Genomic DNA, 115,343 nt, shown 5'->3' with positions numbered 1-115,343 from the left:
CGACTGAGCGACCTTTCAAACCGTGCGTTGCAGTACGACGACCGTTCAAGAGAACGAGGGTTGACCCTGCACCTTGCTGACGCAAGTTTGCTGAAGACGCACCGTTATTACCACGCTCTTCGCCGGTAACAATCCCCGAGTTACTCGCTAAGTTATCGTTTGAGTTCGATGCCACGTTCAACTGCAACATCAACTGCTCAGCGGTGGTAATACCCTGGGCGTCGATGTCTTCACGTGAAATAACGGTCAGTGGTAGGTCGCCTTCCATCGCGGTTCGCTTGATGCTTGAACCTGTGACTTCAATACGTTCGACTTTTTGTTGTTCTTCGTTGTTTTGCTGTGTGTTCTCTTGCGAGTCAACGTCCTGTGCATAAGCGACCCCGCTCATACCTGTAGTTAACCCCAACACAAGTGCGATGTTGTTGAGTTTCACCTTGCAATCTCCGATAGTTGTAAGAATCTGATGCGTTTTTTAATTATGTAAACGTGTTCTTGTTATAGCCAATGCCAGCGACCGCCGACACTCACTAACTGCAACAGATGAACGTGCGCATTTCATTGAAATTAGCACATCCGACCCACTATACATAATAAATTATTCCAATCACTACAATAGATATGCGATATATTGCGGTACATTCTTTGAGCACCTTCTGAAAATACCTCATTAAAGGTTCCAGTTGGCACAACAACGCGCTCATCAAGGAATAATTTATTTTAAGCAGCGCCTCGCGTAGGATAGAGACCATGATCCTTATCGTGAGTCCTTTATGTTGCGCTTGATTGCTGTAGTTTTTCTTTGCCTTTCGTTGACCGCCTGTCAACACGCTACTCCTGTTGCCAGCGACACGCTCGCCAACCAGGTGGGTCAAAAATTGATGCTCGATTTACGCTTTTATTGTCAGGAGAAAGTTGCCAACCAGCATTGCAAGCAACCGGTCACGACCCTACCGGAGGAGCTCGCAGCGGTCCTTCGTGACGGCAACATCGGGGGAGTGATCCTGTTTGCCGACAACCTCGATAATGGTGAGCAAATTGTTCGACTCATCGATGCCATGCAGCAGGTGATGCGTGAAGCGCAGCTGCCCCCCTTGTTCATCGCTCTTGATCAAGAAGGAGGACGCGTCGCTCGTCTACCCGATGAGCTCTCCAGCCGTTTTGCTGGCAATATGGCCTTAGGTGCCACCTTTGCACGCCACCACACCAGCTATGCGGAGCAAGTGGCGACGAACATGGCGCATGAATTGCGTTTACTCGGCTTTAATCTGAACTTCGCTCCGACCGTTGACGTGAATGTTAACCCGCAGAACCCGGTGATAAACGTGCGTAGCTATGGTGAATCACCACAAACTGTCGCCACCTTAGGTGCTGCGACGGTCGCGACATTACAACAGCAGGGCGTAATGAGTGCGCTCAAGCACTTCCCTGGCCATGGCGACACCCATGTCGACAGTCACACCGGACTGCCTCGCGTGGACCACCCCAAAGAAACCATTGCCGAAGTCGATTTGTTCCCCTTCCAACAGATCATTGATAGCGCCAACCCACCGGCAATGATCATGACCGCGCACATCCAATACCCAGCGCTGGATGACACGCCTTTTATCGATGCTAATGGCGAACAGTGGTTGCTACCAGCTACCCTCTCCAAGAAAATTCTGACCGGCGTGCTGCGTGAACAACTTGGCTATCAAGGGGTGATTGTCACAGATGCATTAGATATGGCGGGAATCGCTCATTATTTCACACCATTGGAGGCCACGCTAAAGACCTTCCAAGCGGGTACTGACATTGCCTTGATGCCATTTAGCATCCGCTACCCTGAAGATATTCCAGCGTTTTGGCAGTATCACGACGCAGTAGTCACAGCCATTGCGGAGGGCGCGCTGTCTCGCACCCAACTCAAGGCCTCGACCACGCGTATTGCGCAACTCAAACGCGACTATCGACTTGCTGAGCAGGCGGCCATACCACTCAGCCAACGACTTGCCGCGCTACAGCAGCTACCAACTGCGACCAGCCGAGCGAGCGAACGCGAACTTGCGGCCGCGGCGATTACCACGGTCTACGGAGAACAAGCCCTCCCCCTAGATGCGCAGCACTGGCAATTGGTGATGCCCGACACTCTACGTTGCCAGGCGTTTCTTAGCGCCATCGCCAAACAACAACCGGACGTGCAAGCCGATTGCGTCAGTTTAGCAACCTTGCCAAGCGAAGCGATTTGGCAACAATGGCCAGCAACCAGCACCTTGATTATTGGTGACATTACGCCGCACCACAGTATGGCTGAGATGGGTGGCATGGATGACTTGGCAAGCTGGCGTGACCGTCCCAGTAAAGATCAACAATACCAATGGATTGAGCGCCTTGTCTCGACCGCACAACAGCGCCAACAAACGACAGTGATGCTGGCATTGCGCGCACCCTACGTATTAAGTCGCTACCGTGACACCACAGATGTGGGGCTGGCCAGCTACGACTACCATGTAGCCATCAACGCCGATGGAAGCTTCCGCAGCCCGAGCATTGATGCCTTAGTCGCAACCCTGCTCGGCACTAAGAGTGAAGGCAGCTTACCAGTTACGGTCAAGTAACACCGCACCACCGACCAAGGTTAGCAATTCATCGGCAGCCGCACCAAGCTTCAACGGCTGTCGATAGGTCAATGCTGTACCATCATATTCGGTCAGGCCTCGCTGACCACGGGCATCGCCGACAAAGTCAACGTAATAGCCCTGGTCTTGGGCGACAATGCCAACGTCCGCAGTAAAGGGTTGATGCTGTCCATCATCAAAGGTTAATTGATGGATCATCACATCGACATAGCCGTCACTGACGTTATCAGGAATGGCGTAGTAGTCAGCTAAGCTATAGCTTTGATAAACACCGCTTAACCAGGCTGACAAACCAGCCTGTAACGCCATCACATTCATACGCCGGGCGATTTGACGATAAGGGTCATGGCGGTGTGCGCCACTTTCAATCAAGATGGTACTCGCGCCCAGGCCTGCAATGGCATCACCAAAACTGCGTTCTGAATACGTATCATCGTAGCGACCCACCGCCTCCGGCAACCAATAGCTTAGGGCCTGTGCCATGCACGCAATCAATTGCTTGGCTTTCAAGCGAGCCGCATCAACATGCTTATCTGGATGATACGCAGGCGCTAAAAAAGCAATGGTGGCAGGTTCACCATCTTGCCCTGCAGCATAATAGGGGTTTTGATCGTGCAGGTTAAACGCCAAGGTTGGCGTTAAAGTCTTCACTTGATCAGCTAGCAAGCGTCCTTCAGGGCTTTGCTGGGCCATTGCGTCGCGATTGATATCGATCGCTTGGGCGTTCTCGCGCGTCCCTCGTGCAGCACCGTCGGGGTTAAGCATTGGGATCACATGCAACGTGAGCAATGACTGCCACTGTTTAGGTAAGTCACCCACGTGATCCTGTGCCAGTAACTGCAACCAATCCAAGACCGCAGCTGTGGCAGTCGACTCGTCACCGTGCATTTGTGTCCACGCTAACACCACAATAGGTCCGTGACCGATACTCAAACGGTGAATCGGCGTACCTAAATAAGATTGTCCAATCACCTGCTGCGTGACTGCTGGCTGTTGTGCCAACTGCTCAAGCACCGGGGCAATATCAGGGTAACTCAACTGCGCTTTGACGAGTTCAGGCCAATGGTGTTGCTGCCAAAGCTGTTCAAATGCTGCAAGACTTGCGTTCGGATGCGCCATTTATCATGCCTCCTTGGGTCGCTCAGTGCTGATCGCGTCAAGCACGTAAGCAATATGCTGATACGGGATGCCGCTATAATGCTGCAAGCCTACTTCGCAGCTACGGCTGTTACTCACGCCCAACTGGCAGCCCTGTGGCACTTGCTGCGCTAGCGTCGCCAAGGCGGTCGCGTTCAAGTCGGGACACGTGAAGCCTTTATCACCAGCAAAGCCGCAGCATTGAATATCGGCTGGCTCGACGACTTGAGTACTGCAACAGGCAGCTAACGCACGGAGTGCCTTGCCACCATCTAAGTGGCGGCTGCTGCAGGTCACATGCAACATCAACGGCTGAGTTAACGGGGTAAGCTGCACCTTAGGCACCACGTGCTCCAGTAAAAACGTACTCAAATCGACCACTTCGACAGCATCCATCTGGCTTTGCAAGGCACACGGACTGGCATCCATCACCACGGGCCAACGGCCGTTGTCACTGAGCTCGCGCAGCTGCTGTTGCAACGTACGTTGTTTTTGCTCGGCTTGGGCTGGGTAACCTTTGCTGGCCCAAGGCTGGCCACAACACTGCTCCGGCGCGTCACACAGCACAACCTCTATTCCGGCTTTGGCCGCCAATTGTTGCACCACCTCAGGCAAAGGCGCTTGCCCTTCGGTCGCAAACAGACGGTTCGGACACCCACTAAAGTAGACCACCTTTCGAGCAGCATCGGACACAGTCAGCTGTGGCTTTCGGGCCGGGGCAGGAAGTACTGGACGACGTTGCTGCAAGCGACTTAAAGGCCGCCCTAGCGTCAACGCAAACCGAGCGATTTGCATCGCTCCAGCTTGGTGTTGCGCCAACCATCTGGCAAGGCGTGGGTGAGCACTCTGTTCAGCTCGCAACTGCCGAACCCACTGCCCTGTATCAATGCCCACCGGACAGGCGGTGGCACAAAGCCCAGTGGCTGCACAGGAGTCGATACCCAAATGCTGAAAATCCGTCGCCACTTGCGCTTGTTCGGAAGTCTCCAAACCTTGTTGACGACGCTTCAAGGCAATACGTTGGCGCGGCGACAAGGTGTAATGTATTGAAGGACAGCTCGATTCACAAAAGCCACATTCAATACAGGCATCAACCGCAGGGTCGATCGCAGGAAGATGCTTTAGATGACGTAAATGTGCCTGTGGGTCCTCATTTAGGATCACGCCCGGATTAAGAATCCCTTGTGGATCGAGCCAAAGTTTCAATTGCTGCATCACCGCCAGCCCCTCGCCGCCCCATTGGGCATAGACATACGGCGCCATATTGCGGCCGGTACCATGCTCGGCTTTTAAGGTTCCCGCAAAGCGCTCCACCACTAACACTTGCACCGCTTCCATGAAGGCAGCGTAGCGCTGTACCTCGGTTGCTTCCGTAAAGCTTTGGGTAAACACAAAGTGCACATTACCGTCGAGCGCATGGCCAAAAATAATCGCTTCGTCATAGCCGTGCGCGACAAACAATTCTTGCAAGGCATCTACCGCCGCGGGTAACTGTGGCAGCGGCACAGCGACATCTTCAATGATCACTGTTGTACCACTTGCACGCACTGCACCGACGGCAGGGAACAGTCCCTTTCGAATCTTCCACAAACCTTCACTGGTCGCTGCATCTTCGGTAAACGCACAGAGCGCTTGTGGTGGTGTGGCGCTCGTTTGAAACGCCGCTTCAATGGCTGAGGTCGCCTGCTGCAACGCGCCAGCATCATCCCGCCCCAGCTCAATTAATAGCGCTACCGCACCATGCGGCGGCGGCGTGTCGCTATAGTTTGCTAATAAGGAGCTGACTGAGCGTAGCGACCTATCGTCCATCAATTCAACGGCATCAACCCCAATCGTTTTAAGCGTAGGGATCACGGCACAAGCGCTGGCACTATCGGCAAACACATATAAGCCCGTCGCTTTCGCTTTGGGGAGTGGCAAGGTGCGGTAGGTAATACTGGCAATAAAGCCTAAAGTGCCCTCAGAGCCAATCAATAAGTGTGCCAAAATCGCCACGGGATCGTGATAGTCGAGTAAGGCATTAAGGCCATACCCCATGGTATTTTTCAGTTGATACTGCCGTGCGATGTTGTCGCTCAGTTCAGGGTCGGCGCGCACTTCACGCGCCAATCGGTCAATGGCTTCGAGCAGTTGCTGATGACTTTCTCGAAAGGCTGCCACTGAGGCTGCGTCAGCCGTATCAACATAAGTGCCATCCGCCAATACGAACGCCATTTCTTGCAAGGTATGGTAGCTATTATTGTTGATGCCACAGCACATGCCCGAAGCATTATTGGCGGCAATGCCGCCAATCTTACAGCTGTTTATTGAGGCTGGATCAGGACCAATTTTACGGCCATAAGGTAACAAACGTCGATTCGCTTCAGCGCCAATCACCCCAGGTTGCAAACGAATACGCTGCCCATTATCAAGGATCTCAACCCCTTGCCAATCACGCGTCAGCAGCACCAGCACCGAATCGGTCACGGCTTGTCCAGATAAGCTAGTACCCGCCGCCCGAAAAGTCACCGCAACCTTAAGCGCCAAGGCACAGCGAAGCAGTTGTTGTAGCTCTTCAAGGTGTGCGATCTGCACCACCAATTCAGGCACCTGCTGATAAAAGCTGGCATCGGTACTGAGCGCAATGCGCCGGCTTAAATCAGAAATCAGCCGCGATGCCGGAACAAACGCGGCAAGTTGTTGCCGAAGCTGCTCAACCTGTTGCTTCACGATAAACTCCTCGACCCAAATTCAGCATAAGGTCATTTAAGGGGATTTTGATATTCGTATCAACTCGTTTATATTTGAATAAAAAATTCCACAAGGTGGAACGGATTATGTCTGCATTTGCCAAAATCAAAGCTATACAAAACTCGCTCTCAAGTAGCGAATCGAAACTTGCTGAATACACGTTAAGTTCGCCAGCAGCGCTGCGCGATCTGTCCTCTCAGCAACTTGCCAGCGTTGCGGGTGTCAGCCAGTCAAGCGTGGTCAAATTTGCCCAGAAGCTGGGCTACAAAGGCTATCCTGCCTTCAAGCTTGCCGTTATTGATGCATTAAGCAAAAAAAATCAGCAACACGCGCGCTTACATGGCGAAATCACCCTTGATGACGATTTCAATGCCATGGCGGATAAACTACTCGCCGCCAAAATCAACGTGCTTACAGAAACCCGTAATCTCAATGAGAAAGACGCGATACTCGATGCGGTACGGCTGATTCTGAATAGCCACCGCATCTTAATGGCTGGCGTTGGCGGCTCTGCCCTCGTGGGCCGCGACTTTTCCTACAAGCTCCAGAAGCTTGGCCTCAATGCCATTGCCGATACCGATAGTCACATGCAACTGGCGCAAGCGGCAACGCTTACCGCGGACGATGTTGTGATTGCCATAAGTGAGTCGGGCAATACCAATGAGGTATTGCGTGTCATTCAAGAAGCTCTGCGCAATGGCTGCAAAGTAATTAGCTTGACGCGCTACGGTAAAACACCGATCAATCACTTAGCGCATATCGAGCTCTATTCGGTTGCCGAGTGCGAACCCGCGCGACTGTCGTCGATTCATGCCCGCACCGCGCAAAACTTGGTTATCGACCTGCTCTTTATTGCCCTCATTCAAGCCTCGGCTGAAGGGCGCGCGACCTTAGCGCGCACCAATCAAGCTTTTGCACGTTTACGGCAAAGTTAAGGGTAGAGCAAATAGGGCTGACGGCGCTCTTTAAAGCGCGCTAAGTCAGCCTGCCAGCTCGCTCGAATTTCTTCAGCACTAGCGCCCGCTTCAATCGCCTCACGCAACCCTGCGGTACCGCTCAATTTGTCCATAAACTCTGGGGCCGTAAAAAAGGTCTCACCCGCCGCAGCAAAGGCATGATACGCCTCAATAAATAAGCGTAAATCTAAACCTTGAACGTTGCTTTCACGCAAATCCACTCCGAACGCTTCACGATCTTCAAGCTTTGGCGTTGGCGCACTTTGCGCCATGCTGCGCGGGGTAAAACGAAACTCCCCTAACGGCACCTTGTCATGTCCCATGACTTGAAACGGGAATGCCGTGCCACGGCCAATACTTACCGCTGTTGCTTCAAATAAGCACAGCGACGGATACAATTGAATTGCTTGCTGGTTCGGCAAATTAGGACTCGGCGCGACCGGTAGCACATAAGTCATGTCACGACGATAATTCGCCACCGGAATCACCGTTAAATCAAGCTGCTCAGCCGCCTCAATCCAACCTTCGCCTTTGATCATCTGTGCCAACTCTGCCACCGTCATACCATGTAACAGCGGTATTTCGTGCATGCCGACAAAAGACTGAAAAGCGAGATCCAACACTGGCCCATCAACATAGGCGCCGTTTGGGTTGGGTCGGTCGAGGACCAGCATAGCTTTATCGTTTTCAGCAGCAGCAGCCATGACATAATGCATGGTGCTGATATAGGTATAAAACCGCGCGCCGACATCTTGAATGTCGAACAACAACACGTCGACATCGGCCAGCATCTCTGCCGATGGTTTCTTGCTGGCACCGTAAATGGACACTATTGGTAAACCAGTTTGCGCATCGGTTGCATCATGAATGGTTTCACCTGCACCAACATCGCCACGAAAGCCGTGTTCAGGCGCCAGCACTTTCACCACGTTCACACCTTGGGCAAGCAAGTAATCAACCAAATGCTGCTCACCTACGCGCGAGGTTTGATTCACGACTAAGGCCACACGCTGGTCTTGCAATAATGGTAAGTAACGTTCGCCCTGTTCAGCGCCGACGGTTAGTTTCTGAGAAACTTGGCCCGAGGCTGCCACGGTCCAAACTAACAGACAAACACTCAACAGCCATGTGATAGGTTTCATGACGAAGCCTCCACGGCGCGTCGTAAAAAGCCCTGCTGCTGGTCCAGCAGCGTCGTAGCAGCATCCGCCTCAAGCCCAGTCAAAATCATCAAGATGGCTAACTTTGCGCGCGCTCCAGCTGCCGCCAGTGCTTGCTCAGCGACCTCGCGGGAACATTCGGTTGCCTGCATCACGATGCGGATGGCACGCGCCTGCAACTTTTCATTGCTGGCATTCACATCGACCATCAAGTTTTCATACGTTTTGCCCAAACGTATCATGGTGGCGGTACTGAGCATATTCAGCACGAGCTTTTGCGCAGTGCCTGACTTCATGCGGGTCGAACCGGTTAAGGCTTCTGGGCCAACCACCGGACAAATGCCAATACTTGCGGTGTGCATGAGTGGCGAATCTGGATTACAGGTGATCGAAACACTGACCGCACCAAGTTGATTGGCATACTCTAAAGCAGCGACAACGTAGGGTGTACGACCGCTTGCGGATAACCCTACTAGCACATCATTGGCACTTAGTTGTAGGGCCTGTACGTCGGCGACGCCCGCCACACGGTCATCTTCAGCGCCTTCCACGGCAAACTGAATTGCCCGCTCGCCGCCAGCAATAATGCCTTGCACCAAGGCATCAGGAACACTAAAGGTAGGGCGGCATTCAACGGCATCCAAAATGCCCAAGCGACCGCTGGTTCCAGCGCCGATATAGAGCAAGCGTCCGCCTTGCTGCAACCGCTCCACAGCTGCATCAACAGCTTTTGCAATGCTTGGGATCTGCGCTGCAACAGCGGGCGCAACCCGCGCATCTTCGTGGTTGATCTTCCGCAAAATAGCTTCGGTCGGTAGCACATCAATGTCCATAGTCTCCGGATTGCGACCTTCGGACACAATCGTATTGAGCTGCGCTAACAAATCTTCCGTGTGATCTTTATCGTGCATAATTATCCTGCTTGAGTGTTGCGTGGTGCGGTTTACCTGCCCAACAAATCAACGTTGAAATGAAGGTGCCGATCACCAGTTGCCAGGTAAAACCGATACTCATCTGCCAGTGCTCTGGCAACAACAGTGCCTGCGTATAAGGTTGCATGAGAAGTGGCACCAAAAAACCGACTACTAGTGCCGCAGTAACCGAATAACGATTGCCGCGTTGGGTAAACAAAGTGACAAAATACACCCCTAGCAACCCACTATACGAGAACACCATAACGCTTAAGGCAAACTGCAATAACGGCGTATCAGTATATTGCTGCCAGTAATAACAGAGACAGGCCATCAAGGCCAAGCCCGTTGCGACCACCGCCATGCCAAACTGGCCAGCGCGTACATAGTGTTGGTCACTGTGCTGACGGCCTTTACGTTGCTGCCAAGGGCGATAAATATCTTGGATTAGCACGCTCGACATCGAGTTCAAACCTGAGTTTAAGGTCGATAACGCCGCGGCAATGATGCCCACGGTGACTAAACCCTTCACCCCAGCCGGTATTTCCGTAAGCACGTAATACATGAAAATTGTGACAGCCTCACCAGCGAAGGTCGGGACAGGTGCGTCACCAGCCGCTGACGCCATCACATCGGGACGTTGATAAAAGACATACAGCAACAACCCGATAATGATAAAGAGCAGCATCACTGGGATGACCATCACCACCGACAGCAACAGCGCCTTGCTGCCCTCCTTCGCGTCTTTACAGGTTAACACCCGTTGCGTCATGTCTTGGTCTAACCCAAAGGCGGCAATATTCAGCAGCACGAATCCCGTCAATACGGACCAGAGGTTAAACACTCCCGCACTGGAAAAATCGACCGAGGTATCAATCAAACGTAACTTCGACGAGGCATCCGGCGCAGGATGGCGCAGTACCTCGAGCAATTCAGCAAAGCTCAACGGAATTGCGCTATAGAGTACGTAAATTACCGCCAGTGCCGCGCCAATGTAGACACAAGCCTGCAGCACATCAGAATAAATGACCGTGCGGATACCGCCGTAAACCGTATACACCAAGCCGACCGCCGCCAGAATAAGGGTCGCAGTAATCACGCTACTGGCTTCAATGTTGCCAAATAAAATCATGGCGACCGCCAGTGCAGCCATATACAAGCGCGCACCACTGGCAAATATACGGCCAAACAAATACATCAAGCCCGCTTCACGTTTCGAGCGTTCGCCAAAGCGCTGCTCCAGCAACTCGTATACCGTAAACACGCGTTGTTGATAAAACTTAGGGATCAAAAAGACGGCAACAAAAGCCACCGCGATAAAGGCGCCGAGATTGGTGGCAAGATAGGTTAAATCGCCACGATAGCCTTGATCGGGGCCGCCAAGAAAGGTGGCTGCTGACTGCGATGTTGCTAACACAGAAATCGCCACCACCCACATCGGCATTTTATTGCCACCGAGAAAGTAATCTTGCGTCGATTGACTACGACGATTGAACACCCAACCACTGCCGAATAACAGCAGTGCGTAGGCAATAAAAACCAAAATATCGGCGAGAGAATAGTGACCTAACATGGTTGCTCACTTATCAAGAATGAGATGCTTAAAATAAAATATTCCAACTACAATGTATAGTTGGAATATAAAATAGATAAAAGCGACAACGAGGGCCTAGTGGCCCTCAGCAAGTAAGGTTGCAACTGTGGTTTCGAGCAATCGCTCAAGCTTTTCACCGGCGTAACCGACGTTTTCATAACTGTTGTCATCCACCGCAGCTTGCGCCGCAAGCGTGAATTCATGGGTGCCATCCGCCAATGGTAAGCACACATGTGTGAGCGCTACCACTTCACTCGTACCGCGCGTGCCGCTTGGTCCAGCACCAAGCTTGTGGAAAATACGCCAATTGCCTTGCGTCGCCTGGTCTAAGGTTTCTTGTGCGCTCAAACCTTCATACTCGCTGTAGTGTTGCTGCAGTGCACGCGCAATCGCTCGGTGTGGACCCAGTCCAGCGCCAGCCATCATGCCCCCCGCATTCGCACTGTTATCACTATGGCCCGGGCCATACAGCAGCATCATCACCGCATCATCGCTAAGCCCGGCCAACCGCGTTTCTGGAACGCGCCGTTGCGTCACCAAGCGCTTGAGAAACTCCGCCGAAGTTAAGGTTGTCATCGGTTTATTGCCCAATTCCCCACAACTTTCGCAGTTGTAGTCGAGCAGTCCAGCATCTTCGCTACGCGCGGTAACGAGAATTTCAGCATTACGCGACGGCGTGCGCCAATACGCATCGCTTGGCACAAATGCGTCTGGACCATATTTACCACGGAACATAACGCCATCTTGACCGCTGTTCATCCAGCCTTGGTGAAAGAGTCCGGTCAGATAATCTCGCCCCGCCACATCAGCGAAGTAATAGGCAATCGCGTTTGAATTGCCGTCCGCCTTACCCGAGGGCTGATAGCTGTGAATGCTGGTGATCAGATCCGCCAACTTAGTGTCGCCAATTAAGGTGTCTGCTTGTGCAAAGTTTTCACTAACCAATGATAAAGCGCCGGCGTAGGCCATGATTTTAGACGAGCTCCACGGCTCATAAAGATCACCATGGGTGTTATCATTGGCTAGATAACGAAAGGCCAGTGCATCGCCTTTTTGCGCGTAATCGATGACCAGCACTTTGCCGTCGTCAGCACTGCTTGAAAAGTAATCCCAGTCGTGAGCCACGCGGTCCACCCAGCCCAGAGCGGTTCCCGTATCGGCAACGCTGGTGTAGTCTGCACTCGCGGCGTCGACCGAAGGTGCACAGTCGAGCCACTGCGCTGTTGCATGCTCCGGTAACAACGGCGGAGCCTTCATAATGGTCTCGTAATAGGCAAGACCTTCAGGCTGCTCGGCTGAGCAACCGGCTAACGCAGTAGCGAGCGCTACCGCAAGGAGTTGAACTGCGCTTTTTTTCATCGTTTGATTCCTTATTATTCTTTTCTCAAGAATAAAGTATTACAAAACAAGAGGCAAAGTATGGCAGTATGATCTGCGATAACTTGTCCTCTGAAGTAGGACCAACGAACTAATGCACTTGTCATTGAGAGCAATGTTATGACCCAATCCACTTTTTATGCGGGCGTTGATGGTGGCGGCACGAAATGCCGCGCTGAGCTTTATGATGCCGCAGGTAACTTACTCGGCGCTGGGATCTCCGGCTCAGCCAACATTGCTCGCTCAGGGAGCGTCGCGCGCGAATCGATTTTAGCTTCGGTACAACATGCGATCGCGGAAGCTGAACTCCCCCCAGAAACCCTAGCCAACACCGCTGTCTATGCTGGACTCGCCGGAGCCAACGTGCCTTCAGCGGCCGGTGCGTTGCGCAACTGGCAACATCCGTTTCAACAATTTCATTTTACCTCTGACTTGCACACCGCACTTTTTGGCGCGCATGGCGGGGCCAACGGAGCCGTGCTTGTGGTCGGTACTGGCTCTTGTGCCGCAGCCTTAGTTGACGGCACCTTAGTTCAGTACGGTGGGCACGGTTTTTTGTTAGGTGACAAAGGTAGTGGCGCCTGGCTTGGCAAACAAGCGGTAACCCATACCCTAGAAGCGTTAGACGGCCTTCAAGAATTTGGCGGTCTGGCGAAAGCCGTCTGCCAACACTATCAATGCCACAGCGCCGTCGCCTTAGTCGACAAACTCAACCACGCAAGTCCGGGCGTTTTCGGCGAACTGTGTCCGCTTATCTTGCAATTGGCCCACCAAGGTGATGCCACAGCATTGGCGCTGGTGGAAGAAGGCAGTCGCTACTTAAGCGCTATCGCACGCCAAGCCATGGGCAAAAGCGGCGGTGACTTAGTGATTACCGGTGGTGTGGCAGGCGCCTTGGCGCCGTGGTTAGATCCAGAAGTGCAAGCTGCCGTCCGCGAACACCAGTTCGGCCCCGAATGGGGCGCTATCTTACTTCTCCGTGCCGCACAGGAGGCCAAATAATGTTGGTTTGTGAACAAGTTCTGACGCGCGATGGCTGGCGTCATCATCAGTTAATTACCGTAGAGCATGGCCGCATCAGTAGCATTGGTCCTGCACCTGCCCAACATCATTACCCAGTGTATCAAGGCCGTTTGGTCCCGGGCTTCATTGATATTCAAGTTAATGGCGGCGGCGGTGTGCTGTTTAATCAAGACTGTGACGTCGATGGCTTGCAAAAAATGATGCAAGCGCATCTTGCGCATGGCACTACCGCCATGTTGCCAACCCTCATTACCGATGATTATGCGACCATGGCCAAAGCTGCGGCAGCGGTTCGTCAAGCACGGCAACAAAAGGTCCCCGGTATTGTCGGTGTGCATTTTGAAGGTCCTTGGCTTGCAGCTAAACGCAAAGGCGTTCACCGCGAAGCCTTTATTCGCCCACCAACCGCAGCAGAACTCGATCTATTAACCGACCCTGAGCTTGGCGTGGTCATGGTCACCCTAGCTCCAGAAACCGTCGCACCGGAAGTAATCCAACGTCTCAGCCACGCTGGCGTTAAAGTCTTTTTAGGTCACTCCGATGCGACCGCAGCGCAAGTTAACGCGGCCCTTGATGCCGGTGCCATTGGCTTCACCCATTTATACAATGCCATGTCGCAATTACATTCGCGCGCGCCAGGTATGGTGGGTGTCTGTCTGGCGCGTGATGCCTATGCCGGCATTATCGTCGATGGCTATCATGTCGATCCACAAGCCTGTCAAATTGCCTTTCGCGCCAAAGGCAAAACACAAATGATGCTGGTGACTGACGCTATGGCTCTGGCCGCCACCACACAAACACACACGCCCTTTTTTGACACTGAAATTCAGCGTCACGGCGATAAACTGACCACCCCCGACGGCACCTTAGCAGGCTCTTCACTAACCATGCTTGAGGCAGTGAAAAATACCGTTTCGCAGTGTCAGGTACCGCTGACCGATGCCCTGGAAATGGCCAGCCTCACGCCGGCGAAAGCAATTGCTCTGGAACATGAGCACGGCGCTATTGCTGAGGGGCACTACGCTAACTTTATGCTGTTGGATGCCGACCTATCGATCACACAATTATGGCTGCACGGCGTCGCCACGCGCAAGGAGCACTAACATGGCTACCCTCCTCCCAATGTTGGTTATTGGTTTGCTGTTTTTTATTTTCGGCTTTGTCACTTGGCTCAACGGCGCCCTGATCCCGTTTTTACAGATCATTTCCGATCTGACAGAGTTTCAGGCCTTATTGATCGCTTTCTGTTTTTACATTGCCTATGTTGTGATGGCGCTGCCGATGTCATGGATACTGGATCGCAGCGGTTACAAAAACGGCATGGTGATCGGTCTTGCGCTTATCGGCACGGGTCTGCTGTTATTTGTACCAGCCGCGCAAACCCATCACTTTAGTATTTTCTTGCTCGCCCAATTTGTGGTTGGCTCTGGCCTGACGATTTTACAAACGGCCTCCAATCCCTATATTGTGCGCCTAGGCCCCCATGAATCAGCAGCGGCACGGATTGCCATTATGGGTATCTTAAACAAAGCCGCAGGCGTCTTAGCACCGCTGTTTTTTACTTGGTTAGTGCTAGCCGACTTCCCTAACATTACTGCGGCGTCCATCGCCGAACTTACTAGCGCAGAGCGGGCCGTCCAAGTAGAAGCGATGGCCGCAAAAATTATCCCGCCTTATCTGGGCATGGCGATTGCGATGTTTGCCCTCGCTGTTGCTTTTTACCTCGTGCGGCTACCGGCAATCAAAGAAGAAGCAACCACCGCCAGCGACACGCCGCAGCGCGCGATCATGAGCTATCCACAACTGGTACTCGGTGCTGTGGCACTGTTCTTCTATGTTGGCGTTGAAGTTATCGCCGGTGACACCATCGGCATGTACGGTTCACGTTTAGGCTTAGCAAATTACTCAAGCCTGACCTCGTACGTGATGGCGGCGATGGTTGCGGGCTATCTGTTGGGCTTGGTATTAATCCCTCGCTGGTTAAGCCAACAAGGAGCACTAACAGGTTCGGCCTTACTCGGCCTCATTTTTACTGGGCTACTCTTGGTCAGTTCCGACCAAAGCACTACCATAGCCGCGGTTTTATGGGGCTGGAGTGCTATTCCATTGGTTCCCGATCCCATCGCCTTTTTGGCCTTGCTCGGTTTTGCCAACGCTATGGTCTGGCCGGCGATATGGCCGCTCGCACTGGCCGACCTTGGCCGGCAAACCGCCCGCGGTTCAGCCATCCTTATCATGGGGATTGCCGGAGGTGCGATTTTGCCGTTAGTTTATGGCGCAATTTCTGGCGCCTTTGGACCGAAAAGTGCCTACGCTCTGCTCTTAGTTGGTTATAGTGTGATCGGCTGGTATGCCGTGAAAGGCCACAAGTTGCGCAACTGGTAAACTAAACCCACAGAGTCTTTGTGTATTTAGCAAAATAGGGCTATTCTGAGTCACAGGAAGACACAATAACGAGTCAGTAACGACGTGGAACTACATCTACCGACACTCATTGTCACAGCTGTAAGCCTCAACCTTCTGGTTGGGGTCTTGATGTTGATTATTTTTCAATCCCGTCGTAGCCAAAAAAGCTTTTTGACTTGGGCCATCGCCTGCTTTGTATTTGCGCTTGGCGCTATCGTTGCCAGCCTGCGCACCAGCATTGATCAGCAATGGCTCACCATCTTTGTTGCTGACTTGCTGATCGTTCTCACGCCATTGCTCGCCATTCATGGCCTGCGCCAATATCAGGTGCAAGGTCCGGTGTCATTAAAGTTATTAACGCTGGTGATCAGCTACACCGCATTGCCATTGACACTCCTTTATACCGCACCAAACCATGCACAGGTCTTTACTTCAGTGGTCTGCGCCGCCATCTTTTTATTTGCCGCAGCCTATATGCTGAGCATTAAAAACGCGCCAAGCTTGACCAAAGGCATTCTGTTTTTCTTGTTTCTGGTGCATGCATTGTTGATGTTTGGCTTAGCGGGCACCTTGTTCCAAAACCTGTCAGAAGCCAATCCAATGGCAGTGGAACCACTGCTGAATTTGATCTTGATTACGCATCTCTTCTTGACCACCGGCACCACCATGTTGTTTCCGGTATTCGCGTTTGCCATGACCGAAAAGCAGCTGTTGGAGTTAGCTAATTTTGATGATCTCACGCAACTCTACAACCGCCGCGCGTTCTATGAGCGAAGCAGTTTGTTACTGGCGAAGAACCGCGTTTTACGACGCCCATTCGTGGTGTTGATGATAGATGTTGACCACTTCAAAACCATTAATGATCGCTACGGTCATACGGCTGGCGACGCGTGCTTACAACAACTGGCCTATTTACTGCGTTACGCCACCCGCGACCAAGATATCGTCGCACGTGTCGGCGGTGAAGAGTTTGCCATTGCGATTCCAGACATTGACCGCAATCAGGCAGAACTATTGAGCTATCGTTTATGCGAACAGGTATCGCAAGAAATCTTTGAAGTTAACGGTGAACGGGTTCCACTCACCGTCAGTATTGGCATTATTTACAGCCAAAGTAGCCGGCGTGAACTCGAAGAGCTGATTGAGGCGGCAGATGGTGCGCTCTACGAAGCCAAAGCCCAAGGCCGTAACGGCTTCGCTTTCGCCTAAAGGTTACTCCATCAATTCTTGGCAAGCGCGGCGGTCACCCCGTGCGCGCCACTCAAAATACAGCATTGCCAGCAACAACACCGCAAAGGCCACGGTGTAACGCACCCAGTGGGTGACACTGCAGCTTTCACTCCCGCATTGGTACAAGGTAAACACCACAAATACCACGGTAAATAGCGCTGTCGCCGCCACGCTTAAGCGCCAGCGAAACATAGACTGCTGTAACAGTTTGGTGTGTAAGGTAATTGAATGACTCAGCGCGCCACTCTTTATGGCCTGCAAACTCCGCCAGCGACTGAAGCTAATCACCACAAACAACACCCATCCCCATAGTGTTACAAAACCCAGCCACAATAACTCAGGGAGTGCCGCGCCCGCAGCCGATTCACTGATCCAGAAATAGCTCACAAACAACAGTACGACCAGCTCGAAGCCCGCATTCATCAGCATAAACCACCGTTGCCGCTGCTGCTTTTTTTGCAACTGTGCCAGCTGGGGTGCCGGTTGCTTACTCGGTTTCGCCTCTTGCCACAGTTCCGTTAACTTTGAAAAATCTTGATTGTCCACACATCACTCCGCCATCAGGGTCGCCAGTTGCTGACGCGCACGGGTCAGTCGTACCGCAACGTTAGTCTCAGTCAGCCCGAGTACTGCCGCTATTTCACGGTCGCTTAAATCTTCCAGCCGCAACAACGTCACTTGTCGCAAGCTAAGCGGTAGCCGTTGAATGGCCTGCATCAGTTGCTGCTTTTGTTGGGTTTGCTGCAGTGCCGCATCAGGTCCTACCCCACAATCGTCAAGCACCTCGCTTTCAAGCGCAGTCTCATGACGCCGCGTTGCACGCCGAATATGGTCCACCGCAACGTTATGGATCACGCGGTACACGTAGGTATTGAGGGCACTTTGCTGCTCAAATTTTGCCAGCGCACGCCACACCTCAAATGCCATCTCTTGCGCAAGTTCATCTGCCAACGCTGGATTACGCTCATAACCGGCAGCCGCTCGGACCATGCGCGGCCAGTACTCAGCAATAACGTGCTCGAGCGTGGCTTGATTTGTTCCCATGCTACTCAATCACATTCCTTATTGATGCTTTGCTCTACGCCTAGACTACCGTTAGTCGTTGGCGATCGAAAAGCCTTACATAAAAATATTTGTAAGTTTTTTGCACAACATCAGGACTATTAAGCGTGACATTATCACCCATTGAAGGACATCGAATGATGCTAAACTTAAAAACCATCAACAAAAAACGCGCACTGACAGTAATCTGGAGTGTGGTCGCCATTGGCTGGGTAATCATGGTTGCCAGCTTGTTTATTTCGCTTGAAAAACCAATTGCTGTTACCATAGTCGCCGTTGTCGCGATTTTGACAGAAATCGCCACTTGGCTCACGGCCCTGCTACTCGGTGTAGCCTTGGTCGATGCCCGCAAAGCAATTTGGCAACGCCTAACGCAATGACGCGGCGTGCCTAACCAGTAAAGTTAAAGAGTACGATTATCATGGCAAAAGAAAGCATTGTTCTTGAAACCCCTACCGAGTCACGTGAAGTCTTATTGCACTCGTGCTGTGCACCTTGTTCCGGTGAAGTCATGGAGCGCATGGCAGAGGCAGGAATCAAGTTCACCATTTTCTTTTATAACCCCAATATCCATCCGAAAAAGGAATACCTGATCCGCAAAGAAGAGAACATCCGCTTTGCCGAGAAACTAGGTATTCCCTTTATCGACGCCGACTACGACGTGAAAGAGTGGTTTGAGCGTATGAAAGGCATGGAGTGGGAGCCTGAACGTGGTGCTCGGTGTACCGAGTGCTTTGACATGCGTTTTGAGCGCACTGCGCAGTATGCCCATGAGCATGGCTTTGATACCTTCACCAGTTGTTTAGGTATCTCGCGCTGGAAAAATATGGAACAGATCAATGACTGTGGTATGCGTGCAGCTGCGCAATACCCAGACTTACATTACTGGACCTTTAACTGGCGCAAACAAGGTGGGGCCGCGCGGATGGTTGAAATTGCTAAACGCGAACGTTTCTATCAACAAGAATATTGTGGCTGTGCTTACTCATTGCGCGATACCAACGACTGGCGTGTCGCCAACGGCCGCGACAAAATCGAAATTGGCGTGCAATACTACAGTGCCGACGATTAACGTCGGCACTGAGCTCACTCAACTGAGTGACAACATCCTTGTCTGGTAACAACACTTACCAATCGTTGTTACCACCCTGTCCTTTTTTACGCGCTTCACGCATTTCCTTTTGCGCCTCGCGCTGCGCTTCAGCTAACTCTTTATCATAGTCACGCTGAGCTTCAGCACGTTTTTTCGCGTACTCGCGATGGGCTTCATCACGTTCCTTGATCGCTTCACGCTGTTCTTTGGTACGGTCGCGCTTCATTTCGGCCTGCTCTTGGCGCATTTCACGGATCACCTCCGCACGCTCGCGCTCAGCTTCCGCAACTTCTTTAACGTATTCACGCTCTGCTTCAGCACGTTCCTTTATTGCCTCACGCTGCGCTTCAGCCACTTCCTTGGCTTGTTCCTTGCTCTGCTGCAACGGTACTGCGCTGGCTTGTCCTGACGCCAAACCGAGTGATGCGGTAAGACCCAAGGTAATCATGAGCAATGACTTTTTCATGGTAAAACCCTCCACTTAGGAATTAACGTTACGCTCAGGATTACTGTTGCGCATTTTTTGACAAAGCAAAATGTCCTTTTCATGGTTTTTACCTTAAAAAACGTCGCAAAAAGGCGTAGTCTTAAGCCACGGAATCCCCAATACAACGAGAACAATAAGCCATGGCATTACTTCGAAATTCCCTTGCGCTAAGTGCGTTATTACTAACGACGCCCTTGTTTGCCCAATCTGCGGAAACTCTGCGCAGCACCGCCGAACAAACCTTAGAAGCCTTTAATATTCCCGGTCTTGCTGTGGTAGCAGTAAAAGACGGTGAGGTCATTTTGGCGGAAGGTTTCGGCGTCCGTGACACCGCTTCAGGTGACAAGGTCAACGCCGATACCTTGTTTGGCATTGCCTCGAACACCAAAGCCTTCACCTCGGCAGCGATTGCTACCCTCGTTGAGCAAGGCAAACTTAATTGGGACGATAAAGTGGTGACCCATTTGCCGGAATTTCGTCTTGCCGATGCTGAACTTACCGCCCAATTGACCATTCGTGACCTGTTAAGCCACCGCTCAGGCTTAGGTTTAGGTGCCGGCGATTTAATGATTTGGCCCAACACTGACAAAAGCACCGCTGATCTACTAGCTGGTCTAGCGCACGTACCCGTGCAACGTGAGCTGCGTGAACGCTTTGCCTACAACAACCTCATGTTTGTTACCGCCGGTGAAATCATCGCGCGCGTAAGTGGCATGCCTTATGGCGACTACATCAGCCAAACCTTTTTACAGCCACTTGGCATGAACACCACGCGGGTAGGCTTCTCTAACATTCCAAGTAGCAATACTAACTACGCTGTCGGGACCGCGGAAATGAATGGTGAGCTGCACCGCTTTCCACTGGACTATCTTGAAGATTTTGCGGCAGCGGGAGCCATGGCAAGCAGCGTGAACGATTTAAGTAAGTGGTTACTTACCCAACTGCAAGGTGGTATCGCGCCATCGGGTGAACGTCTGTTTAGCAAAGATTCGCAAAACACCATGTGGCAAGTGACCACGCCATTGCCGGTATCCGATGCCTCAGCGGCGGCTGGCACGAACTTTCGTGGCGTTGGTTTAGGCTGGTTCGTGAAAGATTATCACGGCGTGAAGCACGTCTCGCACAGCGGCGGAATCTTGGGCATGCTCTCACTCACCACGCTGATCCCAGAAAAGAACTTTGGCATGGTGGTGCTCAGCAACCAACAAGCCTTCGGGGGCTTAACAGCGATTACCGAAGAAGCCCTTGAAGAGTTGCTGAATTTGCCAGATCGCGACTGGGTCGCAGAAGAACAAGCCGCGTATCAAGAATACATGCAAAGCAAAGCTGAGTTTGTGCTCGAACAGCCTGAAATAGTGCGTGATGGGTTACCCCTGAAAAGCTATGAAGGTACCTATACCGACGCTTGGTATGGTGACGTGAAAATTGAGCATTTCGATGACGGTTTGTACATCAATTTCACCCATACCGAACTACTTAAAGGCGTACTTGAACACTACAACGGCGACACCTTTGTAGTGCACTGGAATGAGCCTTTGTTAGAAGCCGATGCCTTTATCGACTTTAAGGTAAGTCGCGACAACGAAGTAGAAGGAGCGGTAATGGAAGCCGTCGCGCCGTTTACCGACTTTAGCTTCGACTTCCATAATTTGCGGCTAGAGAAAAACTAGCCGCACTTGAGGTTCCAGTACGGTTATTCTGCGTCGGAGTAGTTTTTCACCCATTCAGACAACAGACGCACACCGTAACCGTTCGCGCCTGCAGGATGGATGCCCTTGGCAGAAGTACTGTAGGCGTTGGCCGCCATATCGATGTGGATCCACGGCGTATCTTTCGCAAAATGCTGCAAGAAACGTGCACCCGCTTGCGCACCTGGTGAACCCACGTTCTGCACGTCTGCCAACCAGCTGTCGATAATGCCATCGTAAGGACCAAGCGGTAACTGCCAAACCTGCTCTTCAGTTAGCTCACCCGCCGCTTGCATCGCACCGATCAACGCATCATGTTCAGAGAAGATCGCCGCATAATCGGTACCTAATGCCCGCGCTTTTGAACCCGTTAATGTCGCGATATCCGCGATGGCACGTGCTTTTAACTGATCCCGCGCAAACCAAATACCGTCCGCCAAAATCAAACGGCCTTCTGCATCAGTGTTAACAACTTCAACGCGCGTTCCGTCACCAGTCACGACAACATCACCTGGCAACAACGCCGTGCCTGAAATCAAGTTATGTGACAATGGCACCACACCAGCTACGTTTACTTTAGCTTGCTGACCGGCTAACGCCATCACCGCACCAATGACCGCAGCGCCGCCCGCCTTGTCCGTTTGCATACGCACAATTGAGCTGCCTGAGGTTTTCAGGTTATAGCCACCGGTATCAAAGGTATTGCCCTTACCAACTAACGCGATTGGCGCTTCGTTGGCAGCACCGCCTTGATACTCAAGCACTAACAAATGGGCTTTATGCTGACTACCTTGGCTCACGCCGTACAAGGCACCCATGCCTAGCTCTTTCACTTGCTCTGGGCTGTATACCGTGGCTTTGATGTCGTAATTGGCCACCGCTTCTGCGGCCATTTCAGCAATGGCTTTTGGATAGCCGTCGCCACCTGGCAAGTTGGTGATGTCACGCGCAACAAAAATACCGTGCGCCACAGGTTGGGTCAGCGCATACGCCGCTTTTGCTGCAGCTTCATCGCGACCATGCCAATGCACAGTGTATTCTGGGCGTGCCGCTGGCTCAGACTTGTAACGATCAAAACGATAGCTACGTAAGTCCATACCGTGGGCGATTGCGGCGATTTGATTTGGATTCAAATCTTTACCATGCACCACAACAGTGTTCATCTTGTCGCTCAGTTTGCTCGCTAACGTCGCGCCAATACGCTCAGCTGCAGCACGCTCAAGCTCAGTGCCCGTACCGACAAGCCACAGGCGCTTCGCGTAAAATTCTGGCAACGCCAATAACTCCAAGAATTGACCTTGCTTGCCTTCAAAGCCTTCCAACGCCACCGCATCGGTGATGATTTGCTTGGCAGCGTCGCTCCATTTCTGTGGCAACACTAACCCGCCTTCAGCGACAGGCAATACCAGAACATCAGCACCATCAATGTGCTGGTGGGCAAAGTGATGTTGGGTTTTCAAATAATCAGTGAATTGGTCAACGGCATGCGCATCAGGCGTGGCAAGTGCTGCCGACGAAAGCGCAAGACTCAGGGTGAGTCCTTTCAACCAGTTTTTCATGTACATGTTAACTTCCTCAATGGACAGAATAATCGGCGCTACTTTGCCGTAATTCAACATAAAGGACAACTGATCCGAGGTAATGACACAAGTTTCGGCGAGCAATGGCAGAAATGCGTGGTTTGGCTGGACAATGAACGTAATTTTCCCTAGAATTCCCGCCTGCTTAATCAGCAAACGCCATTCCCAAGCACCCGTAGCTCAGCTGGATAGAGCGCTGCCCTCCGGAGGCAGAGGCCGCAGGTTCGACTCCTGCCGGGTGCGCCATTTTTCATGACCTGTCGTGCATCTTCGTTGGTTTTATATTCTTTTGTATTGAAGTGCTATGAACAACGTCCTCTCCACTTTTCCAATTGTGTTTCGGGCAAGCCGAAAACCATATAGTGGCCACTGGGTGTTGAGAACGTTAACATCGTTACCTGCCGATGATTAAATTGAACTTTCTTTATAGCTTCAGCGCCAATCGCCGGTTCACCGCCAATACAATAGTACACATCTCCATTCGAGTAGCCGTGTTGCATCATTTCAGCCGAAAGCTCAAACCCTGCGGCACCATTTGTGAATGGATCAAAAACAACAAATGGAACACATGAACTCGACCTCCGTGAGCAAGCTTGATAACTCGTAGTTTCGGTCATTTTTCGCCAGGTATAAACTGCATCAAACGGTGTGAAATAATATGGATTGGACGAAAAGTGGAGTTTAGAAGCCGAAGTAATTATGTAATGTTTCCCAAGTAGTTCTTGGAAAATAGCCTGGCTTTCTGCAGTTACCGGCGCAAGTTCTTGTTGCAGCCAAGACCGCGCGCCATCCGCATATTTCAAAAGCAAGTGCGAAGCAACGAGAAAAAAGGCCACACTCACGACAAAGGTGCCAAACGGCGATAATGTTTTTTTCATCTTAGCAAGCTTCCACATGTTCCAACCGCAACAACCATCTTTTTATTAGATAGGCCTTCGGCAACACTAAAACACAAGGGACGATTCGACCCACCCTAGCTGTCTTCTATTTCTCTAGGGAAAGGCCAACTATCGTCGTCGGGAAGAGTACACTCTACGTGCCACTCCACCCCCCAACGTAGCTTTTCCTTTGCTTTGGAGGTAACAGTTAATTCTTTCATCGGAAACGCGTAGTTTGATGCTAGAAACAACTTACAGTTGGCTAATATTCTTTGATCGCAATCAGACAATTGCCGTACTGTAAGTACGTCATCTTCATCACTGTAAAGTGTCCAAATCAATTGCCATCAACGCACTCCATATAAGCTTGAAATGCATTGTAATGCTGGGACCATGCACCTACCCCAGCGCCAATAATTCCAGTTAGCTTGGCTACTGAGCTTATCGCTGTTCTACCTTTTGTTGATTACAGTCAGCCAATCCATAATAGTCAGTTCTTATAATCGGGTTTGACGATGCGTAGACATAAGTGTTTAAGCCACCGTTCAATCCAATCGGGTCACTTTGAATATAGCGCCCCTTGGTCGCAGTCAAACTGGGTTGTTTGATTGTTCAGGCGCTTTAAACATCAACGATAAATAGTTTCTTTGTGAAATGCTGTGTTTGCTTACCACTCCTTGTCAGGCGCTTTATGGTAACGCGAACTTAAAGCCCAAAGTAAAAACATGGCGCCTAGTCCTATAATCGAAAAATTGAATACGACATCTTCAGTTCCACTGATAATAGGGTTAATTAGCCAGTAAACACCCAGCACTACAAGTGCCAATCCTAAGAGGGCCCCAACAATCCTGATCAAAGTCCTTAGGGTTTTCATGAGCACTCAACCATACAGTAGAGGTTAGCGCTAATAACAAAACCTGCTGCGAAAGCTCCTACCAAACTTACTCCTTTGGCAGTGTTCTTGAATTGATTAACAGACCTCAATATTTTTACCCTTTTTGGTATTGCTGCCTATTGCCGTAGAGACCTCTAGCACCTTCTATCTTACCTGCATCGGCTACCTCATTCGCAAAGTGACCGAAGAAGAATTGAACGGCTGTTGGAACGTTGAAAATGCTTGCGGCTCTCACTGTTTTATAGGTTGAGCCATAGTTTTTATCCAAGCACTGCCTAATGCAATCTTCATCATTAACATCACAATCTTTCAATCCGAGCATGTCATAATGAGTTATCGGATTTGACGAGACATAAGCATACGTATTCATCCCGCCGCTCAAGCCAATCGGGTCTGACTGAATATAGCGCCCCGTACTTGAGTCATAATCACGATGCCAGTTCTGCCATGTGGCGCTCTCGCTGTCCCAGTATTGGTCTGGACAAACATATCTGGAACATGTTTGAACATCGCTTGCGATGGCCCGCAAGGCGGAAGGCAGGATGCCTGGAGTCAATCCGATATTCAGTGCGCCAATGCTAGAACTCACAACACTGCGGTCAATTGATTGCTGCTTGTACCGATTCGGCAATACTCATTGTTAAACCGCGTGTTGATGGTGATTATATTAAAGCTAGGCTAAACATCACCCAAGACCAGTTGAACAAGCTTGGGTCTTTCTTCATAGCATATCTGCATAAACCGGACGTAGTCATCGACAGTCGTTGCCACAAAATCACCAGTATTCAGTAGCTTAATCGACTCTTTGCCAGCAGCATCTCTTAGATCATCCAGTACTTTATCAAATGCATTACGCTTCCAAAATCTAACGGGTTGCGGCACATACAATTTTGTTAACTCTGTATCGCCGGTTAAGCTCTCTTTATCAACTTGAAAGATATCTGCAATCCGTGCCAAGCATTTGGACCTGATTCTGTTTTCTATAATGTTATTCATTATGGTTAAACTTTTAGCCTAAAAAATGAACGTCGATAAAGCTAGTAGCAAAAGGAGTCCTACGTACCCAACAATGACAAAAGTGATAATAGCGTTCATCACGTAAATCATGTACCAAGGCCCTTCAGACACGAAGGTAGGCTGCTTTTTTCTTCGTTGGAAGAAGATAACAAGCGTAGTTAGAGAAGCTGTGATACCAAAACCCACCAGTAGCGGTGTCAGTTTTACCATAAAAATCGGCAGCAGCATTCCATACCCAATCACCTCATCGTCAGCAGTAAATGCTGCTGAAATAAACTGAATAAAAACCACAACAACTGCGAGCACGAATAGCAACCCAACTATTTGACCTGCCTTTAAAAAGAAATCATTTCTCATTAAGCATCCTTACTAATCTTAAGAGCAAACAGAATTAACAAAGTTGGAACGAACTTTTTCATGGTTCGAATTCTCACACTCTGAAAGTATGGACTATCCAAAAAAGCAGAACATCCCTACTAATACTCATAACAATTAAAAAACAACCAATTCCCAATAGAACTATCAACTCTCTAACAGGAGGGCAAGCTAATTTACCAACACCGTTTTATCTTTTCACGTCGAAATTAGTACGTTACTGTAGTTCTCGAGGCAGTTAAAATAACACCAAAAGCAAAGGACGCTATGGCTAAATATTTCCAAAAAGCAGTACTGATGACAGCTGCGCTTTACGCGGTTTTCTTTTTTTTGCCGTATAGCTGGCAATTCATTTACGCTGAAGAAATCGTCTATGTGTTGTCCACCAATGGTGTAGGCGCAGTGCTTGAGTCACCCAGTTTGTTTCTCACTATTTATTCAATACTCTATGTTCTAAGCCTTTTGGGGCTTTACAGCTATAAAAAGTGGGCTAAATGGCTATTCATTACGCTTATTGCCTTCCAACTACTTATTGCACCCTACGTTCTTGGGGTTAGTGTTTCGGTTTACCTTGATATGTCACTTGGATACTTACTCAGCCTTTTTGAGGGAGCACTACTGCTGATGCTTTTTAGTGATGAAATTAGCAGCAAACTAAAGTAATAAACGAGAGACAGTTTCTGAGTGAAACGTCTCTCATACTCAGTTGAGCGCCACCTAAGAGGCAGCAAAATAAGTTTTTAGTTTTTTGCTGAGAAAGAGGTAGGTGAGTAGTACAACGCTTGTGACTACTATCATTACGAGTTGGGGAATGTAGTAAAAGTTTTCAGGCCCAGCCCCACTTAATTGTTGTCGACCAGCCTCATGGAAAACTGGCGATATATTTACGATGACCCATCCCACAACGTACATAATTCTTGCTGCTTTTTTCCTGCGCAGAAATAAAATTGCCGCATAAAAAGTAGCACTACTCACCACCACTGTGAAAGAAATGATTTTTACCCATTGGTCAGGGAACAATTGAGTTGCACTTGCAAAAATAAGGAAAGGCACAAACAACCCCAAAACAACCAACAGCATTACGATATAAGGTAGTTCCTTAAAGTTATGAAACATCCGGTATCCCATGTATATCCGCCTTTATATTTAAATCCAACACGTTACAAAGAGTGCGCTCACCAATCTCAGTTAAAACGTGAGCGACACCACAAAATGCAACAATAATACCACAACTAACTTCACAGCGGCCTTCTTACTCATTAACTTCATTCAAAACGTAGACCCTCTGAATTTTTGCATCCACGGCACCGAACTTTTTTAGTAGCCAGTGGTGAAAGCCTTTACTCTGGCCGTTACACGCACCAAGACTGCTGTGCATTTTAATCAATTTAACATCGACAACAGGCGTATTCGTGGCGCATGCGCGTTATACTGAGTATCGCAGAACCTCGGTAAGACAGCGTCGGGGGTTATGTTACCAAGCGATAGCTTGTGATTCTTCAGTGTGGAATTTACGAAGGCGAGAGAGTGCTTAAACCCAAAATCGTGATCCCTCAGCAGTTTATACATGAGCAGCCGATTGCACATGGTGAAGCCTTTGGTGTGTTGTGCTGGAATACTCAAAAGCTAACTGAAACGCCCCAGTTTCAGCGTGTTCTTGCGGAGGTTACGGCAAACTATCCGTGTTTATTTTTGCTCCTGCAAGAAGCTAAGCTAAGTACCAAAAATGACTGGCTCCTCCCGCATTGGTCCTATGCTGTTGCGCCGAACATCCAAACCCGTCGCTCAACCTATGGTGTGGTGACCGCCAGTCAGTATGCTTTTACCGACGCTCAAGCGCGCTTAAGCAAAAAGCGCGAGGGCATGATCGCAACTCATAAAAGTTACATGCTCTCCTATCACGCGCTCGCAAGGGGCGGCACCTTATTGGTCGTCAATGTCCACGCCATCAATTTTGTACGCACCCAGCAATTTTCCAAAGAAATTGAGCTGATCCGAGAAGAGTTATTGGAACACCGCGGCCCACTTATCGTGGCGGGTGATTTCAATGTTTGGAGTCGGCAACGTCGTTTACGCTTGCTACAGTTTTGTCGCAGCGTAGGTTTACGGCAAGCGATTATGACTGATCCGCATCATATTAAAACCTACCGCCAGCACCCGCTGGATTTCATTTTCTATCGCGATCTGTCTCTGCAAGAAACCTCAGCAATCGACACAAGCTCAGTGTCTGATCACAACCCTCTCTACGCTCGCTTTAAGTTGTAACCGCAAGCATTTAGATAGGCTTCACCGAATTAAGTTGTATTCTCTCGCTCCTTGAGGCACTTCATCCAATATTTAAATAGATCAGCGAGGCCACAAAGGAGTGGGAAGAGCAAAAGAACGGACGTGATTTCGTAGAAATAAACTTCCACGGAAAAGGTCCCGGACGTATTGAAAAACACCAGTTTCACAAGCAAAACCGCCAGCAGCAGTAACGCGCTGATGACAAACCAACGCAGATAACCCCTAATAAAAATACGTACCATTCAACTCCCCTTGCATCAGTCAGCAAGCCAGATCACAGATGAACAAAACCCCTGTTCACAATGAAAAAGGCCCAACGCTCTACATTAAATTTACATTTAATATAGCTCGCTCTCGGGAGAATTGACAATCAACCATACCAAAGCACAGCTAACGAAGTATTGAAATGCTCCTGAGAGCGACATCGCACCGGCTTGAGTTTGCCACATTTGCATCAACGCACCGCCAAACACGCCGAAATAGCCAAACCAGACCACAATCCCAACACCAGCGCCATAAAGGGCAAAAGCTTTACTTTGGTTAAATACTTTTGCGACTGATTTGCGAGCCTTCCACATGCGCCCAAATCCAATCAGTAACAAAAGTGCTGCAGCCAACTCACTACCAATAATCACAATAACAGCAGCCCAAACAACCGTAGTCATTGTCACCTCGGGGAAAATAGATGACGGATAGATGGTATGCTCGGCCATCGACAGCACATACGCAATGGCCGCATAGCAGGCCTCAATATTCGCAATGTTCTGCAACGCGTAAAACAGCGCCATCAACGCCAACAGCAAAACAAAAGCACATTTAAACGAGCGGATCATGAGAGCGTCTCCGATAAGTTGGGAATAGTCCCAACGTCCAGTATAGCTGCCTCACGAAAAACGACGCACTTTAGCTGCGGCGTACAATCAACGTGGCGCCACCCTACACCCCCTGTGGCGACACGGAAACCTAACGACCAAGCACGCGCAACGCTTCAACCAACTCCGCGTCGCAATCCGGTTCGCTCTGGCTGTCACAGGGTGTGGGGGCCTGTGGCACAAAATCTTCGCGGAAAGTGCCATTCACGTGATACAGACGTTCAAACCCAAGCTCTAGGGTAATCGCGGAATCAGGTAAGGTGAATTGGTTAATGCCGCCCAATAGATCAGCCATCGGCTGGCCAATAATTGCTTTGGCGCCAAGAGCGTCAAAGCCGATGGTCATACCCTCGCCCATACTTCCAGTCCAGCGCCCGGCTAACACCACGAAAGGTTTGGCGTAATACGGCGTCGTTGGCCTGACAAAGGCGGTTTGTAATGGCGCTTCGGTATAGTGCTGTTGTGCGGTTTGTACACGATACTTTTGATATGCGGTTTTTTGGGTAACAAAGTGACCGAGAATAGGCTCAGCAACGCCTGTGTTGCCACCGCTAGGGGTGTTGCGCAAATCGATAATAAGCCCCTGAGTGTGTGACAATGCAGTGATGGCCTCATGAAACGCATCGACCGTTTGGCTATCACCCAAGTTGTTATTAAAGCGAATGTAGCCGATGGTGCCAAACTCTTTAACCACCAGCGCCGGCTGCTCTTTCAGCTTGTTGATCGCCTCATAGGTTGCCGCCAGATGGATTTTTTGCACAACGCCGTCATCATCTTCGATGTCAATCGTGCGCGCGCCGTTGCGAAGTCCGCCTAACGCTACATTCACCGCCCAGAGTTTATGGGCATCGCTAAGTGGGCTATCGGTTTCCCCAAACACCTTTGCAATTGTCGCTTCAATCGTATGACCATCAATGGCCACAATGCGCTGCCCTACTTGAAGCTGGCTTGACGCGGCCGCGCTTTCGGCTTTGAGCCGCTCAATAACATAAACGCCATCAACTTGTGTTGCCCAAATGTCCGAACCCGTAGGCGTGACACTAAAATCATCTGCATTCAGTGGCCCAACGTTAAAGTGTGGGTCCATGAAGAACTGTTTCACCACCTGAAGCAAATCGACCAGCTCCGCCTCGGAGTTGACCAGCTTCGCCTGCTCAGCGTAATAGGCTTTCAGCGCAGGCCAATCCACCGGCGCGGTATCAAGGTAAGCGTAATTGTCTTCTACCCTTTGCACAAAGTGCTGCCAGCTTTGTCCCGGGTGAAACGCTTTCGGTTGGCTACAGCTTGTTAATCCGACCAACAGCAGCACGTATATAATTGTTTTGGGGAACATAACTATCCTTAATGATGGAGCGTTTAGCGCTATGGCTCGAGGTGTGGGGAGTGGTCATACAGGCGGTGTACCAGGGAGCGCTTTGCTAGACCTTTCTCCATGGCCTGCAAGGCTTGTTCGAGATCGACACCAATTTCTTGCCACAGCGTGGCATACACCTGCTCAAAATCTTGCATAATCGCGACGATTTTTTCTGCTTCTGGCATTGCTTGCGGCGTGATCACATAAACCCGTTTACGCGAGTCACGCGCGTCCGGCTGCGACGCAAAGAAACCGTCCTTAACGCTACCTTTCAAACGACTTTCAATCAGTTGGCGCGACAACCCAATGTGTTTTGCCAGTTCGGTCGATGACAACGGCCCCTGTGTGTACAGCGCCAGCAGGATAGAAATACGATTGGCAGGTAACCCAATCGCCAACGCATCAAACACCTGCTGTCCTTGGATGGCGATAAGCTCAGCGGAGCGCATTAAAATCGCTCCAAATTGCGGACTTCTGATCATCAAAACATTCCTTCTTGTCACTCGTACGACTACAAGGAAATATTTTGCGCAAATTTTTGCATATATCAAGCGTTTTTTGCCGCGCCCGATGATCTAGAAGAAGCCTGACAGTAATTACACTGCGGTCTAAGCGACCCGTGGTGGTAAAAACGCCACGCCCTGGTGGCAACGCAGCCAACTTGGCACTTCCAACAGTTCCAGCTCACCATTTAAATGCTCGACAATAGCGGTACAAGAGTCTTGCCAATCGCCGGTATTTAGGTAGCTGACGTCATTGATTTCAAGCATTGCGGCCACATGAATATGACCACAGATAATACCGTCGAACTGCTTCCGTGCAGCAAATTCCGCTGCGGCTTGCTGGTAGTCATGAATATAGCGAAGTGCTCGGCCAGAACGCGATTTCACCGCATTTGCCAAGCTAAAATAGTGCTCACCGCGATGACTACGACGGCGATTCCACCACCGATTAATCAGTAGTAAGGCACTGTAAATACCGTCACCAATGGAACTTAATACCCGCGAACAGCGCACTTGGTTGTCAAACTGATCGCCATGCACCACGATAAAGCGTTTGCCTAACCCGGTCTCATGAACGTATTGATTACAAAGTTTGATATTAGTGATGCCGTAGTCAAACGGATAGTCGGCAAGCACCTTTCGAAAACCAGCATCATGATTTCCCATCACGTAGATGATCTCGATGCCTTCGCGGGCCATCGCCAACAGCTTTTTCACCACTTGCAACTGCGGCTCACACAAGCCGCGACGCTTGGCTTTAATGGACCAAAGATCGACGATATCGCCCACCAAGACCACTCGGCGGCAATGCACACTGTCGAGGAACTCCAAGAGGGTTTCAGCATGACAAGAAATCGTGCCTAAGTGGATATCCGATAGAAACAGCGTATCGGTTGCGAGCAGGTGTTTTGCGTTAGCCATCAGCGCCTCCAAAATCGGACGCGCTTATCATCACGCAGGTCGATGACAAGCTGGTGACGTTTTATTGACCAGTTGATGACGCCGAATGGTGCCGTAAATCACCCAACATATTTGTGGTTTAATTGAACACGCTTCCGCCGTAGAATTGTTAACATCTTGAGAAAGTAACAAAAGGTAACGTCATGCACGGTGAGTACAAAGTCATTGGTGGAAAATTGGTGGTTGCAGACCTCGAAGTACACAACGACCGCATTCAGGCGGCGAGTATTTCTGGGGACTTTTTCCTTGAGCCAGATACCGCGCTTGAGAACATCAACCAAGCCCTGATTGGGCTCTCGGCAGATGCCAGCCACCAAGTGATCACGGCAGCAGTCAATGCTGCCTTAGATGACGATGTGGTGATGTTTGGTTTTTCTGCGGAAGCCGTCGCCACAGCCGTGCGGCGCGCCCTTGGCAAAGCCAGCAGTTGGCTAGATCATGAGTTTGCACTCATTCCACCGGTGACACTCCCAGCCGCCGAACACGTTGCGCTTGATGAAGTCATTGCCCGCTCCGTCGGTAAAGGCTTACGCGGCCCAACATTACGCTTCTGGGACTGGGACGACTCCGTCGTGGTCATTGGCTCGTTCCAATCGGTCAAAAACGAAGTCGACATGGCTGCTGCGGAAGCCGAAAACGTCAATGTGGTGCGCCGCATTACCGGCGGTGGCGCGATGTTCATGGAGCCAGGTAACTGCATTACCTACTCCCTCACCGTCCCAACCTCGCTGGTCGATGGCATGAGTATTGAAAAGTCCTATCAGTTTCTTGACGCTTGGGTGTTATCCGCCCTCAATGAGGTGGGGATTAAAGCTCACTATGTGCCGCTGAATGATATCGCCTCAAGCCAAGGAAAAATTGGCGGCGCAGCGCAAAAGCGTTTCGCGAACGGTGTACTGGTTCATCACGCCACCCTTGCCTACGATATTGACGCAACGAAAATGCTGCAAGTGCTGAGAACTGGCCGTGAAAAGCTTTCAGACAAAGGCATTGCGAGTGCCAATAAGCGTGTCGATCCAATGCGCAGTCAGACGGGCTTGTCACGCGACAGCATCATCGAAGCCTTTATGAACCAATTTTCACAAGTTTATCGCACGCAACCGGGTGACTATTTGGCACACGAGTTAGACGACGCCAAAACCCTCGTCACAGAAAAATTCCACGCCAACGAATGGCTCTATAAAGTGAATTAAAAATGCTGCGCACAACCTCTTTTCACAGCTATACGAGACGTATGGCTTACTGTCTCAGCTTCTTTTTGATGACGGGTTGTGCCACGCCAACGTTATACCTAAATGACTAAGGCCTAGCGCCTGAACGTGTCGCGAAAATTCAACAACGTCTAGAGCAAGAAGGCCACCTGGCTCCGGTCAATTCGAGTTGGGTCTTTCCAGACTGTGTGTTTACCCCGGTTTAATCCGCAATACCCTTTGCATGTGCTAAGGTACAAGTGAATCTGTGCAGCAACTCTGAAACGCTGCTCAATAGAGTATGCGTTCTTGAACGTAAACTTGGGAGGAAACATGAAACAACTGGTAACATCACTAATGTTTGTTGGTGAACAAGCTGGTAAGGCCAATGAGGCAGTCCATTTCTACACTTCGACTTTTAAAGATTCCGAAATTATTCACATTGAATATTACCAAAAGGGCGAACACGAACCGGAAGGCGCAGTAAAAAATGCACGTTTCACTTTGAATGGTCATACCTTGATGGCGCTAGATAGCCACCTTTCTCACAAATTTAGCTTCACCCCCGCGAGCTCACTCTATATCGAGTGTGACTCGGAAGACGAACTACGTGAACTACACAGCGCTCTGGCAGAACAAGGTTCCGAACTTATGCCAGTCGATAATTATGGATTCAGTCGACTCTTTTGCTGGCTAAACGATAAGTACGGAGTGTCGTGGCAACTCAACCTAGCTGAATAAGCCATTTATAACTTTAAGGTATAACAAGTAAAATTTAATTACTAAACTGTGATAAGACGCTGACATAAAATGGCTGCAACTTCACTTTTAGGTGGCAGCACAACTATGCAGCAAACATCATCACTCCCCCTTCCAGTGCTTCAGCTTTCGCAATGGCACCGCGGTGGCCTTGCGCGCCAGCAATTTATTCAAGAACTCGGTCGCGCCGCCCGTGATTACGGCTTTTTCTACCTGACCGAGCACGGTATTGACGTGCAAACCCAACAACAAGTGATGGCGACGACACAGACCTTTTTCCGTTTACCTATGGCCGCCAAACAACAAGTAAGTATGCTTCACTCGCCACATTTTCGAGGCTACACCCACGTCGGTGGTGAGCTGACCAACGGTCTTGCCGACCAACGCGAGCAGTTTGATCTTATGCAAGAAGAAGCTGTGATCACAGGCCCTCGCCACGACTGGCAGCAACTCATTGGCCCGAACCAATGGCCGACCGCCTTGCCCGAAATGCGCGCACAGATGCTCGACTGGCAACAACAACTAACCAGTATCAGCACCGTATTGCTGGAAGCTTTTGCCTGTGCCCTACAACAACCGCCGTCGGTCTTTGCAGATTCACTTGGTGCTCAGCCCTATACACATATGAAGCTGATCCGCTACCCCAAGCGCCAGCAGGCAGCGCAAAGTCAAGGTGTAGGGGCCCACAAAGACCCGGGTTATTTAACCTTGGTGATGCAAGACCAAGCATCAGGTCTTGAGGTCGCGTATCAAGACAGCTGGCTCGCCGTCGTCCCGCTGCCGGGCGCCTTTGTCGTAAATATTGGGGAGCTACTTGAACTGGCTTCTGATGGCTATCTGAAAGCGACCTATCACCGGGTCGTCAGCCCAGAACATGCCGAGGAGCGCTTCTCGAATGCGTTTTTTATGGCAGCGCGTCTAGATGCAGAGGTACCGCTACTCGAGCTACCGCCAGCCCTTAAAGCACAAGCACAGGGGCCAGCGAGCGATCCGGCCAATCCATTGTTCCGCCAAGTCGGCAAAAACGTCCTTAAAGGTCGTGCACGCTCGCACCCTGAAGTGGCGCAGCGCTACTACGCAGCGCTTTAAGGATTAGTCTTGTTTGAGTAAGGTCACCACCTCAGTTTTGGTAAGGCGCGCCACTGGAAAGTAGGTCGCGCCGAGCGCAATTGCCCCGACACATACCACCGCAATAATACTCAAACCACTGAAAACAGGTAGCGCGAGTTCTGCACCCACCACCAGATAACCCAGCGTGGTCAGCGCTACCGCAATGACAAGTGCTATAGCGATGGGGCGAAATGCTTTCGCCAGCAGTGCTGAAACAGGCGCACCAATAGCCAGTAACACCCCGTAGTCACTACGCTCAAGTTGCAAACGGGCGCGCACCTGGTAATTCAGTGTTAATACAATACCCGCTAACATCACCCCCACCACCAACAACGAGAAATAGAACAATTGCTGAGCTTTACGTTCATGTTGTGCGGCAAGCTCCCCGAGCGACAGTGGCGTCGACATACTGGCATCGAGTAAATGTTGGTCCAAATACTGGGGTAACCTAGTCAGCATTTCCGGTAACGCCATATACAAAGTGTAGTTGGCACCACTACCTTTGCCTGCAATGGGTAGGTACAACGCGGGCAGCGCTGCGCTGAAGCGTCCCCGATGGCGGACATCGTCAAGCACCGCATGGACCGCATGCGTACCGGTAATTGGTCCTAAATCAATGGTCGTCCCCGGCTGTATTGCATAGCCGTTGTTTTCAAAGAAATTCGCAGCAGTTCGATTCATAACAACCCCAGATTGCCAATCTTCTGCGTGCACAGCGCTGTCCGAGAGGAGCACTTCAAAATAGTTGCGCGACACATTATGTATTTCAAATTGCGTGGCAAACCCGACCTCTTGTGTGCCCACTTCAATGGTATACGGCGCGTCAAAGGGCGACAGCGACACCGCGAAATGAGCACGCCCAGTGTCATTCATGCCAAAGGTTTCTATCGTTTCAATCGGCAAACGCCCCCCATGGCTGCGTACATTCACTTTAGTTACTGCTGCATCAAAACCTAGCGGTTGGAACATAGCCTGCTGTTGCTTGAATAACTGGGTTGCAGAAACAACAGTGACCATGGCTAAGCCAAGCTGGAACACTAAGCTGGCTTGCCCGAATAGCAGTTGCGCTGTACTACGATGGGTTCCCATCACGCGACTAAACAATTGTCGCTTGCGCAGGCTCAATAGCGGGAACAAGGAAGCGAGCAGGTAAATACAGCTGACCACCAGCATACTCACCCACCAATAGTTCAAACCAAGACTGCCTCTTAACACCGGCGCCAGCACACTGTCGTCGAAGCTTTGGGTGAGCAGTTGATAGGTAACCAAGGTCAGGAGCAATGACACCAAGCTGATCGCGACAATCTGCACCAGCGCGGCCATGGCCACCGGACGCAACAGGTCCCAACTGCGCGCGCCAAGCGTTTGTAACAAGCGGTATTCTTCACTCAGTAATAAGGTACGGTTGGAGAAACTCATGAATGCCGTCAAAGCGAATAAAGCGGCCAAGCCAAGCACCAGCAGTAGGCTAAATTGCCACAAACGTTCAAGCAAAGCCCTTGCTTGGTCGTCCAAGACAATGCCTTGATAAACTTGTATTTCACCGCCGTGACCTTGCATCTGCATCCCTTGCACAGAAAAATCGCTGGCGCGCAATTCATCGGTAAAAGCAGCAATATCAAGCGGGCGCTCGGTACTAAAAAAGCCATAATAGGCGGGTACAGTCCGTAGAAACTGATCCACCATCATTTCACTTTGGGCAGCGAAAGGCGTCATATAATTCAAATAAGCTTCGGGTAACCAGATATCCGGTTGCCAGGGGCCAATGCGATCAAATTTAGGCGGTAAAATGCCACGAATAGGAACCCCTTCCGGAATTTTGTCGAAGCTCAGGGTGCTGCCCACCACGCGGCGATCGTGTTGGAAGGTTTCACGCCAGTACCGATCGGTCAACCAGACGCCGGTCTGCAATGATTCTGATGCAGGAAAATCAAGGGCTAGCAAGTGAGGTAAGTGGTCATCAAACACCAGCGCTTGCGGTTGATACAGCGGATAACTGGCAGAACGAAAATCAACATTTATCACCCGCAACCAACTCGCGGCTTGCACGAACGGCAGTGCTTCAAGACTCTCGATCGTTTGCCGACTCACGCCCGCCTGACGACGGTCATCATAGGCGGCACTGACGGTGTAGAACTGCGCCTGACTCCCCACCCAGCTTGGGTTAGCAAAGAACAATGCGTCACCCACCCGCAATACCAGCGCGAACAAACAGCTCACGATACTAAAGCCCAGCAGCAGTAGTAGAACTTTGCCGCGCTGCCCAGCCCAGCGGTTCCACTCACAAAGTAACTCAAATCCGAACCGCTGCTTGATCATGCCACGATGCTGCCATCTTTGAGCTGCAGAACTTTTCCGCAAGCAGCCGCGACAACAGGGTCATGAGTCACAAGGATCACTGTCGTTCCCGTTGCGGCTAACGACATCAACAGCTCAGTAATCTTCGCTCCGGTGGCGGAATCAAGGTTCCCAGTAGGTTCATCGGCGAGCACTAAACTCGGTGCGTTCACTAATGCGCGGGCGATCGCTACCCGCTGTTGCTGACCACCGGACAATTCCGTCGGCTTGGCCTGCGCCTTATCAACTAATCCTACTTGCTCAAGCACCGCCATTGCCCGTTGTTGATACGTATCTTTCGCAATAGTGCTGTTATAGCGCATCGGCAGTACCACGTTATGCAGCACACTCAAATGGTTGATTAAATTAAAGTTCTGAAACACCCAACCAATTTCACGATTGCGCAACTGGGCCAATTGCTTACTATCGAGAGCGGCAACATCGGTCGATTTGAGGGCATAGGTGCCGGTATAACTGCGATCAAGTAAACCTAAAATCGACAGCAAGGTCGATTTCCCGCTGCCTGACGGCCCAACAATCGCCAAGGTGTCACCGTCATTTACCTCAAGGTCAATGTCATGTAACGCGGTAAAACGGTTGTCTTCTTTACCAAACTGACGTGCGACGTGAGTCAAGGTTAATAAATTAGTCATCCGCTAAAGCTTCCTTGTTGAATTGAGCCTGATCCGCATACTGCTCTGGTACACCTGTGAGAACTTGGTCACCGGCTTCAAGTCCAGCGATGACTTGCACATAATTCTCTCCCAACACGCCCAGTTGCACCGTGCGACGCACGTAACGGTCGTCCTCTGCGACGAACAACTCTAAGGTGCTGTGGTTACGGCTCACCGCCTCAAAAACCGGTAAACGTAAGGTGTCACTAAGGGTTTGCGTAACAATTTCAGCTGAGACATTCACGTTGGCGCGTGCACTCGTTGGCAGTTGTTCTGTGATCCTCACTTCCAGCCGCACTTGGTTATTCTCAGCACTTGGGTACACCCGCAGCACACTGCCGGTTACAGCGGTATCGCGGATCCAAATGATTGCCACCTGGCCGGGTAACAATTCAGTGGCGTCTTTTGCTGCCACCAATAAGTCTGCAAACAAGTTCGAGGGATCAGTGATTTGTGCCACTGCCTGCCCGCGCTCAAGGCTACTCCCCACCTCTAGCTCAGTATTTAATTCATTCAAAGTGCCATCGCGTTGCGCACGAATCGTGAGTTGTGCGACATCATGGCGCGCCATCTCGAGTTGCTTCTCGGCTTCCTGCAAGCGATACTCTGCCGCTTTTAGTTCTGCCGCTCGGGACTTTGCGAAAGCTTCTAACTTGCGTTGTTGTAATTGGTGTTTTAGTCGAGTTTGCTCAAGCGTGGTTTCGGAGCGTAAATAATCCAGCTTCGCGACAATCGCCTCTTCTAATAAGAAGGCCTTGGTATCAAGCTCTTCTTGCGCAAAAGCAATTTCACTGGCAAGTAACGCCAACTCATTTTCAAGAGTAATTTGACGCTCGTACAGCTCAGCTTCCGTGGAGTTTTTACTCGCTTGTGCTTCCAAGTACGCAAGTTCCGCTTGGTCGACCGCACGCAGTAAAGCTGGGTTGCGCAAGGTGATCATGGCTTGCTCTGCAGCAAGAGTCTCACCGGGGTAAACATGGATCTGGTCCACTGTTCCGCTGACTTCTGCAATAACTGTACTGCTGTTACTCGACTGCAGGCGCCCATAAGCGGTTACCCGTTGTGTTAACGCGCCACGATCGACCGTCAACTGTAACGCACCGCCCGTTGCCGCCCGCCCCATGGACGACATGGCTTGCGTGAGCGCAAAAAAGAGCGCCGCAACCACCGCTGCAATAACAAGCGCTAATTTCCATTTACTGCGTTTGGTTTCAGGCGTTGGAATCGTCAACATGTCTCACATCACTCTTGTCTTTAACTGAACGTTGTCACTGATAAGGATTCAAGGCTAACCACCTGAAAGTGAGGATGGCGTTATCACACGATATTTGGGTAGCGACGTTATCGATGAGAGTACGTCAACACGTTCATGGTAGAGCGCTTTAAACTCCTCAGAGAACGGCAGTTTTTGCAGCATTGACTCGCCTTTGCTGTTAACCGATATATCGTAAAACACCACGATGCGCCCCTGCGCTGGCAACGCCTTTGCGTAACTCCAGACATTGGCTAATTCGTCAGGTGCAACCTTCATTTCACACTGGTCTGGTGAAAAGTGTTCTTTTTGAGCGGGCAAAAATGCGGCTATTTCGTCAAAAGATAAAAAACGTGCTTCGTCAATATCATAAATAGCGCCATGATTTTGATAAGGCTTACAGTCATGCGCTAAATAAAAGCTCTCGATCTGCTCATAGGTTTCTGGGTAAACGTCCACCCAGTCATTCGAGCTTTCTTCGGCAGCGGCACCATTCCATAAGCCGCCGAGCAGCAACAATAGATTTACCTTCATCATCACTCCCTGAATTAGCACAAAATGTACAACCTACTGTTAACATAAAACATATAAACCTACAACTCGCGCACTTGACTAAGGTCGCGGCAAATCTCGAGCAACAGCTCTCGCTCTTGTACATCACTCGCACTTAACAGCACGTGTTCCGCGAACAATGTGGGCGACTGAATTGCGGCAAACGATTGCTGTAGTTGACGCCCTAAGTATTCCGTTGCCTGGCCGTGGGCGCCATTCAACGCATGCATGCCCTGTGTAGGTCGAGCGAGAGGAGCAAACAGGATGACATGCTGGACCTGTGCGTGCGCATCAAGCGTCGTCAAGAAAGCCCAATTGTCATAACATTTAGCAAGTGCCTCCATATGAGAAGCGCTTGCCAGTTGCGACGCAACACCATGCCAGCCATTTTGATACCAACCATTTTGCAGTGATGCAAAATGGATAAACTCGTGTACGATGGTCCTTACCGCATTTGCTTCACGTTCATCGAAGGCACGTTGCTGCCGGCGCGAAGACGGCAGCTCGCTGTCAAGGTGTACCGCAATTGCGAACGCCCGCTGTGCGCGACCGATAACCTTGAAGGTCGCATTAAACGCACGGGAAGATGGTACTAGATAAATCTTAAGGACAAAGGGTGGACGCCCTCGCAGCGTATCTGGTAAGGCTTTCAGTGCCGTTGGCAGTTTGTCAGCAAAACGCGCGATAACGTCCTGCGCTAGCCTTGCTTCATCATCATCATAAACAAACAACTGCCAACAATGGCCTGCGCTACACTGTGGGTGCTTCGTGGTTGGTTTAAACGCTGACGCTTGAAAATCCAACACGCCTGCGGAAGAGGATTGAGATGTTGCGACCAGTTCACTTTGGACGCCTGTCACTTCCAACTGACCATCACGTATTGTTGATACCACGGCATGACCGCCGACATCACTCTCTGTGTCGATGCCGGTGCTAACTGGCGTTGTGCAACCTACAATCAGTGCAGCTGTAGTACAAAGCGCAACGCGCTTTAGACGATCGCTAGCGCGCATCATGTTCGTGGGTCCTTTGCGGTCATCAGGTATGACTTACAAAAGTCCAGCAACGCATTAATTTCGCGCGTGTCACTCCCTCGTAACGGCCAATTTAAATCGGCTTCCGCCATATAGCCATCAGCCTCATTGACCAATAGCACCGTGGTATAGAATTGCTGGGCTTGAACATCAGTACGGTTATTCAGGTACATTTCACGAGCGCTGTCAGTCAGACTCGCAAAGGCGCTCGGTGGCGCTTGTATGATCTGTGTAGTGTCTAAAGCTAATGCAGGTCGTACGGCTAAACGCCAGCAGGCGGAGTTGGCATGCTTTTTCAATAGCGCAGCTTCAGGCGCATTGGGACGTGGCAAGTCACCACTGACGTAAGCGGCCAATTGCAGCTCGGCGCCGAGCGCAGCGAGCAAGTCGACCCGTTCATTAAATTGTTCAGGGAGCACGGCCTCGGCCTGCTCGCGCCAATGAACATAGGGGATTTCCAAGCGTTCGCTGCTGTGGGTTGTCATGCGAACCTGTTGCTTATCACCACGCGGTAGGTAAAGCGTCAACTGTACTTGTTCGCGTTGTGGCAACAGCGCCCTACTCACCTCCACAAAGCGTGTGAACAGTTCATCCCACTCTTGCTGTGTTGCTGTTGGAAGCTCCTCGGGCGCTTCGGTCAGCAGTTGCCACCGCCATCCATTGCTCTGCCCAGAGTGAAGCTCCTGCCACTGTTGCGCGGTAACGTCCAACCGCTGAGTTTCGGAGGTGTTGCGGCGCCATACCAATTGCTCCTCAGCAGCAATGTAGTGCACCTCGGTGTCCGATAACTTACTTTTCACTCCAGTATATAAAAGCGAAGACAATGTTGAAGAACACCCAGTAAGCCCAAGGACACATAGGCTTGTAATGAGCAATCGGCGCATGCATCACCTCCATGTGCTATCGATGATAATTTTAATCGCGTTCAAAAGTGACGGTTTGCGGGCCGCGGTAGCGCGGACGAATCACCACGGTGCCAGCAATTTTGTCGTGCCAACCTTGTTTGCGGGGATCGAACGCCACCCAAATAATCCCGAGCAATAATGGTAGTGTTGCGACGTAGTAACCGATATAACGCAAAATTAACTGCCCGGTGGACGCTGGGCGCCCTGTTTTAGCATCCAAAATCTTCGCTGAAACAGCCATTTTCCCTGGCGTTGCTTGGAGGTAGACCCAAAACATAATCACAGCAATCGCAGGTAACACATAGTTCAGCACAACGTCGAGCGGACCAAGAAAGAATGCATCGCTTAGAAAGTACTCATCGCCCCAAATCATCAAACTCACTGGGACAATAATGAGCATCAGTAACAAGCTATCAATTAATGCTGCACCAACACGTGGCCAAAAGCCGACGTACTCAAACTCGTTCATTTCCGTTTTCATGTTTACCCTTTTGTTAAATTTAAGTATAGAAATTATAGTGCCACTTATCTCCAATAATGCAATATCTAGAAGAATGAAAACGCGACGTATTTTTACACAATTAGTGGTTGACAATGCAGCAGTTAACAAAGATGCTAACGGCATGAAAACGAACCAATTAAGCCTCACCATTATTATTACCACCACGTACCCTCCGGGCATGTGGCGAGTTCTGTTGGCTTAGATTCAAACCATAAGTAAACACGAAACCCACGGCTCACCACCGTGGGTTTTTTTTTGCGTCCACAACAAGGGGAAAGATATGCAGGTGTTAAAGTTCGGTGGGTCATCACTGGCCTCAAGGCAAGAAATGGAAGCTGTTGCGAAGATTTTGGTTGAACGTGCAACCAAGGCGCAACTGATTGTGGTACTTTCGGCGCCTCAAGGCGTAACCAGTTTAATTGAAACGCTCATTCAGCAAGCCCAAACCGCAACCGACTACACCGCGCAACTCGACACCTGGCAAACCCGTTGTAACACCTTATTGCAATCGTTCGATAGCCGTCTCAGCCCCGCGCAACTGCAAGCGTTGACCAGCTTCCAACAAGCGCAAGCAGAACAACTACAGCGTCATTTACAAGGCATCGCTTTACTGGGTGAATGCTCGAATAAAGTACAAGCTCGCTTAATGGCGATGGGCGAGCTGCTCAGCGTGCGCATCATGTTGGCGCTATTGGCCAGTGACAATGTACGCGAACTCCCTGCCGAACAATGCCTACTTGCCAGCGGCGACTACCTCAATGCTCGAGTCGACATTAAAGCCACGGCAAAACGGATCAAACATTGGTGCAGCGAGAATCCATTCAACATCGCACTGATGCCTGGTTACCGTGCGCAACATGAGGAAGGCGATCTTTGTGTATTGGGCCGCAATGGTTCTGACTACTCCGCCGCCGTGGTGGCCGCTGCAATGCAAGCGCAAAGCTGTGAGATCTGGACGGATGTTGACGGTGTTTACACCGCCGATCCGCGCCGGGTATCGAGCGCTGTGCATGTTGCACGACTCTCGTATGAAGAAGCCATGGAGTTATCCCATTTTGGCGCAAAAATTCTGCACCCCAAGACCATCGCGCCACTGGCACAGTTTCGCGTGCCCTGTGTGATCAAAAATACCAATAATCCGGCCGCGGCAGGTACATGGATCGACGCTGAAGGCGATCATAGCTTACCAATCAAAGGCATTTCTACACTTGAACAGCTCGCGCTCATTACCGTGTCAGGACCTGGTTTAAAAGGGGTTGCTGGTATTTCCGCAAGAGTTTTCTCTTGTTTGGCGCAGCGCGATATATCCGTCAACCTCATCACCCAGTCTTCATCGGAGTTCAGTATTAGTTTTTGTGTGCAGCAAGCGAACGTTATGGCAGTGAAAAAAGCCATTCGTGCTGAGTTTGAGTTAGAGCTTTCATCAGGGCTTATCAAGCCACTCAACATTCAAAAAAATATGGCGATCGTGTCATTGATTGGCGACGGCATGTTGCATCAACTCGGGCTTGCCGCCCGATTCTTTGCGTCACTAGCCCAGGCCCAGGTGAACGTTTCAGCGATGGCGCAAGATAGCAGTGAACGCACCGTTTCAGCAGTTGTCAATCAAAGTGACTGTGGCGATGCCGTCGCCGTCTGCCATGAAAACTTTTTTACCCACATGCCTAGCATCGATGTCTTTGTGGTGGGTTGTGGCACGGTCGGCGCGCAACTATTGCAACAAATCAAGCGACAACAGCAGTTTCTACACAAGCGCAACGTAAAGCTGCGCGTTTACGGTATTGCAAACAGCCGACAGTTGCTGCTTGCCGCACAAGGCATTGACTTGAATAACTGGCAAGCAAAGCTCTCCGGCGCCAAGACTGCGTTCGACTTTGCCACAGTGCAACAGTTCGTGAAACGCCATCACCTGATTAACCCGGTCATCGTTGACTGCACCACATCAACGGATTTAGCGGCACGTTATGCGGACTATATTCGGGCCGGTTTCCACGTGGTCACACCGAACAAAAAGGCCAATACCATGGCCATGGATTACTATCATGAAATCCGCAACGCCGCGCGTGCGAAGCATCGCCGCTTTCTCTATGAGACCACTGTCGGCGCAGGCTTGCCGATCATCGATGCAGTACAAGGCTTGCAGAATGCTGGCGACCGTTTGCATGAGTTTGGCGGTATTTTATCTGGCTCATTGTCCTATATTTTTGGTTTACTTGAAGCCGGTCAGTCGTTCTCGACGGCAACGCGGCAAGCGCGCGAGCTCGGCTATACCGAACCGGACCCACGCGATGACCTATCAGGTATGGACGTCGCACGTAAGCTCCTGATCATGGCCCGTGAAATCGGATTACAGTTGGAGCTTGACGACATTGCGATTGAACCGCTGATCCCAGCTGAATTTGATGCCAGTGGCTCAGTTGAAGATTTTATGGAACGTCTTTCGGCACTTGATGATTATTACGCGCAAGCCCAGCAGCAGGCCCAGACAAACAACGCGGTACTGCGTTATGTTGCCCTTATTCGCGACGGCAAGTGCCAAGTGAAGGTTGAAGCTGTCGCAGCAGATAATCCGCTGGCGGCAATCAAAGATGGCGAAAATGCCTTAGTCATCAAAAGTGATTACTATCAACCTTTGCCGTTTGTCTTACGTGGTTATGGTGCCGGTGCCACGGTTACAGCCGCCGGTATTTTTAGTGACCTGATGCGTACCCTCGCATGGCAGCAACAGGCTTAGGAGGCTTCATGAAACGTCATTATTACGCGCCAGCGTCGGTCGGCAACGTCTCGGTCGGTTTTGATATTCTGGGGCTTGCGCTGGCTCCTGAGGACGGCAGTCATCTCGGCGATGTCTTGACCCTAACCACTGCGACCACCACGTCACTGACCTTAACAGGACGCTACCGTCATCAGTTGCCTGATGCCCTAGATGACAACTTGGTCTTGCAATGCTGGCACGCCTTTCGCGAACGCGTGCCTACGGCGCTTCCCGAACTGTCTTTTGAGTTGAGTAAAAATCTTCCGGTTGGTAGTGGCTTGGGCTCAAGTGCCTGCTCGATTGTGGTGACCTGCTACGCATTGAATGATTTTTTCGGCCACCCTTTGGCCCCCGAACGGTTAATGAAATTGATGGGACAACTGGAAGGCGCGATGAGCGGTGCACCCCATTATGACAACGTTGCTCCCTCATACTTTGGCGGACTGCAATTACTGTTAGCCAACCAACAGGCAACTCAGGTGCGCTTGCCTTGGTTGGACCATTGGCGGGTCGTGGTGAGTTACCCGGGTACCGTAATTCGGACCGCGGATGCGCGACGGGTATTACCCAAGCAGGTGCCGATGACCACCGCCAGTGAAGCAGCAGCGCATTTAGCAGGCTTTATCAGTGCCCTCTATCAAGGTGACGAAGCACTGGCGCTGAATAGCCTCACCGATGTGCTTGCCGAACCTTATCGACAAAGCCTCATCCCGGATTTACTGCCGCTGCGTGCTCAAGCCCAGCAACAGGGTATCCAACACCTTGGTATTTCAGGGGCTGGCCCTACCCTCTTTGCCATTTGTCGCAATGCCGAAGAAGCGCAAACCATGCAGCACCTCTTCGCAACGCAGTATCACCACACTGAAGACGCTATGACCCATATTTGTCGCATCGATACCCAAGGTGCGCGTTGCCTCGACTCACAGGACAATCAACATGAAACTCGTTAATCTCGTCGATCCAGACCAGCAGGTCTCGTTCTTGCAAGCCGTACGTATCGGCCTTGGTCGCAAGCAAGGTCTATTCTTCCCCGAGCAATGGCCACAACTGCCCGTTGCTGACTTGCTCAAAATGCCGTTTGTAGAACGCAGTGGTCATATTCTCGCAGCATTATTTGACGGTGAACTATCGCTCACCGAAACCACCGCCATGGTTGACCACGCCTTTACTTTTGAAGCTCCTGTGGTTGCGGTAAATGAGCGCATCAGTTGCCTTGAACTTTTCCATGGCCCAACGCTTGCCTTCAAAGACTTTGGCGCACGTTTTATGGCGCAATCGTTACAAAAAGCCAACGCTGCCGCACAACAAACGCATAGCACGATAGTGACCGCAACTTCAGGCGATACTGGAGCTGCGGTTGCTGACGCTTTCTTCCAACAACCCGGCGTCCGTGTCGTCGTGCTGTATCCGGAAGGCAAGGTCAGTCCGTTGCAAGCACAATTATTTACCACCCTCGGCGAAAACGTTGAAGCCATCGCTATTAAGGGTGACTTTGATCAATGCCAAGCACTCGTCAAGCAAGTGCTTAGCGATCAGCCTCTATGTGACCAGTTGCACGTGAACTCAGCGAATTCGATCAATATTAGCCGCTTACTAGCCCAAGTTTGCTACTTTTTCGAGGCTTGGGCGCAGTTGCCTGAGGCACAGCGTGAGCAGACCTCTATCGTCGTGCCAAGCGGCAACTTTGGTAATGTTTGTGCCGCGCTCATTGCCGTAAAAATGGGGCTTCCGGTGCGGCGTGTTATCGCCGCGACCAACAGTAACGATACCGTGCCTCGCTACTTAACAAGTGGTCAATGGCAGCCTAATCCGACCCAAGCGACGTTATCAAACGCGATGGATATCAGCGCGCCGAACAATTGGCCTCGCGTTGCTAATTTGCTAGAAAATGACGCTAAATTACGTGAAAAGTTCACATCTATCGCTGTAGATGAGACGCAAACTTGCGACGCTGTACGCGCCATGTACCGACAAGGCTATCTCAGCGAACCGCATGCTGCAGTGGCTTGGTCGGCCTTCGAGCGGTTGGCGGCAGCCGACGAATGTGGCTTGATTGTCGGCACCGCGCACCCGGCTAAGTTTGCCGACCGTGTTGAAGCAATTATTGAGGCGCCCGTCGCCCTGCCCGCCCGTTTGCAGGAGGTGCTCGAACAACCCAGTAAAATCACGCAAATGGCCGCAGATTATGCACAACTTAAGAATTTCTTGTTGCGGAACTAAATTGGCCATGATATAGCTATTTTAAGCTAAAAATTGCATAAGCATTCAGTACCCAAAATTAATAAACGTTAGAGAAAACTGAGTTCATGATTTCAAACAATTTCGTTGCTCTTATTATTAACCTCCTCCTCGTGCTACGTATTCGTCGCGCGGGAGCTGTTATGCACTAAAGAAAAACGAAATTTCTTAAACAACAAAGCCCCGCCAAAATGGTCGGGGCTTTTTTTTACGCATCCGACTTGAGGCAAGGCATCACCAACACATAGGTTGACGTATGATTGCTGTACCCGATAACAAGATTTGGATGTTCGACACCACACTACGAGATGGTGAGCAGGCCCTGCGCGCGAGCCTTACCAAGAAGCAAAAACTTCAGCTCGCTCAGGCCATTAGCTACCTTGGTGTGGACATCATGGAGTTGGGTTTTCCAGCATCATCACCCGGTGATTTCGATGCCGTGGCAGAAATTGCCCGCACCGTAAAAGGGCCAATTATGTGTGCTTTGGCGCGGGCGGTTCCTGCTGACGTGCGCGCCTGTGGCGAAGCCTTAAGCGGCGCAGAAAAGTCACGCATTCATACTTTTATTGCCAGTTCGCCTCTGCACTTGCAGTACAAGCTACGCAAAACCCTAGAACAAGCCACCGAGCAAGCCGTTAACTGTATTGAGTTAGCACGTCAGTATACCGATGATGTCGAGTTTTCGTGTGAAGATGCCGGGCGCACCCCTATCGAAGACTTGTGCTACATGGTCGAGCATGCCATTGCCGCCGGTGCTACCACCATCAATATTCCCGACACCGTGGGCTATACCGTTCCGGACGAATTCGCAGGGATCATCAGCGCGTTAAAACAACGCGTGCCAAACATCGAGCAAGCGCGTCTTAGCGTGCACTGTCACAACGACTTAGGGCTGGCCGTTGCCAATAGCATGGCGGCGGTCGCTGCTGGGGCGCGGCAAGTGGAGGCGACGGTGAACGGCATCGGTGAACGTGCTGGGAACTGTTCGTTAGAAGAAATCGCCATGATCATCAAAACCCGCGAAGAACACTTGGGCTGGCACACCGCGATACAGCACAAAGAAATCTTCCGTACCTCACGTTTGGTCAGTCAAGTGTGCAACATGCCGGTGCAACAGAACAAAGCTATTGTTGGTGCCAACGCTTTTGCGCACTCTTCTGGCATTCACCAAGACGGCGTGCTGAAAGCGCAAAACACCTACGAAATCATGACGCCAGAGTCGATCGGCGTACGCGCGAATGAGCTGAATTTGACCTCGCGCAGTGGTAAGCATGTGATCAAACATCGTTTGGCCGAAATGGGCTATCGCGAGGGCGACTACCACTTGCAAGAGGTCTATACCGACTTCTTGGCGCTGGCCGACCAAAAAGGTCAAGTGTTCGACTATGACTTAGAGGCGTTGGTCTTCGCCCAATCTCTACAGGAACGCGATGACCCCTACCAACTCATTGCCTTAAGCACCACCACCGACGCCCACGGCTTGGCAAGCGCCACCGTTGCCTTGCAGTGTGACGGCGCGACCTATGAGCGTACCGCGACGGGCTATGGCCCCGTTGAAGCCGCTTTTGCTGCCATCGCTTCAATGACCAATACACCTATCAACATGGTCAGCTATAACCTTGGGGCAAAAGGCAGTGGCGCCAATGCCTTAGGCCAAGTCGACATTACCGCGGCCTACGACAAGCAACAGTTTCATGGCGTTGGCTTAGCAACAGATATCGTGCGCGCCTCTGTTATGGCCTACATCCATGTGCTGAACATGATTGCACGGGCGCAGCACGTGCATAGCTTGAAACAGCATTTACATGCCGACAACCGCGCAACCAGCGAGGTAAATGTATGAAAACCTATAACATTGCAGTACTTGCCGGTGATGGCATCGGCCCCGAGGTGATGGCTGAAGCAATCAAAGTGCTCGATGCCTGTGCCGAACGTTTTGAGTTTGCCTTTAATTACCGTCACGCCTTTGTCGGTGGTGCCGCTATTGATACGGTCGGCGAGGCATTACCCCCCTCGACACTGGCCTGCTGTGAGCAAAGTGATGCCATTTTGTTTGGCTCGGTGGGTGGCCCAGCGTGGACCCACTTACCACCAGACCAACAACCAGAGCGCGCTGCGTTATTGAAGTTACGCCAACACTTTGATTTGTTCTGTAACTTACGACCCGCCAAGTTTTATCAGGGTTTTAATCATTTAAGCCCGCTGCGAAGTGATATTTGTGCCAAAGGCATGGATATTCTTTGTCTACGTGAGTTGACCAGCGGCATCTACTTTGGTGCTAAAGAGCGCACGGCAACGGCGGCATCTGATACCCAAACCTATCAGCGTGACGAGATCCGTCGTATTGCCATCAAAGCGTTCCAGGCTGCACAAGCACGTCGACAGAAAGTGACCTCTATCGACAAAGCAAATGTGATGGCCTCAGGTATTTTATGGCGTGAAGTCGTCAACGAGATCGCACAAGACTTTCCAGACATCAGCGTCGAGCACATGTACGTCGACAATGCTGCGATGCAGCTGATCCGCGACCCGAGCCAGTTTGACGTAATGCTATGTGACAACTTGTTTGGTGACATCTTATCCGACGAATTGGCCGCCATTTCTGGCTCCATGGGACTGTTACCTTCTGCCAGCATTAACAGCCAAGGGTTTGGTTTATATGAACCGGCTGGCGGCAGCGCACCAGATATTGCTGGACTGAGTATTGCCAACCCGATGGCGCAAATTTTGAGTGCCGCCTTGATGCTACGCCACAGCTTTGCTGAAGAAGCTGCTGCCAGCGCCATTGAAAACGCTGTCGCTGCGTGTCTGCAAACGCATTGCGTGACTCGCGATCTTGACCCCAACCAAACCGTTAGCACCGCACAAGTCGGTGACACTATTGCACAAATGATCACAGAGGAAGTAGCCGCATGGGCATGACATTGTACGAAAAAATCTACCAACAACATAAAGTGGCGACCTTAAACGAACACACGGACTTGCTCTATATCGACTTCCACTTTATTCATGAAGTAACCTCGCCTCAAGCCTTTGCTGGACTGCATGAAGCCGGACGACGCGTGCGTAATCCCGTCGCCACCTTGGCGACCATGGACCATAATATTTCCACGCAAAACCGCCGCATTGATGGGGCTGGTGAAATCTCACAGCAACAGTTAGAAGCCTTGCAACGTAATTGTCGTGAGTTTCAAATTCCATTGCTGGATATCACCCATCGTGATCAGGGGATCGTGCATGTCATTGGTCCCGAGCAAGGCATTACGCAACCCGGCATGACCATTGTCTGTGGCGACTCGCATACCTCAACCCACGGCGCTTTTGGTGCTTTGGCATTTGGCATCGGCACCAGCGAAGTCGAGCATGTGTTAGCAACGCAAACCTTACCGCAACAACGCGCCAAGAGCATGTGCGTACAGATTGACGGGCACTTACCGGCAAGTGTGTCCGCGAAAGATGTGATCCTTGCGGTGATTGGCAGAATTGGTACCGCCGGCGGTACCGGTTACGTGGTGGAATACTGCGGTGAGGCCATTCGCTCAATGGATATGGAAGAACGCATGACCATCTGTAATATGACCATTGAAATGGGCGCGAAAGCTGGCTTGATCGCCCCTGACGAAGTGACTTTTAGCTATTTGCAAGGACGTCCCAAAGCACCGACAGGCGAGCAGTGGCAGCAAGCTGTGCGGCAATGGCGTCAATTGAAAACCGATGCCGATGCAAAGTTCGATAAAACGGTGGTCATCGCAGCACGCGATATTCGCCCTCAAATCACTTGGGGCACTTCACCTGAGCAAGTGATGGCGTTGGCCGATCGGGTGCCTGACCCAGCGCAATTTAAAGAGGTAGAGCAACAACAAAATGCCGTCAAAGCGCTTGAGTATATGGGTCTGATCCCAAACACCCCGCTGCAGGATTACCCGGTCGACGTGGTCTTTATCGGTTCATGTACCAATAGTCGGATCGTCGACTTGCGCCAAGCCGCTGCGGTAGTTAAAGGCAGTCGCGTTGCCGAGCACGTACGCGCCTTGGTGGTGCCAGGTTCAGCGCAAGTCAAGCGCCAAGCCGAGCAAGAAGGCTTGGCAGATATTTTCAAAGCCGCAGGCTTTGAATGGCGTGAGCCAGGTTGCTCCATGTGCTTAGCCATGAACGACGATATTGTGTTACCTGGTAAGCGCTGCGTTTCGACCAGCAACCGCAACTTTGAAGGCCGTCAAGGACGCGCCGCCCGCACTCATTTGGCCAGCCCAGCTATCGCCGCCAGCGCTGCGATCCACGGCTATTTATCAAGTCATCCGATCATGACAGGAGAAGGATTAGTATGAGTCAGTTCTTTCATCAAGGCAGCGCTTGTGCGTTGCCTGTTAACCACGTCGATACCGACCAAATCATCCCGAAACAATTTTTAACGGGAACCACCCGCGATGGCTTTGGCGACGCGCTGTTTTTTGATTGGCGATACACTGAAGATGGCACGCCTAATCCCGATTTCGTGTTGAATAAACCCGAAAACAAAGGCGTCAGCGTGTTAGTAAGTGGTCACAATTTTGGATGTGGTTCGAGTCGTGAACATGCGCCATGGGCACTCGCCCAATTTGGTTTTAAAGTTGTGATTGCAGGCAGTTTTGCCGATATTTTTTATCGCAATTGCATTAACAATAAGCTGCTGCCAGCGCAGGTTGACGAGGCAGCGTTACAGCAACTTCAACACTATTGTGCAACGGCCGGAAATCAGCTCGCGATTGACTTAGCCCAGCAACAGATTGTGTTGGCAGACGGCCGTCGTATCGCCTTTAACATTTCCAGCACGGATCGCGAACAACTCATGAATGACTGTGATTTCATCGGCATCGCTGAGCAACATTTAGATGCCATCGACCGCTATGAAACTGAGCGTGCCGGACAAGCACCGTGGATGCTACCGAAAGGCTACTGCGTTTAACACGCAGTAGCTTTTTGACCGCTAAGAAAATAACGATAACTGGGCTGGTCGCTAACGTCCTTAAACGGATAGGCCAGCGCCTGAAACATCCCTTGCAAAACCGCCGGCGAGGCGTCCGAGAAGCCTACCAGAACATCACCATAAGCCGCGCCATGGTTGCGGTAGTGGAACAATGAGATATTGGCGTTATCAGCCAGAGCATTAAGAAAATCAAGCAATGCATTTGGGTGTTCAGGGAAGGTCACTTGGCACAGCCGCTCTTGTAAAGGTTCTGTCGGCTGTCCACCGACCATATGACGAATATGCTGCTTCGCGATTTCATCTTGCGACAAATCAACATACGCATAACCCGCTTCAGTTAGGGTACGCTTCACTTCCTCAAGCTCAGCCAAACCACCACTGAGTTTAAGCCCGACAAAAATTTGCGCTTGCGCCGCGTCGGCGTAGCGGTAATTAAACTCGGTGATCACCCTACCACCTAAAACTTGGCAAAAGCGACGGAAACTGCCGAGTTCTTCGGCGATCGTGACGGCAAATAGTGCTTCCCGTAATTCACCAATCTCACTGCGTTCGGTAATATAGCGCAAGCGATCAAAGTTTAAATTCGCGCCACTTAGAATCGCTGCGTAGCGCTCGTGTGCCGGTGTTTTGGCTCGACGGGCGTAGACTTTTAAACCTGCTAACGCAAGTGCGCCAGCAGGCTCAGCAATGGCACGGGCGTCATCAAAAATATCTTTCACGGCAGCGCAAATTTCATCGGAGCTTACCGTGATCACCTCATCACAAAGCGCCTCCGCCAAAGCAAAAGGTAACTTACCGACCTGCTTTACTGCCGTGCCGTCCGCGAACAAACCGACGTGGGGCAGTTGAATAGGATAACGCGCCGCCAAAGCAGCTGTCATTGAGGCGGCATCAGCCGGTTCCACCCCAATCACTTTGGTCTCAGGCGCAATGCTTTTGATATACGCCGCCATGCCCGCCAACAGGCCGCCACCGCCGACAGGAATAAACACCGCATCAAGGTGTTGTTCCTGCGCCAAGAGCTCCTGGGCAACGGTGCCTTGTCCCGCGATCACCGCTTCATCATCAAACGGAGGCACATACGCCAACTGTCGCTCACGCGCAAGTTGATGGGCAAAATCACTGGCGCTATCAAAGTTGACACCATGAAGCACCACTTCGGCCCCCAAGTTACGCACCGCCGATACTTTGATTTCAGCCGTTGTCACCGGCATGACGACGATCGCGTGCATGCCAAGTTTTGCGGCTGAATAAGCAACGCCTTGGGCGTGGTTTCCAGCTGAGGCGCACACAACACCGTCAACGCCTTGTTGCTGCAACTGCTGCACTTTATTAAAAGCACCACGTAGCTTAAACGAGTAAATCGGTTGGAAGTCTTCGCGCTTCAGCAAAACTTGGTGTTGGAGGCGTTGACTGAGCTTTGCCATTGGCTGTACCGGCGTTTTCACCGCCACTTGATACACCGGCGCCAACAAAATTTGCCGTAGGTAATGCGCTTTCATGGCCTCAACGGAGGCGAATCCGGAAGCGCTCATCGTCCACCTCGCTCTTCCGGCAACAGCCGCACTGCACCTTTATCTGCGCTACTAGCAAAAAATGCATAGGCACGCAGTGCTTTACTCACCGCACGTTGGCGCGGCCGTGGCTGCCACGCTTCACTACCTTTCGCCAGCATTGCCTGTTGACGCTCCGCCAACGTCGCCGCATCCACCTCTAAACAGATGCTACGGGTGGCAATATCAATAGCAATGAGATCACCATCTTCCACCAAAGCAATGGTGCCCCCGGCGGCCGCTTCTGGCGAAACATGCCCGACTGACAAACCGGAGGTACCACCGGAAAAACGGCCATCGGTGATCAAGGCACAACCACCATCTAGCCCCATCGACTTCAAATAACTGGTGGGGTAAAGCATTTCTTGCATGCCCGGTCCGCCAGCTGGCCCCTCATAACGAATGACCACAGCTTCGCCAGCCTGAACGACTCCAGCTAGAATGGCATCTACCGCAGCATCCTGACTATCAAACACACGGGCGGGCCCCTTAAACTGATGCATGTCGTCATTGACCGCTGCGGTTTTCAACACGCAACCATCACTGGCTAAGTTACCACTGAGTACCGCTAAACCGCCTTCTTGCGAGTAAGCATGGTCGCCGCTACGTACGCAGCCTTGGGCACGATCCTGATCTAAGCTTGGGTAATAGCAGTCTTGCGAAAACGCTTGGGTCGTGCGAATACCGGCAGGCCCAGCGCGGTAAAACTTCTGCACCTCTGGAGCAGCCGTCCGCATCACGTCCCATTGAGCCAGCCAGTCGTGCAAACCATCGAAGGCGATGTGTTGCACGTTGGCATTCAATAACCCCATCCGCTCAAGCTCGCCCAAAATGGCAGCGACACCACCCGCGCGGTGCACATCTTCCATATGATATTGCGGCGTGGCGGGAGCGACTTTACAGAGATTCGGCACGCGTCGTGACAACGCATCAATATCAGCCATGGTAAAATCAACATCGCCTTCGTAGGCTCCGGCTAACAAATGCAAAATCGTATTGGTCGAGCCGCCCATCGCAATATCGAGCATCATGGCATTTTCAAAAGCGTCACGATTCGCAATGGTGCGCGGTAATGCGGTTTCATCGTCGCGCTGATAGTAGGCTTCGCACAACTGCATGATGGTTTTGCCGGCCTCACTGAACAGATTGCGACGCAATTGATGGGTCGCCAACAACGAACCATTCCCCGGCAACGCCAAACCTAAAGCTTCGAGTAAGCAATTCATGGAGTTGGCGGTGAACATGCCCGAGCAAGAACCACAGGTTGGACATGCACTTTGTTCAATGCTTTCGCTATCGGCGTCAGATACTTTGGGATTACCGCCTGCCACCATGGCATCCACCAAGTCCAGCTTAATGATCTGATCCGACAGTTTGGTTTTCCCTGCTTCCATAGGTCCGCCGGAAACAAACACCACCGGAATGTTCAAACGCATCGCTGCCATAAACATGCCAGGCGTGATCTTGTCACAGTTCGAAATACACACCATGGCATCGGCGCAATGGGCATTGACCACATACTCCACCGAATCAGCAATCAAATCGCGTGACGGTAGGCTGTACAGCATACCGTCGTGTCCCATGGCAATACCGTCATCAACAGCGATACTGTTAAACTCTTTGGCGATGCCACCATGCGCCTCAATACTTTGGGCAACAATTTTGCCGACGTCGCGCAAATGCACGTGACCAGGCACAAATTCGCTAAATGAATTCACCACCGCAATCATCGGCTTGCCGAAGTCACTGTCTTTCACACCTGTGGCGCGCCACAGTGCGCGCGCTCCCGCACGATTGCGTCCTTGAGTTACCGTTGCCGAACGTAATTTGGGCATGGTCTACCGCCTTTATAAATACCAATAAGTTACTGAGAAAGAGGCTCTAACCAACCGAAGGTGTCTGCCGTTGAGCCGTCAAAAAGTCCAAAGAATGCTTGTTGCAGCGCTGCCGTAATAGGTCCGCGCTGCCCTGCTCCCACCGGCAAACGATCAACACTACGTACTGGCACAATTTCCGCGGCGGTACCGGTCATAAAGACTTCATCAGCCAGATACAAAGCTTCACGGGCAAGGTTTTCTTCGCGCACCGTGAACCCTTGCGCTTGAGCAAGCTTGATCACGGTGTCACGTGTGATCCCCGGCAAAATGCTTGACGTGAGTGGCGGCGTATACAGGGTTTGACCGCGTACCACAAAGAGGTTGGCGCCAGCCCCTTCAGAGATGAAACCATTGGTATCCAAAGCGATGCCTTCATGAAAGCCATTGCGCCGTGCTTCGCTGGTGATCAGTAACGATGACAGATAGTTACCTCCAGCTTTCGCGCCCGTAGGCATGGTGTTCGCAGCAAGTCGATTCCACGAGCTCACGCAAACATCAACGCCTTGGGCCAGACTGTCTTCACCTAAGTAGGCACCCCATTCAAACGCGGCAATCGAAACTTCACAACGGGTATCTGCGGGTGGATGAATGCCAAGGCCAACTTCGCCGATAAATACGACTGGGCGTAAATATGCACTCGTTAAGCCGTTGGCGCGTACCACATCGCTACAGCCTTGAATCAACTGTGCTGCGCTAAAGTCATGTTCAAAGCGATAAATTTTGCTTGAGGCAAAAAGACGCTCAATGTGTTCTTTTAACCGAAACCCCATTGAGCCGTTTGGCGTGTCGTACACACGAATGCCTTCAAATACCGAGGTGCCATAATGCACCGCATGGCTCATCACGTGGGTTTGCGCGGCCTGCCATGGCATTAACGCGCCATTGTGCCAAATCGTTTCAGCAACTGATTTCATAAAGATTCCCTAAGTTGTACAACAGAAGATGTGGCGTGCTCGAGCGGCATAAGGTTTAACTCCAACACATGGAAGATTTTCGCGAGTTGTTTGACCAACAACTCGATGTTGCGCTCGCTACTCACTTCGAGTAACAAACATTGCTGGGTGGCATCATCTTGGGTCAGACGCAGACCTACCACGTTAAAACCACGGTAACGCGCAACTTGCAACACGCGCTCAACAGCAATGGGGTGATGATCAACAACAAGGGCTAGCGTGTGGTGCATTAGTTTTTCTCCGTCAACATGGTATGGTTTGCAGCGCCTGGCGGCACCAATGGCCAAACGTTTTCTGCTGCATCGATCCGCACATGCAGCAAAAATGGGCCAGTTTCACTAAACAGGCGATCCATCGCCGCAGGTATCTCATCGGGGTGTTCGATATAGCAGGCAGGAATATCAAAAGCGCCCGCTAAGGCAGAAAAGTCGGGGTTATCACTCAGATCGGTCTCGCTGTAGTTGCCTTTGAAAAACAACTCTTGCCACTGCCGTACCATGCCCAAGCGCTGATTATCGATAATGATGATTTTCAGCGGCAGTTGGAAACGCTTCACTGTCCCCAACTCTTGCACGTTCATCATGAAAGAACCGTCGCCACAAATGGCAAAAACAGGGTCATGCGGACGCGCAATTTGCGCCCCAACAGCTGCAGGTAAACTAAAGCCCATGGTGCCCAAGCCACCGCTACTTAAATGGTTGGTTGGCTGGCTAAAGCACATGTGCTGCGCAACCCACATTTGGTGTTGCCCGACATCAGGACAAACGATAGCGTTGTCCTGCATACGCGCACTCAAGTCACGTAATAATTTAGGGGTATAGATCCCTTTTCCGGGGGCTTGATAATTCCATGGATACGCAGCATTCATGGCTTGGCAACGCTGACGCCACGTGTCGCATTGTGTGGTTGTGGCCAATGCCGGTAACACCTCACGCACATTGCCATGGATGGCGCAAACCGCTTCGCGGCGTTTATTCAGTTCCGCCGCGTCAATGTCGATATGAATCACTTTTGCAGATGGCGCAAACTCCGCCAATTTCCCAGTCACGCGGTCATCAAAACGCGCGCCGATATTCACCAGCACATCACATTGCTGCACTGCAAGGTTGGCGCACTGACGTCCGTGCATGCCTAACATACCTAAGTCATGCGGATAGTCACGGGCAACACTACCTAAAGCTTTCAACGTCGAAACCGAGGGCAGTTGAGTAACATTCAAGAACGCACGTAATTCAGCCACCGCATCACCCATCACCACGCCACCACCAATGTAGGCGACAGGTCGTTCCGCGCTGGCTAACAACTCACGAGCTTCAGCAATAGCAGCGGCATTGTCATAAGTCTGCTCTTGAGCCGCCCAGCGGCGCTGAGGCCTACGCTGGGCCAGTTCGGGGTCGCACGGACCTAACTGAATGTTTTTAGGGATATCAACCAAGACCGGGCCCGGTCGCCCTTCTGCGGCGATACTAAACGCTTCTTCAAGGGCGCCAGCAAGTTCATCGATATGCGCGACCAAAATACTGTGTTTGGTCACTGGCACACTCAACCCCAGTACATCAATTTCCTGAAAGGCATCGGTGCCCATCGCCGCTTGATCAACTTGTCCGGTGATCGCAACCACCGGTACGGAGTCCAATTTGGCATCGGCCAATGCGGTCAACAAATTGGTCGCTCCTGGGCCTGAGGTGGCCATACATACCCCGGTTTTCCCACTCGCGCGGGCATAGCCGATGGCAGCAAAGGCGGCACCCTGCTCATGGCGGCAGAGAAAATGTTGGACCGACGATTGATACAGCGCATCGTAAATCGGCATAATCGCACCGCCCGGATAACCGAACACGTGCTGTACGCCTTGTTTCTCTAAAAAGTCGGTGATTAACTCCGCTCCAATCATTTTCCTGTTCCTTTTTTACAGGGCCTTAAACGAAAAAACCCCCGCTCTTTCGGAGCGGGGGTTTTGGATGTTGCCTTTATGCTGCTTGCTTTATTTTTTCCAATACCAACCCGCGCGATGATTAATAATCACCACGACGAGAATGACGAGAATGTTAGCAATAGCAGTTAAACGCATGAAATTGGGTCTCAATGTGCAAAAATTTAGTTGTAACGCTTTTTAGTTCTATCAAAGTGAAAGCTGATGTCAATCTTTTTTTCCAATTGGCTTCATTTCTTTCATGTAGGCACGTAATTCACGGCCAATCACCTCTACTGGATGCGCTTCAATCGCCGCATTCACTTGGGTGATGGTTTGATAATCTGCGCTAGCTGTGTTCGCCGCCAAACCTTTTCCAATCACTTGCAGATCTGCACCTGCAAAGATGCCATCGGCTAAAATTTGGTGGGCCGCGTTAGCGAACAAATAGTTACCATATTCCGCCGTGTCAGAAATCACCACATTCATTTCATACAAGCGTTTGCGCGCGATGGTATTCGCAATCAATGGCAATTCATGCAGCGATTCATAGTAGGCAGATTCTGCGCGAATGCCCGCGCTCACCATGGTCTCAAAAGCAAGCTCTACCCCAGCTTTCACCAAGGCCACCATCAAGATGCCGCGCTCAAAATACGCCGTAGATGTCCACTTGCTGTCAAGCGTTGGTGCTTGTTCGAACGCAGTTTGTCGCGTTGCTTCACGCCAACTTAAGAGATCTTGGTCATTATTGTGCCAATCACTCATCATTTTCGCCGAAAATGCACCACTTAGGATGTCATCTTGGTGCTTCTCGAACAGTGGCTTTAACAAGGTTTTGGTCTGCTCAGCTAAAGCATTGGCCTGCACACGCGCGGTGTTATCAAGGCATCCCATCATCAGCGTAATGCCACCGAATTTCAGTGCCTCAGTAATTTCTTCCCAACCATACTGCACCAGATGCGCCGCTTCCGCTGCGTCCATACCGTTGGCAACCATATGGTCAAAACTCAACAAGGAACCCACTTGCAGCATGCCACACAGAATGGTTTGCTCACCCATAAGGTCAGACTTCACCTCAGCGACAAACGAGCTTTCAAGGACGCCAGCACGGTGACCACCCGTTGCCACAGTCCAGGCTTTCGCCCACGCCAGGCCTTGACCTTGTGGATCATTCTCAGGGTGCACAGCCAACAAGGTTGGTACGCCAAAGCCACGCAGGTATTCCTCACGCACTTCAGTGCCTGGGCACTTCGGTGCAACCATGATCACAGTAATATCACTACGGATCTGCTGACCGGTTTCGACAATATTAAAACCATGCGAATAACCAAGCGTCGCGCCTTGCTTCATTAACGGCATTACCGCTTCAACAACCGGCGTATGCTGTTTATCAGGCGTCAGGTTGATCACCAAGTCTGCACTTGGAATCAACGCTTCGTAAGTGCCCACGTTAAAGCCTGCCGCCGTTGCCTGACGCCATGATGCGCGTTGTTCTTGGATCGCCTCAGGACGTAGTGCATAGCTGACATCCAAACCAGAATCACGCATATTAAGGCCTTGGTTATAGCCTTGCGCGCCGCAACCGACGATGACAATCTTTTTACCGACGAGCGCCTGACATCCGTCAGCAAACTCATCAGCCTGCATAAAACGACAATGGTGAAGTTGTTTCAGCTGTTCGCGAAACGGTAACTGGTTAAAATAATTCTGTGCCATACAATTTATCTCCAACGAAGTGGATTAACCGTACGACAGCAAACGTGTTGCGTATAGTGAATTAATTGCAATATAGTGTTGCATGTAACGCAACATTAAAATGAGCACACTGACGATGGACATTCGCACCTTAGAACTCTTTGTTTCACTCGCCGAAACCTTGCATTTTTCGCGTACCAGCGAAGCCATGCATGTGAGTCCATCAGCCCTTTCACGCCATATTCAACGTCTCGAAAGCAGCTTGGGTACGCGTTTATTTGCGCGGGACAACCGCTCTGTGCAACTCACTCAACAAGGCTTACAAGCCTACCAACGCTGCCAAGCTATTCTTGCGCAGTGGCAACAGTTGCAGCAACAATTCGCTGCCGAGCAAGCGCTCACCGGTCAACTCCGCTTGTATTGCTCGGTTACCGCGGCACATACCTTGATGCGCCAATTTATCGAACGTTTTCGCCCGAACTACCCTAAGGTGGCACTCACCGTCGAAACCGGTGATGCCGCACTTGCCATTGAGCGTGTGGTGACGCAACAGACTGATATTGCCATCGCCGCGCTCCCCGATAGGCTGCCTGACGGGGTCAGTTTTACCGAGTTGATGACCTCGCCCTTGTTGTTTATCCGCCCTAGTTTTGACTGCGACGTACGTGAGCAAAGCATGGCCACCCACGTCGATTGGTCGACACTGCCCATCATTGTGGCGCAAATGGGACTCTCGCGTGAGCGCTTGTTCGATTGGTTTGCGCAGCACCACGAACAGCCCAATGTTTATGCTCAAGTGGCAGGCCATGAAGCTATTGTGGCCATGGTGGGTTTAGGCTTAGGGGTAGGGTTAATTCCGCAGGTGGTACTGGAGCAAAGCTCGTTACGTGAGCAAATTGAGGTATTCGCGACACCGGCGGATATCCCGCCGTATCGCGTGAGTATGTGTTGTTTGCAGCGGCGCTTACAAGATCCTGTACTCGCCGCATTCTGGCAGTTGACTAATTAGCGGCTTGCAACTGTTGTTGTAAATAGTCATCGTAGGTACCGGCGAAATCACGCATACCAGCGTCGGTTAATTCGATGATCCGCGTCGCTAACGACGAAACGAACTCTCGGTCATGACTAACAAACAACAAAGTACCATCGTAGTGTTCAAGCGCTAAGTTTAAGGCTTCAATGGATTCCATATCCAAGTGGTTGGTCGGTTCATCCATAATCAAAATGTTCGGCCGTTGCATGATCAACTTACCAAAAATCATCCGCCCTTTCTCACCACCAGACAAGATAGTAACCGGCTTTTTGATGTCATCTTGGGAGAACAACATCCGTCCTAGTACACCGCGTACCGCTTGCTCATCATGATGCGGCTGCATCCACTGGCTCATCCACTCAAACACGGTGATTTTGTCTTTAAACAGGTCTGCATGGTCTTGCGCATAGTAGCCAATATTGACGTTTTCAGACCACTTGATGATCCCACTTTCAGGGGTAAGATCGCCCACCAAACACTTCAGTAAGGTGGTTTTACCGATACCGTTGGCACCTAGAATCGCGACCTTTTCACCGACTTCGATCATGGCGCTTAGGTTTTTCAGGACATGTAAGTCGTCAAAGGACTTATTTACGCCTTCCATCTCAAGGGCCAAGCGATAAAGCTTTTTCTCTTGTTCAAAGCGGATGAACGGACTGACACGACTTGAAGCTTTCACTTCCGCCAGTTGAATTTTCTCGATCTGTTTGGCGCGCGATGTCGCTTGCTTTGCTTTCGACGCGTTCGCCGAGAATCGACTCACGAACTGCTGTAGTTCGGCGATTTTCTCTTTCTTTTTAGCATTTTCGTGCAACAGCTGTTCACGCGCTTGCGTGGCGGCAAACATGTATTGATCGTAGTTGCCCGGATAAACACGCAATTCACCATAATCAATGTCAGCCATGTGGGTACAGACACTGTTCAAGAAGTGACGGTCGTGCGAGATGATGATCATCGTCGCCTGCCGCTCGTTCAAGGTAGTCTCCAGCCAACGGATGGTGTTGATATCCAAGTTGTTGGTCGGCTCATCGAGTAACATAATGTCAGGTTCGGCGAACAATACCTGCGCCAATAACACCCGCAGTTTCAAGCCCGGCGCCAACTCGCTCATCAAGCCATAGTGTGCTTCCAGCGGAATACCTACACCTAACAGTAATTCACCGGCGCGCGATTCCGCCGAGTAACCATCCATCTCAGCAAATTCCACTTCAAGGTCAGCAACCCGCATGCCCTCTTCTTCACTCATTTCCGGCAAGCTGTAGATACGGTCGCGCTCGGCTTTGACCTGCCACAATTCTTCATGGCCCATCACCACCGTATCAATCACGCTGTATTGTTCATAGGCAAACTGGTCCTGACGGAGCTTGCCCACGCGCATGTTCGGCTCCACCGAGACATTACCCGCCGAAGGCTCTTGCTCGCCACCTAAAATACGCATAAAAGTAGACTTGCCGCAGCCGTTGGCACCGATCAAACCATAGCGATTACCTTCGCCAAATTTCACAGAAATGTTCTCAAAAAGAGGTTTCGCACCAAATTGCATGGTGATATTTGCAGCAGAAATCACAATCACATCCCGACCAAAAAATAGGCGCGTAATCTACGTCTTTTAGCGCCAAATATCAAAGGAAGTTTAGGAATCGTCGGTTTTCTAGGTCTACACTGTCATAAAACCGTCATTAAAGTACTCATTTGATGCAGTAAAGTACTGATCTGCTGCTTCGAGGGGGGAATTATGAAGCTATTTCCGCAAGAGTTAAGTTGGTTAGCCTTTAATGAACGTGTGCTACAAGAAGCGGCCGACAATAGTGTTCCGGTAGTTGAACGCATGCGCTTTTTGGGGATCTTTTCCAACAATATGGATGAGTTTTTCCGCGTGCGCGTGGCCGATGTACGGCGCCGCATTTTTCTTGCTCAAAGCACGGAGGAGCATGCTGCCTCTGAACCCCTCATGGCCGAAATTCAACAGCGTGTACTGGCACTACAAGACAAGTTCGAAGTTATCTACAAAGACGTCTTGAAAGCCTTATTACGCAAAAATATTCGCGTCATTGACGAGCAACATACCACTGAACAAGAGCGCGAATGGCTTAGCACTTTTTTCCGTGAAAAAATAAAACGTTACATGGTGCCACTGTTGCTAGGTCCTAACACCGACCTGATCAAAGCCATCAATGAAGAAGCCACCTACCTTTGCATCGAGGTATGTCATGGCGACAGCATTCGCTATGCAGCGTTAGAAGTACCCACGGATGAGTTTCCACGCTTTATCAAATTGCCTTTCAAGCATGCCAAACGCCAAAAGCGCGTAATTTTGCTCGATAACGTGATCTGTTTGCGCATGGAAGACCTGTTTCAAGGCATCGTGCCCTTCGATAGCCTCCGCGCCTTCTCGTTCAAGCTCACCCGCGACGCCGAATATCGGCTGCCCTACGATATCGAGCAAAGTGTCCTCGAACAGATGGAGGAAGGCATTCGACAGCGTTTTGAAGCCGAGCCAGTACGCCTTGTTTACGATGCCGAAATGCCGCGGAATATGTTGTTTTTCTTACACGATAAACTTGGTTTAACCAGCCATGACTCCTTGGTTCCTGGTGGACGTTATCGCAATACTCGAGATTTTGTTAGTTTTCCCAACGTTGGGCACAAATCCTTGGTGAATCCACCGATGCAACCTTTGGAACATCCGCATTTCACCAAGCATCGAAGTGTGTTTGAGGCGATTGCCGCACAAGATATTTTGCTTTATTACCCCTACCACAAGTTCGCTCACTTAACCGAAGTGGTGCGGCAAGCAGCCTACGATCCCTTAGTCCAAAGCATTCAAATTTGTATTTATCGCGTTGCCAAGCTCTCGCGTATCGTCCACTCGTTGGTGGAGGCGGTGAACAACGGCAAGAAAGTAACGGTGATGGTTGAACTCAAAGCACGCTTCGATGAAGAGGCCAACATTGAGTGGGCAAAACATATGACGCAAGAAGGCATTCGCGTCATATTCGGGATCCAAGGGCTAAAAGTCCATTCCAAGCTGCTGTTGATTCGGCGCCGTCATCCAACCGAAGCCGAGCAATCGCAATTATTTGCACACATTGGTACCGGCAACTTTAACGAAAAAACCGCACAAATCTATACCGACTTCAGCTTGTTCACGGCAGATGAAGGCATTTGTCGAGACGTCGAGCAGGTTTTCCAATATTTAGAAGCGCCGTACAAACGTTTTAACTTTGACCATATTCTCGTCTCGCCGGTGAATCTTCGCGATACCCTTGAACGTTTTATTGACCGGGAAATCGCGCACGCACAGCAAGGACAGCGCGCGGAAATCTTTCTCAAAGTAAACAACTTGGTCGACCCTCGTATTATCGAACGTTTGATCCGAGCGGCGCGCAGTGGCGTGCGCGTCCGCGCAATCGTTCGCGGCATGTGTGCGTTGCGCATTCCAACCGACGTACGCGGTAGTATTGAAATTATCAGCATTGTCGACCGGTTTTTAGAGCACCCGCGGGTGTATTGGTTTTATCAAGGCGGCAAAGAGCAACTTTATATCGCTTCAGCTGATTTGATGACGCGGAATCTCGATGGCCGGGTTGAGGTCGCCAGTCCGATCTATAATTCCCAACTCCAACAACAGATCAAAGACATTCTTGAATTGCAATGGCAGGACAACACCAAAGCACGCGTGATTGACGCAGAACAAAAGAATGACTATCGGAAACGCGGGAATCGCCGAAAAATCCGCTCTCAGATAGCGATTTATGATTACCTCAAGGCGGACACCAAGCGCTTACAGGGGGATGGCCATGACTGAGTCAGTAACTCCGGACTACTTTGCAGCACTGGATTTGGGTTCAAATAGCTTCCATTTAGTGACCACCCGCGTCCTCGACGAACAACTCCAACCTTTGCTCAAATTTAAACAGAAAGTACGTCTTGCAAGTGGTCTAACGAAACAACACAAACTGTCCGAAGAGGCCATGGAGCGAGGCTTGGAAGCGTTGCGTTTATGCGCCCAGCGGCTGGAGGGGTTTCGTCCAGAGCAAGTTTCAGTCGTTGCGACCCACACCCTACGTGAAGCCAAAAATGCCGATGTTTTTCTTGCCCGCGCGGCGGAGTTTTTGCCCTATCCTATTCATATCATTTCCGGTCACGAAGAAGCGCGCTTGATTTATCGCGGCGTCGCGCAAACCAGTTCAAATCAGGGGCGCCGCTTAGTGATTGATATTGGTGGTGGTAGTACGGAAGTGATCACCGGTGACGAATTTGAGCCCAAAATTTTAGCCTCGCATGCAATGGGCTGTGTCAGCTTCACCGAGCGCTTTTTTCGCCAAGGTAAGCTCAGTGACAACCGCTTTAAACGAGCGCTGGTCGCTGCCCGTAGCGAGTTGGAGTCGGTCGCCGCAAGCCTTCGAAAATTCAATGCGTGCCAAATCCTTGGCACTTCAGGCACGGTGAAAGCCATTGCTCAGTGGGTGCAATTACGCGATCAAAGTGCCCCAGATCAAATAACCCGTGCGGCACTGCAAACCTGCGTTGAACAACTCCTCAACCTGAAGAATTTGGCTGATTTTAATGTGCCTGGTGTGGATGCCGATCGCACACCAGTCATTGCGGCAGGCCTTGCCATTTTAGTAGCAGTGATGGACGAACTCGAACTTGAGCGTATTGCCTACCACGATGCCGCGTTACGCGATGGCGTGCTCTACGAACTTGCTGAACGGGTGATCCGCCACCGCGATGTAAGACAACGTACCATTGATGGTCTTGCCAGTCGCTACCAAGTCGATCAATCCCAAGCGCAGCGTGTTGCCGAAACCGCAGCCTACCTGTTTGAACAGGTACGGCAACCTTGGTCACTAACCGAGCCGATGTGGCTCGCGCGGTTGCAGTGGGCAGCACGCTTGCACGAAGTTGGACTGCAGATTAACTCCAGTAGTATTCAGAATCACTCAGGCTATATTCTGGCGCATGCCGACATGCCGGGTTTTAGTAAAGAAGAACAAGCTTTTCTAGCTGCTTTGGTGCGTCATTTCCGTAAAAAGATTCGACTCGAAACAATGCCAGAGCTTTATCTTTTCGAACAACGCGACCTGTGGCGTTTGATCGCATTGTTACGCTTAGCAGTGCTGTTCAATACCGATCGGCAACCGTCATTGTTACTGAAGAAAATCCAAGTGCGCCAAGACACCTTACTGCTGACCTTGACGCCCGAGGGAAATGACAACGCGATGCTCCGCAACGATCTGCAGCAGGAGGCGAAGCAACTCGGTAAGCTAGGTATTTTACTGCGTATCCACGGTTAACTCAGGTCGTCGCACCTGAGCACCGTCTTGATACACTGCGGTAATGGTTCTGCTGTTTTCGATCGCCACGCTAGGATCTTGCTGATACACCACAAAATCAGCTTGATAGCCCGTCGCAATCCGACCCAGCTGGTCACTCAGCCCCAGCACCGCGGCCCCATTTACGGTAGCGAGCTGCAATACCTCCATGGGGGTCAATCCCGCCGCGACCAACAGTTGCAACTCTTGGTGATAACTCTCACCGGGGATCACCCATGGATTACCTAAATCCGTGCCTACGCTCAAGCGCACTCCTTCGGTATGCAAACGTTTCACCAATTCGAGTACCTTTGGCCAGGTCGTCGCGGCTAATGCAAAATCCTCCTTCTCCCAGCCGATAGTAAAATGATAAAAGCTACGCCAATTCTCCAGAACCTCCGGATGAGCTAAGTCGAGCGCCGCATGTTCTGTCACCGCGGCGCTGTTGCCGAAGAAAGTGTTGTAAAAAACGATCAAAGTAGGGTCCACTGCAACGTTCTGCTTGGCAAGGGTGGCATAGAGCTTAGTCATTTCAGCGGCGTCAAAGTCCACTGCTGCGTACCACTGTGCCCAGTGAATCGTCGTCGGCTTACGCTGCTCAAGATACTCTTTGCGCTGCAATTCAGGCAGGAGTGCGGGCGAAACTGGCATAGCATGCACCAGATGCTCAACGCCTAACTCAGCGCCACGTTGCCAACTCAGGTCTTCCAAATGCGCGATCACTGGCAAGTTATGCAACTTTGCTTGTGCCACGCCAGCCGCTAACTGGGTCTCACTAAGGCCAGTATAAAGCTTTATAAAATCAACCCCCTGCGTTGCTTGCGCGTCGATTGCCGCTCGTAACGCCTGAGCATCATCAACGGCCTCAACCAAACCGGTAAAGGCATCGGTATTAAGAATACTACCTGCCACCCGCGCTCGCGGTCCGACAAGACCTCCGCTCTGTTGGGCGTCGCGATAAGCAAGCGTAGTCGTTGTATCACCGCCTGGCTCCCGTACCGCCGTGACACCGTGAGCAAGCAAACGTTGTCCATTCCAGCGCCCAATAGCGAGCGACTGATTTGCCCGTAAACTGACGCTCTCGTCAATAACTTCAAATGTCACCGCACCGAGGGTCATATGCGCATGGGTATCAATCATACCGGCAGTCACATAGTGCTGTTTTAAATCCACCACCGTTGCCAAGGCAGCGAAATGCGCTGGAATCTCACCTTGACCTACGGCAGTAAAACGTCCGTTTTCAACCACAAAAAAGGCATCTTCTAAGCGCTTATTCTGCTCGGGTACAAGCAAGGTAGCGTGCTTATAGAGGGTTGCTTGTTGGGCGACACAAGCACAGGAAAGTAGATATAAGCCACAAAATAAAATCCGAAACATAGCAAAACTCCAACATAAAAAGTTGAAGTACTAGTCGATCTAACTTGCGATTCATTACAGTTATAACTGACTAATCTTTCACTGGTTAATACATCACTCTTTCTGTAGTTTCTCCTAAGTTAAAAAAAATTGTTCAAACAAAAAGTGCTACCTAAGGTAGCACTTTGTACGCTCTCAAAGACCTGTTCAGAACTTAACGTTCAGCGCATTCACGTTGATACTCAGCAGCATTCTTGGTAGACGCACTGCTGACCATGTTAAAGTCAAGCGACAGTGATTGTACGCCTGGTTCACGGCCTGGATTCGCTTCACTAGGAGCCCACTGAAACTTCTTCACCGCAGCAATAGCGCTATCGACAAACACACCATGAGGGTAAGAGCGTGTTACGTAAACACCACTGACTTTACCTTCTGTATTAATACGCAAATCCATCGCCACACAACCGATTACGCCGTCACGCGCAGCCGCATCTGGGAACCGAGGTGCAACAAATTTCGCCACACTCCAATAGTCAAACGGCTCATGTCGAGTGTCCGTAACCCCGCCAGCAGTCAGCTCGGCTTCATCGACCATGCCTGCAGGCTTACCAGCACAACCAGCTAACAACGCTGTTACCGCTCCAATAACGATATAGTTATTCATAGTTTTTATCATTTGATCCTCTGAATTTAACCTTCCATATTCTATTGATAATACTAATAAAAAATAATAATTCTACATTTAAACATCCAGTTAACTTTCATTGTCACCAACACAAATCGAAAAAAACTATTAGGATGGTCGTTTTTATTCACTTCTATTAAGCTCATCAAAGCGCTATTGTAACAACATACCGTTTTCTGAACCTTCTTCAAGGAGCCTCATATGAGCAACACTAATTCAGGTAAATGTCCCGTTATGCACGGTGGTCACACGTCTGTCGGTAACTCGAACATGGCATGGTGGCCCAACGCACTTAATCTCGACATTCTGCATCAACACGATCGCAAGACGAATCCACTTGATGACGACTTCGATTATGCTAAAGCACTGCAGTCACTAGATGTCGAAGCTTTGAAAAGTGATCTAAAGGCACTGATGACCGACAGCCAAGACTGGTGGCCTGCAGACTGGGGGCATTACGGCGGTTTGATGATTCGTATGGCGTGGCATGCAGCAGGCTCCTACCGTATCGCCGATGGCCGTGGTGGTGCAGGAACCGGCAACCAACGTTTTGCCCCGCTCAACTCTTGGCCTGATAACGTGAACCTCGATAAAGCGCGACGCTTGCTTTGGCCAATCAAGAAAAAATATGGCAATAAAATCAGCTGGGCTGACCTTATCGTCCTAGCCGGTACCATGGCCTATGAGTCGATGGGTCTCAAAGCGTATGGTTTTGCCTTTGGTCGTGAAGATATTTGGCATCCAGAAAAAGATATCTATTGGGGCTCAGAAACCGAATGGTTAGGTAAGTCTCGTTACGACGATGCGCGTAGTGAAACCCTAGAGAACCCACTTGCGGCAGTTCAAATGGGTTTGATCTATGTCAACCCAGAAGGTGTCGACGGTAATCCTGATCCACTTCGCACAGCACAAGATGTGCGTGAAACCTTTGCCCGCATGGCGATGAACGATGAAGAAACGGTGGCCTTAACCGCCGGTGGACATACCGTTGGCAAATGTCATGGCAATGGCAACGCTGAAAATCTTGGGCCAGATCCGGAAGCCGCAGACGTTCATGAACAAGGACTTGGTTGGAACAACACCACGACCCGCGGTATTGGCCGTGACACCGTAACCAGTGGTATCGAAGGCGCGTGGACCACAAACCCTACGCAGTGGGACAATGGTTACTTCTATCTGCTGTTCACCTATGACTGGGAACTGAAGAAAAGTCCAGCCGGAGCCTGGCAGTGGGAGCCGGTGAATATTAAAGAAGAAGATAAGCCGGTCGATGTCGAAGATCCTAGCATTCGTCACAATCCAATTATGACCGATGCCGATATGGCAATGAAAATGGATCCTGAATACCGCAAAATCGCCGAACGTTTCTATCAAGATCCAGCTTATTTTTCGGAGGTTTTCGCACGCGCATGGTTCAAACTGACACATCGCGACATGGGGCCACGAGCGCGCTATATCGGACCTGATGTACCCAATGAAGAATTAATTTGGCAAGACCCAATTCCAGCTGGCAACCGTGACTACAATGTTGCGGTAGTGAAAGCGGCCATTGCCGATTCAGGACTAACAATTGCCGAGCTGGTGGCCACCGCATGGGATAGCGCGCGCACCTTCCGTGGCTCAGACCTACGTGGTGGTGCCAATGGTGCCCGCATTCGTCTCGCTCCCCAAAAAGACTGGGAAGGCAACGAGCCGGAGCGTTTGCAACGAGTGCTGGCGAAACTAGAACCTATTGCGATGCAACACCAAGCTAGCCTTGCCGATGTTATCGTGCTTGGCGGCAACTACGGTATTGAGCAAGCCATTAAAAACGCTGGGTTAACTGTCGAAGTGCCTTTTAGCCCTGGCCGCGGTGACGCCAGCGCTGCACAAACTGACGCCGACTCATTTGCGCCGTTAGAGCCCTTGCACGACGGTTTCCGTAATTGGTTAAAAACCCATTACGATGTGACGGCAGAAGAACTACTGCTTGATCGCGCGCAGTTACTGGGTCTTACCGCGCCGGAAATGGTGGTACTGGTCGGTGGTATGCGTGTACTTGGGACCAACTACGGTGATAGTAAACACGGCGTCTTTACTAACCGAGTCGGCACCTTGAGTAACGACTTTTTTGTCACCCTCACTGATATGCGCTACCAATGGCAACCAACCGGTCGTAACAGTTACGCTATCATTGACCGTCGTTCGGGCGAGACGCGCTACACTGCGACACGGGTCGATTTAGTGTTCGGTTCTAACTCGATTTTGCGCTCTTACGCTGAGCTCTACGCGCAAGACGATAGCCTCGAAAAGTTTGTCCGTGACTTCGTCCGCGCTTGGACCAAAGTCATGAACGCCGACCGCTTCGATAACTAATAAGTCTGCAGCCTCACCTTGTGGTGGGGCTGCTTTTAATCTTTTGGCGTCGCTTGAAAACTTCCCGCCAGCACTCCGCCGTCAATGGTAAGCTCAGCTGCATTCATGTAATTCGCCTCATCGGATGCTAACAAGACACATACTGCAGCAACTTCGCTCACATCCCCGAAGCGGTGCATGGGACAATCGGCAATAATTTTATCCATCGACGCTTGGCGTTGTGCGCCCTCGCCTAACATTGGCTCCCAGATCGGCGTCATGATGGCCGCAGGATGCACAGAATTACAACGAATTGGGAGGTTCTGCTGGGCACAATAGAGCGCGACACTTTTGGTGTGATTGCGAATCGCAGCTTTCGATGATGCATAAGCAGCAGCGCCAGGAATACCCACCAGCCCTGAGCGCGACGACATATTGATGATGCTGCCTGCGCTGTTCGTCTTGCGCATCAACTGAATCGCGTACTTACACCCCAAAAAGGTGCCATCTAGATTCACAGCATGCACGCGATGCCAGTCGGCCAGCGAAACATGTTCTGGGTCTTGAGGACCTGTCGCAGCCTCCAACCCCGTAATTCCAGCGTTATTGACCAAGCCATTCAAGCGCCCGAACCGCTGTTCGAGCCACTGGGTAAACGCCTGCCATTGCGCTTCATCACTGACATCTAACGCATACGCACAGCATCTGTCGCCCAACGCATCCGCCAGCTCTTGGAGCTCTTGCGCCAGTATATCGGTCACGACAACGACCGCGCCTTCAGCATGAAAGGCCCGTGCAATACCCTCACCAATGCCACGTGCGGCCCCTGTGATAACAATGACTTTGTCATGCAAACGCATCTTAAACTCCCTGTTGTCGTTGCTGCTTTAACAGAAGTATAGACACTAGAATGCAGCGCGCGAATGTCGCGCATTTGATTTTAACAAAAAAAACACATACGCTTGAGACCTGAACACTTACAACTTCGAGGAAGCTTATGAATATTTCAATGACACTTGTGGGACAAACGATGTTTTTTATTTACGCACTTAGTTTCATCGCAACCCTTTTCATTGCCTACAAGCGCGGTCTTCACATCGGTTTATGGCTATTACTCGGCTTAATTTTGCCGATCATTGCGCCGGTGATCGCTTTATTGATTTCACCACAACAAAAATCAACTGGGAATCATGCTGTCCAGCAATAATTCATAGTGGTATACATCCGATAGCGGTAGAGTTACGTAATGAAACAATGAACCATCAGGTTCATTTGACGATGACCTAACATGCTGAGGATATACCAATGAATACAGAACAAGGCTTTGCTCTAAAAGCGATGCTGCTGACGCTAGCGATTATCGCAGTCACCAGCATCGCAGCGGCCAGTGGCGTGCGTGCAGCAGCGCCAACGACTACTGTCTCTAGCACTGATGCATGCCTGCCTCAATTTCAACACGAAATGCGGGCTTTACACTCCAAAGACAGCCATAACTTGTGCGAACTCACCCGTGGCAAAGTTGTTATGGTCGTCAATACAGCGAGCCAATGTGGCTACACTGGCCAGTTCGCTGATCTTGAAGCGCTTTATCAGGACTACAAAGATAAAGATTTCGTGATTCTCGGCTTTCCATCCGATAGCTTTAAGCAAGAACATGCCGACGAAGAGAAGACAGCCTCAGTCTGCTTTGTCAATTTTGGTGTCACGTTTCCGATGATGGCTACCACTCCGGTGACCGGCAGTGATGCAAACAGTGTGTTTCAAGCCGTAACCGCCGCATCCGGCGAAGCGCCAAAATGGAACTTTCACAAATACATCGTTGCGGCCGACGGCAGTGAAGTACAAAGCTTCCCTAGCAAGGTTATTCCAACCGATCGCGCGATTACTGACGTGATCGATAGCTACCTCGCCACCGCTGCTAAGTAAATCGCTTTTGTTCTGCCTTGCCCACCAAGGCAGAACTCTCCCTCAAAAAATAAAAACACATATAATTCATATAGATAATAAAAAACAACTGTACAAAATCCACTCAGAGCAAAAATTGGCTTGTGTTTCTTTGCGCCATATATAAAACTAACGCCAGCGTCAGTTTTGCTTTAAATAGACTCAAAACAGCACCCCTAACACGCCCCAAAAGGCGCGGTTAAGAATAAAAAATTACAAGAATAACAATTCCGAACAAGGGTCTTTCTATGTGCAGTTTCATATCACACCAGCGTCATTCTCAACCTGCCTATCTTGCCAAGCGGTCTCTGCTAAGCCTCTGTATTGGCAGCGCGTTATGGGCCTCCACCGGCTTTGCACAAGACACCTCTGCAGACGATGAGACAACAACCCCGCGTGCGCTCGAACATATCGTAGTCACCGCTGAAAAAGTGGCGAGCAGCGTACAAGATACGGGTATGGTGATTTCAAGCTACACAGCGGAAGATTTGCTCGCCGGTGGCGTCGATGATATCGGCGGCATTGTTGGCCTCACCCCTAACGTACAACTGCTCGACGCTACTGGGGGTGGGGTTCCGGTGGTGTTCGTACGCGGTGTTGGTCTTGCTGATTTTCGCGTGAACAACAGCCCCGCGGCCGCCTTTTACGTTGACGACGTTTACAAACCCTCAGTCGCCATGATGGCATCTGCGTTTTTCGACCTCGAACGTATCGAGGTTCTCAAAGGCCCACAAGGCGGACTCTACGGCCGTAATGCCAATGCTGGTGCAGTGCAAGTGATTAGCGCAAAAGCCAATCTTTATGGCACTGAGGGCTATCTCGACCTTGGCCTTGGCCGCTTCGGTAAAACTGAGCTTGAAGGTGCGGTAAATATGCTCGTCACCGACGATATGGCGGTGCGTCTCTCGGGACGCCGCGTGATCAGTGACGCAACCTATATGCGCAGTGTTCAAGGCGATACCTCTCAGCACCATGGTGCAGAAGACCAATGGGCAAGTCGTGCACAGCTATACTGGGAACCTTCCACCGATCTCGATCTCACATTGAAACTATCAACCGGTGCGGATCGCTCGGAAACTACCTTGCTCCGCTCGATTGGGTTGTGGGCAGGTGGTGACGCCGATGGTGACGGTTTTGCCGATGGTGCACTTAGCGGGCAAGTTTGTGCCGCACTCCTCGCAGGCCAACGTGATGATAGTCAGTGCGCAACGATTACCGGGCAAACGAACAGCGAGCTTGGCCTGAACGGTCCATTTGACACCGCTAGCGCCCCTATTAACCAACTCAACAACGAATGGCTCGCCGCGACGCTCACGGTCAACTACCAAGTCAATCATGACACCACGGTCTCCTCGATCACCCACATTGAATCGTTTGATCATGCTCGCCCGACCGATTGGGATGCCGTCGCCGGCGTCTACCAGGACTTCTATTATCGCACTGACATCTCAAGCTTTAGTCAGGAAGTTCGCCTCGCTTACGACGCGCAAAATTGGCGTTTCTTTGGCGGCGTGAATTTTGCCAAAGACAGTTTAGATGAAGACACCAAAGTGTTTGGTGACCTTGGCCTCATACCAATGGGCTTCGGACACCACCGCGTTAATCAAGCTTATGCGCAAGACGTACAAGCATTCGCAGTGTTCGGACGGGTCAATTACCCACTTTCGGAACAGCTCGAACTCATTACCGAGCTACGTTACACCAACGAAGAAAAGTCGTTCGCAGGACAAACCTATTTAGTTAACCCTGTGGGTGGAACTGGCGCTGAGGAGCCGGTACTGCTGGTTGACGCAACGCAACCTGATGCGCGCTTTGATGATATCTCCGGCAAGCTTACTTTGAATTATAAGTTGAATCGCGATGTGCTCACCTATGCCTCACTCTCTCGCGGCTTTAAATCGGGAGGCTTCCCCGGTGGACTTGTATTAGATTCCAGCGGCGCTGAAGAATACGACTCAGAGACTATTACCGCCTATGAAGTCGGCTTTAAATCAGACCTATTAGAACGCCGTTTACGCGTCAACGCAGCCGCTTTTTACTACGATTATCGCAACTTGCAAGGTAGTGCACGCGTGCCTGCTGTCGGCGGGGTTACCTTAGACCGCTTCCAGAACATTGGTGACGCTGAAGTCTATGGCTTTGACGCCGAACTCACCTATTTGCTCACCGACGATTGGCTACTCCAAGCCAGTGTCGGTCACGCGGAAGGTGAAATCACTGACTCTCTCGCAAGCCAGCTATCTCCTTTAACCGGCGAAGAATTTTCGCTGCAAGGTCATGAACTTAACTATAAGCCCGATTTCAGTGCCAACGTCAGTGTGCGACGTGACTATGAACTTGCAAACGGCTACAGCGGTCACGTCGAGCTCGGGTATGACTGGCGCAGCAAGCAAAACTTTACCTATCTCGGTAACTTAGCAGAGCAAACCATTTTCTCAGAAGACAGCTATGGCCTGTTAAACCTTCAGGTGCGTGTGCAGCACCGCAATAGTCCATGGCAATTCAGTGCGTTCGTAACCAACCTCACCGATCAACGCTATCGCACCAATGCCCGCGCCGATGATCTCGGTGGTGCGTTTGAAATTTATGGCGCCCCGCGTATCTGGGGTGTGAAAGCAAACTATCAGTTTTAATGCAGTATGAGGGAAACATGAAGATTAATTTTAGTGATGTAGGTAAAGATTTTGGCGTCTCCGATTGGGTAAGCTTTTCCCAGCAAGACATTGATACCTTTGGCAAGATCACACGCGATATCGATCCCTACCATATGAATGTGGAATGGGCAGCGGAGCATAGCCCATTTAAGAGCACCATCGCCTACGGGTTTCTTACTCTCTCGATGCTGACTTACTTTTGTCATCAGATCCTCGATTGGCCGCAATTATCGGGCACTGAGCCCGAAGGCATGGGACTCAACTACGGTTTTGATAAAGTACGTTTTCTCGCTCCAGTACCGGTGAATACCAAGATCCGTGGCCGGATGAAGCTGATCGATTTAGAAGAACGCCACCCGGGTGAATGGTTACGCACGTTTGACTGCACCATCGAAATTGAAGGCTCGGATAAACCAGCGCTCATCGCAGTATGGAAAGGCCTATTTGTCGAGCCAGGAGCAGGTCGTCGACTCAAGCAAGAGGACTAACATGAGCCCTTCATCACCTGAAGTCTGGCGCCATACCAAGTTGTGTGAACTGATCAACTATTGGCAGCACACCACCCCCGTCGCGCCAGCGATCATTGCCGACGGTGAAACGCTGTCCTACCAACAGTTTGGCATGCAAATTGAGCACCATGCCAAGCTGTTGTTGGCGCAAGGTGTGCGAAGCGGCGACGTGGTTGCTTTGTATGCCCGGCCCGGTATCGCCTTTGCCCTACAACTTTTTGCTTGCGCCCGAATAGGTGCTATTTGGCTTGGTTTGAATCCTAAATACAGCGCCACAGAGCTGGACTATATTCTCAATCATGCCCAACCCTCGTGTATTTGGTTAGAAGCAACAAGCCTTGCGCAAGCTGACCCCAAGGTACAGCTGTTGTTTCAGCAACACACCAATGTTTGGCGGATACGTCCACCGCAAGGGAACGATAGCACCACACTGCATCCTTTTTCGGACACAACGGTAACGACCGATGCGGACATCGAGCTTCCTTGTTTGCTGACCATTGATGCTGAAGCGCCAGCACTGATCATTTATACGTCAGGAACAACGGGACAACCTAAGGGCGCAGTAATTTCACAGTTTGCCTTAACCAAAGCTAGTTTAATTCAAGCAAACCTGCTTTCGCTTACCGCTCCTAAAGTGCTTAATAACCTCCCGATTAACCATATTGGGGCGGTAGGCGACATCACCACTAGCGTTATTGCAAACGGCGGCTGCATTGTGATGCAAAGCTCCTTTGATCCAGCCGAAGGATTTCGTTTGATCGAACAGCATCGCATCACCTTGTGGGGACAAATCCCCACCATGTTTCAACTTGCCTTAAACCATGAAAGCTTTGCCAATGCCGACCTTTCAAGCTTACAGTGCATTCTCTTTAGTGGCGCGCCTGCCTCCGAAGATTTGATCACACAGCTACGTCACCTCTGTGCCAATGTCGTGAATGCCTATGGCATGTCAGAAACCGTGGGCTCAATTACTTGGGCCATTGACGCTGACAATGAAGTGCTCGCCCACAGTGTGGGTAAACCCGTCAGCACCGTGCGCTTCCGCTTAGCCGATGAGTGCAATAACGAGGTTGCGGTGGGTGAAAAAGGTGAGATTCAAATCCACAGTGACTACCATTTTTCACACTATTGGCGCGATCCAAAAGCCACTGCTGATACCTTTACCTCAGATGGCTTCTTAAAAACTGGCGACATTGGTCAACAGCGCGCGGACGGTACTATTGCGCTTGCAGGGCGCACCAAGGAGCGCTTTAAGTCTGGCGGTTACAACGTCTACCCACGGGAAGTTGAGCTGACGATTTGTGCCCATGCGCGTGTCAGCGACTGTGTGGTGGTTGCTGTACCCCACCCACTCTATCACGAAGTCGGTTTTGCCTTTGTGATTGGGAAAGAGGGATGTACCTTAGACGACCTACAAAGCCACTGTAAACAGCTATTAGCCAACTACAAAGTGCCCAAGCAGTTTGAATTGATCGCGAACTTCCCGCAATTGCCCAATGGCAAAATTGATCGTAAGGCCCTCACCCAGCAAGCGGCCAAACTGTATCAGTCCAAACTTGTCATGTGAGGATGTTAACGTGACTCAATCTATTTCGCGTTTACGCTTAATCGGCTTCTCTGTTGGTGCCGTGGGAACAGGATTGTTCTCAACCACGCCAACAGTGCTGCTGTTGTTCTACTTGACGCAGTTAAAAGGCGTCGAAGCTGGTCTCGCAGGTTTAGCCCTGCTCATTCCGAAACTCTGGGATATGGTCACCGACCCTGCGATTGGCCGCTGGAGTGACGCTGCGAATTCAAAATACGGACGCCGCCTCCCCTTTATGCTTGCAGGTACCCTGCTGATGCCTCTGGGCTTAATTATGATGTTCAGCGTGCCCGAGAGCGCCACCGCAGACACCGCATTTTGGTTTGTGCTCGTCGCTTACTTATTTTCTGCCACCGCTTATACGTTATTTTCGGTACCCTACATAACGATTCCAGCAGAGCTCTCTCGAGATCCCGATGAGCGCCTGAAAATTATGTCTTATCGCACTGCAGGAGTCATGCTTGGCATCATTGCTGGCTCAGGGCTCCCCCCATTTCTGATTAGCTATTTTGGTGAAACGGTCGCGGCTTACCAACAGACTGCCATGATTCTTGCTGGGATTTGTGTTGTCTTCATGCTCATAAGCATCGGCTCCATCGCCTCGCTGAAGTTACTTGAGCCGGTGCAACAACAACGCCTACGCTTTGTGCAACAATTACGTCAGGTCATGACGCCACTGTTCTCTTACTTGGTGGTGACCCATGTGTTACAGATCATCGCGGTGGGCATTTTATTAGCGTGCGCAAGCTATCTTGCTATTTTCGTCAACGGCCTGTCAGGAGCAGCGGCCGGCAGCTTCCTCACAGCGACATTTGCCACAGCCACCGTGGCAATGCCATTGTGGCGACGAATCTCTACCGCTACGTCACGCGTGATGGCTTTCGCACTTGGCACCGCCGTCTACACCTGCGTTGCGGTTGTGATGCTGTGGCAGGGTACAGCAACCCCCTATGGATTGTTTGTCGGTTTAGGGATTGGCTTCGGTTTAGGCTTTGCCGCAATTCAAATGATTCCTTATGCCCTCCTCACCGATACCATTCACCAGCATGGTGCGAATCATGGTTTTGGCGCAGAAGGCATTTTCACGGGTATTTGGACTGCAACAGAGAAACTTGGTCTCGCGCTGGCCCCTTTCTTGGTTGGCGTGGCCCTGCAAGCCGGTGGTTTCATATCTGGTGCGCCCAAACAAACACCGTTCGCCATCGACACCATCCTCTTCGTCGCAACGCTCTTACCAGCACTGCTCATGCTTTTATCGCTAGGGTCACTGCTAGCGTTTCAAAAGCATTTTGCACGACAACAGGTCGCTGGCTCACATTAATGCTCTTGCAGCCGAGCGGTGTTATCAGCAGTACCGGTAGCATCGCTCGATCTCCTACACTGAATGGCGTATCATCAGCTTTACAGATAAAACTGACACGACCATTAGGAAATGACTGAAACAGCCTACCCACTTACGGAACTGGATTATCCGGCAATTCTATTGCACGAAAAAACCCATTCGCCTGCCAAACGCAAAGGTGAACGGACCAAACAATCCTTGGTGTGGGCTTGTGCAAAACTCTTGAATCAGATCGGTTATCAAGAATTGCGAGTGTCAGATATTTGCGACGAAGCGCAAGTTTCTAGCGCTGCGTTTTACCTCTACTTCGATAACAAAAGCGAGATAACACAACATACGTTAGAACATTTCTGCACGGCAATTTTTAACGCTTTGTTACTCGGACAACCTCATGAAACCGACCATCGGCAAGCTCTGTATCAACGCAATCTTGCTTGGCTACGTATTTCACGTTTAAACGCAGGACTCATGCGTTGTGTGTTACAGGTCACCTTCGTGATCCCTGAATTTGCCACCTTCTACGATACCCTTAACGCCGACTACATAAGCACCGTTGCGAAAAATATTGCCAAGCGTTCACAACGTCCTGAGTCAGAAACACAAATTCTGGTATTTGCCTTAAGCTCCATGACCGATGAGTTTACCCGTCGCTTACTCAGTGATACGCCATCCCCTTTAGACGCAATGATCAAACAAGAGTGTAAGTCGGAAACTGAGCTCGCCACTTTCCTTAGTGATCTTTGGTTTAACGCCATTTACATTCAATCCTAAAAGGTTAACGGGCCAGACCAATCGCGCACAATTGGCTACAGCCCGATCACAGATGCGCCTTGCATCTGACAGAATGATCTTTGCCGAAATTAAGCTAGTTTTGAATCACCTCAACCCTCTTGGTGAGACGGTCTGCCACGGACGTACGTGGTGAATCACATGTATTCTTGAATTGGAGGGCATTGTGATGAAATATTTTAGCTTAATCTTCATTGCGTTATTAACACTAACGCTCGCTCCTGTAGCGCAGGCAGAAGAGTGTCAGACGCTCTATGCAGGACAAACCATTGATGTGGGTTCGGTCTGTGTCGACAATGACGATGACAATCTCACGGTAAGTTATACCACCACCGGAGATTGGACCTTGTCCGATTTACATCTGTTTGTGGGGACCAGTTATGACGACATGCCGGTCACTAAAAAAGGTAACCCCAAAATCGGTCAGTTCCCTTACACAGCATCTACTTCAGGACAATTCTATAGCTTTGTTATCCCTCTTGCCGACTTAGGCGCAGACTGTGATAGCAGCCTATTTATCGCAGCCCATGCCGTCGTTTCTGATGGCATTACCAGTGAAACGGCTTGGGCCGATGGCGAACCTATTGCCGCACGCGGCAGTTGGGCAACGTGGTTCAGTTATGACATTACTTGCGGTAACGAGGAAGACCCTGAAAACTGCGTTAATGTGGAAACTGGCTTCGCTTTTGGACAGATGACCTTAATCGATGTCGTCGGGGGCGCGAAACGTTGGGGCTGGCAGCTCACCGTGAACGACGGTGATGATAGCTCAACACCTATCTATGCTGCGGCAGGTAACAACGTGATTGCCAACGGTGATTTAGTCGGTGAACTACAGTACTTCTATAGCAACGGTACTTTACTCGCTGACTATGTTGCTTATCCTGGCTACGCGTGGAAAGCGACACATCTTTACGCCGACGATGTGATGATTGCGACCACAGCACCGGGTTTATTTGGTAACACGCAAGAATTTGTTACACCACAAACCCTAGTGAACTATGTGATTGCCATTGATCCTGCAGACGCCGCAACCATTTATGTTGTTGCGCACGCAGAGGTCTGCTACGTCGAGTAAGCAAGCAACACCTAACAAAAGGGCCGCAAGCGCGGCCCTTTTTCATTACTCAAAGGTTCTTGGCTTTAAGTTCGCCGGCTTTAAGAAAGGCTTTTCGCCAGTGTTGTCATGCTGACCTAGGACTACGCCATCCACTTCAGTGCCATAGCGGGTCGCCTTATGGAAGTTTAAGAATTGTTCACGCGTTGCTTTCGCATCACCGGTGTAACGCGGATCTTGCGGACGCTCATGACCATTAATGTAGTACGCCACATCCCACGCTTCTTGATCCGTTAGTCGACCGGGCTGACCTAGCGGCATATTGTTCTTGATAAAGGCTGCTGCGGTAAACACGCGTGTCATACCAGCACCCCAGTTATACGAACCATCGCCCCATAAAGGCGGGAATACCACTTGGCCATCGGCCGTTTTACCAGCGCCATCACTGCCGTGACAGACCGCACAATTGGCCTCATACACCTGTTTTCCGCGGGCATCGTTTGTACCTTCTGGAATCGTCTTCCCAAGCGATGCAAAGCCACGACCGGCGATGTTGCTCTCGTACACCTTGGCACCCTTCGCCATATACTGATGGTACGCCACCAGTGCTAGCATGGTATCACTACCATATTCAGGCGCTTTGCCGTTCATCGAATAGGAAAAGCAACCTGCAATACGCTCTTCGAGCGAGTTCACATGGCCGTTCTTGCCGCGATAATCAGGTAATGTGGTGGCCGCTGGCCACACTGGCCCCGACCACGCCATACGTCCTTCTCCCATATGGCACGATTTACACGTCATATCGTTAAAGACATATTCGCCGCGGAGCTGCTGGGTATTCATAAATAAATCACGTCCCTTCAAGATCACCCGACGTAACTCTGGATGCAAATCCGGATCGGTTTCAATATCTTGTAGCCGTGGCGCTTGATGCTGATACTGGCCGGCTTGCGCTTCTGGCAAAGTGACCTCACCTGGCTGTTGAGTTTGTGCCGCCACAACCGTAGCAGAAATACCTGCAATCCATAGTCCAGCGAGCACCCGCGTTACCTTATTTACCGAAGTCATCATTGTTTCTCCGTACTACTGCTATAGCGCAGGTTGGCGTGCTAGATACGCCGCCACTGCATCGATTTGTTCTGCATCAAGCCGCTTAGCAACCGCTTCCATCAGCTGTAAGGGATCGGAACGACGCTGCCCTTGCTGCCATGCTAATAATTGCTGCTTAATGTAACTTGCATGCTGACCTGCTAACCCAGGAAAATTACCGTCGACGCCCTGATTATTAGGGCCGTGACAACTGGCACAAGGGGGGATGTACGCATCCCAATCGCCATTAGTTACCAATCGCTCGCCTAATGCCAATAGTTCTGGAGCTACCTCAGAATGTTCTGTCCCTGCCTCAGCTACCGGCAAGGTCGCGAAATATGCCGCAAGATCGCGTAAATCAGCATCCGCAAAGTTATCAATATTCATACTCATCGCCGGATTCACGCGGGTGCCTTGCTGATACGCTTGCATGGTGCGGAACAAGTAATCTTCATTGAGTCCGGCAATACGTGGAAAGGCTGCTGCAGCATTCCCCTCACCCATGGCGCCGTGACACGCCAAGCAGGGAGCACCGCTACCATCGCCTTGTAAAGCCAACTGTTGCCCACGTTCAGGATCTCCTGTCGTGCTACTGTCCTTGGCGACACCCAGCGGCGTCATTATTAACGAGCATCCAGCGAGAACTACGAAAGCTGTCCATTTCAACTTCATCATGCTGCACCTACCTCAAAGGCTATGAATTTACATCGTATTTTAGCCGATCCTAATATATAATCCATATCAAATGTAGGGTTTTTGACATTAAGGAGTTGCCATGACCCGTATCAATCCTCTTTATCTCTGCGCTCTTAGTGTTATGGCGGCAAGTGTGAGTACGCTCAGTCAAGCAAATGAGTCGCCGACACGTCTTTCGTCACAGGTCTTTATCAACTTCAGCAATCTACAAGCACAGGATCAGGCCAATGCCAATGAAGGTTGGCAGCCCGACTTGAAACGTTTTTATCTTGATCTTGAGCACCAGCTGGCGCGTGATTGGCAGGTAAAAATAACCACCGATGTCCAGTGGCATCGTCAGCAAGATCCCACTGACGTTTGGTTTCGTCATGCTTATTTAAACTACCGCATTGACGACCAACAATTCCTCAAGCTAGGGGTCGCCGAGTTACCTTGGATTGACTATATTGCGCGCCGCGTTGGCTACCGCTACATCGAGCCAAGTTTAACGCCGAAAAATCAGCTGGCGACACCTACAGATCCAGGCATTCATTACGGCTTCCGTCATCAAAATTTCAGTGTCGGCGCCGCCGTTGTTACCGGCACAGGGTTTAAACAACCGCGTTGGGTGAAGCAGTTTGATATTGAACTCACCGGCGTTTGGCACCTCACACCACAGATAGATGTCGCCACCTCATGGTATGAAGGTGCACGCGGGCAAGACCGTGACGCGAAGGACAAATTGCATAACGCACAGCGTTGGAATTTGGCGCTAAGCTACCAAAGTAAAGCAACGCGGGTCGGAATTGAGTACAGTTACAACGACAATTGGCGACAGGTCGCCAAGGTCGAAGAAGATGCCAGTGACGGTTGGAGTATTTGGGCAAGTCACCGCTTTCACCCGCTCTACTCAGCCTTTGTGCGCTACGACATAACGCAGCCAAGTCGACGTTTACAACCAACGCTTAAGCGGGACTACCTGCAACTAGGAGTTGATTGGCAGGCTTCTAAAATGCTTACGATCGCCTTGGTTGCCAAGCAAAACGACGTCACCGAGCAATGGCTGGAGCAAACGCAAACCGAAGTCGGCATTTGGACACAGTGGCGCTTCTAGCTAGTGGTTGCAGCACTAACCACTTTATTCCGACCACTGGCTTTACCTTGGTATAAAGCTTCATCGGCCGCTTTAACCCATTGCGTCAACGATGCATTTTCAGCAGCGGCCGCAACCAAACCAAAGGTAGCCGTGAGTTTAAAGCTGGTGCCGTCAACATCAATGCGTGCCGCTTCAATGGCACGCCGTAGTTGCTCACAGCGTTGATAGCCTTGGCTTTCATTCGTGCTGGGTAACAACACAATAAATTCTTCGCCACCCCAACGAGCGGCCAAATCACCTTTCATCAAGCTATCGGCAATCAGGCGGCTCAATCCACGCAACACTTCGTCACCAACATCATGGCCGTAGTCATCGTTGAATGCCTTGAAATAATCAACGTCCATCAAAACCAGACACATCTGCTGCTGGCTTCGCTGCATTTGTGCTTGGACTTTCGGAAAGCGCCGCATAAACCCGCGCCGATTCAATAAACCTGTAAGAAAGTCGGTCTCAGAAAGCGACCGCAATTGCGCATTCACCGCTTCGAGTTCTTTGGTACGGGCGCGCACTTCTTGGTCAAGTTTCTGGTTTGCCGATTCTAGCGCGCGAAAACGTAACTTCAGCGCGATAAAAGCAAGCCCGCCGAACAAGACAATAAAGGCCAACCAAGCCCACACCGTTTGCCACCAGGCTTTTGCGACCGAAATATTAATCGTTAATGGCGCAGCCGAGAGGACGCCAAAGCTACTGCGTCCCTGCACTTCCAACACATAATCACCGGCGGGCAAGGTAGCAAACGCAATGTCGCGGCTGGAACTCCATTCACTCCATTCGTCGGTGACACCCAGCAACCGGTAACGCCCCCGATTGCGCTGCGCTTCATGAAAATCCATCACACTGTATTGAATCGATAAGCTACGATGACGACGATCGAGCTCGAGACGATGTTGCTCAAAGCCAGCGCTGGTGGTCTTATCTTCACCATTGACCCACAACCGGCTCAACGCCACTTTCGGCGGTGGTGGCTGCATATTAAACCCAGCCGCGTCGAACGACACCGCACCTTTAACGGTACCTAGTGTCATTTGACCGTTCCCATTCATGGTAGCGGCTTGGCGTAACATGACCTCCGCAGGTAGCCCTTCACCTTTGCCTAGGTTCAGCAACTCAGCGGACTGCTTGTCATAACGCGACACCCCCAACCCAGTCAGCAACCAAGCGTGCGTTTCAGTCGCATGAATGCCGACCACATGCTCTGACAGTAAACCTTGTTCAATACCAATGCGCTGCACGTCGCCCTGCCCTAGGTCAATACGCCAGGCTCCTTCTCGACTACAAAGCCAAAGACTACGTTGCATGCCTTCGGTCGCACAGGTAAAACCATCCGACGGTTGTTGCACCGCGCTTGGCAGCTGATACGGCCGCCATTGTTCATGCTCAGTGGCACGCTGATAGATGCCCGAATAGCGCGTGACAATGAATTCGCCAACATCCTCGACCGCGACAATGTCATAAACTTGGTTGCCACGTAGGCCTTGTAAACCATTAAACGACCAAGCAACCTCTTGCGTCACCAGATCATAAGAGGCAACACCTAGCCCCCACAGCCCGAGTAATAGCTTATTGTCAGCACTTTCGTACAACGCATTGACCGCGACATCCTCAATGCCGAGCTGCTGATGAATGTAATCAAAGGGCTCAAGCTCAGTGGGTGCGCTAACATTGGTACGAAACAAGCCATTACTAGTCGCCACCCATAAATTGCCAGCGCTGTCGTCCAGCATTGCTTCAACCGGTAACACGGATTGCCGAAACGGGAAGGCTAAGCGTTGCCAATCGTGTTGCTGGGGCGCCTGATAGAAAATCGCGTCGGTCGTTGCCAACCACAAGCCGCCGGTACGGTCGTAATGCACCGCAGGAACAGCACGGCCAACAACGTCTCCTTTATCTGCAAACTGCTGTGCAGGTAACGTCGGGTGAAATAACTGGCGCGAAGGATGTGCACGGAAAATCCCTTGATCACGAGTGCCGAGCCACATGCTCGCATTGCTATCAAAGGCGATGGTGCGAACATCAACGTCTGGCAATAAATTCCAGTCTTCTGACAGTTTGACAAACTGACGTTGTACACGATCAATTTGATACAAACCATTTGCGCCACCAGACCATATTTTCTCGGCCTTCGCAGCGTCCGGGTGAGCGATCAGAACGTTCGAGCGGACATTAGATAAACGCGACGACGACGTTGGGAAGGTGACCGCTTCAAATGCTTGACTTGACTCATCCAAGACATAAACGCCGGTATCGGTACCCACCCAGATTTCATTTTCAAACACCGCAACCGTGCGGATTTCGTTGACACGATTATTGCCAATGTTGTTGGGATTAATCCAAAAACGTTGCCAATTTTGCAAATCACCACTGAGTTGAAAAAGACCTTGTGACGTTGCCACCCAGATCTCATCACCACGTTCGGTCACATCCCAAATACGCTGTTGCGACAACGGATGCTGGGCATCTAGGCCATACAACTGCCACTGCCCATCACTACCACTCTTGCGCGCATAATTGAGCCCACTTAAGGTTCCAATCCAAAGTCGTTGCTGACCGTCAGGGTATAGCGTCTGCACACGGTCATCACGCAAAACATGCCCTTCAGCACCGCTTAGAAACTCCGTCAATACTTCTGTCTGGGCGTTCCAACTGACGAGTCCTCGCCCCCAGGTCGCTGCCCAAAGCGTCTCGTCATCGGTTACCGTCAAAAATGAATAACTGACCCGCTCGCCATCAGGCAGAAGCGTATTTGCCCAGGGCAAATAGTCATAACCGTCGTAACGCAATACGCCATCAGTGTCCGTCGCAAGCCAAAGGAAATCACTGGTGTCACGGTAAATATGGTAGACGGAAGACTGACGCCCTCCGGTTTGATCTGAAAGACGCTGAAAGTCGCGATAAGTCGTTGCCGCAGAAGCCGTTGGTAGGATATTTAAAAGGCACTGTAGTAAAGTTACGACAACCACTAAAACAACTTTGAAACTATGCATTCGGCTCCTTTCATGTCCCAGCGCAAAACTTTTCAATACTTTGTGTGGGGTATTGTGACACGTCCATGTGACATAACAAAAACCTTATAAGCACTTAACGCCCGATACTCGGTAAGCGCTCTGGAGGATAAGTCGAGCTATCGCCACTAGCAAAGCTAGCTAAGCGTAAGGTGCGTTCTTCAAGACCCAGCACATGCGCTTCAAAATCGGCTAACAGAGCGCCGTCAAGTCGATCCGTAGAGAGTTTCTTCAACTGTAAAGGATTGATACTTTTACCGTCTTTGTATACTTCGTAATGCAAATGACGTGCTTGCGATAAACCGGTATTTCCTAAAAACCCAATGATATCGCCCTGCTTTACTGTCGTGCCGGCTTCAATGCCATCGGCGAAGCCGCGCAAATGCGCATAGAGGGTTTCATAACCATTATCGTGCTGCAGCACCACGGCATTGCCGTAAGAGCCGTAGGCATTGGCACGCTTCACAGTACCACTGCCGGCAGCCATGATCGGAGTGCCTTCAGGAGCGCTAAAATCGATACCTTTGTGCATCCGCGTGTAGCCCAGCAACGGGTGCTTACGTTGCCCATAGTGCGACGATAAGCGCGCACCATTCAAGGGGGTTTTCAATAAGAAGCTTTCCGCAAGACGACCATCTTCCAGATAAAAAGCATCTTGATAGCGATACAGGCGATAATCATCTTCGCTATTTACAAAGCGCAAATAAGTGGCTTGTAGCGGTGTTTGCATGTGCGCGAAAAGTGGTTCGTCTTCAATGACCAAGGTTCTTTCAAAAGCCACTTCAAAACGATTTCCTTCATAAACTTGACGTTGGAAATCAATAAAATGCGACAGCGCCAACAACGCGCCATTAATCACATCGCCAGGCACACCAGCATTGGCGGCATCGCCATACAAACTATGATCAATAACAACCGCATGCTCAGACACCTCAATTCGGGTCGGCACGACGGCTGTGGTTACTTGCCATTGCGCATCAGTCCACACTGCATCAATACGCTCAGCATATTCACCGGCAAGGCTCACCTGGCGCTGACCGTCCTGCGTATTGACCGCCAAAACACTGCCTGCTTGTAGCTTATTTAAGGCAATAACATCTTCAAGCGCACTGGCTAGACGTGCGATTTCTAGACCACTGAAGCCCTGCTTTGACAGTAATGACGAAACCGTCTGCCCACGTCGTAAGGTCACCCACTGGGTGGTCGCTGGCAGCTGCGTGAAAGGTGCATAGTGCATCTCGGTGCTAACAGCAGCAGGCTCATCCGTTGCTACACTAGGTTCCTCAGCCAAGGCTACATCCACCACAGCCACAGGTGCTTCTGCAACTGGGCTTGGCGCGACCGTCGCTTGCTGTTCTTTATCACTGCAACCATGCGCTAAAAGCAACATTGGTAACAGTGCTAAACGGAACCATTTCGTCATTAAAATCATTACTCTAGTCGATGAACTCTGTTGCCATTCTACATAAAAAGTCAGAACTGACCAGTTTTGTCATAAAAAAAGCCCCACACAGGGTGGGGCTTTCCAAGAGCAGACCTGATCCAGGGTTCTTAGAAACGGAAGCCTGCACTAAGTTGAACGTAACGGCGACCTTGTGCGTCAACAGTCGACATAAAGTTATCGTTACGAGTGGCAACATCAGTGGTCAAGAACTCATTCACACGCGTAGTAACTTGTGAGTTGAATACGTTGAACACGTCGATGCCGAAGTTCAGGTCAAAACCGTTGATCTCAACATCATAGTTGAAATTAAGATCCAACTGAGCGACCCAGTCCGTGGTGCCATACATGCCTTTCGGGATATACATAAACTCACGCTCTGAGTTATCCGCAACACCCGTACAGTTGTCGACACAAAGGTAGTTCAAGTAATAACGCGTATTATCATTGAACGGGTTACCTTGACCACGAGCGTTGATCGGCGTGCCTGACATCAACGAGAAGTTCGCACCAACGGTCATGCCTTCAGCAATCGCATACGCACCACGCGCTTTGAACTGGTGACGACGGTCGTTCGGCAGGTTACCCCAACCCGAATTGATGTACATCACGTTGTCACCCGCTTCGGTCCAACCAGGGATGTCATTACCCGTATCTGAGTTCACACTACCTTCGTAGTTACCGTAGCTGTGCGACCAAGTGTACGAGAAGTGTGCTTGCCATACGTCATCCCAAACTCGGTCAAGCACAAACTCAAGGGCGTAGTATTTACGCTGGACTTGCTCACCACCAATTGGATCTGGGTTACCGTCACCGTCAAGGTCAAAGCCGTAGCTTTGTACTTCGCCCAAGTCGATCGCGATGTTCTGCACGTTGCCGGTATCTGGACATTCACGTTGCAAGGTCAACATCTTACCAGGGTTGGCAAATACCCAACCCGAGATGTTGCCACAACCCGGTACGTTAACATCGATTTTCATATCTTCGATGGCGTTGTTGAACTCACGGTAGATACCACGCACACCATAGTTCCAGTCATCGTTGATGCGTGCTTCATAACCGATGATCAACTCATCTTGATAGATTGGATCAAGGTCATTATCGACTTCATCAGCGAAGTTACCTGCACCCGAACCACCGAAGCTAATGGTGTCACCCAACTGGTCACCCAAAATTGGGTTGATGTTGGTGTAACCACTGTCGGTTGTGGTCTCTTCAAGACCTTCAAGAATGTAGTAATTGATGGTGTCGTTAGAGATACCACCACCAGCACTACGTGCTGCCATACCATTGGCAATTGGGAAGTAGTAACGTCCGGCATTGGCAAAGAACTTCGCCGTACCATCACTGTTTACGTCCCACGCAAAACCAACCCGTGGCGCCAGCATGTCATCCACTTCAAGGAATGGTGTGCCGTCAGCCGCTGACGTGGTGAATTCGTCCCAACGTAAGCCCATGGTTAGGGTCATGTCTGGATTAAGGCTCCACACGTCTTCAAGGTAGAAGGCTTTGGTTTCAGTTGGATATGCACCCACAGTTTCAATCGAACGCGCATACACATAAGCATCGGTACCTTCAGGAATGATCGCACCATTCACGTCAGAGCCCGGCGTGGTGTCATAAATGGTGTAATACGCACCATTTGGACCTGTGGTACGACGGTTCATTTCGGTAACACGTTCTTCGTCATCCATACCAAAACGAATCAAGTGATCACCCAAGGTGTATTCAGCATCGATACGTAGCGCATCACGCGTATTTAAACGACGGTCAAAACGCAAACTCGTAGTACAACCGATATGTGAGCTAATACGCGCATCATAAACTCGGTTACACTCCATACCAGCGGTATTGGTCAAGTCGTAGTCACGCTCACTTTCACCGTACAGCACTTTCACCATAAAGTTATCGGTTAAATAACCGGTGTAGGTTGCGGACCAGTTGGTACCACCACGCTCAAGGTAAGAAGTATCGGCGTAGGCGCCTTCGTTGTAGCGATCCCACTCAACCGTACGGGCATCAGAGAAGCCCATGACTTCAACAGTGTGGTCGGCACTGATGATCCAGTCTAATTTACCGCCCCAGAAACCATCATCACTGGTTTCATAGTACATGTTCCGACCATCACTTGAGCCGTACTCGAGGTCGCTATTACGTGGCTCATAAAGCGCAAAGAAGAAAAGTTTATCCTGAATAATCGGACCGCTGGCCCAAATGTTGCCACGATAGCTATCGGTCTTATCGTCCGAGCGGTTGATGGTACGATCGCCCTCAGCATCGAAGAAATCTTTACCTTCGCCACGCAAGCTATCCGGCGTCCAGTAAATGTCGCCACCAAATTCAAACTCGTTACCACCAGATTTGGTTACGGCGCTAACCACACCACCGGTTGTACGGCCATACTCGACAGAGTAGCCGCCAGTTTTCACTTGGAAGTCTTTGAAAAACGCAAAAGGCACGGATGCGTAACCAACACCGGTTTCAACATCACTAATGTTCAAGCCATTCAAGAAGATTGCGTTCTCACCAACCGATGAACCACCGAACGAGATACCGCCAAAGCGCGTTCCCGCGGCAACACCAGGCGCAAGGGTAGCAACCGAAGCAAGGTCACGTGGCACCGGCACACGCTCAAGCTGTTGCGCACTAATATTGAGACCCGACTCAGAAGAGCGCGTATCAATCGTCGAAAGTCGTGCACCGCTCACCGAAATACGCTCGACATCACCAGCTGTCATGGTTAAATCAACAACTGTTGCGGTACCGATACGCACTTCGACGTTATCAATAACACTACGTTGGAAACCGTCAAATGAGGCACTTACCTCATAAGAACCGACAGGCAAACGAGCAAAGCGATAAGAACCGTCTTGCGCCGCTGTGACTGAACGGCTGTAGCCGGTTTCAACATTACGAATGGTGATGGTCGCACCCGCAAGCTCTTGGTCTTGCGTTGTAACGACTTCACCACGAAGACTACCGTCGGCACTTTGTGCGAACGCTGGGTTCACCATCGCGGCGCCGAGGGTAAGTGTTGCACCAATCGCTGCTGCAACAACTGAATATTTAAAAGTGGTTGTTTTCATTGTATTTATGTTCCCTTCCATTTGCAGTGAGGTAAGTCAAACCCACAACTCAAAATGGTCGACTGGTTGTTATTCTGCGCTCCTACCCTAGCCCCTTTTATCTTCGTTGTAAATAATTTATGATTCAAAAATAATCAATTGTGAATAATATTATTCATCAAAAAACGTCAAAATAAATCCACACAATAAACCACAATTAGGAACAGGAACATGCGACCTTTACTCCACCCCGTCTTGCTCGCAATGCTTGCAGGTAGCGCGCTTATCGGCTGTTCAAGCGAACCTCAAAGTGCCCCCCAAGACAACGCCGAGCAGATTTCTGAAACCGAACGTAAAGCACGCATGCGTCGCGATTTTCAATGGACTGAAGCGCGTGTGAAAGAAAAGCTGGCGGAACTTATTCCAGACTATACTGAGGCCGATTTTGAGCGCTGGGACGCTGCCGGCTTGTTGGAGTACCAAATCATTGATGGCGAGAAACGCTACTTTAATCGTGCGGTATCGAACCTTTTCTATATAGACGATGCCGCGCGTGATCGACGCATTGAACCGAAAAGCTGGTACTACTCTATTGCACCACTGTATCAAGTCCATCCGCACCATCAGGCAATCATGAATAACGAGGATACGAGCAAGCGCATTCGTATTACCTATGAGCTTACGGTAAAGCCAGATGTCATTCCTGCAGAGCAAACCTTGCGCGTCTGGTTGCCGTTTCCACGCGCTATTCCAGGCCAACAAACCGATATTCAGTTGCTCAGCGCATCACCTACGGATCCATTGATTGCCAACGAGCAGCAACTGCAACGTACCGCTTACTTTGAGCAGCAAACTAAAGCGGGTGAGCCTACCGCTTTCTCGATCAGCTATGAATACACAGCACATGCCATTCACAATCGCATTGATGCAGCCCAAGTGACCCCGCTCAAAGATCCAGCGGCCCTTGCCCCTTATTTAGGGGAGCGCGCGCCACACATGGTGTTTAATGAAACCTTGCAGGCATTGAACGAGCGTATTGTTGGCGATGAAACCAACCTTTATCGCATTGCACAGAAACTGTTTGCCGCAGTTGATGACATTCCTTGGGCGAGTGCCCGCGAATACTCGTCCATCGCGAATATCAGTGAGTATGCAGCGACGGCCGGGCACGCCGACTGCGGCCAGCAAACGCTCTTGTTAATGACCTTAATGCGTATGAACGGTATTCCAACACGTTGGCAGTCGGGTTGGGAGTTCTCGGATGGCAAGTTCAACACGATGCACGACTGGGGTTGGTTCTATCTCGAGCCCTACGGCTGGATGCCAATGGATGTCACCCACGGTCAGCTGAATACCATGGATGACGCATTGCGCTGGTTCTACTTGGGCAGCCTCGACGCCTACCGCCTGACGTTTAACGATGACTTCAGTCAACCTTTCTTCCCAGCCAAGCAGCACACACGTTCAGAGACTGTCGACTCACAACGCGGTGAAGTGGAGTGGGAGCTCGGTAACCTGTACTTCGACAAATGGAATTACAAGATGACGTGGGAAGTCATTGAATAGGTGAGTGTTTGGGTGAAACGAAAGGGCACTGCCGACGCAGTGCTCTCACCATTACAACCATTTTGCCCAGAGCCAGCGTGCATAGAGCCCCATCGGTGTGGTCAAGCCGGCAGTAAAGGATTGAATCTCACCTTCACTGACAATAGCAAACGCGGGAGTTACCGGCACTCCCCACTGCTGCGATAAACGCCCTGTCGCATCATTCACCACCACCATCTGGTAATCGTTCTGCGTCACATACCGTTGCAGCTCTGCATCAGTTCCAGAGCGCATCGCTACCGTCACCACTGGCAGATGCCCTGCCAACCAATCAACGCTGGGCGTGATCGTCGAGCACACCGGGCACCAAGTAGCCCAAAAATAAACAATCACAGGTTGCTCATAGCTTTCCGCAATAATATCGCGCTGTTGCTCGGTAATGGTCATCCACACACTTTCCGGTAGCTCACCGACGGGTAGATCTTTGCCGCGCCAAACATCCATAACAGTCACGACGACCATGACCATCAGCAAAAAACCCAGGAGCTTCTTAAACATCACGCCTCCTCACCCGACGTTGTTACGATGAACTGTTGCTGAATCGCTTGCGCTGCCCCCGCCGCCCAAATCTGGGCCGCAGCTGGAGACGGATGATAACCATCCTTCGCAAGGTACTCTGGCCGGTAAGGTATATCAAAGGAGAGTACCTCAGCACCTGAATGGGATTGGCAATGCTCCTCTAGCGCCGTGTTCAACGCACGCGCTTGATTGCCGACGAACCACCGCAACGGCTGCGGTAAGGCTGGAAATTTATGCATGGGTGGTAGCTCTGTGTACAACACTTGCTGACACCCCAGCTGTTGCTGCAAATAAGCTGTCATACGCTGCAAATCGCGACGCCATTGCTGCACGGAAGTTCGCCGAGTGACATCGTTGACCCCTACTGAAATCACCACTACGTCAAATTTCGGCGCAATCAGTTCAGTGCTTTGTAGCAGGGCGAATACCCCAGCACAGGTCAAACTCGAGCGCGCCACCAATTGCCACTGCACCTGATAGTCTGATAAGCATTGCAGCAACTGTCCGGTCAGCGCCTCAGCCTGAGTCTCACATCCGACTCCAGCGATGGCTGAATCACCAAGCAGCAGCAATCTTAACGACGGTTGTTGCCGCGCATTCCCCGAGCGTTCGCCCGCCGCTTCCGGTAACCGTGGGGTGGTTGCTCGTACGCGTTTGCCTTGCCACCACAGCAAGGGTGCTGTGGCTAAAAAAAGTAGTTTTTGTCGCAACGAAAACTCCTATCCCGCGATAGCATGGTAAACTCAGCTCATCTTGTCATTTTCAATGAAAAGCGCCTATGAAAATTTACGTTGATGCTGACGCCTGCCCAGCGGTCATCAAAGATATTCTTTATCGCGCCGCAGAACGTAAACAACTGCAGCTGATGCTTATCGCCAATCACGCGCTGCGCGTGCCAACGTCGAAGTACATTAGCACACTAATCGTGAATAGCGGTTTTGACGTTGCAGATAATGAAATCGTGCAACGCTGTCAGCCCGGTGATCTGGTCATTACTGCAGATATCCCTCTTGCCGCAGAAATTCTAGCCAAAGGCGGACAAGCCCTCAGCCCCCGCGGTGAATTGTTTACCAAAGACAGTATTGGTGCGCGACTCAATGTCAGGGACTTTATGGAAACGCTGCGCTCAAGTGGCATTCAAAGCGGTGGACCGCCGCCACTGCATCAACGTGACCGCATGGCATTCGCCAATCACCTAGACCGTATTCTTGCCCGTAGTTGCTAAAAAGCCCGCTAACGAAGCGGGCTTTTGCATGGAAAGAAACTTATTCAGTTTCACCTTTCAGGTAGATATCCAACCAGCGCGTTTGTTCCCACAACATATGCAGCATTGACTCACGGGCACGGTAGCCATGAGATTCATGCGGCAACATGACCAAACGAGCGGTACCGCCTAAGCCCTTCACCGCCTGATAAAGACGCTCAGACTGCATCGGGAAAGTGCCCGAGTTGTTATCATTTGAACCGTGAATCATCAACAAAGGCTCATTGATTTTATCGGCATGGAAGAACGGCGACATGCCAATGTACAAATCGGTGTCATCCCAAATCGTGCGCTCTTCACGCTGGAAGCCAAATGGCGTCAAGCTGCGGTTAAACGCACCACTACGCGCAATACCGGTTTTAAAGATATCGCTATGCGCAAGCATATTTGCGGTCATGAACGCACCATACGAGTGGCCACCCAAGGCAGCACGCTCAGGATCCGTAACACCAAGATCCACACCGGCTTTCACTGCCGCTTTACCATTCATCACCAACTGCTCAATAAAGGTATCATTTGGCTGCTTATCACCCTCACCCACAATTGGCATGGTCGCGTTAGCAAGTACCGCGTAGCCTTGGGTTGCAAGGTACTGAGGCCCCCAGAAGCTTAAGCGCATAAACTCATACGGCGAACCCGAGACTTGGGCCGCAGCTGAAGAGCTCTTGTATTCACGCGGGTAAGCCCAAACGATGGTCGGTAACGGACCATCACGCTCTTTATCGTATCCTGCAGGCAAATAAAGCTCTGCAGACATTGCTAAGCCGTCTTCACGCTCATACGAAATCATCTCACGGGTAATACCTTTGGTATGCGGTGTTGGGTGTGGCGTCTCTGTCAACGCTTGCAAGTTATCGTCATCAATATCACGGACAAAAAAGTCTGCTGGATCATCGACGCCCTCGCGCTGGGTTAAGAAGGTCATTTCTTCAGCGTCAAGCAACGCCAACGGTCGCTCAAAATAAGGTGCTTCACTGCGCCACAAACGCTCGCTACTTTGATCTGCGAGGTCAAAGGTATCGATGAATGGACGGTCGCCTTCATCCGATGCTCCTTTCCCTGTCAATAGCACCTTACCGTCGTTGAGGTACAACAAGGTACGGCCATCGCGCTGTACGGTCAGCGGCTCACCTGGATCGTTATAGCGGTCTTCCCACGAACGATCCCAGACCAATTGTGGCGAACGTTCGCCGGTTGCATCCACCAACCAGAGCTTCTCATCACGATCAGCCCACCAACGCTCCCAAATCAACACATGCTCTTCGTCTGCAGCGAGCACCCGACCTAAGCGTTTGCTCAACTCCAGTAGTTTTTGTGGCGCTTGCTTAAATGGCGCGGCTTGCTGATACACTTCATCACGTACCTCAGCGCTCACCGCTGGATCACCTTTATCTTGTGCTTCAGCCCAAATCAAGGTGGCATCAGCGTCATTGCGCCAGCGAATATCACGACGACCTTGTACCACAGCATCAAAGGCAATCGGCAGGTTATCCGCCAATGGCTGCTCTACCACAGTGTAAACAGCTTCACCTTGGCTGCTCCACACTTGTGTCGTTTCTGGGAAGCGATAGTAAGGCACAGCGTACGAGTATGGACGCTCGATGTTGCTTACCAAGAGGTAGTTATCATTTGGCGAGCTCTGCACCCCAGTGTAAATCGCTGGTTTACCCAGTTTCTTAGCATCACCAGCAACCGAGAAGAACTGAATTTGACTGGTGAAGTAGTAATCAAATAGCGCTTCATCAACTTTGTTCTGCAACAAATCCTGATAGGTCCGCGCCGGTGCTGTACGGCCAGAGCTCTCTGTGATGACAGGGCCTGTCGGCACCGTTTGTGTTGCTGGCTTGGTCAAGCCCTCAGCAACCGTGTAGCTGTAAAGGCCACTGCTATCATGGCGCCACTCCAAACGAGGGCCCCACACTGCGTTTAACGGCGCACTCGACCATTTTTTCGCTTGCTGCGCCGCAACATCAACCAGCCAAAGCTCGACAGTTGTTGGGGTTTGCTGGGCAAACGCGATGTACTGACCATTTGGTGACCAACTTACGCCCAAGGCTTTAAGATCATTTGGCAAACCATCAATCGCAACCGGCTCGCCACTGTCAACGTCTACCAAACTAATACCGCTCACGTAACGCGCTTGACTGACCGTGTAGTTGGCAGGATTAATGCGACGGCCCGCAAGCTTTAATTGCTCCGCAGCAACATCGGCAATGGTCGGCAACGACGGATAGTTGGTCACCAATAAAAGATCACCTGCTGGACTTAAGCTACCACCAGGTGATGGCGCTGCATCAACGATATCAATGATGGCTTGGTCGGGCTCTTGATAGTTCAGTTTCACTGGGTTCGCGAAACTCGGCTGCAAACCACTGACCGCGGCTGTGGTTCCTAGCGCCAGCGCTAACGCGCTCACCTTTAACGCTTTTAACATAGTTGTTTACCTTTATTCTGTAGCGTAAATTATTGATTGAGTGCTATTAAATTATCACAAACAGCATAGGGTTGGCCTTTACATCACTAGGCGTCAATCGCATCTATAGACATATTGAACGCAATCAGAACCTTTAGGAAGAACTCATGAGCTTTCGTTTCCTTGTCCTCATCACATTTTTATTGCAAAGCACTGCTGCCTTAGCAAGCGCCGACACCCCATATTTTAGTGGACACACACCTTCCCTTGCGCAGATCACCGCGGCGCAACAGCAAGCGCAACGTGAAAACAAATTACTGATGGTGATTTTAGGCGCGGATTGGTGCCATGACAGTCGAGCGCTTATGCAAAACTTTACCGACGAAACGCTGCATCGCCAATTAGCCGAACGCTTTGTCATGGTACGCGTTGATGTGAGTTATTTTGACCAAGGCGACGGCGTAACAGAACACTTTCAACAGCCAACCTTTTATGGCACCCCAACGGTGATGATCATTGACCCGCACAGTGGACAAGTGACCAATAAGGCCGATTGGCAACATTGGACCAACGCCGCCTCGTATTCATCAGCCGACTATCAGGCCTACTTTCTGGAGCAATCTTTTGTAGCGCCCCCGCAGGCAAGCTCGCCTTGGCAACAACAAGTAACAGCCTTTGAACAAGCACAAGCAAAGCGTGTCGAAGCAGGTTTTGCGGCGGTAGGCCCCTTACTAAAAACCTATATCGAGTCGGATCGTACTGAGGGTGCCGCAGCGTTTTCGCAGTTGTGGCGCGAGCTAGGTAAATTTCGTAATCAAGTCTTTAATGACGTGCAGCGCCTACGCGCTCTCGAAGAGCCCGTGGCACTGCCCGAGTACCCAGCACAAAGCTGGGAAGTACATCGCGACGATTAACCTGCGTTGGTCGCGACGTGCACGTCGTAATGATCAAGCAGGAGTTGTTGGGCGTGAGCTAGCGGCTGAGGCGCCCCAACAATGGTCGTTTGATGCTCACTCAGTAGGCGCATCATCACCTCGTTGTCCTCCTCGCCATGCCACATTTTGATGTACGTGCCTTGTTTATAACCGCGCTGCTGGCGTAGGTTGTTCAAGGCATTTTTGCCGATGTAGGTCAGGTAAGCCGTATCAGCATCACCGTATGCAGCAACCAACATCGCTGCCAAGGCTGCGAAAAATTGCTCGCCACACACCAAAGAGGCTGTCGCAGCACCGTCTTGTGCCATCGCCACAATCAGTTCTTTACCATCCTTCACTGATACCGGTGCGGCAAAGCTTTGCCCAATCAGTTGCGCTACAGCGTCGGTCGCCGCAGCTTGATCGAGACCTCGCTGGCAAGCGTGCTCCACGGCATCTGAAATGGCGAAATGCAGGATATCAATCAGTTCCATATTGGCCTGATCCCAGTCGGCACTTTGCTTTTTCCACCACTTATACGCGGTATGCTCAAAATACTCCCCTAATTCCACCAAGATGGCTTTCACGTCATCGCGCTTTACTTTGGGAGCTTCTGGGTAATCAGGGTCTATCACTTGGTTAAATGCGATTTGCATACTAACCAACTGGCGAGCTTGAGCTGGCGTCATTCTGTGTTCCTTTCAACTAAGACAAAGTGAATGACGCCAAAATAACATAATTTAACGGCTCAGGTAGGGGTTTTCAGCTTACACGTCGAAATGCCAAGCAGTTTGTACAAGCCGCAAAAACGGAACAAACCGGTGGCTAAAATAACCGCACCAGCTATCCACCAAAAATTGCCAGCATTCAGTGACCACAACATCACCACGATACCTAAGACAATGCGAATCAAACGATCAACACCACCGACATTTTGCATCAGTCATCCCCTCTTTCATTTGCAGTTACCTGCGACTCATTTGAGCATAGTGAAAGACGCAAAAAATGCCACTCCGCAGGTTGAAAGTTGGCAGAATGCCACCATAATTAAGGGAAAGCTAAATTAAAAGGAATCCTCTATGACCACCTCGATTGTCGCGGCGTGTTCGCACTGTCACAAGAAAAACCGCGTGCCCGCCGACAAAGCCAGGGCTGAAGCAAAATGTGGCGCCTGTGGCCAGCCGCTTTTCGACGGCCAAGCCTTCAGTGTCACCGCGGATCAATTTCGAACCCATCGTGACAGTGATCTACCCTTGGTGATTGATTTTTGGGCAAGTTGGTGTGGCCCATGCCAACAATTTGCACCAGTGTTTAACGAGGTCGCCAAACGCTACGCTGATAAGGTCCGCTTTATCAAAATCAGCACCGAGACCGAGCCTCACCTCGCACAACACTTTGCCATTCGAAGTATTCCTACCTTAATGATCATTGATCAAGGCCAGGAAATTGCGCGCCAAGCAGGTGCATTACCTGCCCAGCACTTTCAACAATGGCTCGACCGACACTTAGCCGAGATCGACTAGGTAGTTCAGTAACGCAAAATAGCGCTGCGCGTCCTGTGGGTCGTGTGGCGCTGGTGCGGTAACGACATATTTACCATTGACCACCAGCATTGGCACTTTACTGAGGTCAGCACGCTTCATATCTTCTAATACAATACGTAACTTCGCGGTTAAAGTAGGGTCGTTCATTGCCTCAGCAAAATCTGACGGGCTGACCTGATATTCCTGAAGAAAGAACTGGATATCTTCTGGCGTCGGAAGCCGTTTCTGGTTTTCAGCGATACGTTGGTAGTACTCGATCAATTCATCGTCTAAATTCGTCCCTGCAATGCCTCTTAGGGCGAAAAAAATACGCGCGTCGTAGGCCCAACGCTCGGTTGCTGGCGCTGCACGCTTGATGACAGCAACATCAGGGAACTCAAGCGCAAAAGCATTGATGGTCGGATTCAAATGCTGACAGTGCGGGCAGCCCGGCCATAAGAATTCCATGACATAGCCACGTGCACCGATTGGTTTGTCGAAATAAGAGGTTGTGATGGTTTTCTCAAGGACTTCGTAATCTTTTCCTTTAACGAAGCTATACTCTACCTGTGCAGGCGCCGTTTCAGTTGCCGCCATATCACGCGCTGGTGATGTGGTAGTCGTCTCATCGGTCGCAGGTTGGCAAGCGGTCAAGCCCACCAACAGACACGCAACTGCGCTTAATTTCATTAAAGCTTTCATATGGATCCTTGGATTATCTTGCGTTCATCATCTTTGTGTAAAGGCTATGTTAACCTAGCGCATCATCTCTCGTAAAACCTATCGTAACTGGCGATAATAGAGAGGAACATTACCTATTAGGAGCATCACTATGTCCGCACTTCGTATCATGCCGGCTATTTCGCTACTTTCGCTCGCAGTATTGTCCGCTTGTAGTTCTGAAGCGCCGTCTCAAGACACTACAACGGTCTACCACTGTGGCGCTTTAAAGGTCGGTACTGAACTCAACGGCGAACAGCTTACGCTGACGTTTAACGACCAAAGCTTGGTTATGCAAGCGACGAAAAGTGCATCTGGCGCTCGCTACGTCAACGAAGAAAAAGGCGCTGAATTCTGGAACAAAGGCAACGAAGCCCAATTTAGTACAGAAAACTTCTCGCTACCACTCTGTATTGCCGAAGGTTCACTACCTCAGCAAATTAGTGCGCGTGGCAACGAGCCATTTTGGCTTATTAACCGCAATGGTGATGAGGCAGTTTTACGTACGCCAGGCGAAGAAACCAAGCTAGCTGTCACAGAAACGACTGCGATTCGTGATGGTTTCTCTATTCGTTTTGCCGACGACGCTGAATTAACCCTGAAAGATATGGTTTGCTACGACACTATGAGTGGCCAAAGCTACCCTTACAAAGCCACCTTTAAGCACCAAGGTAGCGAACACCAAGGCTGCGCGGGCGATCCGAAGCGTCTGTTTGCCGGTGCGACTTGGCTCGCACAAAACAGCCCAAATGCACAAGGTGAGCCGGTCAGTTTGACCTTCCACTCTGACTCACAAGTCAGTGGTTTTGCGGGGTGTAATTACTTAACAGGCAGTTACGCAATGACGGGTGAAAACTTCCAGTTTGGCCCATTGGCGGTTACCAAGCGCATGTGTGCAGGTGAAGCCATGGCCTACGAAGACACGTTCTTACGTCAACTAAACCAAGTAAACCATGTCAAAGTGTTCGCAGATGGCACCTTACAACTGCAGCTCAAAGACGGCAGCTTTCTCAACTTTGACAAAGGTCAGCTAAAACTATGGCGCGACTAAGGCGCCGGCAATTGGCGCGTGACATCTGAAAGATACAGAAGTCCAACCGCCTGCGGTAAATAGCGCAAAGAGAACCAAATGCGGCGGTGACAACTTGTTGAGGTTGCCGCCGCAAGTTCCTCCGCAGAGGCAGAGCGCGCCGCAAAAGGCTGTTTCGAGGTCTGCACGAAGGCCTCGTTAATCATCACCACATCACAATTCAAAGCAGCAAAATAGTCTGCGCGTTGCGCCGCTGATAAAGCCTGGGTACCCACACCATCTTGCAACCAGACGTGATACCCAAGTTGCTGAATGTCCTCCAACCATGCGCCAAATTCAGCTGCTGGCAAGGTCGCACTCATAAATACACTAATTGCTAGCGGTGTGGTTCCTATACGTTCACGTAGCTGGGTCAAAAAGGTTGCCAACTGCTGACGTTTTGCGGGGGTATCGAAATAGGCATCGCTGAGCTCTAACGGAATATACCAGCCCAAAAACTGCGCCGAATGCTGCTGCCGCCACGCCTCCCAACGGGCAACCGAAGCATTCACTTTACGCAGATAAGTGGTAAAAAACGTCTGCTGTGCCGCAAGGCCCTTACTCATCTCGGTAAAATAGTCATCCTCAAGGTGTAGGCCGAGCCAGAGCGGCATATAGTTCTGCCAAACGGTAATGCTGTCGCGCAACCAAGGTTGGCCCGCGCTAAAGTCTTCGTCACCGTATTGCGTCCACTGCAATACGCCAAAATCAATGCCATCATTACGCAGTTGCTGAAACAAGTAATGCCAACCATAGGCGCCTAACTCGCTATCGCGATTCAAGGGTTGGTACATCACCCCTTGCTGCTCGCTAGCTGCTGACGTTGTCACAACGGACGACATCAGCAGCCCGACACCTAAAAGTAAAGTTCGAAGCGCACCAAGAACGCGTTGTCGCCGTCGTCGGCATAATCGCTGGATACGACATGTTGCCATTCTAGGCCAAGCTCCATTCGTAAATTATAGCTGTTGTAATCAGACTGGAACCATTCAGACATCCAGCCCACGCCAAGACCCGCTCGAGCGTCATCGGCATCACCCGTTAAAGCTAAATCATGCGAGGTATCGCCTTGTAAAAAGCCGTACACGCGCAACGTTTGCAAATGATGGTAGCTTAGCGCAAACACCGGGCCTGTTTCCAACCGACTAAAGAAGGCAGACTGATCATCTTCAGGATAGTAAATGCCATCGACGAAGAAGGTGCTGTACCACACTAAATCGTGCTCTGGCTCCCACCACTTACTTTTCGTCCAAGGGCTGAATAGGTCCGCTGAAGCCCGCACGTAAGGCTTCAATTCTTTATCACCATCCAGTTGCTTACGCAAACCAGCGGAAAGCACGCCATTAAAGGTTTGCGATGGACGCCAAGTTAACGCCAAATCAAGCTCTTGCGTTTCAAAGAAATCACTTTCGCCACCTTGCAACAAACTCAGTTGAGCGCCAAGACCACCAAAGCCAGCTTGTGCGTCGGTGAACTGGTACGCTGCCTGCGCCTGCATGAAGTAATCTGACTGCGCGTCAATCGCTTGGCCAGCACTCGCCCGACTACTATCACCGGCCCAACCGGCAACAGTGAACGCCCATTGGCTGTCAACTTCTCGATGCAAGCGCTGCGCTTTTAGCAGCTCAATCTCATCGGCCTCAGGCGCTGCCAACATCCGATCAATGGCAGCCGCAGCATAGTGTTTCGTTTTGTCTTTATCGTCACGATAATGGAACGCAAAAGCAGCTTGATGCAGATGCTTCACTTGCGCGTCTGCTTCATGACCCAAGAGCGCGCGGTCAAAGTAGTCCGCCGATTCCTTCGGATCGCGCTCATAAATGGCATACGCCAACTCTGCTTGGAAATGACGATTCTCTGGATGGGTCATGACAGCGTCGCGATATAAAGCCTCAAGAGCGTCGCGGTCGCCTTGTAAACGATAGATATGGGCACGCTCTTCCACCAACAACGGTGAGTCAAAACGTTGATCGGCACGCTCTAGCAAGATCAACGTCTTGGCTTGATTCTCTTGCGCCTGAGCGATATCAACACCCAGCAACCACCAATCCAACTCATGCTCTTCGCGGGCGCTTTGCCAGGCTGTTTCCGCCGCCACATAGTCGCCTTGTAAATAGTACATCCGCGCAATCGCAAGCTCATCTGAACCAACGCGCTCCTCGGCCGGAATACGTTGCAAGTAACTTGCTGCTGCCGCATGCTCGCCTACCCGCTGCGCTAACGAAGCTAAGGCGCGTAAATCTGCCGCTGCAGGTGTTTCACCGAGAGCCAGTTGCAGGGCTTGATAGGCTGCTTCCGGGTCACGGTCCATCAAACATTCCGCGCGAGTGCGAATACCGCGTTGCTGCGAAACATTCTCTAAGACGGCCAGCGCAGCATCACAATCGCCTTGCAAACGCCATAACTCAGCCACATCAACCGGATCCGCGTTACGCCGGGCCAACATGGTCACACGCGCCGCATCAATGAGTTCTGGCTGACCATAAAGAACATTAATGTAGCGCGCCACCAGTACTTTCCCAGGTGCACTGGCCAAATTAATATCGTTAAAACCATCATGCAAAAGCTCTAACGTAACTTCCGCCTCACCGCGCTGCCACATGAGATAAGTAACTTTTTCTAAGGCCGCCGGATCACGATAGCTCTGCCAAATGCGGAGCCACAACTGCTCGCCCCGCGTATGGTCGCCGAGTGCGTCGAATGCCATCGCCAGATAGGTCAGCTCGGCCTCATTTTTCGCCACACCATCAAGTAACGCAACCTGACGCTGCCAGGCTTTTTCTTGATGATAATAATTCATCAGCAATTGGCGTTGCCGTGCTTGTAATTGCGGTTGCTTAAATGACACCCGCTGAATGGCCTCGTACTGCTGTAAACGTTCCGCTAGCGTCAGCCATACCAACGGGTTTTCCTGCACACTACAGTTCGCTAAATACTGTTGTGCTTCGGCAGTACGATCCATGCGTACCAGCAGCTCAGTTTGCTCCAAGCAACTGGTTTGAGCTTGCTCAGCAAGCGCCATCGCCGCCTCAAGATCGCCACTTTCTTCGAGCAAAAAATAATACTGCTTCACATCTGCTGCGGCCAGATAGTCGCGCTCGTGCAACCAAGCAAAATAATTTAACGCCGCAGCCTTATCATCGTTCGCCAACGCCCGATAGGCTAACTCACGAATAACACCTCCACTCGCTTGAGGATAGCGTTGCGCCAATGCATAGGCCCCTTCCGCATTCTGCGCTTCCACCAAAATATACCCGAACTCAGCAATCTGCTCAGGTGCCAGTTCGGCATGTTCCGCATAGCTTTGGAAGTGCTGAGCGGCGGCCTCAAAATAACCGGCATCAGCCGCTGTTCGCGCGGCAATTAAATGTAAATCAGGGCTCCAGAGGGACTCCGGCAAAGCATTGAGCCATGCCCAAGCATCGGCTTTTCCCTGCTCTTTTTGCAACTGATACAGGCCTTGCTCTATCAACTCCAACCGCTGTGCACCGTCTAACCCATTGAGGAAGGTTGGCATCGCTTCTGCGGGGGGGACCTGTTGGGCCATCACCGTCCTTAACATACGTTGCCGTAACGGCTCTCGACGTGGTTCGGGAACGAGGGCTAGATAAGCCTTGGCTCGCTCGACATCTTTGTTGAGCATCGCTAACTCAAATGCGTATTGGTAAAACGGTGTGTGTTCCGGTGCAATAGTAATCGCACGTTCCAACTCTTTTAGCGCCGCTTGGTATTGCTGCGCTTCTTGGTAACGAAAGGCTTTATCAACATAGGGGTAGGTTCGGAACTCTTCGTAGTCTGATAAGCCAACAAAGATCCCGTCACCCAGCGTTTGTGGCGCGACAGCAGTAAATGCTGCAAGTAAACTTAGAATTCGCATGAGTTACCCGGTTGCCCAGCAACCGCCTCCGCTAATAGTTCCTTCATCTCTACTTGATGGCGCTTTTGATAAGCTAGCGCTGCTTCGCGTTGTGCATCTGTGATAATGCCTTCACGAACCAAGTAGTCTCCTAACCGCGTTTCGCCACTGCGTTGATATGAAATCATCACTTGCGCCATCACCGCTGAATCGATGGCTTGAGCTTGCACCAACGCCACACCAAAAGGTAATTGACGAATAAAGTAAGTATCCCGTAACCGCTGTAACGCGTGCGCATCAAGGTTTTGGCTGCGCTGCACGTGTTCTAACGCCTCGCGGGGATCGACTTCTTTATCATTCATATACCAATAGCGCAGACCCAAAGTGACCGCCCCTTGGGTGGTCACGCATCCGCGGACAGGTCGACCGAGACGACGGCTTAGTGCAGCCTCTGACACCGGACTCAACGCATACTCTCGACCAACAACCAGCGTTTTTCCATCCTCAGCAAGCGGTAAAACTGAGTATTTAAAGGCTAGTTCGCTCGGTAAGTTGTCAATCAACTCCTGTGAAAGTTCAAACGGATCACAGGCCTGAAATGAACTGTATTCTTGTTCGGCAATCGCCTCGCTCAAATCATTTAGCGTCACATATCCCGCCGTCACCAGATAAACACCGAGACGGATTCCTGGAGGGCGTTCCATCAAGGCTTGCTCAAGTTGCGCCTCGGTAAGTTTGCCATGCCCAATCAACAATGAGCCAAGCGGTTGTTTGCGTGGCGGTGCCACCACTGGATAAACATGGGAGGTTTTATCCCAAGCAACTTTTCTCGGGTCACCATGCTGCATGACCTGCTTGATAGCACGTAAACTCGCGGTAAAGTTAATCAAGGTACCCCAGAAAATACGCACGATTGAGAGAAAACCTTGCCACCAACCATAGTATTGCTTGGCAAAATAAAAGCGTTGCACGAGCCGATTTACTAGGAACAACAAGTTGGCGTATAAGAAGAACACGATCATCGGTTCGTTTTCAAAAATCGATAGCACGCGGTAGCTACTTGGATAAAATTGCTCAACCGTCCAAATCACTAACAACTGGATAAAGAGTGCCATCGCTAAGAAGCTGACAATGTTGGCAATGGCGCCCCGTCTGTCACGCCATAAAAAGTAGTTAATTTTCCAGTCCTTGGTCCATTTCAATGTGCGTGAGCCTTGGAAGATAATACCGATAATCCAACGGGTCTTTTGCCGCACAGAGGTTTTAAATGTGGTTGGAAAGTGTTCGCGCACGCACACCACGTTACCAGCGCGCTTGCCAACGCCAGCTTTTTGCTCACGTAATTGGGCTTGCTCAAGGGTGACTGGGTAGCGGACGAAAATTTCTTCCATCCCCCAACTCTTCAACCGAAAGCCGATATCGTAGTCTTCGGTGAGCGACTGGACGTCAAAGGGTAAGCCATCACCTTCTTTTAATAAGTGAATGATCGCACGGCGACTGAAACAAGTACCGACGCCAGCACTTGGTACTTGGCCGGCCAGCGATTCACGCACCACGATATCTTTACCGTGCAACTCAGAAAACTCGTCTAAATAATGGGCGGCGGTAAAGTCATACCATTTCTGGGGGTAGGGATACACGGGTAACTGGATCATGTCTTTTCGACCGATCAAGTAGTTAAACAGTCGTAACTCCATACTCGAGATGACGTCTTCTGCGTCATGTAAAATATAACCGGCAAACTCAATCTTGGTTTTATTTTCGAACTCGATGATCGACGCAATAATATTGTTCAGACAATCTGCTTTGCTGGTTGGCCCAGGCTCGACACAAATAACTTTGTGGACATTAGGATAATGTTCGACAACATGGTCAACTTCAGCTTGGGTTTCCGGATCATTGGGATAAGTACCAATGAAAATTTGATAGTTTTCATAATCCAACGAGGCCGCTGCGTTGGCCGCCATCTTATCGACCACTCCCATTTCTTGCCACGCTGGCACCATAATCGCAAGTGGCTTCTCAGGTTCGGCAAGGAGCTTATCGGGGTCCGCATAGTCATGCTTTCGATAAATCGTTAATTTTCGGTAGATTCGGCGTGTCCAGTAATAAAGATCGATAAAAAGATCATCAATACCGAAAATAAAGAGGAGTACCATCACAACTATGGCCAACCACTTTAAGCCATACAGGTACATTACAAAGGCATCAAACCATGTCATAGGGCTTCTCCCGCAAGCGTCTGAGACTCTTACCCCACACAACAATTTCTTCGCGGTCGCATCAGAAAAGTAATTTGGTAAGTTAATGTTTAATTAGTTGACAACTAACCCCCTGTCAAATTGAGGGTTTTAGTTTCATTATCCGCTTGAAGGGAGTGTTACCGCAATCTACCAAACGGCATACTTAGACGTAACATTGATAACTTTTGCTATAAAAAAAAGAGCAAATTGAGCCTTATGAAGGTTACCACAGCAGCCAAATGAGGCTGCCGCAAGCAATCACCAGCCATAAGATAAGCGCGAGCAGAAGCGGCTTAAAACCAGCTGCACGAATACGTTTTAACGTCAGGCTTAACCCAATCAAGAATAAACACAACACCAACAAACGCTTACCGAGCAAAAACAGATAGCCATAAGCAACGTCACCACTAGGGAGATAGCTGGCAATCAGTGCTGCGGCAATAAAACCGCCGATAAACCAAGGTAACGCCATTTTAGCATGCCCGGTTTTTTTATTGTATCGCGCCGCGACCCAAGCCGAGACCACGGCAACCGGTAAAATCCAGAGTGCTCGCGCCAGCTTTGCCGTCGTCGCAACTAACAGCGCCTCGTCGCCGTAGGCTTCCGCCGCCCCCACCACAGATGAGGTGTCATGAATCGCAATAGCGGCCCATAAACCAAAGGTATATTGGTCTAGATTCAAGAAGTGCCCAATCGGCGGGAAGATCAACAGCGCAACTGAATTTAAAATAAACACGATCGCCAAAGCTAACGCCATTTGGTCACTGCGCGCACGCACCGCAGGCCCCACAGCCGCAATCGCACTCCCCCCGCAGATTGCTGTACCAGAACCAATTAAATGCGCTGTGGTGGTTTCTAGGCCCAGCCAGCGCCCAATCACGAGCGCTAACACTAAGGTCACCACAATCGAGGTAACAATTAAGCCTAAGGCGTCACCCGTCACGGCCAATGCGGTATCAATGTGAATCCCAAAACCCAGCAACACAATACTCACTGCCAGCAAACGCTTTGCTAACTGCGCAGGGTTAAAATGTTTGGGAACCATGCCAAACCCAGCCAACACGAATCCGACCGCTAACGCTAGCGGTGAGGAAATCAATCCCGCTAATGCCAGCACAGCGACCAGTACAAAGGCCAACAAAGGCAGCATGGTTCTTCCTTCTTAGAGTTGATTAATAGGTAACTTCAAGTACACCTTACCGTCTTCATCCGCCGGAGGCATCTCGCCAGCGCGAATATTTACCTGAATGGACGGTAAGATTAGCCGTGGCATTTCAAGTGTAGCATCGCGCTCTTCCCGCATTTTAACGAAGTCTTGTTCCGAAACGTTATCATTCACGTGTTTGCTATGCTTGCGCTGAGCAGCGACCGTTGTGCAATACTCGTGCTCACGCCCCGCTGGCGGATAATCATGGCAAATATAGATTTCCGTCGACTCAGGTAACGCGAGGATCTTTTTGATCGAGCGGAACAAGGTCGTCGCACTCCCGCCTGGGAAATCACAACGCGCAGTACCCACATCCGGCATGAACAGCGTATCACCAACAAAGACTTTCTCGCCATTAATTAAATACGCAATATCGGCTGGCGTGTGTCCTGGCGTATGCATCACTTCAAAGGTCATGTTACCCACTTGGAAAGTCTCACCGTCTTTGAAGAGGTGATCAAACTGCGCACCGTTGGGTAAAAACTCTTTTTCTAAGTCAAACACATCCTTAAAAATTTTCTGCACATCTTGAATGTGTTCACCAATCCCAATCTTACCTCCGACGTGCGCCTTCACAAAAGGTGCCGCAGACAAGTGATCGGCATGGGCATGGGTCTCTAACACCCACTCCACCTCTACATCGTGTTCACGCACAAAATCAATCAAGCGTTGCGCGCCTTTGGTTGCGGTACGGCCTGATTTGTAGTCAAAATCGAGGACAGGATCAATCACCACAGCTTTTTGGGTATCTTTGTCCCAGACCACGTAACTAAAGGTTTCGCTATCATTATCTAAGAATGCTGCAACGCCTACAGAATCCGAATGCGTCATCGTCGAGCTCTCCTTGTGTTAATTAGATAGTTCTAAAATACGCTATTTGGCGCAAGAGTTAAACTGGATCAACGTCCAATGTATGTATAAAATTGCGCCTCTTGTAAATCGACATTGGAAATCTACTATGGGTCGCGCCTATCAAAACCGAAAAGAATCGATCGCGAAAACCGCAAATGCAAAAAGTAAAGTCTACAGCAAATACGGCCGTGAAATTTACGTTGTTGCCAAACAAGGCGGTGTTGAGCCTGACGCTAACTTACAGCTGCGTAGCTTAATTGACCGTGCCAAGAAGGATCAAGTTCCTGCGCACGTTATCGAAAAAGCTATTGATAAAGCAAAAGGTGGTGCTGGTGAAGATTACGCTCCAGCCGTCTATGAAGGCTTTGGTCCTGGCAACTGCATGGTCATGGTTGAGTGTCTTACGGACAACCCAGCGCGAACCTTTGGTGAAGTGCGTAACTGCTTTACGAAAACCAAGTCGAAAATTGGTGCGCCAGGCAGTGTTGCGCACATGTTTGATCACTGCGCGATTTTGGCCTTCGCAGGCGAAGACGACGATGCAGTGTTAGAAGCATTAATGATGGCCGATGTTGACGTGACCGACATTGAAGCAGAAGACGGCATGATCACCGTCTTCGCGCCACACACTGAATGGCACAAAGCGAAAACCGCGCTGCAAGAAAATTTCCCTGAAACTGACTTCGAAACGGATGAAATTCAGTATTTACCGCAAGTCATGACCACCATCAGCGGTGATGATGTTGCAATGATGGAGAAGTTTTTAGATATGCTCAACGATTGTGACGATGTGCAGAACATCTACCACAACGCTGAATTCTAACAATTGGCCCGGACGTTCCACAACGTCCGGGCTTTTAGTTTACTCATCTGCGGCCTGATCTTGCGCCAGCAAATCCAAAATAAACGCATACTCCTCGGCAACTTCTTTCAAACGTGAGAAACGTCCTGAAGAACCACCGTGTCCAGCCTCCATATTGGTTTTGAACATTAACGGCTGATCATCCGTTTTATGGTGACGTAGTTTCGCAACCCACTTCGCCGGTTCAAAATACTGTACCTGCGAGTCGTGCAAACCGGTCGTAACCAACAACGCTGGATAGTCCTGCGCACTCACTTGGTCGTAAGGTGAATATGACAACATGTACTCATAGTACTGCTGCTCTTTCGGGTTCCCCCACTCATCAAACTCATTGGTCGTCAGCGGAATGCTCTCATCCAGCATGGTGGTCACGACATCCACAAAAGGTACATGTGCCACTAAGCCACGATAATGCTCTGGGGCAATGTTTGCGACCGCACCCATCAACAACCCACCGGCGCTGCCACCCATACCAAAAACCTTATTTGGATGCGCGTAACCTTCCGCAACCAAATGCTTGGTGACGGCAACATAGTCAGTAAAGGTGTTCATTTTATTGAGCATTTTGCCTTCTTCATACCAATGGCGTCCCATTTCTTGACCGCCACGAATATGCGCGATGGCATAGACAAAGCCACGATCGACCAGCGAAAAAATCGTCGAACGGAACCACGGCTCTGAAATCGAACCATAAGACCCGTAAGCATACTGGTACAAAGGGGCGCTGCCATCTTGGTTGAAGTCTTTTAAATAAACCAGCGACACTGGCACCTTGGTGCCATCTTCAGCGACGGCCCAGGTACGGGAAGATGCATACTTGGAAGCATCATAATGAGGCACTTGCTTCTCTTTCAGAACCTCACGTTCTTGGGTCGCTAAGTTGTAAGCATAGGTGACCGTCGGTTGAATCAACGACGTGTAGTTGTAGCGCAACACATCGGTATCTTGCTCAACGTTAACGTCGAAATCCATGACATAAGTCGGTTCATCGGCAGCGATTTCATAGCTTGCCTCAGGGTTTTGCCATGGCATCACGCGAATACGGCTCAAGCCATCAAAACGTTCGTTGATCACCAAGTAGTCAGTAAAGAGCTCAAAACCATCAATAAACACGGCCTCATCATGCGGTACTAACGATTGCCATGCCGACTTATCCCCCAACGCCGCGGTTTCTACCTGCATTAGCTGGAAGTTTGGTGCTTGATAGTCGGTCAAAATAATCCAACGACCATCGATATGATCAGCACTGTATTTGAAGTCGCGCTCACGCGGTGCCATCACCTGAAACTCAGCGTCAGGTGTTGACGCGTCCAAGACATGAATCTCATCGGACACCGTAGCATCAAGCTGAATCATGACGTAGGCGTCGTCAGTGGTATTGTTGACCCACATATAGAAGGTATCGTCTTGCTCTTCATAAACCACTTCAGCGCTAGTTGCCGGCTCACCTAAGCGATACTTCAACACGCGCTTAGAGAGTAAGGTTTGCGGGTCGTTCTCAATGACAAACAAGGTTTCATTGTCCTGCGCCCATGCAATCGCAGCTGATAAGCCACTTAAGCCGGTAGCATTGGTTTCACCTGTCGTTAAATCACGTACGTGCAGTTCATACTGACGACGACCGACGTTATCGACGACATAGGCCAGCTTGTTTTGATCTGGACTCACTTGCAGGTTGCGCGCCTGCATGAACGACTCACCTTCAGCCAAGGCATTCACATCGAGAATCGTTTGTTTTTCCTCAGTCTCAATGTGCGTCCGCGTGTAAATTGGGTACTCTTTACCCGTTTCGTATTCTGTCTGATAAAGATAACTACCCTTTTGGTACGGAACCGAGCTGTCATCTTGCTTCACTCGGCCGAGAATTTCGGCCTCGAGGGTATCGGTCAAGGTTTGATAATCGGCACGATACGCATCGTAATAGGCATTTTCAGCCTCAAGATAAGCCAATACCTCTGGGTCGGTACGCTCATCATCACGTAGCCAATAATAATGGTCCACGCGCTCACCGTGAGGTGAAACGACGGTATAAGGTTCACGCTTAGCCACTGGAGCTTGCTCCTCTACAACAGAAGATGCTTGCTGTGGTGACGGCTGACAGGCCGTCAAGGTGGTCGTTGCAAGCGCAACCAACCACCAGCCACGCATCGAAGTTTTAAATGTCTTCATTTTATTCTCGTCTTGGTTAGGACCCTAGCAGTTTTCACCACATTCGCTCGAGTCACGTTAGTATTCGTTGGTCTGAATAAAAGAGGGCCTCAATTGAGGCCCTAGACAACAGATTGCAGCTTCTTACTTCTGCAGTTCACTTAGGTCTTTTACACCCATGTTATAAAGGGTGAAGCCGTAAATGTCAGCATATTGCTCAATGGTTTTCGATACCGGAGTACCAGCACCATGACCCGCATTCGTTTCGATACGGATCAATTGTGGATTGCTACCGCCCGCTTTCGCTTGTAACTCAGCCGCAAACTTGAATGAGTGCGCCGGTACCACACGGTCATCATGATCACCCGTGGTTACCATGGTTGCTGGGTACTCAACACCTTGTTTCACATTGTGAACCGGCGAATAACCAAGCAAGTATTCAAACATTTCTTGGTTGTCTTCAGCAGTACCGTAATCGTACGCCCATCCTGCGCCAGCAGTGAAGGTATGATAGCGCAGCATGTCTAACACGCCGACCGCTGGTAAGGCGACCTTCATCAGGTCAGGACGCTGAGTCATTACCGCACCCACCAACAAACCACCATTTGACCCGCCACGCACGGCTAAGTAATCATTCGAGGTGTAGCCTTGATCAATGAGGTATTCACCCGCAGCAATAAAGTCATCGAAAACGTTTTGCTTGTTCAACTGGGTTCCCGCATTGTGCCATGCTTTCCCGTACTCACCACCGCCACGCAAGTTTGCCACTGCGTAGACGCCGCCTAATTCGAGCCACAAGGCATTGGTGATACTGAATGAAGGCGTCAAGCTAACGTTAAAACCACCGTAACCGTATAGAATGGTCGGATTATTACCGTCAAGTTCCATGCCCTTCTTGTGGGTGATGATCATCGGAACTTGCGTACCATCTTTGGAAGTATAGAAAATCTGCGTCGACACATAGTCATCGCTATTGAAGTCGGCTTTCGATTTCTCATATACCGTCGACTCACCAGCATCAGGGTCATACGCATAGATAGTGCCTGGCGTATTATAGTTGGTGAAGCTGTAGTACAAGGTTTCGGCCTCAGCTTTACCGCCAAAGCCCCCGACGCTACCTACGCCCGGTAATTCAACGTCACGCACGTTGCTGCCATCATAGGCGTACTGCTCGATTTTCGAAATCGCATCAACCATATATTCCGCGAAAATATAACCAGCTCCAGTACTGACACTTAATACATTGTCGGTTTCAGCAATGAAGGTTTCCCAGTTTTCTGGTTGCGGATTTGCAGCATCAACAGTGACCACGCGCTTGTTTGGCGCATCCATATTGGTCACCAAATAAAGCGTAGAGCCTTTATTGTCGAGCACATAGGTGTCTGCGTCTGTGGTGTCAGTAATCGCCACTAGCTCGCTGTCAGGGGTGCTCAAGTCTTTCACAAACAACTTATTACCTGAGGTCGACACAGCCGCTGTGATAAATAGGTACTGGTCATCTTCAGACACATAACCACCTACGTAGCGGTGTTTTTCAGCATCCGTACCGCCAAAAATCACAGGATCATCAGCTTGCGCGGTACCTAACGCATGGTAATACAGCTTGTGTTGATCGGTTTTCGCTGAAAGCTCACTGCCTTCTGGCTTGTCATAGCTAGAGTAGTAGAAACCTTTATTGCCGACCCATGAGATGCCGCTGAATTTCACGTCGACCAGCTCTGGCTCCAGCTGCTCTTTGCTCTCAACGTCAATCACAATGATTTTGCGCCAGTCACTACCACCTTCAGAAATCGCGTAAGCAGCAATTGAGCCATCTTTCGAGAAGCTCAAACTTGCCAACGAAGTGGTACCGTCTTCACTAAAAGTATTTGGGTCAAGGAACACTTCAGTATTGCCTTCAGCATCGGTGCGATACACCACATACTGGTTCTGCAAGCCATCGTTTTTATAAAAATAGGTGTAATCACCTTCTTTAAACGGCGCACCTACTTTTTCGTAGTTCCACATGGAACTTAGACGATCGGCGATTTCTTGACGATAAGGAATTTGCTCAAGGTAGCTGAAGGTCACTTCATTTTGTTGCTTCACCCAAGCTTCTGTTTCAGCACTACGGTCATCTTCAAGCCAGCGGTACGGGTCGGCAACCTTAGTACCGAAATAGTCATCGCTGACCCCGCCACGCGCAGTTTCTGGATAAGTTAACTGGGTGGGGGCTTGTGCGGGTTGTTGTTGTTCGGCCACGTGATCACTGCTCGCTGATTGCTGTTGTGGTGAACAAGCAGCTAACACCGCCACACTCACCAAAGAAATAAAATGTTTCATTAATAACTCCCTTGTTCTTATTAACTTAAAGCCGGATGGGTATTCGCAAACCAAGGCTGTTGATTTACGGTCATTAAAAAGTCTTGTAACACTGGCCACTTCTGAATATCTAGGAGCTCACGGAATTGTGCCCAACTCAAAAAGCAGGCCAGACGCAAATGGGCATCATTCATCGGATCAACAGCTGGCCACTCCCGCGCATTAAGGTCGTCTAAAATGGCTTCCACGCGAGCAGCTTGACGTTCCAGGTAAGGCACTTGCTCCGGCGTGATACCATCACGGCCAAGTAGAAATAAATTAATGGTGGTATCCATCGCGGTGTTGACCAGACAGTACAGG

General features: G+C 50.6%; 98 protein-coding genes and 1 tRNA gene (2 of these 99 only partly in view). 41 read left to right on the top strand and 58 right to left on the bottom strand.

What is annotated here, in order from left to right; translation table 11 throughout:
• Nucleotides 1–433, bottom strand: the beginning of a protein-coding gene (locus tag G535_RS0106355; protein WP_026861297.1) for a TonB-dependent receptor domain-containing protein. 2,447 nt of this gene lie to the left of the window's left edge; the window shows 433 of its 2,880 coding nt (coding positions 1–433); its start codon is at nt 431–433; the stop codon falls past the left edge of the window.
• A 337-nt stretch (nt 434–770) separates the two neighbouring features.
• On the opposite strand from G535_RS0106355, the gene G535_RS0106350 reads away from it, so the two are divergent.
• Entirely contained in the window at nt 771–2,594 is a 1,824-nt protein-coding gene (locus tag G535_RS0106350; protein ID WP_051206997.1) for a glycoside hydrolase family 3 N-terminal domain-containing protein, read from the top strand.
• Here G535_RS0106350 and G535_RS13085 read toward each other — a convergent pair.
• Both G535_RS13085 and G535_RS0106340 read right to left on the bottom strand, forming a co-directional pair.
• On the bottom strand, nt 2,574–3,734 hold the full coding sequence (locus G535_RS13085) for a M14 family zinc carboxypeptidase (protein ID WP_051206996.1): 1,161 nt from the start codon (nt 3,732–3,734) through the stop codon (nt 2,574–2,576). The two genes, G535_RS0106350 and G535_RS13085, sit on opposite strands and share 21 nt — an antisense overlap.
• Nucleotides 3,735–3,737: 3 nt before the next feature.
• Nucleotides 3,738–6,461, bottom strand: coding sequence for an FAD-binding and (Fe-S)-binding domain-containing protein (locus tag G535_RS0106340; protein ID WP_026861295.1), 2,724 nt, complete (start codon nt 6,459–6,461; stop codon nt 3,738–3,740).
• Between the two features lie 107 nt (nt 6,462–6,568).
• Between G535_RS0106340 and G535_RS0106335 the strand changes: the two genes are divergently transcribed.
• On the top strand, nt 6,569–7,417 hold the full coding sequence (locus G535_RS0106335) for a MurR/RpiR family transcriptional regulator (RefSeq protein ID WP_026861294.1): 849 nt from the start codon (nt 6,569–6,571) through the stop codon (nt 7,415–7,417).
• On the opposite strand, the gene G535_RS0106330 is transcribed toward G535_RS0106335, so the two are convergent.
• The 4 genes from G535_RS0106330 to G535_RS0106315 all read right to left on the bottom strand — a co-directional run bounded on the left by G535_RS0106330 (nt 7,414) and on the right by G535_RS0106315 (nt 12,462).
• The gene (locus G535_RS0106330; protein ID WP_026861293.1) at nt 7,414–8,580 is read right to left on the bottom strand and encodes an exo-beta-N-acetylmuramidase NamZ family protein; all 1,167 of its coding nucleotides are present in this window, start codon (nt 8,578–8,580) and stop codon (nt 7,414–7,416) included. The genes G535_RS0106335 and G535_RS0106330 overlap by 4 nt on opposite strands.
• Nucleotides 8,577–9,509 carry an N-acetylmuramic acid 6-phosphate etherase gene (gene murQ, locus G535_RS0106325; protein WP_026861292.1) on the bottom strand — a complete coding sequence of 311 codons (933 nt, stop codon included), beginning with the start codon at nt 9,507–9,509 and terminating at the stop codon, nt 8,577–8,579. The genes G535_RS0106330 and murQ overlap by 4 nt, the downstream gene beginning before the upstream one ends.
• Entirely contained in the window at nt 9,499–11,082 is a 1,584-nt protein-coding gene (locus tag G535_RS0106320) for a sodium:solute symporter (protein ID WP_026861291.1), read from the bottom strand. Before G535_RS0106320 ends, murQ begins: the two co-directional genes overlap by 11 nt.
• Before the next feature lie 96 nt (nt 11,083–11,178).
• Nucleotides 11,179–12,462, bottom strand: coding sequence for a hypothetical protein (locus G535_RS0106315; RefSeq protein ID WP_026861290.1), 1,284 nt, complete (start codon nt 12,460–12,462; stop codon nt 11,179–11,181).
• 138 nt (nt 12,463–12,600) lie between these two features.
• Here G535_RS0106315 and G535_RS0106310 point away from each other — a divergent pair, with 138 nt between their 5' ends.
• From G535_RS0106310 to G535_RS0106295, 4 genes are all read left to right on the top strand, one after another.
• Nucleotides 12,601–13,482, top strand: a complete 882-nt coding sequence (locus G535_RS0106310) for a glucosamine kinase nucleotide-binding domain-containing protein (RefSeq protein WP_034727826.1) — start codon at nt 12,601–12,603, stop codon at nt 13,480–13,482.
• Nucleotides 13,482–14,606 (top strand): N-acetylglucosamine-6-phosphate deacetylase, encoded by a 1,125-nt coding sequence (gene nagA / locus G535_RS0106305; protein ID WP_034727824.1) that lies wholly within the window; start codon nt 13,482–13,484, stop codon nt 14,604–14,606. Before G535_RS0106310 ends, nagA begins: the two co-directional genes overlap by 1 nt.
• Nucleotide 14,607: 1 nt before the next feature.
• Nucleotides 14,608–15,888, top strand: a complete 1,281-nt coding sequence (locus G535_RS0106300) for a sugar MFS transporter (RefSeq protein WP_026861287.1) — start codon at nt 14,608–14,610, stop codon at nt 15,886–15,888.
• 84 nt (nt 15,889–15,972) lie between these two features.
• Nucleotides 15,973–17,118, top strand: a complete 1,146-nt coding sequence (locus G535_RS0106295; protein ID WP_026861286.1) for a GGDEF domain-containing protein — start codon at nt 15,973–15,975, stop codon at nt 17,116–17,118.
• 3 nt (nt 17,119–17,121) lie between these two features.
• On the opposite strand, the gene G535_RS0106290 is transcribed toward G535_RS0106295, so the two are convergent.
• Both G535_RS0106290 and G535_RS0106285 read right to left on the bottom strand, forming a co-directional pair.
• Nucleotides 17,122–17,685, bottom strand: a complete 564-nt coding sequence (locus G535_RS0106290; protein ID WP_026861285.1) for a hypothetical protein — start codon at nt 17,683–17,685, stop codon at nt 17,122–17,124.
• A 3-nt stretch (nt 17,686–17,688) separates the two neighbouring features.
• Nucleotides 17,689–18,183: an RNA polymerase sigma factor gene (locus G535_RS0106285; RefSeq protein ID WP_034727822.1), complete on the bottom strand. Its 495-nt coding sequence runs from the start codon at nt 18,181–18,183 to the stop codon at nt 17,689–17,691.
• Between the two features lie 155 nt (nt 18,184–18,338).
• Between G535_RS0106285 and G535_RS0106280 the strand changes: the two genes are divergently transcribed.
• Together G535_RS0106280 and G535_RS0106275 are read left to right on the top strand one after the other, a co-directional pair.
• The gene (locus G535_RS0106280; RefSeq protein ID WP_026861283.1) at nt 18,339–18,581 is read left to right on the top strand and encodes a hypothetical protein; all 243 of its coding nucleotides are present in this window, start codon (nt 18,339–18,341) and stop codon (nt 18,579–18,581) included.
• Nucleotides 18,582–18,622: 41 nt separating this feature from the next.
• Complete coding sequence (locus tag G535_RS0106275; RefSeq protein WP_034727819.1) at nt 18,623–19,273, top strand: epoxyqueuosine reductase QueH; 651 nt, start codon at nt 18,623–18,625, stop codon at nt 19,271–19,273.
• 55 nt (nt 19,274–19,328) lie between these two features.
• Here G535_RS0106275 and G535_RS0106270 read toward each other — a convergent pair whose 3' ends face one another.
• Nucleotides 19,329–19,760 (bottom strand): flotillin family protein, encoded by a 432-nt coding sequence (locus G535_RS0106270; RefSeq protein ID WP_026861281.1) that lies wholly within the window; start codon nt 19,758–19,760, stop codon nt 19,329–19,331.
• Between the two features lie 161 nt (nt 19,761–19,921).
• Between G535_RS0106270 and G535_RS0106265 the strand changes: the two genes are divergently transcribed.
• Entirely contained in the window at nt 19,922–21,451 is a 1,530-nt protein-coding gene (locus G535_RS0106265; protein ID WP_026861280.1) for a serine hydrolase, read from the top strand.
• A 23-nt stretch (nt 21,452–21,474) separates the two neighbouring features.
• On the opposite strand, the gene G535_RS0106260 is transcribed toward G535_RS0106265, so the two are convergent.
• Nucleotides 21,475–23,205 carry a leucyl aminopeptidase family protein gene (locus G535_RS0106260; RefSeq protein WP_241970458.1) on the bottom strand — a complete coding sequence of 577 codons (1,731 nt, stop codon included), beginning with the start codon at nt 23,203–23,205 and terminating at the stop codon, nt 21,475–21,477.
• Nucleotides 23,206–23,218: 13 nt separating this feature from the next.
• On the opposite strand from G535_RS0106260, the gene G535_RS0106255 reads away from it, so the two are divergent.
• A tRNA-Arg gene (locus G535_RS0106255) sits at nt 23,219–23,295 on the top strand.
• 56 nt (nt 23,296–23,351) lie between these two features.
• Here the strand turns inward: G535_RS0106255 and G535_RS0106250 are convergent.
• From G535_RS0106250 to G535_RS0106230, 5 genes are all read right to left on the bottom strand, one after another.
• A complete protein-coding gene (locus G535_RS0106250; protein ID WP_126775165.1) occupies nt 23,352–23,927 on the bottom strand; it encodes a hypothetical protein in 576 nt (191 codons plus the stop codon).
• A gap of 441 nt (nt 23,928–24,368) precedes the next feature.
• Nucleotides 24,369–24,521, bottom strand: a complete 153-nt coding sequence (locus G535_RS14280; RefSeq protein WP_275069084.1) for an RHS repeat-associated core domain-containing protein — start codon at nt 24,519–24,521, stop codon at nt 24,369–24,371.
• A gap of 395 nt (nt 24,522–24,916) precedes the next feature.
• On the bottom strand, nt 24,917–25,411 hold the full coding sequence (locus G535_RS0106240; RefSeq protein ID WP_026861276.1) for an RHS repeat-associated core domain-containing protein: 495 nt from the start codon (nt 25,409–25,411) through the stop codon (nt 24,917–24,919).
• 89 nt (nt 25,412–25,500) lie between these two features.
• Nucleotides 25,501–25,779, bottom strand: coding sequence for a hypothetical protein (locus G535_RS0106235; protein WP_126775166.1), 279 nt, complete (start codon nt 25,777–25,779; stop codon nt 25,501–25,503).
• Between the two features lie 57 nt (nt 25,780–25,836).
• On the bottom strand, nt 25,837–26,196 hold the full coding sequence (locus G535_RS0106230; RefSeq protein WP_026861274.1) for a hypothetical protein: 360 nt from the start codon (nt 26,194–26,196) through the stop codon (nt 25,837–25,839).
• Between the two features lie 285 nt (nt 26,197–26,481).
• Here G535_RS0106230 and G535_RS0106225 point away from each other — a divergent pair, with 285 nt between their 5' ends.
• Nucleotides 26,482–26,877 carry a hypothetical protein gene (locus G535_RS0106225; RefSeq protein WP_026861273.1) on the top strand — a complete coding sequence of 132 codons (396 nt, stop codon included), beginning with the start codon at nt 26,482–26,484 and terminating at the stop codon, nt 26,875–26,877.
• 54 nt (nt 26,878–26,931) lie between these two features.
• Here G535_RS0106225 and G535_RS0106220 read toward each other — a convergent pair whose 3' ends face one another.
• Nucleotides 26,932–27,342 (bottom strand): hypothetical protein, encoded by a 411-nt coding sequence (locus tag G535_RS0106220; protein ID WP_026861272.1) that lies wholly within the window; start codon nt 27,340–27,342, stop codon nt 26,932–26,934.
• A 399-nt stretch (nt 27,343–27,741) separates the two neighbouring features.
• Here G535_RS0106220 and G535_RS0106215 point away from each other — a divergent pair, with 399 nt between their 5' ends.
• On the top strand, nt 27,742–28,479 hold the full coding sequence (locus tag G535_RS0106215) for an endonuclease/exonuclease/phosphatase family protein (protein WP_026861271.1): 738 nt from the start codon (nt 27,742–27,744) through the stop codon (nt 28,477–28,479).
• A 29-nt stretch (nt 28,480–28,508) separates the two neighbouring features.
• On the opposite strand, the gene G535_RS0106210 is transcribed toward G535_RS0106215, so the two are convergent.
• From G535_RS0106210 to G535_RS13080, 5 genes are all read right to left on the bottom strand, one after another.
• Nucleotides 28,509–28,742 (bottom strand): hypothetical protein, encoded by a 234-nt coding sequence (locus G535_RS0106210; protein WP_026861270.1) that lies wholly within the window; start codon nt 28,740–28,742, stop codon nt 28,509–28,511.
• A gap of 96 nt (nt 28,743–28,838) precedes the next feature.
• Nucleotides 28,839–29,333: a DUF2165 family protein gene (locus G535_RS0106205; protein ID WP_034727816.1), complete on the bottom strand. Its 495-nt coding sequence runs from the start codon at nt 29,331–29,333 to the stop codon at nt 28,839–28,841.
• 130 nt (nt 29,334–29,463) lie between these two features.
• Complete coding sequence (locus G535_RS0106200; protein ID WP_026861268.1) at nt 29,464–30,705, bottom strand: S41 family peptidase; 1,242 nt, start codon at nt 30,703–30,705, stop codon at nt 29,464–29,466.
• Between the two features lie 29 nt (nt 30,706–30,734).
• On the bottom strand, nt 30,735–31,208 hold the full coding sequence (locus G535_RS0106195; RefSeq protein WP_026861267.1) for a MarR family winged helix-turn-helix transcriptional regulator: 474 nt from the start codon (nt 31,206–31,208) through the stop codon (nt 30,735–30,737).
• A gap of 126 nt (nt 31,209–31,334) precedes the next feature.
• On the bottom strand, nt 31,335–32,150 hold the full coding sequence (locus tag G535_RS13080; protein ID WP_051206995.1) for a UDP-2,3-diacylglucosamine diphosphatase: 816 nt from the start codon (nt 32,148–32,150) through the stop codon (nt 31,335–31,337).
• Between the two features lie 182 nt (nt 32,151–32,332).
• Here G535_RS13080 and G535_RS0106185 point away from each other — a divergent pair, with 182 nt between their 5' ends.
• The 3 genes from G535_RS0106185 (at nt 32,333) to G535_RS0106175 (ending at nt 35,227) form a co-directional block, all read left to right on the top strand.
• The gene (locus G535_RS0106185) at nt 32,333–33,382 is read left to right on the top strand and encodes a lipoate-protein ligase LplAB (protein WP_026861266.1); all 1,050 of its coding nucleotides are present in this window, start codon (nt 32,333–32,335) and stop codon (nt 33,380–33,382) included.
• A 330-nt stretch (nt 33,383–33,712) separates the two neighbouring features.
• Nucleotides 33,713–34,120, top strand: coding sequence for a VOC family protein (locus tag G535_RS0106180; RefSeq protein WP_026861265.1), 408 nt, complete (start codon nt 33,713–33,715; stop codon nt 34,118–34,120).
• Between the two features lie 105 nt (nt 34,121–34,225).
• Nucleotides 34,226–35,227, top strand: coding sequence for an isopenicillin N synthase family dioxygenase (locus G535_RS0106175; protein ID WP_026861264.1), 1,002 nt, complete (start codon nt 34,226–34,228; stop codon nt 35,225–35,227).
• Between the two features lie 3 nt (nt 35,228–35,230).
• On the opposite strand, the gene G535_RS0106170 is transcribed toward G535_RS0106175, so the two are convergent.
• The 7 genes from G535_RS0106170 to G535_RS0106140 all read right to left on the bottom strand — a co-directional run bounded on the left by G535_RS0106170 (nt 35,231) and on the right by G535_RS0106140 (nt 42,483).
• Complete coding sequence (locus G535_RS0106170) at nt 35,231–37,567, bottom strand: ABC transporter permease (RefSeq protein WP_026861263.1); 2,337 nt, start codon at nt 37,565–37,567, stop codon at nt 35,231–35,233.
• Nucleotides 37,564–38,238: an ABC transporter ATP-binding protein gene (locus G535_RS0106165; RefSeq protein WP_026861262.1), complete on the bottom strand. Its 675-nt coding sequence runs from the start codon at nt 38,236–38,238 to the stop codon at nt 37,564–37,566. The genes G535_RS0106170 and G535_RS0106165 overlap by 4 nt, the downstream gene beginning before the upstream one ends.
• A complete protein-coding gene (locus G535_RS0106160; RefSeq protein ID WP_026861261.1) occupies nt 38,231–39,493 on the bottom strand; it encodes an efflux RND transporter periplasmic adaptor subunit in 1,263 nt (420 codons plus the stop codon). The genes G535_RS0106165 and G535_RS0106160 overlap by 8 nt, the downstream gene beginning before the upstream one ends.
• 54 nt (nt 39,494–39,547) lie before the next feature.
• Nucleotides 39,548–40,045, bottom strand: coding sequence for a hypothetical protein (locus G535_RS0106155; RefSeq protein WP_026861260.1), 498 nt, complete (start codon nt 40,043–40,045; stop codon nt 39,548–39,550).
• Nucleotides 40,046–40,104: 59 nt separating this feature from the next.
• Complete coding sequence (locus G535_RS0106150) at nt 40,105–41,079, bottom strand: hypothetical protein (RefSeq protein ID WP_026861259.1); 975 nt, start codon at nt 41,077–41,079, stop codon at nt 40,105–40,107.
• Nucleotides 41,076–41,870, bottom strand: coding sequence for a hypothetical protein (locus G535_RS0106145; RefSeq protein ID WP_026861258.1), 795 nt, complete (start codon nt 41,868–41,870; stop codon nt 41,076–41,078). The genes G535_RS0106150 and G535_RS0106145 overlap by 4 nt, the downstream gene beginning before the upstream one ends.
• Nucleotides 41,871–42,012: 142 nt before the next feature.
• Nucleotides 42,013–42,483: an RDD family protein gene (locus G535_RS0106140; RefSeq protein WP_034727813.1), complete on the bottom strand. Its 471-nt coding sequence runs from the start codon at nt 42,481–42,483 to the stop codon at nt 42,013–42,015.
• Between the two features lie 301 nt (nt 42,484–42,784).
• Between G535_RS0106140 and thrA the strand changes: the two genes are divergently transcribed.
• The 7 genes from thrA (at nt 42,785) to leuD (ending at nt 52,442) form a co-directional block, all read left to right on the top strand.
• Nucleotides 42,785–45,238 (top strand): bifunctional aspartate kinase/homoserine dehydrogenase I, encoded by a 2,454-nt coding sequence (gene thrA / locus G535_RS0106130; protein WP_026861256.1) that lies wholly within the window; start codon nt 42,785–42,787, stop codon nt 45,236–45,238.
• 8 nt (nt 45,239–45,246) lie between these two features.
• On the top strand, nt 45,247–46,209 hold the full coding sequence (thrB, locus tag G535_RS0106125; protein WP_026861255.1) for a homoserine kinase: 963 nt from the start codon (nt 45,247–45,249) through the stop codon (nt 46,207–46,209).
• Nucleotides 46,196–47,479 (top strand): threonine synthase, encoded by a 1,284-nt coding sequence (gene thrC, locus G535_RS0106120; protein ID WP_026861254.1) that lies wholly within the window; start codon nt 46,196–46,198, stop codon nt 47,477–47,479. The genes thrB and thrC overlap by 14 nt, the downstream gene beginning before the upstream one ends.
• Before the next feature lie 274 nt (nt 47,480–47,753).
• On the top strand, nt 47,754–49,340 hold the full coding sequence (gene leuA / locus G535_RS0106115) for a 2-isopropylmalate synthase (protein WP_026861253.1): 1,587 nt from the start codon (nt 47,754–47,756) through the stop codon (nt 49,338–49,340).
• Nucleotides 49,337–50,419: a 3-isopropylmalate dehydrogenase gene (leuB, locus tag G535_RS0106110; RefSeq protein WP_026861252.1), complete on the top strand. Its 1,083-nt coding sequence runs from the start codon at nt 49,337–49,339 to the stop codon at nt 50,417–50,419. Before leuA ends, leuB begins: the two co-directional genes overlap by 4 nt.
• Nucleotides 50,410–51,825 (top strand): 3-isopropylmalate dehydratase large subunit, encoded by a 1,416-nt coding sequence (gene leuC / locus G535_RS0106105; RefSeq protein WP_026861251.1) that lies wholly within the window; start codon nt 50,410–50,412, stop codon nt 51,823–51,825. The genes leuB and leuC overlap by 10 nt, the downstream gene beginning before the upstream one ends.
• Nucleotides 51,822–52,442 (top strand): 3-isopropylmalate dehydratase small subunit, encoded by a 621-nt coding sequence (gene leuD, locus G535_RS0106100; RefSeq protein WP_026861250.1) that lies wholly within the window; start codon nt 51,822–51,824, stop codon nt 52,440–52,442. The genes leuC and leuD overlap by 4 nt, the downstream gene beginning before the upstream one ends.
• On the opposite strand, the gene ilvA is transcribed toward leuD, so the two are convergent.
• From ilvA to ilvC, 6 genes are all read right to left on the bottom strand, one after another.
• Entirely contained in the window at nt 52,439–53,998 is a 1,560-nt protein-coding gene (ilvA, locus tag G535_RS0106095) for a threonine ammonia-lyase, biosynthetic (protein WP_026861249.1), read from the bottom strand. The two genes, leuD and ilvA, sit on opposite strands and share 4 nt — an antisense overlap.
• Nucleotides 53,995–55,851: a dihydroxy-acid dehydratase gene (ilvD, locus tag G535_RS0106090; RefSeq protein WP_026861248.1), complete on the bottom strand. Its 1,857-nt coding sequence runs from the start codon at nt 55,849–55,851 to the stop codon at nt 53,995–53,997. Before ilvD ends, ilvA begins: the two co-directional genes overlap by 4 nt.
• Before the next feature lie 29 nt (nt 55,852–55,880).
• Nucleotides 55,881–56,807 carry a branched-chain amino acid transaminase gene (locus G535_RS0106085; protein WP_026861247.1) on the bottom strand — a complete coding sequence of 309 codons (927 nt, stop codon included), beginning with the start codon at nt 56,805–56,807 and terminating at the stop codon, nt 55,881–55,883.
• Entirely contained in the window at nt 56,804–57,076 is a 273-nt protein-coding gene (gene ilvM / locus G535_RS0106080; RefSeq protein ID WP_026861246.1) for an acetolactate synthase 2 small subunit, read from the bottom strand. Before ilvM ends, G535_RS0106085 begins: the two co-directional genes overlap by 4 nt.
• Nucleotides 57,076–58,740 (bottom strand): acetolactate synthase 2 catalytic subunit, encoded by a 1,665-nt coding sequence (gene ilvG / locus G535_RS0106075; RefSeq protein ID WP_026861245.1) that lies wholly within the window; start codon nt 58,738–58,740, stop codon nt 57,076–57,078. Before ilvG ends, ilvM begins: the two co-directional genes overlap by 1 nt.
• A gap of 246 nt (nt 58,741–58,986) precedes the next feature.
• On the bottom strand, nt 58,987–60,474 hold the full coding sequence (ilvC, locus tag G535_RS0106070) for a ketol-acid reductoisomerase (protein WP_034727807.1): 1,488 nt from the start codon (nt 60,472–60,474) through the stop codon (nt 58,987–58,989).
• Between the two features lie 100 nt (nt 60,475–60,574).
• Here ilvC and ilvY point away from each other — a divergent pair, with 100 nt between their 5' ends.
• Entirely contained in the window at nt 60,575–61,462 is an 888-nt protein-coding gene (ilvY, locus tag G535_RS0106065) for an HTH-type transcriptional activator IlvY (protein WP_084616809.1), read from the top strand.
• Here ilvY and G535_RS0106060 read toward each other — a convergent pair.
• Nucleotides 61,455–63,053 carry an ABC-F family ATPase gene (locus G535_RS0106060; RefSeq protein WP_026861242.1) on the bottom strand — a complete coding sequence of 533 codons (1,599 nt, stop codon included), beginning with the start codon at nt 63,051–63,053 and terminating at the stop codon, nt 61,455–61,457. The two genes, ilvY and G535_RS0106060, sit on opposite strands and share 8 nt — an antisense overlap.
• 168 nt (nt 63,054–63,221) lie before the next feature.
• Here G535_RS0106060 and ppk1 point away from each other — a divergent pair, with 168 nt between their 5' ends.
• Both ppk1 and ppx read left to right on the top strand, forming a co-directional pair.
• Complete coding sequence (gene ppk1, locus G535_RS0106055; protein WP_026861241.1) at nt 63,222–65,294, top strand: polyphosphate kinase 1; 2,073 nt, start codon at nt 63,222–63,224, stop codon at nt 65,292–65,294.
• Nucleotides 65,287–66,786, top strand: a complete 1,500-nt coding sequence (gene ppx / locus G535_RS0106050) for an exopolyphosphatase (protein WP_026861240.1) — start codon at nt 65,287–65,289, stop codon at nt 66,784–66,786. Before ppk1 ends, ppx begins: the two co-directional genes overlap by 8 nt.
• Here ppx and G535_RS0106045 read toward each other — a convergent pair.
• Together G535_RS0106045 and G535_RS13075 are read right to left on the bottom strand one after the other, a co-directional pair.
• The gene (locus G535_RS0106045; protein WP_026861239.1) at nt 66,766–68,181 is read right to left on the bottom strand and encodes an amidohydrolase family protein; all 1,416 of its coding nucleotides are present in this window, start codon (nt 68,179–68,181) and stop codon (nt 66,766–66,768) included. The genes ppx and G535_RS0106045 overlap by 21 nt on opposite strands.
• Nucleotides 68,182–68,374: 193 nt before the next feature.
• Nucleotides 68,375–68,824, bottom strand: coding sequence for a TonB family protein (locus G535_RS13075; RefSeq protein WP_051206994.1), 450 nt, complete (start codon nt 68,822–68,824; stop codon nt 68,375–68,377).
• A gap of 222 nt (nt 68,825–69,046) precedes the next feature.
• On the opposite strand from G535_RS13075, the gene katG reads away from it, so the two are divergent.
• The gene (gene katG / locus G535_RS0106035) at nt 69,047–71,200 is read left to right on the top strand and encodes a catalase/peroxidase HPI (protein WP_026861238.1); all 2,154 of its coding nucleotides are present in this window, start codon (nt 69,047–69,049) and stop codon (nt 71,198–71,200) included.
• A 35-nt stretch (nt 71,201–71,235) separates the two neighbouring features.
• Here the strand turns inward: katG and G535_RS0106030 are convergent, their stop codons facing one another.
• On the bottom strand, nt 71,236–72,039 hold the full coding sequence (locus G535_RS0106030; protein WP_026861237.1) for an SDR family oxidoreductase: 804 nt from the start codon (nt 72,037–72,039) through the stop codon (nt 71,236–71,238).
• Nucleotides 72,040–72,176: 137 nt separating this feature from the next.
• Between G535_RS0106030 and G535_RS0106025 the strand changes: the two genes are divergently transcribed.
• The 8 genes from G535_RS0106025 (at nt 72,177) to G535_RS0105990 (ending at nt 81,080) form a co-directional block, all read left to right on the top strand.
• Nucleotides 72,177–72,386, top strand: coding sequence for a hypothetical protein (locus tag G535_RS0106025; RefSeq protein ID WP_026861236.1), 210 nt, complete (start codon nt 72,177–72,179; stop codon nt 72,384–72,386).
• 98 nt (nt 72,387–72,484) lie between these two features.
• Entirely contained in the window at nt 72,485–73,105 is a 621-nt protein-coding gene (locus G535_RS0106020; RefSeq protein WP_198678972.1) for a glutathione peroxidase, read from the top strand.
• Nucleotides 73,106–73,371: 266 nt separating this feature from the next.
• Entirely contained in the window at nt 73,372–75,756 is a 2,385-nt protein-coding gene (locus tag G535_RS0106015; RefSeq protein WP_026861234.1) for a TonB-dependent receptor, read from the top strand.
• 17 nt (nt 75,757–75,773) lie between these two features.
• The gene (locus G535_RS0106010) at nt 75,774–76,265 is read left to right on the top strand and encodes a MaoC family dehydratase (protein WP_084616871.1); all 492 of its coding nucleotides are present in this window, start codon (nt 75,774–75,776) and stop codon (nt 76,263–76,265) included.
• A 1-nt stretch (nt 76,266) separates the two neighbouring features.
• Nucleotides 76,267–77,853, top strand: coding sequence for a class I adenylate-forming enzyme family protein (locus tag G535_RS0106005; protein ID WP_026861232.1), 1,587 nt, complete (start codon nt 76,267–76,269; stop codon nt 77,851–77,853).
• Between the two features lie 10 nt (nt 77,854–77,863).
• Nucleotides 77,864–79,192, top strand: a complete 1,329-nt coding sequence (locus tag G535_RS0106000) for an MFS transporter (RefSeq protein ID WP_026861231.1) — start codon at nt 77,864–77,866, stop codon at nt 79,190–79,192.
• Nucleotides 79,193–79,303: 111 nt separating this feature from the next.
• Nucleotides 79,304–79,984: a TetR/AcrR family transcriptional regulator gene (locus G535_RS0105995; RefSeq protein WP_026861230.1), complete on the top strand. Its 681-nt coding sequence runs from the start codon at nt 79,304–79,306 to the stop codon at nt 79,982–79,984.
• Between the two features lie 184 nt (nt 79,985–80,168).
• Nucleotides 80,169–81,080, top strand: coding sequence for a hypothetical protein (locus G535_RS0105990; RefSeq protein ID WP_126775167.1), 912 nt, complete (start codon nt 80,169–80,171; stop codon nt 81,078–81,080).
• Between the two features lie 45 nt (nt 81,081–81,125).
• Here the strand turns inward: G535_RS0105990 and G535_RS0105985 are convergent, their stop codons facing one another.
• Nucleotides 81,126–82,130, bottom strand: a complete 1,005-nt coding sequence (locus G535_RS0105985; protein ID WP_026861228.1) for a c-type cytochrome — start codon at nt 82,128–82,130, stop codon at nt 81,126–81,128.
• Between the two features lie 18 nt (nt 82,131–82,148).
• Nucleotides 82,149–82,823: a c-type cytochrome gene (locus tag G535_RS0105980; RefSeq protein WP_026861227.1), complete on the bottom strand. Its 675-nt coding sequence runs from the start codon at nt 82,821–82,823 to the stop codon at nt 82,149–82,151.
• Nucleotides 82,824–82,923: 100 nt separating this feature from the next.
• Here G535_RS0105980 and G535_RS0105975 point away from each other — a divergent pair, with 100 nt between their 5' ends.
• Nucleotides 82,924–83,937, top strand: coding sequence for a hypothetical protein (locus G535_RS0105975; protein WP_026861226.1), 1,014 nt, complete (start codon nt 82,924–82,926; stop codon nt 83,935–83,937).
• Here G535_RS0105975 and G535_RS0105970 read toward each other — a convergent pair.
• The 3 genes from G535_RS0105970 to G535_RS0105960 form a co-directional block, all read right to left on the bottom strand.
• Nucleotides 83,934–86,963 carry a ligand-binding sensor domain-containing diguanylate cyclase gene (locus G535_RS0105970; protein ID WP_026861225.1) on the bottom strand — a complete coding sequence of 1,010 codons (3,030 nt, stop codon included), beginning with the start codon at nt 86,961–86,963 and terminating at the stop codon, nt 83,934–83,936. The genes G535_RS0105975 and G535_RS0105970 overlap by 4 nt on opposite strands.
• 94 nt (nt 86,964–87,057) lie before the next feature.
• Entirely contained in the window at nt 87,058–88,404 is a 1,347-nt protein-coding gene (locus tag G535_RS13070) for a M23 family metallopeptidase (protein WP_157981193.1), read from the bottom strand.
• A 128-nt stretch (nt 88,405–88,532) separates the two neighbouring features.
• Complete coding sequence (locus G535_RS0105960) at nt 88,533–91,508, bottom strand: TonB-dependent receptor (RefSeq protein WP_034727797.1); 2,976 nt, start codon at nt 91,506–91,508, stop codon at nt 88,533–88,535.
• Nucleotides 91,509–91,718: 210 nt separating this feature from the next.
• Between G535_RS0105960 and G535_RS13065 the strand changes: the two genes are divergently transcribed.
• Nucleotides 91,719–93,053, top strand: a complete 1,335-nt coding sequence (locus G535_RS13065) for a transglutaminase-like domain-containing protein (protein WP_034727794.1) — start codon at nt 91,719–91,721, stop codon at nt 93,051–93,053.
• 51 nt (nt 93,054–93,104) lie between these two features.
• Here G535_RS13065 and G535_RS0105950 read toward each other — a convergent pair whose 3' ends face one another.
• Complete coding sequence (locus G535_RS0105950; protein WP_026861223.1) at nt 93,105–93,590, bottom strand: protein disulfide oxidoreductase; 486 nt, start codon at nt 93,588–93,590, stop codon at nt 93,105–93,107.
• Nucleotides 93,590–94,321 carry an SGNH/GDSL hydrolase family protein gene (locus G535_RS0105945; protein WP_026861222.1) on the bottom strand — a complete coding sequence of 244 codons (732 nt, stop codon included), beginning with the start codon at nt 94,319–94,321 and terminating at the stop codon, nt 93,590–93,592. Before G535_RS0105945 ends, G535_RS0105950 begins: the two co-directional genes overlap by 1 nt.
• A 68-nt stretch (nt 94,322–94,389) precedes the next feature.
• Here G535_RS0105945 and G535_RS0105940 point away from each other — a divergent pair, with 68 nt between their 5' ends.
• Nucleotides 94,390–94,836 carry a YaiI/YqxD family protein gene (locus G535_RS0105940; RefSeq protein WP_026861221.1) on the top strand — a complete coding sequence of 149 codons (447 nt, stop codon included), beginning with the start codon at nt 94,390–94,392 and terminating at the stop codon, nt 94,834–94,836.
• 40 nt (nt 94,837–94,876) lie between these two features.
• Here G535_RS0105940 and G535_RS0105935 read toward each other — a convergent pair whose 3' ends face one another.
• Nucleotides 94,877–97,309, bottom strand: coding sequence for a S9 family peptidase (locus tag G535_RS0105935; RefSeq protein ID WP_026861220.1), 2,433 nt, complete (start codon nt 97,307–97,309; stop codon nt 94,877–94,879).
• 146 nt (nt 97,310–97,455) lie between these two features.
• On the opposite strand from G535_RS0105935, the gene G535_RS0105930 reads away from it, so the two are divergent.
• Nucleotides 97,456–98,202 carry a thioredoxin family protein gene (locus tag G535_RS0105930; protein ID WP_026861219.1) on the top strand — a complete coding sequence of 249 codons (747 nt, stop codon included), beginning with the start codon at nt 97,456–97,458 and terminating at the stop codon, nt 98,200–98,202.
• Here the strand turns inward: G535_RS0105930 and G535_RS13060 are convergent.
• Together G535_RS13060 and G535_RS0105920 are read right to left on the bottom strand one after the other, a co-directional pair.
• Nucleotides 98,199–98,891: a dUTPase gene (locus tag G535_RS13060; RefSeq protein ID WP_051206992.1), complete on the bottom strand. Its 693-nt coding sequence runs from the start codon at nt 98,889–98,891 to the stop codon at nt 98,199–98,201. The genes G535_RS0105930 and G535_RS13060 overlap by 4 nt on opposite strands.
• 59 nt (nt 98,892–98,950) lie before the next feature.
• Nucleotides 98,951–99,142: a YgaP family membrane protein gene (locus G535_RS0105920; RefSeq protein ID WP_034727790.1), complete on the bottom strand. Its 192-nt coding sequence runs from the start codon at nt 99,140–99,142 to the stop codon at nt 98,951–98,953.
• Nucleotides 99,143–99,281: 139 nt separating this feature from the next.
• Here G535_RS0105920 and trxC point away from each other — a divergent pair, with 139 nt between their 5' ends.
• Nucleotides 99,282–99,725: a thioredoxin TrxC gene (gene trxC / locus G535_RS0105915; RefSeq protein WP_034727787.1), complete on the top strand. Its 444-nt coding sequence runs from the start codon at nt 99,282–99,284 to the stop codon at nt 99,723–99,725.
• On the opposite strand, the gene G535_RS13865 is transcribed toward trxC, so the two are convergent.
• Nucleotides 99,708–100,427: a thioredoxin domain-containing protein gene (locus G535_RS13865; RefSeq protein ID WP_026861216.1), complete on the bottom strand. Its 720-nt coding sequence runs from the start codon at nt 100,425–100,427 to the stop codon at nt 99,708–99,710. The two genes, trxC and G535_RS13865, sit on opposite strands and share 18 nt — an antisense overlap.
• 130 nt (nt 100,428–100,557) lie before the next feature.
• Here G535_RS13865 and G535_RS0105905 point away from each other — a divergent pair, with 130 nt between their 5' ends.
• Nucleotides 100,558–101,496, top strand: coding sequence for an META domain-containing protein (locus G535_RS0105905; protein ID WP_026861215.1), 939 nt, complete (start codon nt 100,558–100,560; stop codon nt 101,494–101,496).
• On the opposite strand, the gene G535_RS0105900 is transcribed toward G535_RS0105905, so the two are convergent.
• From G535_RS0105900 to G535_RS0105880, 5 genes are all read right to left on the bottom strand, one after another.
• A complete protein-coding gene (locus G535_RS0105900; RefSeq protein WP_026861214.1) occupies nt 101,493–102,356 on the bottom strand; it encodes a DUF4434 domain-containing protein in 864 nt (287 codons plus the stop codon). The two genes, G535_RS0105905 and G535_RS0105900, sit on opposite strands and share 4 nt — an antisense overlap.
• Nucleotides 102,357–102,370: 14 nt before the next feature.
• Nucleotides 102,371–105,391, bottom strand: coding sequence for an NfrA family protein (locus G535_RS0105895; protein ID WP_026861213.1), 3,021 nt, complete (start codon nt 105,389–105,391; stop codon nt 102,371–102,373).
• Complete coding sequence (locus G535_RS13050) at nt 105,379–107,592, bottom strand: glycosyl transferase family protein (RefSeq protein WP_034727783.1); 2,214 nt, start codon at nt 107,590–107,592, stop codon at nt 105,379–105,381. The genes G535_RS0105895 and G535_RS13050 overlap by 13 nt, the downstream gene beginning before the upstream one ends.
• Nucleotides 107,593–107,836: 244 nt before the next feature.
• Nucleotides 107,837–108,763, bottom strand: coding sequence for a YeiH family protein (locus tag G535_RS0105885; RefSeq protein WP_051206991.1), 927 nt, complete (start codon nt 108,761–108,763; stop codon nt 107,837–107,839).
• A 12-nt stretch (nt 108,764–108,775) separates the two neighbouring features.
• Nucleotides 108,776–109,651 carry an MBL fold metallo-hydrolase gene (locus tag G535_RS0105880; protein ID WP_026861211.1) on the bottom strand — a complete coding sequence of 292 codons (876 nt, stop codon included), beginning with the start codon at nt 109,649–109,651 and terminating at the stop codon, nt 108,776–108,778.
• Between the two features lie 127 nt (nt 109,652–109,778).
• On the opposite strand from G535_RS0105880, the gene G535_RS0105875 reads away from it, so the two are divergent.
• The gene (locus tag G535_RS0105875) at nt 109,779–110,495 is read left to right on the top strand and encodes a YebC/PmpR family DNA-binding transcriptional regulator (RefSeq protein ID WP_026861210.1); all 717 of its coding nucleotides are present in this window, start codon (nt 109,779–109,781) and stop codon (nt 110,493–110,495) included.
• A gap of 39 nt (nt 110,496–110,534) precedes the next feature.
• On the opposite strand, the gene G535_RS0105870 is transcribed toward G535_RS0105875, so the two are convergent.
• The 3 genes from G535_RS0105870 to G535_RS0105860 form a co-directional block, all read right to left on the bottom strand.
• Complete coding sequence (locus G535_RS0105870) at nt 110,535–112,682, bottom strand: S9 family peptidase (RefSeq protein WP_084616868.1); 2,148 nt, start codon at nt 112,680–112,682, stop codon at nt 110,535–110,537.
• A 144-nt stretch (nt 112,683–112,826) separates the two neighbouring features.
• Nucleotides 112,827–115,004 (bottom strand): prolyl oligopeptidase family serine peptidase, encoded by a 2,178-nt coding sequence (locus tag G535_RS0105865; RefSeq protein ID WP_026861208.1) that lies wholly within the window; start codon nt 115,002–115,004, stop codon nt 112,827–112,829.
• Nucleotides 115,005–115,024: 20 nt separating this feature from the next.
• Nucleotides 115,025–115,343 carry the 3' portion of a glutathione S-transferase family protein gene (locus G535_RS0105860; RefSeq protein ID WP_026861207.1) on the bottom strand. It continues 242 nt past the right edge of the window, so the window shows 319 of its 561 coding nt (coding positions 243–561); the start codon falls outside the window, past its right edge; it ends in the stop codon at nt 115,025–115,027.

Origin of the sequence: Pseudidiomarina sediminum DSM 21906, from assembly GCF_000423165.1 — a bacterium.
In the GTDB taxonomy this organism is placed as follows: domain Bacteria; phylum Pseudomonadota; class Gammaproteobacteria; order Enterobacterales; family Alteromonadaceae; genus Pseudidiomarina; species Pseudidiomarina sediminum.
Note: the sequence above shows the minus strand (reverse complement) of the source record. Positions and strands in the feature narration are given on the sequence as shown.

Coding starts and splice junctions, on each gene's coding strand:
- G535_RS0106350 (WP_051206997.1), top strand. CDS start 771: ATGTTGCGCTTGATTGCTGTAGTTTTTCTTTGCCTTTCGTTGACCGCC.
- G535_RS13085 (WP_051206996.1), bottom strand. CDS start 3,734: ATGGCGCATCCGAACGCAAGTCTTGCAGCATTTGAACAGCTTTGGCAG.
- G535_RS0106335 (WP_026861294.1), top strand. CDS start 6,569: ATGTCTGCATTTGCCAAAATCAAAGCTATACAAAACTCGCTCTCAAGT.
- G535_RS0106330 (WP_026861293.1), bottom strand. CDS start 8,580: ATGAAACCTATCACATGGCTGTTGAGTGTTTGTCTGTTAGTTTGGACC.
- murQ (WP_026861292.1), bottom strand. CDS start 9,509: ATGCACGATAAAGATCACACGGAAGATTTGTTAGCGCAGCTCAATACG.
- G535_RS0106320 (WP_026861291.1), bottom strand. CDS start 11,082: ATGTTAGGTCACTATTCTCTCGCCGATATTTTGGTTTTTATTGCCTAC.
- G535_RS0106315 (WP_026861290.1), bottom strand. CDS start 12,462: ATGAAAAAAAGCGCAGTTCAACTCCTTGCGGTAGCGCTCGCTACTGCG.
- G535_RS0106310 (WP_034727826.1), top strand. CDS start 12,601: ATGACCCAATCCACTTTTTATGCGGGCGTTGATGGTGGCGGCACGAAA.
- nagA (WP_034727824.1), top strand. CDS start 13,482: ATGTTGGTTTGTGAACAAGTTCTGACGCGCGATGGCTGGCGTCATCAT.
- G535_RS0106300 (WP_026861287.1), top strand. CDS start 14,608: ATGGCTACCCTCCTCCCAATGTTGGTTATTGGTTTGCTGTTTTTTATT.
- G535_RS0106285 (WP_034727822.1), bottom strand. CDS start 18,183: ATGGGAACAAATCAAGCCACGCTCGAGCACGTTATTGCTGAGTACTGG.
- G535_RS0106280 (WP_026861283.1), top strand. CDS start 18,339: ATGATGCTAAACTTAAAAACCATCAACAAAAAACGCGCACTGACAGTA.
- G535_RS0106275 (WP_034727819.1), top strand. CDS start 18,623: ATGGCAAAAGAAAGCATTGTTCTTGAAACCCCTACCGAGTCACGTGAA.
- G535_RS0106270 (WP_026861281.1), bottom strand. CDS start 19,760: ATGAAAAAGTCATTGCTCATGATTACCTTGGGTCTTACCGCATCACTC.
- G535_RS0106265 (WP_026861280.1), top strand. CDS start 19,922: ATGGCATTACTTCGAAATTCCCTTGCGCTAAGTGCGTTATTACTAACG.
- G535_RS0106250 (WP_126775165.1), bottom strand. CDS start 23,927: ATGAAAAAAACATTATCGCCGTTTGGCACCTTTGTCGTGAGTGTGGCC.
- G535_RS0106230 (WP_026861274.1), bottom strand. CDS start 26,196: ATGAGAAATGATTTCTTTTTAAAGGCAGGTCAAATAGTTGGGTTGCTA.
- G535_RS0106225 (WP_026861273.1), top strand. CDS start 26,482: ATGGCTAAATATTTCCAAAAAGCAGTACTGATGACAGCTGCGCTTTAC.
- G535_RS0106220 (WP_026861272.1), bottom strand. CDS start 27,342: ATGGGATACCGGATGTTTCATAACTTTAAGGAACTACCTTATATCGTA.
- G535_RS0106210 (WP_026861270.1), bottom strand. CDS start 28,742: ATGGTACGTATTTTTATTAGGGGTTATCTGCGTTGGTTTGTCATCAGC.
- G535_RS0106205 (WP_034727816.1), bottom strand. CDS start 29,333: ATGATCCGCTCGTTTAAATGTGCTTTTGTTTTGCTGTTGGCGTTGATG.
- G535_RS0106200 (WP_026861268.1), bottom strand. CDS start 30,705: ATGTTCCCCAAAACAATTATATACGTGCTGCTGTTGGTCGGATTAACA.
- G535_RS0106195 (WP_026861267.1), bottom strand. CDS start 31,208: ATGATCAGAAGTCCGCAATTTGGAGCGATTTTAATGCGCTCCGCTGAG.
- G535_RS13080 (WP_051206995.1), bottom strand. CDS start 32,150: ATGGCTAACGCAAAACACCTGCTCGCAACCGATACGCTGTTTCTATCG.
- G535_RS0106185 (WP_026861266.1), top strand. CDS start 32,333: ATGCACGGTGAGTACAAAGTCATTGGTGGAAAATTGGTGGTTGCAGAC.
- G535_RS0106180 (WP_026861265.1), top strand. CDS start 33,713: ATGAAACAACTGGTAACATCACTAATGTTTGTTGGTGAACAAGCTGGT.
- G535_RS0106175 (WP_026861264.1), top strand. CDS start 34,226: ATGCAGCAAACATCATCACTCCCCCTTCCAGTGCTTCAGCTTTCGCAA.
- G535_RS0106170 (WP_026861263.1), bottom strand. CDS start 37,567: ATGATCAAGCAGCGGTTCGGATTTGAGTTACTTTGTGAGTGGAACCGC.
- G535_RS0106165 (WP_026861262.1), bottom strand. CDS start 38,238: ATGACTAATTTATTAACCTTGACTCACGTCGCACGTCAGTTTGGTAAA.
- G535_RS0106160 (WP_026861261.1), bottom strand. CDS start 39,493: ATGTTGACGATTCCAACGCCTGAAACCAAACGCAGTAAATGGAAATTA.
- G535_RS0106155 (WP_026861260.1), bottom strand. CDS start 40,045: ATGAAGGTAAATCTATTGTTGCTGCTCGGCGGCTTATGGAATGGTGCC.
- G535_RS0106150 (WP_026861259.1), bottom strand. CDS start 41,079: ATGATGCGCGCTAGCGATCGTCTAAAGCGCGTTGCGCTTTGTACTACA.
- G535_RS0106140 (WP_034727813.1), bottom strand. CDS start 42,483: ATGAAAACGGAAATGAACGAGTTTGAGTACGTCGGCTTTTGGCCACGT.
- thrA (WP_026861256.1), top strand. CDS start 42,785: ATGCAGGTGTTAAAGTTCGGTGGGTCATCACTGGCCTCAAGGCAAGAA.
- thrB (WP_026861255.1), top strand. CDS start 45,247: ATGAAACGTCATTATTACGCGCCAGCGTCGGTCGGCAACGTCTCGGTC.
- thrC (WP_026861254.1), top strand. CDS start 46,196: ATGAAACTCGTTAATCTCGTCGATCCAGACCAGCAGGTCTCGTTCTTG.
- leuA (WP_026861253.1), top strand. CDS start 47,754: ATGATTGCTGTACCCGATAACAAGATTTGGATGTTCGACACCACACTA.
- leuB (WP_026861252.1), top strand. CDS start 49,337: ATGAAAACCTATAACATTGCAGTACTTGCCGGTGATGGCATCGGCCCC.
- leuC (WP_026861251.1), top strand. CDS start 50,410: ATGGGCATGACATTGTACGAAAAAATCTACCAACAACATAAAGTGGCG.
- leuD (WP_026861250.1), top strand. CDS start 51,822: ATGAGTCAGTTCTTTCATCAAGGCAGCGCTTGTGCGTTGCCTGTTAAC.
- ilvA (WP_026861249.1), bottom strand. CDS start 53,998: ATGAGCGCTTCCGGATTCGCCTCCGTTGAGGCCATGAAAGCGCATTAC.
- ilvD (WP_026861248.1), bottom strand. CDS start 55,851: ATGCCCAAATTACGTTCGGCAACGGTAACTCAAGGACGCAATCGTGCG.
- G535_RS0106085 (WP_026861247.1), bottom strand. CDS start 56,807: ATGAAATCAGTTGCTGAAACGATTTGGCACAATGGCGCGTTAATGCCA.
- ilvM (WP_026861246.1), bottom strand. CDS start 57,076: ATGCACCACACGCTAGCCCTTGTTGTTGATCATCACCCCATTGCTGTT.
- ilvG (WP_026861245.1), bottom strand. CDS start 58,740: ATGATTGGAGCGGAGTTAATCACCGACTTTTTAGAGAAACAAGGCGTA.
- ilvC (WP_034727807.1), bottom strand. CDS start 60,474: ATGGCACAGAATTATTTTAACCAGTTACCGTTTCGCGAACAGCTGAAA.
- ilvY (WP_084616809.1), top strand. CDS start 60,575: ATGAGCACACTGACGATGGACATTCGCACCTTAGAACTCTTTGTTTCA.
- ppk1 (WP_026861241.1), top strand. CDS start 63,222: ATGAAGCTATTTCCGCAAGAGTTAAGTTGGTTAGCCTTTAATGAACGT.
- ppx (WP_026861240.1), top strand. CDS start 65,287: ATGACTGAGTCAGTAACTCCGGACTACTTTGCAGCACTGGATTTGGGT.
- G535_RS0106045 (WP_026861239.1), bottom strand. CDS start 68,181: ATGTTTCGGATTTTATTTTGTGGCTTATATCTACTTTCCTGTGCTTGT.
- G535_RS13075 (WP_051206994.1), bottom strand. CDS start 68,824: ATGAATAACTATATCGTTATTGGAGCGGTAACAGCGTTGTTAGCTGGT.
- katG (WP_026861238.1), top strand. CDS start 69,047: ATGAGCAACACTAATTCAGGTAAATGTCCCGTTATGCACGGTGGTCAC.
- G535_RS0106030 (WP_026861237.1), bottom strand. CDS start 72,039: ATGCGTTTGCATGACAAAGTCATTGTTATCACAGGGGCCGCACGTGGC.
- G535_RS0106025 (WP_026861236.1), top strand. CDS start 72,177: ATGAATATTTCAATGACACTTGTGGGACAAACGATGTTTTTTATTTAC.
- G535_RS0106020 (WP_198678972.1), top strand. CDS start 72,485: ATGAATACAGAACAAGGCTTTGCTCTAAAAGCGATGCTGCTGACGCTA.
- G535_RS0106015 (WP_026861234.1), top strand. CDS start 73,372: ATGTGCAGTTTCATATCACACCAGCGTCATTCTCAACCTGCCTATCTT.
- G535_RS0106010 (WP_084616871.1), top strand. CDS start 75,774: ATGAAGATTAATTTTAGTGATGTAGGTAAAGATTTTGGCGTCTCCGAT.
- G535_RS0106005 (WP_026861232.1), top strand. CDS start 76,267: ATGAGCCCTTCATCACCTGAAGTCTGGCGCCATACCAAGTTGTGTGAA.
- G535_RS0105995 (WP_026861230.1), top strand. CDS start 79,304: ATGACTGAAACAGCCTACCCACTTACGGAACTGGATTATCCGGCAATT.
- G535_RS0105985 (WP_026861228.1), bottom strand. CDS start 82,130: ATGATGACTTCGGTAAATAAGGTAACGCGGGTGCTCGCTGGACTATGG.
- G535_RS0105980 (WP_026861227.1), bottom strand. CDS start 82,823: ATGATGAAGTTGAAATGGACAGCTTTCGTAGTTCTCGCTGGATGCTCG.
- G535_RS0105975 (WP_026861226.1), top strand. CDS start 82,924: ATGACCCGTATCAATCCTCTTTATCTCTGCGCTCTTAGTGTTATGGCG.
- G535_RS0105970 (WP_026861225.1), bottom strand. CDS start 86,963: ATGCATAGTTTCAAAGTTGTTTTAGTGGTTGTCGTAACTTTACTACAG.
- G535_RS13070 (WP_157981193.1), bottom strand. CDS start 88,404: ATGACGAAATGGTTCCGTTTAGCACTGTTACCAATGTTGCTTTTAGCG.
- G535_RS0105960 (WP_034727797.1), bottom strand. CDS start 91,508: ATGAAAACAACCACTTTTAAATATTCAGTTGTTGCAGCAGCGATTGGT.
- G535_RS13065 (WP_034727794.1), top strand. CDS start 91,719: ATGCGACCTTTACTCCACCCCGTCTTGCTCGCAATGCTTGCAGGTAGC.
- G535_RS0105950 (WP_026861223.1), bottom strand. CDS start 93,590: ATGTTTAAGAAGCTCCTGGGTTTTTTGCTGATGGTCATGGTCGTCGTG.
- G535_RS0105940 (WP_026861221.1), top strand. CDS start 94,390: ATGAAAATTTACGTTGATGCTGACGCCTGCCCAGCGGTCATCAAAGAT.
- G535_RS0105935 (WP_026861220.1), bottom strand. CDS start 97,309: ATGTTAAAAGCGTTAAAGGTGAGCGCGTTAGCGCTGGCGCTAGGAACC.
- G535_RS0105930 (WP_026861219.1), top strand. CDS start 97,456: ATGAGCTTTCGTTTCCTTGTCCTCATCACATTTTTATTGCAAAGCACT.
- G535_RS13060 (WP_051206992.1), bottom strand. CDS start 98,891: ATGACGCCAGCTCAAGCTCGCCAGTTGGTTAGTATGCAAATCGCATTT.
- G535_RS0105920 (WP_034727790.1), bottom strand. CDS start 99,142: ATGCAAAATGTCGGTGGTGTTGATCGTTTGATTCGCATTGTCTTAGGT.
- trxC (WP_034727787.1), top strand. CDS start 99,282: ATGACCACCTCGATTGTCGCGGCGTGTTCGCACTGTCACAAGAAAAAC.
- G535_RS13865 (WP_026861216.1), bottom strand. CDS start 100,427: ATGAAAGCTTTAATGAAATTAAGCGCAGTTGCGTGTCTGTTGGTGGGC.
- G535_RS0105905 (WP_026861215.1), top strand. CDS start 100,558: ATGTCCGCACTTCGTATCATGCCGGCTATTTCGCTACTTTCGCTCGCA.
- G535_RS0105900 (WP_026861214.1), bottom strand. CDS start 102,356: ATGTCGTCCGTTGTGACAACGTCAGCAGCTAGCGAGCAGCAAGGGGTG.
- G535_RS0105895 (WP_026861213.1), bottom strand. CDS start 105,391: ATGCGAATTCTAAGTTTACTTGCAGCATTTACTGCTGTCGCGCCACAA.
- G535_RS13050 (WP_034727783.1), bottom strand. CDS start 107,592: ATGACATGGTTTGATGCCTTTGTAATGTACCTGTATGGCTTAAAGTGG.
- G535_RS0105885 (WP_051206991.1), bottom strand. CDS start 108,763: ATGCTGCCTTTGTTGGCCTTTGTACTGGTCGCTGTGCTGGCATTAGCG.
- G535_RS0105880 (WP_026861211.1), bottom strand. CDS start 109,651: ATGACGCATTCGGATTCTGTAGGCGTTGCAGCATTCTTAGATAATGAT.
- G535_RS0105875 (WP_026861210.1), top strand. CDS start 109,779: ATGGGTCGCGCCTATCAAAACCGAAAAGAATCGATCGCGAAAACCGCA.
- G535_RS0105870 (WP_084616868.1), bottom strand. CDS start 112,682: ATGCGTGGCTGGTGGTTGGTTGCGCTTGCAACGACCACCTTGACGGCC.
- G535_RS0105865 (WP_026861208.1), bottom strand. CDS start 115,004: ATGAAACATTTTATTTCTTTGGTGAGTGTGGCGGTGTTAGCTGCTTGT.